This window comes from Ruegeria sp. CDSA021 (assembly GCF_059612325.1).
In genome coordinates, this window is sequence record NZ_JBXWQJ010000002.1 from 340,356 (window position 1) to 433,492 (window position 93,137).

94 protein-coding genes, 1 tRNA gene, 1 pseudogene and 1 riboswitch (1 of these 97 only partly in view) are annotated in these 93,137 nt (G+C 57.6%); of the genes and pseudogenes, 32 read left to right on the plus strand and 64 right to left on the minus strand.

Annotated elements, in window-relative coordinates; all coding sequences use genetic code 11:
- Both AC2FLD_RS03915 and AC2FLD_RS03920 read right to left on the minus strand, forming a co-directional pair.
- A protein-coding gene (locus tag AC2FLD_RS03915) for a Na+/H+ antiporter subunit C (protein ID WP_496667391.1) crosses the window boundary here: on the minus strand, positions 1-274 show its 5' portion. Its footprint begins 86 nt before the window's first position; the window shows 274 of its 360 coding nt (coding positions 1-274); its start codon is at positions 272-274; its stop codon lies off the left edge, out of view.
- Positions 274-3,144: a monovalent cation/H+ antiporter subunit A gene (locus AC2FLD_RS03920; RefSeq protein ID WP_496667390.1), complete on the minus strand. Its 2,871-nt coding sequence runs from the start codon at positions 3,142-3,144 to the stop codon at positions 274-276. Before AC2FLD_RS03920 ends, AC2FLD_RS03915 begins: the two co-directional genes overlap by 1 nt.
- Positions 3,145-3,366: 222 nt before the next feature.
- Here AC2FLD_RS03920 and AC2FLD_RS03925 point away from each other — a divergent pair, with 222 nt between their 5' ends.
- Together AC2FLD_RS03925 and AC2FLD_RS03930 are read left to right on the plus strand one after the other, a co-directional pair.
- Complete coding sequence (locus AC2FLD_RS03925) at positions 3,367-3,840, plus strand: rhodanese-like domain-containing protein (RefSeq protein ID WP_496667389.1); 474 nt, start codon at positions 3,367-3,369, stop codon at positions 3,838-3,840.
- Positions 3,837-4,661, plus strand: a complete 825-nt coding sequence (locus tag AC2FLD_RS03930; RefSeq protein ID WP_496667388.1) for a CE1 family esterase — start codon at positions 3,837-3,839, stop codon at positions 4,659-4,661. Before AC2FLD_RS03925 ends, AC2FLD_RS03930 begins: the two co-directional genes overlap by 4 nt.
- Here AC2FLD_RS03930 and mdoH read toward each other — a convergent pair whose 3' ends face one another.
- The 13 genes from mdoH to cbiE form a co-directional block, all read right to left on the minus strand.
- Positions 4,662-6,533 carry a glucans biosynthesis glucosyltransferase MdoH gene (gene mdoH, locus AC2FLD_RS03935; RefSeq protein ID WP_496667387.1) on the minus strand — a complete coding sequence of 624 codons (1,872 nt, stop codon included), beginning with the start codon at positions 6,531-6,533 and terminating at the stop codon, positions 4,662-4,664. It abuts the gene before it with no gap.
- The gene (locus tag AC2FLD_RS03940; protein WP_496667386.1) at positions 6,530-8,029 is read right to left on the minus strand and encodes an OpgD/OpgG family glucan biosynthesis protein; all 1,500 of its coding nucleotides are present in this window, start codon (positions 8,027-8,029) and stop codon (positions 6,530-6,532) included. Before AC2FLD_RS03940 ends, mdoH begins: the two co-directional genes overlap by 4 nt.
- Positions 8,026-9,243 carry an OpgC family protein gene (locus tag AC2FLD_RS03945; protein WP_496667385.1) on the minus strand — a complete coding sequence of 406 codons (1,218 nt, stop codon included), beginning with the start codon at positions 9,241-9,243 and terminating at the stop codon, positions 8,026-8,028. The genes AC2FLD_RS03940 and AC2FLD_RS03945 overlap by 4 nt, the downstream gene beginning before the upstream one ends.
- 28 nt (positions 9,244-9,271) lie before the next feature.
- On the minus strand, positions 9,272-10,642 hold the full coding sequence (locus tag AC2FLD_RS03950) for a tetratricopeptide repeat protein (protein WP_496667384.1): 1,371 nt from the start codon (positions 10,640-10,642) through the stop codon (positions 9,272-9,274).
- 179 nt (positions 10,643-10,821) lie between these two features.
- Positions 10,822-12,006 carry a CaiB/BaiF CoA transferase family protein gene (locus AC2FLD_RS03955; protein ID WP_496667383.1) on the minus strand — a complete coding sequence of 395 codons (1,185 nt, stop codon included), beginning with the start codon at positions 12,004-12,006 and terminating at the stop codon, positions 10,822-10,824.
- Positions 11,993-13,612 carry a thiamine pyrophosphate-binding protein gene (locus AC2FLD_RS03960; protein WP_496667382.1) on the minus strand — a complete coding sequence of 540 codons (1,620 nt, stop codon included), beginning with the start codon at positions 13,610-13,612 and terminating at the stop codon, positions 11,993-11,995. The genes AC2FLD_RS03955 and AC2FLD_RS03960 overlap by 14 nt, the downstream gene beginning before the upstream one ends.
- A 79-nt stretch (positions 13,613-13,691) precedes the next feature.
- Positions 13,692-14,150, minus strand: a complete 459-nt coding sequence (locus AC2FLD_RS03965; RefSeq protein WP_496667381.1) for a DUF302 domain-containing protein — start codon at positions 14,148-14,150, stop codon at positions 13,692-13,694.
- Between the two features lie 83 nt (positions 14,151-14,233).
- Entirely contained in the window at positions 14,234-14,977 is a 744-nt protein-coding gene (gene cobF / locus AC2FLD_RS03970; protein WP_496667380.1) for a precorrin-6A synthase (deacetylating), read from the minus strand.
- Complete coding sequence (gene cobA / locus AC2FLD_RS03975; protein ID WP_050603330.1) at positions 14,970-15,698, minus strand: uroporphyrinogen-III C-methyltransferase; 729 nt, start codon at positions 15,696-15,698, stop codon at positions 14,970-14,972. Before cobA ends, cobF begins: the two co-directional genes overlap by 8 nt.
- On the minus strand, positions 15,695-17,011 hold the full coding sequence (locus AC2FLD_RS03980) for a cobyrinic acid a,c-diamide synthase CobB (RefSeq protein ID WP_496667379.1): 1,317 nt from the start codon (positions 17,009-17,011) through the stop codon (positions 15,695-15,697). The genes cobA and AC2FLD_RS03980 overlap by 4 nt, the downstream gene beginning before the upstream one ends.
- Positions 17,004-17,798 (minus strand): precorrin-4 C(11)-methyltransferase, encoded by a 795-nt coding sequence (gene cobM / locus AC2FLD_RS03985; protein ID WP_496667378.1) that lies wholly within the window; start codon positions 17,796-17,798, stop codon positions 17,004-17,006. Before cobM ends, AC2FLD_RS03980 begins: the two co-directional genes overlap by 8 nt.
- A complete protein-coding gene (locus AC2FLD_RS03990) occupies positions 17,795-18,175 on the minus strand; it encodes a cobalamin biosynthesis protein (RefSeq protein ID WP_496667377.1) in 381 nt (126 codons plus the stop codon). The genes cobM and AC2FLD_RS03990 overlap by 4 nt, the downstream gene beginning before the upstream one ends.
- The gene (gene cbiE, locus AC2FLD_RS03995) at positions 18,172-19,371 is read right to left on the minus strand and encodes a precorrin-6y C5,15-methyltransferase (decarboxylating) subunit CbiE (RefSeq protein ID WP_496667376.1); all 1,200 of its coding nucleotides are present in this window, start codon (positions 19,369-19,371) and stop codon (positions 18,172-18,174) included. The genes AC2FLD_RS03990 and cbiE overlap by 4 nt, the downstream gene beginning before the upstream one ends.
- Here cbiE and AC2FLD_RS04000 point away from each other — a divergent pair.
- Positions 19,370-20,116: a cobalt-precorrin-6A reductase gene (locus AC2FLD_RS04000; RefSeq protein WP_496667375.1), complete on the plus strand. Its 747-nt coding sequence runs from the start codon at positions 19,370-19,372 to the stop codon at positions 20,114-20,116. The genes cbiE and AC2FLD_RS04000 overlap by 2 nt on opposite strands.
- Here the strand turns inward: AC2FLD_RS04000 and cobJ are convergent.
- From cobJ to AC2FLD_RS04035, 7 genes are read right to left on the minus strand one after another with little or no spacing between them, the layout of a single operon-like run.
- Positions 20,107-20,871 (minus strand): precorrin-3B C(17)-methyltransferase, encoded by a 765-nt coding sequence (gene cobJ / locus AC2FLD_RS04005; protein ID WP_496667374.1) that lies wholly within the window; start codon positions 20,869-20,871, stop codon positions 20,107-20,109. The two genes, AC2FLD_RS04000 and cobJ, sit on opposite strands and share 10 nt — an antisense overlap.
- Positions 20,868-21,596 carry a precorrin-2 C(20)-methyltransferase gene (locus AC2FLD_RS04010; RefSeq protein WP_496667373.1) on the minus strand — a complete coding sequence of 243 codons (729 nt, stop codon included), beginning with the start codon at positions 21,594-21,596 and terminating at the stop codon, positions 20,868-20,870. The genes cobJ and AC2FLD_RS04010 overlap by 4 nt, the downstream gene beginning before the upstream one ends.
- Positions 21,593-22,222: a precorrin-8X methylmutase gene (locus tag AC2FLD_RS04015; RefSeq protein ID WP_496667372.1), complete on the minus strand. Its 630-nt coding sequence runs from the start codon at positions 22,220-22,222 to the stop codon at positions 21,593-21,595. The genes AC2FLD_RS04010 and AC2FLD_RS04015 overlap by 4 nt, the downstream gene beginning before the upstream one ends.
- Complete coding sequence (locus AC2FLD_RS04020) at positions 22,222-23,343, minus strand: ferredoxin-like domain-containing protein (protein ID WP_496667371.1); 1,122 nt, start codon at positions 23,341-23,343, stop codon at positions 22,222-22,224. Before AC2FLD_RS04020 ends, AC2FLD_RS04015 begins: the two co-directional genes overlap by 1 nt.
- Positions 23,340-26,633 carry a cobaltochelatase subunit CobN gene (gene cobN, locus AC2FLD_RS04025; protein ID WP_496667370.1) on the minus strand — a complete coding sequence of 1,098 codons (3,294 nt, stop codon included), beginning with the start codon at positions 26,631-26,633 and terminating at the stop codon, positions 23,340-23,342. Before cobN ends, AC2FLD_RS04020 begins: the two co-directional genes overlap by 4 nt.
- Positions 26,634-26,636: 3 nt before the next feature.
- Positions 26,637-27,692 (minus strand): cobalamin biosynthesis protein CobW, encoded by a 1,056-nt coding sequence (gene cobW, locus AC2FLD_RS04030; RefSeq protein WP_496667369.1) that lies wholly within the window; start codon positions 27,690-27,692, stop codon positions 26,637-26,639.
- A gap of 1 nt (position 27,693) precedes the next feature.
- Complete coding sequence (locus AC2FLD_RS04035) at positions 27,694-28,068, minus strand: DUF1636 family protein (RefSeq protein WP_496667368.1); 375 nt, start codon at positions 28,066-28,068, stop codon at positions 27,694-27,696.
- Positions 28,069-28,162: 94 nt separating this feature from the next.
- A riboswitch (cobalamin riboswitch) is annotated at positions 28,163-28,379 on the minus strand.
- Between the two features lie 140 nt (positions 28,380-28,519).
- Between AC2FLD_RS04035 and AC2FLD_RS04040 the strand changes: the two are divergent.
- A pseudogene (locus AC2FLD_RS04040) lies at positions 28,520-29,482 on the plus strand (NAD(P)-dependent oxidoreductase); the annotation flags it as partial.
- Positions 29,483-29,927: 445 nt separating this feature from the next.
- On the opposite strand, the gene AC2FLD_RS04045 reads toward AC2FLD_RS04040, so the two are convergent.
- The 7 genes from AC2FLD_RS04045 to AC2FLD_RS04075 form a co-directional block, all read right to left on the minus strand.
- Entirely contained in the window at positions 29,928-31,322 is a 1,395-nt protein-coding gene (locus tag AC2FLD_RS04045; protein ID WP_496667367.1) for an FGGY-family carbohydrate kinase, read from the minus strand.
- Positions 31,319-31,633, minus strand: a complete 315-nt coding sequence (gene rhaM, locus AC2FLD_RS04050; RefSeq protein ID WP_496667366.1) for an L-rhamnose mutarotase — start codon at positions 31,631-31,633, stop codon at positions 31,319-31,321. Before rhaM ends, AC2FLD_RS04045 begins: the two co-directional genes overlap by 4 nt.
- A 1-nt stretch (position 31,634) precedes the next feature.
- The gene (locus AC2FLD_RS04055) at positions 31,635-32,618 is read right to left on the minus strand and encodes an ABC transporter permease (RefSeq protein ID WP_496667365.1); all 984 of its coding nucleotides are present in this window, start codon (positions 32,616-32,618) and stop codon (positions 31,635-31,637) included.
- Entirely contained in the window at positions 32,615-33,595 is a 981-nt protein-coding gene (locus AC2FLD_RS04060; protein ID WP_496667364.1) for an ABC transporter permease, read from the minus strand. Before AC2FLD_RS04060 ends, AC2FLD_RS04055 begins: the two co-directional genes overlap by 4 nt.
- On the minus strand, positions 33,592-35,133 hold the full coding sequence (locus AC2FLD_RS04065; RefSeq protein ID WP_496667363.1) for a sugar ABC transporter ATP-binding protein: 1,542 nt from the start codon (positions 35,131-35,133) through the stop codon (positions 33,592-33,594). Before AC2FLD_RS04065 ends, AC2FLD_RS04060 begins: the two co-directional genes overlap by 4 nt.
- Positions 35,134-35,210: 77 nt before the next feature.
- The gene (gene rhaS, locus AC2FLD_RS04070) at positions 35,211-36,209 is read right to left on the minus strand and encodes a rhamnose ABC transporter substrate-binding protein (RefSeq protein ID WP_496667362.1); all 999 of its coding nucleotides are present in this window, start codon (positions 36,207-36,209) and stop codon (positions 35,211-35,213) included.
- Positions 36,210-36,258: 49 nt separating this feature from the next.
- Positions 36,259-37,062, minus strand: coding sequence for a DeoR/GlpR family DNA-binding transcription regulator (locus AC2FLD_RS04075; RefSeq protein ID WP_496667361.1), 804 nt, complete (start codon positions 37,060-37,062; stop codon positions 36,259-36,261).
- A 146-nt stretch (positions 37,063-37,208) separates the two neighbouring features.
- Between AC2FLD_RS04075 and AC2FLD_RS04080 the strand changes: the two genes are divergently transcribed.
- Together AC2FLD_RS04080 and AC2FLD_RS04085 are read left to right on the plus strand one after the other, a co-directional pair.
- Positions 37,209-39,350 (plus strand): bifunctional rhamnulose-1-phosphate aldolase/short-chain dehydrogenase, encoded by a 2,142-nt coding sequence (locus AC2FLD_RS04080; RefSeq protein WP_496667360.1) that lies wholly within the window; start codon positions 37,209-37,211, stop codon positions 39,348-39,350.
- Positions 39,351-39,361: 11 nt separating this feature from the next.
- Positions 39,362-40,591 (plus strand): L-rhamnose isomerase, encoded by a 1,230-nt coding sequence (locus tag AC2FLD_RS04085; RefSeq protein ID WP_496667359.1) that lies wholly within the window; start codon positions 39,362-39,364, stop codon positions 40,589-40,591.
- 419 nt (positions 40,592-41,010) lie between these two features.
- On the opposite strand, the gene ureG is transcribed toward AC2FLD_RS04085, so the two are convergent.
- The 9 genes from ureG to AC2FLD_RS04130 form a co-directional block, all read right to left on the minus strand.
- Positions 41,011-41,640: an urease accessory protein UreG gene (ureG, locus tag AC2FLD_RS04090; RefSeq protein ID WP_496667358.1), complete on the minus strand. Its 630-nt coding sequence runs from the start codon at positions 41,638-41,640 to the stop codon at positions 41,011-41,013.
- On the minus strand, positions 41,637-42,302 hold the full coding sequence (locus AC2FLD_RS04095; protein WP_496667356.1) for an urease accessory protein UreF: 666 nt from the start codon (positions 42,300-42,302) through the stop codon (positions 41,637-41,639). The genes ureG and AC2FLD_RS04095 overlap by 4 nt, the downstream gene beginning before the upstream one ends.
- The gene (locus AC2FLD_RS04100; protein WP_496667355.1) at positions 42,274-42,726 is read right to left on the minus strand and encodes an urease accessory protein UreE; all 453 of its coding nucleotides are present in this window, start codon (positions 42,724-42,726) and stop codon (positions 42,274-42,276) included. Before AC2FLD_RS04100 ends, AC2FLD_RS04095 begins: the two co-directional genes overlap by 29 nt.
- A gap of 28 nt (positions 42,727-42,754) precedes the next feature.
- Positions 42,755-42,979, minus strand: coding sequence for a hypothetical protein (locus AC2FLD_RS04105; RefSeq protein ID WP_050601983.1), 225 nt, complete (start codon positions 42,977-42,979; stop codon positions 42,755-42,757).
- A 121-nt stretch (positions 42,980-43,100) separates the two neighbouring features.
- Positions 43,101-44,861 (minus strand): urease subunit alpha, encoded by a 1,761-nt coding sequence (gene ureC, locus AC2FLD_RS04110; RefSeq protein WP_496667354.1) that lies wholly within the window; start codon positions 44,859-44,861, stop codon positions 43,101-43,103.
- Positions 44,836-45,168 (minus strand): urease subunit beta, encoded by a 333-nt coding sequence (locus tag AC2FLD_RS04115; RefSeq protein ID WP_058276343.1) that lies wholly within the window; start codon positions 45,166-45,168, stop codon positions 44,836-44,838. The genes ureC and AC2FLD_RS04115 overlap by 26 nt, the downstream gene beginning before the upstream one ends.
- On the minus strand, positions 45,165-45,326 hold the full coding sequence (locus tag AC2FLD_RS04120; RefSeq protein ID WP_496667353.1) for a hypothetical protein: 162 nt from the start codon (positions 45,324-45,326) through the stop codon (positions 45,165-45,167). The genes AC2FLD_RS04115 and AC2FLD_RS04120 overlap by 4 nt, the downstream gene beginning before the upstream one ends.
- A gap of 18 nt (positions 45,327-45,344) precedes the next feature.
- Positions 45,345-45,647, minus strand: coding sequence for an urease subunit gamma (locus AC2FLD_RS04125; RefSeq protein WP_058272437.1), 303 nt, complete (start codon positions 45,645-45,647; stop codon positions 45,345-45,347).
- A gap of 1 nt (position 45,648) precedes the next feature.
- Positions 45,649-46,464, minus strand: coding sequence for an urease accessory protein UreD (locus AC2FLD_RS04130; protein ID WP_496667352.1), 816 nt, complete (start codon positions 46,462-46,464; stop codon positions 45,649-45,651).
- 396 nt (positions 46,465-46,860) lie between these two features.
- Between AC2FLD_RS04130 and urtA the strand changes: the two genes are divergently transcribed.
- The 6 genes from urtA to AC2FLD_RS04160 all read left to right on the plus strand — a co-directional run bounded on the left by urtA (position 46,861) and on the right by AC2FLD_RS04160 (position 53,848).
- Positions 46,861-48,141, plus strand: a complete 1,281-nt coding sequence (gene urtA / locus AC2FLD_RS04135) for an urea ABC transporter substrate-binding protein (protein WP_496667351.1) — start codon at positions 46,861-46,863, stop codon at positions 48,139-48,141.
- 59 nt (positions 48,142-48,200) lie between these two features.
- Positions 48,201-50,153 carry an urea ABC transporter permease subunit UrtB gene (urtB, locus tag AC2FLD_RS04140; RefSeq protein ID WP_496667350.1) on the plus strand — a complete coding sequence of 651 codons (1,953 nt, stop codon included), beginning with the start codon at positions 48,201-48,203 and terminating at the stop codon, positions 50,151-50,153.
- 3 nt (positions 50,154-50,156) lie between these two features.
- The gene (gene urtC, locus AC2FLD_RS04145) at positions 50,157-51,386 is read left to right on the plus strand and encodes an urea ABC transporter permease subunit UrtC (protein ID WP_496667349.1); all 1,230 of its coding nucleotides are present in this window, start codon (positions 50,157-50,159) and stop codon (positions 51,384-51,386) included.
- Entirely contained in the window at positions 51,383-52,123 is a 741-nt protein-coding gene (urtD, locus tag AC2FLD_RS04150) for an urea ABC transporter ATP-binding protein UrtD (protein WP_050601992.1), read from the plus strand. Before urtC ends, urtD begins: the two co-directional genes overlap by 4 nt.
- 3 nt (positions 52,124-52,126) lie before the next feature.
- Entirely contained in the window at positions 52,127-52,822 is a 696-nt protein-coding gene (urtE, locus tag AC2FLD_RS04155; RefSeq protein ID WP_496667348.1) for an urea ABC transporter ATP-binding subunit UrtE, read from the plus strand.
- Between the two features lie 603 nt (positions 52,823-53,425).
- Complete coding sequence (locus tag AC2FLD_RS04160) at positions 53,426-53,848, plus strand: GFA family protein (protein WP_496667347.1); 423 nt, start codon at positions 53,426-53,428, stop codon at positions 53,846-53,848.
- Between the two features lie 361 nt (positions 53,849-54,209).
- Here AC2FLD_RS04160 and AC2FLD_RS04165 read toward each other — a convergent pair whose 3' ends face one another.
- The 4 genes from AC2FLD_RS04165 to AC2FLD_RS04180 form a co-directional block, all read right to left on the minus strand.
- Positions 54,210-54,626, minus strand: coding sequence for a thermonuclease family protein (locus AC2FLD_RS04165; protein WP_496667346.1), 417 nt, complete (start codon positions 54,624-54,626; stop codon positions 54,210-54,212).
- 1,265 nt (positions 54,627-55,891) lie between these two features.
- Complete coding sequence (locus AC2FLD_RS04170; protein WP_050601996.1) at positions 55,892-56,086, minus strand: hypothetical protein; 195 nt, start codon at positions 56,084-56,086, stop codon at positions 55,892-55,894.
- 41 nt (positions 56,087-56,127) lie between these two features.
- Entirely contained in the window at positions 56,128-56,931 is an 804-nt protein-coding gene (locus tag AC2FLD_RS04175) for a tyrosine-type recombinase/integrase (RefSeq protein WP_496667345.1), read from the minus strand.
- An 83-nt stretch (positions 56,932-57,014) separates the two neighbouring features.
- Positions 57,015-57,088 (minus strand) — tRNA-Cys (locus tag AC2FLD_RS04180).
- A gap of 226 nt (positions 57,089-57,314) precedes the next feature.
- Between AC2FLD_RS04180 and AC2FLD_RS04185 the strand changes: the two genes are divergently transcribed.
- The 3 genes from AC2FLD_RS04185 (at position 57,315) to AC2FLD_RS04195 (ending at position 60,331) form a co-directional block, all read left to right on the plus strand.
- Complete coding sequence (locus AC2FLD_RS04185; RefSeq protein WP_050601998.1) at positions 57,315-57,968, plus strand: protein-L-isoaspartate O-methyltransferase family protein; 654 nt, start codon at positions 57,315-57,317, stop codon at positions 57,966-57,968.
- A gap of 94 nt (positions 57,969-58,062) precedes the next feature.
- The gene (locus AC2FLD_RS04190; RefSeq protein ID WP_496667344.1) at positions 58,063-59,481 is read left to right on the plus strand and encodes a TolC family outer membrane protein; all 1,419 of its coding nucleotides are present in this window, start codon (positions 58,063-58,065) and stop codon (positions 59,479-59,481) included.
- A gap of 73 nt (positions 59,482-59,554) precedes the next feature.
- Positions 59,555-60,331 carry a hypothetical protein gene (locus AC2FLD_RS04195; RefSeq protein WP_496667343.1) on the plus strand — a complete coding sequence of 259 codons (777 nt, stop codon included), beginning with the start codon at positions 59,555-59,557 and terminating at the stop codon, positions 60,329-60,331.
- A gap of 3 nt (positions 60,332-60,334) precedes the next feature.
- Here the strand turns inward: AC2FLD_RS04195 and AC2FLD_RS04200 are convergent, their stop codons facing one another.
- Positions 60,335-61,792, minus strand: a complete 1,458-nt coding sequence (locus tag AC2FLD_RS04200) for a cobyric acid synthase (RefSeq protein ID WP_496667342.1) — start codon at positions 61,790-61,792, stop codon at positions 60,335-60,337.
- 62 nt (positions 61,793-61,854) lie between these two features.
- On the opposite strand from AC2FLD_RS04200, the gene AC2FLD_RS04205 reads away from it, so the two are divergent.
- Positions 61,855-62,424: a cobalamin biosynthesis protein CobQ gene (locus AC2FLD_RS04205; RefSeq protein WP_496667341.1), complete on the plus strand. Its 570-nt coding sequence runs from the start codon at positions 61,855-61,857 to the stop codon at positions 62,422-62,424.
- Positions 62,425-62,506: 82 nt separating this feature from the next.
- Here the strand turns inward: AC2FLD_RS04205 and AC2FLD_RS04210 are convergent, their stop codons facing one another.
- Entirely contained in the window at positions 62,507-62,827 is a 321-nt protein-coding gene (locus AC2FLD_RS04210) for a DUF6280 family protein (RefSeq protein ID WP_037310273.1), read from the minus strand.
- Positions 62,828-63,045: 218 nt separating this feature from the next.
- Here AC2FLD_RS04210 and efp point away from each other — a divergent pair, with 218 nt between their 5' ends.
- Positions 63,046-63,609 (plus strand): elongation factor P, encoded by a 564-nt coding sequence (gene efp, locus AC2FLD_RS04215; RefSeq protein ID WP_050602003.1) that lies wholly within the window; start codon positions 63,046-63,048, stop codon positions 63,607-63,609.
- A 53-nt stretch (positions 63,610-63,662) separates the two neighbouring features.
- Here the strand turns inward: efp and AC2FLD_RS04220 are convergent, their stop codons facing one another.
- Entirely contained in the window at positions 63,663-64,604 is a 942-nt protein-coding gene (locus tag AC2FLD_RS04220; RefSeq protein WP_050602004.1) for an ABC transporter transmembrane domain-containing protein, read from the minus strand.
- Between the two features lie 112 nt (positions 64,605-64,716).
- Positions 64,717-65,454, minus strand: coding sequence for a CAF17-like 4Fe-4S cluster assembly/insertion protein YgfZ (gene ygfZ, locus AC2FLD_RS04225; RefSeq protein ID WP_496667340.1), 738 nt, complete (start codon positions 65,452-65,454; stop codon positions 64,717-64,719).
- A gap of 73 nt (positions 65,455-65,527) precedes the next feature.
- Here ygfZ and AC2FLD_RS04230 point away from each other — a divergent pair, with 73 nt between their 5' ends.
- From AC2FLD_RS04230 to AC2FLD_RS04240, 3 genes are all read left to right on the plus strand, one after another.
- Positions 65,528-66,202 (plus strand): TIGR04283 family arsenosugar biosynthesis glycosyltransferase, encoded by a 675-nt coding sequence (locus AC2FLD_RS04230; RefSeq protein ID WP_496667339.1) that lies wholly within the window; start codon positions 65,528-65,530, stop codon positions 66,200-66,202.
- A gap of 868 nt (positions 66,203-67,070) precedes the next feature.
- Positions 67,071-67,841, plus strand: a complete 771-nt coding sequence (locus tag AC2FLD_RS04235) for an alpha/beta hydrolase (RefSeq protein ID WP_496667338.1) — start codon at positions 67,071-67,073, stop codon at positions 67,839-67,841.
- A gap of 99 nt (positions 67,842-67,940) precedes the next feature.
- Positions 67,941-68,780, plus strand: a complete 840-nt coding sequence (locus AC2FLD_RS04240) for an EamA family transporter (RefSeq protein ID WP_496667337.1) — start codon at positions 67,941-67,943, stop codon at positions 68,778-68,780.
- Positions 68,781-68,795: 15 nt separating this feature from the next.
- On the opposite strand, the gene AC2FLD_RS04245 is transcribed toward AC2FLD_RS04240, so the two are convergent.
- From AC2FLD_RS04245 to parE, 4 genes are all read right to left on the minus strand, one after another.
- Positions 68,796-69,077: a DUF1496 domain-containing protein gene (locus tag AC2FLD_RS04245; protein WP_496667336.1), complete on the minus strand. Its 282-nt coding sequence runs from the start codon at positions 69,075-69,077 to the stop codon at positions 68,796-68,798.
- 203 nt (positions 69,078-69,280) lie between these two features.
- The gene (locus tag AC2FLD_RS04250; RefSeq protein ID WP_496667335.1) at positions 69,281-70,252 is read right to left on the minus strand and encodes a UDP-glucuronic acid decarboxylase family protein; all 972 of its coding nucleotides are present in this window, start codon (positions 70,250-70,252) and stop codon (positions 69,281-69,283) included.
- Positions 70,253-70,449: 197 nt separating this feature from the next.
- Positions 70,450-71,223 (minus strand): hypothetical protein, encoded by a 774-nt coding sequence (locus tag AC2FLD_RS04255; RefSeq protein WP_496667334.1) that lies wholly within the window; start codon positions 71,221-71,223, stop codon positions 70,450-70,452.
- A gap of 9 nt (positions 71,224-71,232) precedes the next feature.
- Positions 71,233-73,191 (minus strand): DNA topoisomerase IV subunit B, encoded by a 1,959-nt coding sequence (gene parE, locus AC2FLD_RS04260; protein WP_496667333.1) that lies wholly within the window; start codon positions 73,189-73,191, stop codon positions 71,233-71,235.
- Positions 73,192-73,542: 351 nt separating this feature from the next.
- Between parE and AC2FLD_RS04265 the strand changes: the two genes are divergently transcribed.
- Positions 73,543-74,469 carry an alpha/beta hydrolase gene (locus AC2FLD_RS04265; protein ID WP_496667332.1) on the plus strand — a complete coding sequence of 309 codons (927 nt, stop codon included), beginning with the start codon at positions 73,543-73,545 and terminating at the stop codon, positions 74,467-74,469.
- A 274-nt stretch (positions 74,470-74,743) separates the two neighbouring features.
- Positions 74,744-75,352, plus strand: coding sequence for a carboxymuconolactone decarboxylase family protein (locus AC2FLD_RS04270; RefSeq protein ID WP_496667331.1), 609 nt, complete (start codon positions 74,744-74,746; stop codon positions 75,350-75,352).
- A 13-nt stretch (positions 75,353-75,365) separates the two neighbouring features.
- Here AC2FLD_RS04270 and AC2FLD_RS04275 read toward each other — a convergent pair whose 3' ends face one another.
- Positions 75,366-76,244, minus strand: coding sequence for an alpha/beta fold hydrolase (locus AC2FLD_RS04275; RefSeq protein WP_496667330.1), 879 nt, complete (start codon positions 76,242-76,244; stop codon positions 75,366-75,368).
- A gap of 122 nt (positions 76,245-76,366) precedes the next feature.
- Here AC2FLD_RS04275 and ppk2 point away from each other — a divergent pair, with 122 nt between their 5' ends.
- Positions 76,367-77,290, plus strand: coding sequence for a polyphosphate kinase 2 (gene ppk2, locus AC2FLD_RS04280; protein WP_496667329.1), 924 nt, complete (start codon positions 76,367-76,369; stop codon positions 77,288-77,290).
- Between the two features lie 107 nt (positions 77,291-77,397).
- A complete protein-coding gene (locus AC2FLD_RS04285; protein ID WP_496667327.1) occupies positions 77,398-78,768 on the plus strand; it encodes an MATE family efflux transporter in 1,371 nt (456 codons plus the stop codon).
- On the opposite strand, the gene AC2FLD_RS04290 is transcribed toward AC2FLD_RS04285, so the two are convergent.
- Together AC2FLD_RS04290 and AC2FLD_RS04295 are read right to left on the minus strand one after the other, a co-directional pair.
- Positions 78,765-79,166, minus strand: a complete 402-nt coding sequence (locus AC2FLD_RS04290; RefSeq protein WP_496667325.1) for a hypothetical protein — start codon at positions 79,164-79,166, stop codon at positions 78,765-78,767. The genes AC2FLD_RS04285 and AC2FLD_RS04290 overlap by 4 nt on opposite strands.
- Before the next feature lie 2 nt (positions 79,167-79,168).
- Positions 79,169-80,371, minus strand: a complete 1,203-nt coding sequence (locus AC2FLD_RS04295) for a pyridoxal phosphate-dependent aminotransferase (RefSeq protein WP_496667323.1) — start codon at positions 80,369-80,371, stop codon at positions 79,169-79,171.
- 92 nt (positions 80,372-80,463) lie between these two features.
- On the opposite strand from AC2FLD_RS04295, the gene AC2FLD_RS04300 reads away from it, so the two are divergent.
- The 3 genes from AC2FLD_RS04300 (at position 80,464) to AC2FLD_RS04310 (ending at position 81,686) form a co-directional block, all read left to right on the plus strand.
- A complete protein-coding gene (locus AC2FLD_RS04300) occupies positions 80,464-80,856 on the plus strand; it encodes a helix-turn-helix domain-containing protein (protein WP_050602018.1) in 393 nt (130 codons plus the stop codon).
- Between the two features lie 29 nt (positions 80,857-80,885).
- Positions 80,886-81,110, plus strand: a complete 225-nt coding sequence (locus tag AC2FLD_RS04305) for a succinate dehydrogenase assembly factor 2 (protein ID WP_496667670.1) — start codon at positions 80,886-80,888, stop codon at positions 81,108-81,110.
- A 78-nt stretch (positions 81,111-81,188) separates the two neighbouring features.
- Positions 81,189-81,686, plus strand: coding sequence for a MarR family winged helix-turn-helix transcriptional regulator (locus AC2FLD_RS04310; RefSeq protein ID WP_496667321.1), 498 nt, complete (start codon positions 81,189-81,191; stop codon positions 81,684-81,686).
- Here AC2FLD_RS04310 and AC2FLD_RS04315 read toward each other — a convergent pair whose 3' ends face one another.
- Genes AC2FLD_RS04315 through AC2FLD_RS04325 form a run of 3 tightly spaced genes read right to left on the minus strand, consistent with a single transcriptional unit; the run spans position 81,687 to position 83,523 of the window.
- A complete protein-coding gene (locus AC2FLD_RS04315; protein ID WP_496667319.1) occupies positions 81,687-82,400 on the minus strand; it encodes a DUF1194 domain-containing protein in 714 nt (237 codons plus the stop codon).
- On the minus strand, positions 82,397-83,098 hold the full coding sequence (locus AC2FLD_RS04320; RefSeq protein ID WP_496667318.1) for a DUF1194 domain-containing protein: 702 nt from the start codon (positions 83,096-83,098) through the stop codon (positions 82,397-82,399). Before AC2FLD_RS04320 ends, AC2FLD_RS04315 begins: the two co-directional genes overlap by 4 nt.
- Complete coding sequence (locus tag AC2FLD_RS04325; RefSeq protein ID WP_050602023.1) at positions 83,095-83,523, minus strand: VOC family protein; 429 nt, start codon at positions 83,521-83,523, stop codon at positions 83,095-83,097. The genes AC2FLD_RS04320 and AC2FLD_RS04325 overlap by 4 nt, the downstream gene beginning before the upstream one ends.
- Positions 83,524-83,699: 176 nt before the next feature.
- On the opposite strand from AC2FLD_RS04325, the gene thyX reads away from it, so the two are divergent.
- Together thyX and AC2FLD_RS04335 are read left to right on the plus strand one after the other, a co-directional pair.
- Entirely contained in the window at positions 83,700-84,608 is a 909-nt protein-coding gene (gene thyX / locus AC2FLD_RS04330; RefSeq protein WP_050602024.1) for an FAD-dependent thymidylate synthase, read from the plus strand.
- A gap of 240 nt (positions 84,609-84,848) precedes the next feature.
- Positions 84,849-84,977, plus strand: coding sequence for a hypothetical protein (locus tag AC2FLD_RS04335; RefSeq protein WP_256364005.1), 129 nt, complete (start codon positions 84,849-84,851; stop codon positions 84,975-84,977).
- An 86-nt stretch (positions 84,978-85,063) separates the two neighbouring features.
- On the opposite strand, the gene AC2FLD_RS04340 is transcribed toward AC2FLD_RS04335, so the two are convergent.
- A complete protein-coding gene (locus AC2FLD_RS04340) occupies positions 85,064-85,270 on the minus strand; it encodes a cold-shock protein (RefSeq protein ID WP_050602026.1) in 207 nt (68 codons plus the stop codon).
- 214 nt (positions 85,271-85,484) lie between these two features.
- Between AC2FLD_RS04340 and AC2FLD_RS04345 the strand changes: the two genes are divergently transcribed.
- Both AC2FLD_RS04345 and AC2FLD_RS04350 read left to right on the plus strand, forming a co-directional pair.
- Entirely contained in the window at positions 85,485-85,802 is a 318-nt protein-coding gene (locus tag AC2FLD_RS04345; protein WP_050602027.1) for an ArsC/Spx/MgsR family protein, read from the plus strand.
- Positions 85,803-85,843: 41 nt separating this feature from the next.
- Complete coding sequence (locus tag AC2FLD_RS04350; RefSeq protein ID WP_496667316.1) at positions 85,844-86,212, plus strand: hypothetical protein; 369 nt, start codon at positions 85,844-85,846, stop codon at positions 86,210-86,212.
- Between the two features lies 1 nt (position 86,213).
- Here AC2FLD_RS04350 and AC2FLD_RS04355 read toward each other — a convergent pair whose 3' ends face one another.
- The 7 genes from AC2FLD_RS04355 to AC2FLD_RS04385 form a co-directional block, all read right to left on the minus strand.
- Positions 86,214-86,732 (minus strand): DoxX family protein, encoded by a 519-nt coding sequence (locus tag AC2FLD_RS04355; RefSeq protein ID WP_050602029.1) that lies wholly within the window; start codon positions 86,730-86,732, stop codon positions 86,214-86,216.
- Positions 86,729-87,490: an HvfC/BufC family peptide modification chaperone gene (locus tag AC2FLD_RS04360; RefSeq protein ID WP_496667314.1), complete on the minus strand. Its 762-nt coding sequence runs from the start codon at positions 87,488-87,490 to the stop codon at positions 86,729-86,731. The genes AC2FLD_RS04355 and AC2FLD_RS04360 overlap by 4 nt, the downstream gene beginning before the upstream one ends.
- Positions 87,487-88,344 carry an MNIO family bufferin maturase gene (bufB, locus tag AC2FLD_RS04365; protein WP_496667312.1) on the minus strand — a complete coding sequence of 286 codons (858 nt, stop codon included), beginning with the start codon at positions 88,342-88,344 and terminating at the stop codon, positions 87,487-87,489. Before bufB ends, AC2FLD_RS04360 begins: the two co-directional genes overlap by 4 nt.
- A gap of 73 nt (positions 88,345-88,417) precedes the next feature.
- A complete protein-coding gene (locus AC2FLD_RS04370) occupies positions 88,418-88,720 on the minus strand; it encodes a BufA1 family periplasmic bufferin-type metallophore (protein WP_050602032.1) in 303 nt (100 codons plus the stop codon).
- A 221-nt stretch (positions 88,721-88,941) separates the two neighbouring features.
- Positions 88,942-90,900 carry a threonine--tRNA ligase gene (thrS, locus tag AC2FLD_RS04375; protein ID WP_496667310.1) on the minus strand — a complete coding sequence of 653 codons (1,959 nt, stop codon included), beginning with the start codon at positions 90,898-90,900 and terminating at the stop codon, positions 88,942-88,944.
- 177 nt (positions 90,901-91,077) lie between these two features.
- On the minus strand, positions 91,078-91,458 hold the full coding sequence (locus tag AC2FLD_RS04380) for a hypothetical protein (RefSeq protein ID WP_496667308.1): 381 nt from the start codon (positions 91,456-91,458) through the stop codon (positions 91,078-91,080).
- Positions 91,459-91,612: 154 nt separating this feature from the next.
- Entirely contained in the window at positions 91,613-91,903 is a 291-nt protein-coding gene (locus AC2FLD_RS04385; RefSeq protein ID WP_496667307.1) for a hypothetical protein, read from the minus strand.
- A gap of 595 nt (positions 91,904-92,498) precedes the next feature.
- Here AC2FLD_RS04385 and AC2FLD_RS04390 point away from each other — a divergent pair.
- Positions 92,499-93,104, plus strand: a complete 606-nt coding sequence (locus AC2FLD_RS04390; protein ID WP_496667306.1) for a sulfatase-like hydrolase/transferase — start codon at positions 92,499-92,501, stop codon at positions 93,102-93,104.
- Positions 93,105-93,137 lie beyond the last annotated feature (33 nt).

A 93,137-nucleotide genomic window follows, 5' to 3' on the forward strand; every position in this document is an offset into this window, starting at 1 on the left:
CGATCATCACGATCACGGCGGTCATCCCAAACGAGATCACAATAGCCGTCAGCACCAGCGCCTGTGGCAGCGGGTCGGTATAGGGGACCTCTTCATATTTGTTCAGAACGGCAGGTGCATTCAGCGCCAACCGTCCCGTCGCGAACAGGAACACGTTCACCGCATAGGTGATCAGTGACAGGCCAAGAATGACCGGGAAGGTCCGGCGACGCAGGATCAGGAAGATCCCGGCGGCGGTCATAATGCCTACGGCAGAGGCTACGAGCGCTTCCATCAGGCCTGCTCCTTGTCTTTGTCTTCGTCTTTGAGGTCATTCCGCAGCGGGTTGATATCCATCGGGAATTCCTGCGCCATACCCGGTTGCCAAGCAAAGCGCGACAGGCTGTCCAGCGCCAGCATTACAGCGCCCAGAACTGCAAGGAACACGCCCGTGTCAAACAGCATGGCAGTGGCCCATTCGAACTCCTCCAGCGGGGGCCAGTTGATGTAGCCGAAATCGCTGGTCAGGAAGGGACGCTCGTTAAACCATGCGCCCAGTCCGGTCGCAGCGGCAATCAGAACGCCCCAGCCGATCGTGCCGTGGTAGTAGAACCTCTGCCGTTCAATCGCCCAAGTGTAGCCGCTGGCCATGTATTGCATCAGATAGGCGATCGCGACGACCAGACCGGCGATAAAGCCGCCACCCGGCTGGTTGTGGCCCCGGAAGAAGATGTAGGCCCCCACCATCAGGGCAATCGGCATCATCACACGGGTTGCAACCACCATCATCAGCGGATGCGAATCCCCCGATTGCGGCCAATGCGGTTTACGGTTCAGCAGATAGCCGCGCACATTTGTGCTCAGAACCGCCTCGGTCAGGGCAAAGATGATCAGTGCCGCGATGCCCAGAACGATGATCTCACCAAAGGTATCAAAGCCCCGGAAATCGACCAGAATGACGTTCACCACATTGGTGCCGCCACCGCCTTTGTACGAATTGGCCAGATGGAAGTCCGAGATCGTTGGGAAGGCAAAGTCACGCAGCATGATGGCGTAGATCAACGCGCCTGTCCCGATACCCGCAACAACCGAGATCGCAGCATCGCGCCAGCGCCGCGCGGCTGAACTGTCCCACGGGGTTTCCGTGGGCAGGAAGTTCAGCGACAGCAACAGCAGGATCATGGTGACAACTTCAACCGAGATCTGTGTCAGTGCCAGGTCCGGCGCGGACAGATAGTTGAAGGCAACCGAAACAATCAGACCGACAACGCCAATCAGCACCAGTGAGAGCAGGCGATTGCGGTGGAACCACATGATACCCAGCGTCGCACCCACCAGACAGATCCAGCCGATGATCGGGATAATCTGTGCAGGCAGCGGAACGCGGGTTTCAACACCAATCGTGCCGGTTGTGTAGGCATAGTAGCCAAGCCCAACGGTGAAGGCGACGAATATGATCGCATATCGGCTGAGGACACCATTGTGCAGCTCATCCGTGACCCACTGGCTGAGACGGGTGAAGGCGTTGATGATGGCCTCGAATATCACCTTGGCTTCGGGTCGGGGCAGGGCGTTCCAAAGCTGCTCACCGCGTTTGTGCATCGACAGCAGGAACAGACCGCCCAGCGTTGCCACAATCGACATGTAAAGTGCGGGCACAAAACCATGCCACAGTTTCAGCGAGTAGTAGGGCAGCTTTTCGCCGCCGATCACGGCGCTGGAGACCACCGCGACCAACGGACCGACAATAGCCGCCGAATAAAGGCCGATCAAAATGACCAGCACCACCAGGAAAGCTGGCGCAATCCACAGACCAACGGGTGGGTCATGCGGATGGGCAGGGTAATCGTCGCGCTGTTGGCCAAGGAACACGTGGCTCACGAAACGGAAGGAATAGGCTGCGGAAAACAGAGATGCGAGCAAGGCCAGCCCCGGCACCAGATAGGGCGACATCAACCATGTGGTGTGCACGGTCTCTTCCAGCATCATCTCTTTTGACAGAAAGCCGTTCAGGGGTGGCAAACCGGCCATCGACAGCGCGGCGATGGTGCCGATCGTGAAGGTGATCGGCATCAAATGGCGCAAACCGCCCAACCGCTTGACGTCTCGTGTTCCGGTCTCATGATCGACGATCCCGGCTGTCATAAACAGCGCGGCTTTGAAGGTCGCGTGATTGATGATGTGGAACACCGCAGCAACGGCTGCGAATTTCGTGCCGAAACCCAACAGCATGGTGATCAGGCCCAGATGAGAAACGGTCGAAAACGCCAGCAGGGCCTTCAGGTCATCCTTGAACAGCGCAATCACCGCACCCAACAGCATCGTCACCAGACCGGTGGTGGCAACAATATAGAACCACGCATCTGTCCCGGCCAAAACCGGCCACATCCGCGCCATCAGGAACAGACCAGCCTTCACCATGGTGGCCGAGTGCAGATAAGCAGACACAGGCGTCGGCGCGGCCATGGCGTGAGGTAGCCAGAAATGAAAGGGGAACTGCGCCGATTTGGTGAAAGCGCCCAGCAGGATTAGGATCAGCGCGGGCAGGTAGTATGGCGAGGCTTGGATCAGTTCTTTGCTTTGTAAAATGACACTCAGATCATACGAGCCCACGATATTTCCCAGGATCAGCATCCCGGCGATCATTGCCAATCCGCCGCCGCCAGTGACGGCTAGCGCCATCCGCGCACCTTGACGGCCTTCGGGCAGGTGCTTCCAGTAGCCGATCAGCAGGAATGAGCTGAGCGAGGTAAGTTCCCAGAAAATAATCAATAGCAGGATGTTGTCAGACAGGACAATCCCGACCATCGCGCCCTGAAACAAAAGCAGATAGGTATAGAACTGCCCCATCGGATCTTCGCGCGACAGGTAGAACCGTGCATAAAGGATGATCAGCAGACCGATGCCCAAAATCAGCAGGGCGAACAGAAAGCCCAACCCGTCCAACATGAAGTTCGCGTTCAGGCCAAGCCCCGGGATCCAGTCGAACCGGGCGGTCACAACGTCTCCGCGCATGATCGACGGGATGTGGATCAGCAAACCCATAAGGGCCAGAAACGTGGTCAACGCTGCAGCAGATGCAGCCGCGTTTCTGCCCGCACGGATCAGCAGAGCAGGGAATACAGCACCAAGGAAAGGAAGGGCCGCGATAAGGAATAGAGACAAATGCGATACTCCGGTCTGAGCGGTCAGGGTGAAGTCAATTTTGTAAGGATATTTTCTTGACTGTCCAGATATTGTAACTTGTTCACAAAGTTCTACTGAAACAGTCAGCTATTCGGTGGACCTGCGAAAAAATGACGCGATCTTGATCCTGATCAAAGGTTTAAAGGCATTCGTTTCCGGCCACATGTGCTAGATCAAGGGGCATCGAACAGGAGGCAACCGGTGACCGAGCAAGTGAACCGAACCCGAAGATGGGTGTTGATTGGCGGTGGTGTTGCGCTCGTTGCGGGGTTTGCGATCCGGGAAATTCGGTTGATCCCTGAAGATCACGGGGGTGAGAGGATCAGCGTTGAAACGGCGCATGAACAAGCCCGCAAAGGACGCATCCTGTTGGTCGACATACGAACGCCGCGGGAATGGCGCGCCTCGGGCATTGGCGAAGGTGCAGCACCCCTGGATATGCGGCGCGAAGACTTCGTTGAGGCATTGCAGCAGTTGACCGGCGGTCAACTGGATGCGCCAGTGGCGTTAATCTGTGCGCGCGGGGTGCGCTCAGCGCGTTTGAGCAACCAACTCATAGCGGCCGGTTTTACTCAAATCATTGACGTGCCCGAGGGTATGCTGGGTTCAGCCGCAGGCCCAGGTTGGGTCAGGGCCGGACTGCCGGTTCGCAAATTTAATGAGGATGCAGGATGATCCGAACACTCAGTCTGGCCGCACTTGTTGCTGCAACCGGGCAGGCCGCATGGGCGGGTTGTGCTGGTCAGGAGACAGTTTGTGAAACGCCGATGGGCGCGTATCACATAGAACTGCCCGATGAGGACAATGCACCTATGGTCCTGTTCCTGCACGGTTATGGCGGCAGCGGATCGGGGACGATGCGCAATCGCGCGATGGTCGAGCCCCTGTTGGAACGTGGTTATGCAGTCATGGCGCCTGAAGGTCTGGAGCGACCGGATCGGGGCGGCACCAAAAGCTGGAACTTCTATCCCGGCTTTGGCGAACGGGACGAAACCGCCTTTCTGACCGAGGTCGTGCAAGATGCCGCAGACCGGTTTGGCGTCGATCCCGACCGCGTCCTGCTGGGCGGATTTTCGGCAGGGGGATTCATGGTCAACTATCTGGCCTGTGAGGCTCCTGACACGTTTTCCGCGTATGTGCCGGTGTCCGGAGGTTTCTGGCGTCCGCACCCCGAGGTTTGCGAAGGTCCGATCCGCATGTTCCACACCCATGGCTGGACAGACAATGTCGTGCCTTTGGAAGGTCGCTTGCTGGGCGGCGGGCGTTTCCAGCAGGGTGATATCTATGCCGGGCTTGAAATTTGGCGCCAAGCCAATGGCTGCGTCGATCACAAGCCCAGCGGCTTCAGCACCACGGATGATTTCATGCGCCGCCGCTGGACCGGATGTAACGAAGGCAGCGCGTTAGAGTTCGCGCTGTTCCCCGGCGGGCATACTGTGCCTGCCGGTTGGGCAGACATGATCGTCGATTGGTATGAAGGGCTTCCCGGCAGCTGATTATTCTGCCGGGGTCATGTTGCCTTTGCCTTCGACCAGCCGCTTCAGCTCATCCCTGTACCGGCGAGCCGAACGGGTGATAGCAGGCTCGCTGAAGTCTTCCCGCATTCCGACCATCTTGCGCGCAGCGCCTGCCGAGACGCCGCTGAGCGCAGATAGGGGGATCGCCAGTGCGAGGCTGATGGCAATCGGAGCCAGCCAGATCGACACCAGACCGGACAGGATACCAACGCTCAGCGCGACACCGCTGACGGTTTCAAGGGCATGGCACAGGATCAGCGTGCGCAGACCATAGGTGCCGCCGTCGCGGGCCTGAGGCGACCAGCCACGCTGGATGCCAAAGGCCGTACGGAAGACGGCGATCATCTGCTGGACCATCAGGATCGGTGCATACAGGATCGACAACAGCACCTCAGCCAGAAACGAGGTCAGGAATTTGCGCCCACCGCCGAAGTCTGAAAAGTGCACACCGCTCAGTGGTAAAGCCAAAACACCCAGCACCTTGGGGGCCAGAAGCATGGCGTACATGACCAGAATGATCAGCACATGCCGGGTTTCCGACATCTCTGGCCATTGCGGGAACAGAGGGTTGTCAGGGCTGAAGTAGTGCAGGACAGATGCGTCCTGACCCTGACCGATCAAGGCCCACATCAGCAACAGCGCGAACCACAGGGGGGACATCAGGTATCCGACCGCGCCATGAAACATGTGAAAGCGCGACACGGCGCGGAACCCGGTCGAGCCCAGCAGCTTCAGGTGTTGCAGGTTGCCCTGACACCAGCGGCGATCCCGCATGGCGTGATCAATGAGGGTGGGTGGGGTTTCTTCGTATGACCCACGAATGCGCGGTAGGAAGCGCACGGCCCAACCGGCGCGGCGCAACAATCCGGCCTCGACAAAATCGTGGCTCATGATCAGCTTGTCCTGACCGCTGATTGAACGCAGCTTGGGCAGACCGGCGCTGGTGGCAAAAGCCTTGGTGCGGATGATCGCGTTATGGCCCCAATAGTTGCCCTCTTGCCCGCACCAACGCGCCAGGCCTTCGGCAAATGCGATGCCGTAGACGCCGTTGGCAAATTGCTGCATCCTGGCAAAAACCGATTGCGCGCCAATGAGTTGCGGATAGCTTTGGATCAGACCCGCACCCGGATCACGCGCCAGCGCATCGGTCAGGCGATAGATCGCGCGACCGGTCATCAGGCTGTCGGCATCCAGTACCAGCATGGCATCCCAGTCTGCACCCCAACGGCTGACCCAGTCGGCGATATTGCCCACTTTACGGTCAGTATTCTGTTCGCGGCGGCGATAGTAGAGCTCCAGCCCCGGGGCTAACGTGGTGCGCAACGCCTCGACGCTGGCTTGTTCCTGTGCCGCAATCTCGGGATCGCGCGTGTCCGACAAAATGAACATGGCATAGTGGTGCTGACCACTGCGCGTCTGCAAATCTTCAAGCATGGTACGGGCGTTGCCCAGCACGTTCCACGGAACCTCGTTATAGACCGGGGTCAACAGGGCCACGCGCAGCGGCTGCGCGCGGTGACTTTTTTGGGGGCGATCCTGCTTGGACAGGGACACCATACCCAGAAGCACCGTGCAGACCGTGAAAGAGATCCAGAAGAAGTTGAACGAGATCAACGCCAACAGGATCGCTTCGACCAGGTTAATCCCTTCGGCGCTGAACCAATCGCTCATCACCCAGAGCAGACCCAATGTTGCCGCCATCGCGGGGGAAAACGCCAACGCACGCCAAAACCCGGCAGACGACGCGCGGCTGCCCGACGGTGCATCCGCATCCCGGAACCGCGCGCCAAAGTTCTGCGCAGGCATCGCCAGAGGGGCCTCGGGCGGCATGATATGCAGATCGCGGCTCATGTGGTCCAACGATATAGCCAGACCTCAGAGGCAGGCTGTTTGTCTTTCAGCAATTGCGCACGCAGCTCAACATGATTTCGCTCGCCCGGTTCGAACGAGAAAGCCAGTCGCAATCCACCGGTATCAGGATTGCGTTGCAGAACCCCGTCCGAGGTTTCGGCATGAGGCGAGTCAACAAAGATCGAGATCGCATCGATGTTCTCGAACAGCTCGCTATGTTCAAAGTCGATAACGGCCAGACGACCCTCACCAAAGGTGTTTTCGCCCATCGCGGTGTTGATTACCCGCGGCATCGGCGTACGCTGGGGTTCTTCCCCCCAGATCAGGCGATAGGACAGGTCGACCTGACTGCCAGCGGCATAGGGCTCAGCCGGGCGCCAATAGGCGACGATGTTGTCATAGATTTCCTGATCTGCCGGAATTTCAACCAGCGTCACGGTGCCTTTGCCCCAATCTTCCTTGGGCTCGACCCAAAGGCCCGGACGTTTGTGATAATTGGCCTCAAGATCTGCGTAATCCGAAAACTTGCGCTTGCGCTGCATCAGGCCAAAACCGCGCGGATTCGTGTCAACAAAGGACGAAATTTGCAGCCGGGCCGGGTTGGCCAACGGACGCCACAGAACCTCGCCCGCGCCGTTGCGGATCAGCAGCCCATCGCTGTCGTGAACAGCAGGGCGGAAATCGTCGAACCGGCTGTGATTGGTCTGGTCGTACAGGAACATTGACGTTCCCGGCGCAATGCCCACATGGGGCAGCTCTTCGCGCGGGAACAAGGTTGCCTCGACATCCATGATGCAATCTGCACCCGCCGTGACGTTGAACCGATAGGCTCCGGTCACGCTGGGGCTGTCCATCAGGGCATGCACAACCATATTGCGCTGACCGGGTGCGGGGCGTTCCAGCCAGAAGCGGATGAACTCCGGGAATTCCTCGCCATCCGGATCGCCGGTTTTCAGGGCCAGACCACGCGCAGATAGGCCATAAACCTCGTGCAAGCCTATGGCGCGGAAATAGCTGGCCCCTTGCCAGACGCAGAATTCATCTGTCTTGCCGGGGCGGTGCATCTCTGTCCGAAGGCGCAGGCCCGAAAAGCCCAGCGTATCATCGATAGGCAGTTGCGGCACATCTTCGGACTTGTCGAACATGTCCAGATCGAAGGCGACCGGCGTGGCCATGCCATTCTCAACCGTTTCAACTTTCACGGTGCGCGGAAAATACAAACCCGGTGTGAAGAAATCGACGTTGAACGGCGTCTCGGTTTCGTACCACAGCGCCCGGTCCAGCCGGAACCGGATCGAGCGATACTGCTGATAGGTCAGGTCCTGCCATTCCTGCGGCACCATCTCGCGTTCTGCATAGGGACGGCTGGCCAGATCGCGCGCCATCTCGATCACATAGTCGCGGTCAAATGGCACCTCACCACCCGTTGCATAGGCAGACGGGGCAAAGGCCAAGGCGGTCGTCGAGATGAGGAATGCGCGACGGGTAAAGTTCATTTCTTCGATTTCCAGGGTTGTGACTTGAACCACGCGGCCAGATAAGCCACGCCGATGATCATCGCAAAGCCAATCATGTTGGCGATAAAGACACTGGCGACTTCCCGCCCAGATTGGTCAAGCGCGACACCGATCAACCGGGCTGCGGCCATGGAAAACACAAAGACGGCAAGGGATTGCTGGCCGACCTTGGTGATAACCGCCAGCAGTGTTTGCCAGATGCGTGCGCCCATACTGTTACCTGTTGCGATCAGCCGGTGACCACGCTCACCCGCTGCGACCCAACCCAGATAGGCCAGTGACAGGAAGTGGACATAGCGCAGAAGGCCGAATTCCGTTTTACCACGCAGATCCTCAGTCAAGGGCCAGCCCGGACGGATCGTTGCGCCAAGATCGGGCGCGGCGGTGTTGATCCAGGTAAAGACCTTCCACGACCCAAACGGAGCCGACAGGACGACAAAGGCGATTGCAATCCAGGTCAGGGTTTTAGAAACGGGTGGGGCGGGAATCCAACCGCGCATGAAGGCGAACCCCGTGAAGAACAGCAGTTGCCAGCCAAACGGGTTGAAGAACCACTGACGGTTTGACCATGGCTCGGCCGGCAACGCCAGTGCGCCGGTCTGAGCGACTAGCCAGATCGCCAGGCAAACCGCCGCCATAAGCCAAAAGCTGACGCGGTAGAGCGCCATATAAAGCGGCATCAGCGCCAGGACCACCAGATACATCGGCAGGATGTCAAAGTAGTTAGGCACATAGGTCAGCGTAAAAATCCCAACCATCTGCGACGCAGGATCGTTGAAGAAGTGCTGCAGATTCAGGGATGAGACATAGGTTTTCTCGAACGCGCCGGTCTGATCCAGCGCGGCCATGGTCATGGCCACAAAGAAAAACAGGCAGATATGCGCCCAGTAGACCTGCCAGATACGGAAGGCGACACGTGCTGTCCCCATCCACCATCCCTTGCGTAGAAACGCACCGCCAAAGGCAATGGCCGAGGCCATGCCCGAACAGAACACAAAGATCTCGGTCGCGTCGGAATAGCCGAACCGCGCAGGTATCCATTTGGCCCAGGGGTCATTGGGGATATGGGCGATCAGAATGATGAACATCGCGATACCACGATAAAAATCCAGCCGTGGGTCACGCGTACGGGCAGGGGCTGCGGCCGGGGCCGCAGCGGGTACAAAATCAGAAGCGGGCGATATGGTCGCCATACGTTCTCTGTCCTTCTTGGTCTTCTTGTTATTCGGCGGGGACGCTTTGTACGTCGCCGCTGTCACGGGCCGCGTCGATCAGGGCGCGGCGCGCGATGGAATAATTGTCTTCGCCTCCGGCACGTTTGGCACGGCGGTCGTCCAGAATACGTTCAACCGCATCAAGTCGCCCGGCGCGCAGGCCGGAATCGATGGTAATGCGTTCAAATACATCACGTTGCGCATGGCTGCCACCGGCCAGTTGCATTGAACCGCGCGCTGCCAGCAGGTGATCAAACGCCGTGCCATAGTGGCCGTCACCAAAGGCTTCGAGGCCCATAGCGGCTGCAACTCCGGGATCGGCCATGCGGCGGGTCGTATCGTCTTTGGCGCGCGCCGCATCCGTGTTCATGCGGCTCAGCATCTTGGCAGTGGCGTCGGTGCGATTGTCACCGGTCAGCGCCAGAAGGTAATGCAGATCGGCGAAGATGAGGCAGCCATCTTCGGTGCGTGCGGCGCTCAGGTCAGCCAGCTCTTCCCAGCGATTTCCGACATTTACGCCCTCAAGCTCAAGCCGCATCAGCAACGAGGTGCCATTCGAGATATCGCGGTAATCGTCTGTTTTGTCCTTGCGGACATGATTGTCATACAAATCCATCACCTGATCGACCTGACCCAGATCCAGATGCATAAGCGCCTTATGCCACCAGACATGATAGCGGAAGTTGTTGCAATGCGCCCAAGCGTCTTCTCGTCCGGCCAGCCAGTCAAGGCCCAGCTGCGCGTTGCCGGTCATCTCATGAACGTGGGCCACCGCGTGCAGACCCCAAGCATCGTCAGATACCATCCACAGCGCCTGACGACCTGCGATCTCAGCTTTTTCATAAGCGCCGGTTTCTTCCAGCGCAAAGGAGTGGCAGCCCAGCAGATAGCCCCGGCCCGGGTGGTCAGGTTCATAGGCAGGCATCACGCGTTCGATCGAGCGACGCATCCCGTCAGCATCACCCAGAACAAAGCGGGTTGCGTGGCTGAGTTTCATCGCCAGCGTGTCCTGCGGATGATCACGCAGAATCGCCTCGAATTTCTGTGCGGCCCGAGCCTGTTGGCCCGCCAAATACAGGGCCAGCGAATCCACATAGAGACGCTCGCGCGCTGTGATGGGCTGACGTTCCATCGCTGCGTTGGCAGCAGCCAGCGCGTCGACGGCAACCGCCATCATCTCGCGTCGCCCAAGCAGAGCCATGAACAGACCCTTGATCGCATGGCCCAGTGCGAAGTCGGGCTCAAGCTCCAGCACTTTGCCCAGATGTTGGGGGGTAACGGCGGCATGGGCCATGAAACCAAGCAGAACACCATTCCAGGCATCGACAGCAGCCGGCTGGGTCAGGGTGTTCATCTGTCCAAAAACATCTTGTTTCATACTTGGGTCCAATCTGATTGCGATATTTGACACTGTTCGATGTAACAGAGTGTGCGAGAGGGACGTAACAGTATCGACCCTGCTCTCGAATTGGTGAAATGACGTGTGTGTAAAAGACGAAAAAAACCGCCGATTCAAGGGCATGTTTCAGCAACTTGCCGCCTAAATGTGCAAGTATTTCAATCCTCGAACGGGTTTTCAGCGCTCAGAACGGCCTCGGTATCCGCCCCGCAGACCGGAGGGGCGCTGCGATATGTTACAGGCGTCCTCGACAGGTTCAGGGGATTCCCGATCAGGTTGACCTGACCCGGCTGGGCCTGCATTGCGATCTGCATCTGTCGTGCGGCTACCTGTTCGGTGTCAAACACCTGATCAAGCGTCTGAACCGGGCCAACGGGAACTTTGACCGCCTCGAGACCAGAAATAACGGTCTGCGTGTCCAATGCTTGCACTGCAGGTCGCAAAGTGGCGTTCAGCGCGTCCCGATGCTCCAGTCGGGCTGGATTGGTCGCAAACCTGGGGTCGTCGGCCAGCTTGGGATTATTGATGAAACTGCAAAGCTTTCTGAACTGACTGTCATTTCCGACCGCGAGAATCACGTGCCCGTCGGCGGTTTCATACACATCATAAGGTACGATATTCGGGTGCCCGTTGCCGCGTCGCTGCGGGACACTGCCCGAGGTCAGATAGTTCACGCCTTCATTGATCAGCCAGGCAATCTGGGCATCCACCAGCGCCAGATCGATTTGCTGGCCCTCACCGGTCAGGTCACGGTGGCGAAGTGCGGCAAGAATACCGACGCTCGCGTACATCCCGCACATCACATCTGCGATGCCAACACCCACTTTCATCGGCGCGCCCTCGGGATCGCCGGTCAAAGACATGATCCCGCCATAGCCCTGCGCCATCAGGTCATAGCCGGGCTTGCTGGAATTGGGCCCGGTCTGGCCATAGCCCGAGATCGAGCAGTAGACCAAACTGGGAAACTCTTGCGACAGGGTGGCATAATCCAGCCCGAACTTCGCAAGCCCACCGGGTTTGAAGTTCTCGATCAGGATATCCGCGTGTGACGCCAGTCGCCGAATCTCAGCCTGACCTTCAGCCGTGGCGATATCCAGCGTGACGGATTTCTTGTTGCGGTTGGCCGACATGAAATAGGCACTCAGGTCCGAGCGGTTGCCCTCGGTATCCGTCACATAGGGTGGGCCCCATTGCCGAGTGTCGTCGCCGCCGGTAGCGGGATTTTCGATCTTGATGACGCTTGCGCCCAGATCACCCAGCAATTGCGTGCAGGTGGGTCCTGCCAAAATGCGGCTAAGATCCAGAACCTTGACGCCCTTCAGGGGGCCTTCAGATGCGGCCATCATAGCCTCCACGCTCAATTTCAGCAGCAATGACGGTAAATGTCTCGGCTTTTACAGCAGCTTCCAGCGCTGCGCGCAACTCGGCCCGGTTGCGGACTGTGTGGCCGTTTCCGCCAAAGGCCCGGCCCATGGCCGCGAAATCATGATGGCCAAAGTCCACGCCCTTGTTGCTCATCTGTCGCTGGCGTTGTTTCAGCTCGATCAAGGCAAGGCTTGCGTCCACGAAGACCAGAAAAATCGGGTTGCCGCCCATTTCGGCTGCAGTCGACAATTCCCCGGCCACCATCAGAAACCCGGCGTCGCCTGAGAAGCTGATGGCCGGGCGCTGGGGTTCGGCCAGTTTCAGACCAATGGCCATCGGAACCGCGCAGCCCATAGTACACAGCGCCGAAGACTGGATCAGCCCGCGTTCTTCGCTGCACTCCCACATCTGGCTCAACAAGATACGATGCGCGCCGCTGTCAGCTGTTGCCAGCGTTTCTGGCGGCAGAACCGCCCGGGTTTCGGCGATGACAGCCGCAGGTCCCCAGTCTTCATCACTGGGAAAAGCCTCTGCCAGAGCAGCTTTGACATGCGAGGGTTCGCCACTTGGCCAAGTCGTATGGGCAGGGTTGCCCTTTGCGATGGCTTCCAGCGTTTCGCCCGTATCTGCAACAAGGTTCAAACCCGCCTGATGCATATAGTGATCATTGACGACGGCAGAGATATCGATGACGCGCTTATCCTCGGGATCCCAGATTTCGCGCCAGCCGGGGCGCATTTCGATAGGATCATAGCCCAGGCACAACACCAGGTCGGCCTGTTCGATCAAAGGAATCAGATGTTTGTCGGCCAGCGGCGACAGACCGGCCGCGCCCAGACACAGGGAATGATCTTCAGGCACCACGCCTTTGGCTTTGTAAGTGGTCACAAACGGAATGCCAAAATGCTCCACGAACGCCTGCACCACACTGCGCGAGTCGTCATAGAGGACATCCAACCCGATTATGGCGACAGGGCGCTTGGCCTCGGCCACCCACCGGCGGGCTTTTTCCAGACACTCACCCCCAGGGCTTACGGGTGCGACCTTTGCAAGGCGGCGGTGTTTCACGCCGGTCACAGGCGTATCTGCAACCGAGATTGGTACATCGACATGAACCGGGCCGGGGCGTGGCTGCATGGCCAGAGACACCGCCTTGTCGGCGACAACATCCGCGCCCTTGGCGGTCAACGTGAAGGTCCCTTTGGTGATCGAGCGATAGACCCGGCTGTGGTCCATAACCTGATGCGTATAGGTCAGCGCCTCGTCCGCGTCGACACATCCGGTCAGAACGATCATCGGCACCCGGTCCTGCAACGCGTTCGCCACCACATTGATTCCATTCATTGCGCCCGGGCCTAGCGTGGCCACCAAAATCGCTGGTGCCCCATCGCGGTGATGCACTGCCTCGGCCATGAACCCGGCAGAGTTCTCATGCTTGGTCAGATGAAAGGTAATCCCCGCCTTTTCCAGCGCATCCACCAACGTCAGAACCTCACCCCCGGGCATTCCGAAAGCGTGGCGGCACCCCGCTTCATACAGGCGTTGGGCCAGAAGATCCGCGGCGCGGGGCGAGGGGTCCTGCATCAGTCATGCTCCGAAATAACCGTTTCGAAGCAGATTGCGGAGGACGCCCCTGGACGCAAGGCGGTTCACGCCAGTGTGACTATTTGACTGCGTCTTCGGCGACAGATTGAAACTTTGTGTCAAGTTCTGTGGCGATATTCAGCAAGGCTTGCCCACCTTCCGATGCATATGGCGAAAAAACAAAGCTGGGAGTTTTGTAGGACAGGGTGGCGGTTCCGTCCTCATTTTCGGTGACATATAAGCGGATCGGCGCTTCGATCATCGCATTGGTCGATGTATCGAGCACCCGCACCGCGTAATCATTGTTGAAGGCCCCAATCACCCGGTTGCCCGGTATGGTGATCCCGCGCGCGGCAGCAGCCTTGGTGGGACCGGCCTGTGTCACGACGATCAACCCGTTTTCCTTGATTGCGGCCTTGGTGGCGTCGACCAGTTCGGCATAAGGTTTGTCTGTCGGATGCACCGCCCAGCCTTCAAGGGCGTCTTGCGCCCAGACAGGCAAAGCGATCAGGGCGAGCAGAGGGATGAAAGTTTTCATCAACACATCTCCGATTTCTAGCTGAGACCTGTGTGCCAGACCTGAACGTATCGCGCGATCACAAACCCGTGTGCTGGGCGCAATTACGAAGCGCGCTTTTTCAACAGATAAATATCCATGATCCAGCCATGATCCGCTCGGGCTTTGGCGCGGGTGTCCAGGATTTGCTGGGTGACCTGATCCAGAGGGCCGCTGATCAGCAGTTCTTCCTTCATACCCACATAGGCCCCCCACCAGATGTCAAAATCCGCCATTTCAAGGGATTGGAATGAGCATTCTCCATCCAGCATTACGGCGACTTTCGAGGCGGTTTCAGGCCATCCTTCATCCCGGATACGACGCCCGGTTGTTACAACGTAGGGCGCACCCAGATCATTGATCGGGATCGCGTGGGCAGCTGTCAAAGCCTGCAGGGCAGTAATACCGGGGATCACTTTTGTGTTGGGCTTGGGGTCCAGCCGTGCCGCGATGCGCAGCGAACTGTCATAAAGCGACGGATCCCCCCAGATCAGCAGCGCTACGGTCCGTGCCTCCGGGTGGGCGTTCACCACCTCCTGCCAGCGCAGGGCAATGGCGTCGTGCCAGTCGTCAACACCGCGAAGATAGCCGTCATCCGCTCGTCGCGTAGGGATGTCGAAATAAGCGATCTGCGGCGGGGTGTTTGCCACCTGCGCAATGATCTCTTCGCGCAGACCGGCCAGATCAGCCTTGTTTTCGCCCTTGCGCGGGATCAGGATCAGATCCGCCGCCCGGATGGCCTGCGCACCCTGAAAGGTCACATGCTCCGGGTTACCGGTACCGATGCCGATCAGGCTCAGATCAATCATCTTCGAACTCCGCCAGCGGACCATAAAGGATCAAGGCCGGGGCTTTGCCGATCTCAGATTTCAACTGCTCCGCCAAAGCGCCGATGGTGGCGCGATGCAGCTTTTGATCCGGGGTCGAAACGGATTCTGCCATCAAAGCCGGAGTGTCCAGCGGCAGGCCATGGGCGTTCAGCGCATCGACCAGCAGCGGGAAAGTGCGCTTGCCCATGAACACCACGGTGGTCGCTTGAGAGTCGGCCAAAGCAGCCAGGTTCAGATCGTCAGGCAGTTCACCGCTGACGTCATGACCGGTGACAAACTGAACCCGCCGCGCGGTCAGACGGCGGGTGAGCGGAATACCAGCCGCCGCTGCCGCCGCAATGGCAGATGGGATGCCCGGAATGATTTCATATTCAATTCCAGCTTCGCGAAGGGCCACAAGTTCTTCTTCCAAACGCCCGAACATGCCGCCATCGCCAGATTTCAGTCGTACCACATGTTGGCCAGTCTGTGCATAGTCCACCAGCAACCGGCTGACATGGTCCTGCTTGGGCGAGGGGCGACCGGCCCGTTTACCCACGCCCACAAGATCCGCGTCCTCGCGCGCGTGGCTCAGGATTGGCCCGCTGCTCAGGTCGTCGAAAAGAACGGCGTCGGCTTTTTGCAATCGGTCTACGGCCTTCAGCGTCAGCAGGTCCGGATCGCCGGGGCCCGAGCCGATGAAAGAAACAAAGCCGCTCATGCCGAGGCCTCAGCGATCAGGTGAAAGAATGTGCCGGTGACATTGCCGCGCACCGAGCCGGTCTGCGGGCCTTCTGCGCCTTCTGCATCAAACACACGCGCAAGCGGTGCATCAGGTTGGTCCACGATTGAAGAATAGTGGAACTCATGCCCGCGCAGCGCAGCGCCTTCGGCAAATCCGGGCATAGGGGCAAGAAGCTCGGCTTTGCGATAGCCCAGGTTGAACTTTCGTTTTTGATAAGACGTCACCAGTCCCAGCAAACCCGCCATTTCATGCTGCACGCCATCCTTGTCGATCAGCGCAGTCCCGAGCGTCATATACCCACCGCATTCTCCGTGCACCGGCTTTGTCTCTGCATGTTTGCGCAGACCCGTGAGGAACGTGTTCGCAGCGGCCAATGTGCCGGCGTGCAGTTCGGGATAACCACCTGGAAGCCAGACCAGATCGGCATCTGCCGCAGGGGCTTCATCGGCCAGTGGCGAGAAGGGCATGATCTCGGCCCCGGCTGAGCGCCAGCCTTCCAGCAAATGCGGATAGGTGAACGAAAACGCTGCGTCCCGAGCCAGTGCTATCCGTTGAGCCGGGGGCGGCGGCAGCGCGGTTGACGACGGCCCAACAGGGCCCGAGGAAGCCGCCTGTTTGATCGCATCCAGATCCACATGTTCGCGCAGAAACGCGGCATAACCCACAATAGCGCTTTCCAGATCAGGGTGTTCGACAGCTTGGATCAATCCCAAATGCCGCTCGGGCAGGGTCAGATCACCACGACGGGGCAGCACGCCCAGCACCGGCAGTCCTGCGCGTTCCATCCCTAGCCGGGTCAAACGCTCGTGCCGGGGGCTTGCGCAGCGGTTCAGGATTACTCCGGCAAAGGGCAGATCGGGGTTGTACATCTTGAACCCCAATGCCGTGGCCGCTGCGGATTGAGCCTGACCGCCCACATCCAGAACCAGCACCACAGGCCACCCCATCCGTGCAGCAGTCTCGGCGCTCGACCCATGGCCCAGCTCTCCGGGTTTGGCGACACCGTCGAACAGACCCATCGAGCCTTCGGCCACAACGATATCTGCACCTTCGGCCTGAGCAGAGATCGCGTTTAACAGCGGATCGCCCATCGCCCAGCTGTCGAGATTGAACGAGGCTCGCCCTGCCGCCGCTCGATGGAACGCCGGGTCGATGTAGTCCGGGCCGCTCTTGAATGGCTGCACGGTCAAGCCGTCTTCGGCCAACGCGCGCAAAAGGCCCAGCATGACCGTTGTTTTGCCGGTGCCTGACGATGGGGCCGAAATCAGAATGCCTGGGGGGTTAGTCATCACCGTGACTCCAGCTGGACCACGGGCTGTCGGTGCTTTGCGGGCGATAGCGGCGATCATAATCCTTGGAATACAGGCAGCTTTCATCGAAGCCTTCACCAGCCAAGGCCGGACCCACCATGATCAATGCGGTGCGCGCGATGCTTTCGTCCAGCGAGTCCTTCAGCGTTGCCAGCGTCGCGCGGATGATCCGTTCATCCGGCCAGCTGGCGCGGTAGACCACGGCCACGGGACAATCTGCACCATAGGCCGGAGTAAGATCGGCGATGACCTTGTCCAGATTGCCGATCGACAGGTGGATGGCGAGAGTCGCTCCAGTACGGGCGAAGTTCTCCAGCGTCTCGCCCTCGGGCATCGTCGATGCGCGCCCCGGTGTCCGGGTCAGAACGACGGATTGAGCGAGTCCGGGCAGGGTCAGTTCAGTACCCAAAGCCGCAGCGGCCGCGGCAAAGGACGGCACGCCGGGGGTCACGCTGACAGGGATGCCCATCTGTTTCAGGCGGCGGATTTGTTCACCCATCGCCGACCAGACCGACAAGTCGCCGGAATGCAGGCGCGCCACGTCCTGACCCGCTTTGTGCGCAGCGTCGATCTCGGCCATGATCTGGTCCAGGTCCATGGGCGCGGTGTTCACGATCTTTGCGTCCTCGGGGCAATGGCCCAGGATCTCTTCCGGGACCAGCGAACCTGCATAGAGGCAGACAGGGCAGGATGCGATGATATCGCGCCCGCGCAACGTCAACAGGTCGGCGGCGCCCGGTCCGGCACCGATAAAATGAACGGTCATGTTTGTCCTCCGATGGCTATGGCGCAGGTCGCCAGCCGGTCGTCTGAAATTTGTCTGGGTGAGAGCAGCCGCGCGCCCGAGCCAAAAAGCTCTCCGGCGGCAGCCAATGCGGATGCTTCGGCCACACTTCCGGTGCCATAGGTGGCACGGCTGCGGGTCGAACAGGTGAGGGTGCGTTGAACCGCCAGGTCGGCTGCGGCAACGAAATGCAAGGGCAGAGATACCTCTTCTGCAAAGGATGTCAGCGCAGAATGGCCTTCCTTGTCGGCAACGGTTGCCAAGGCTGTCACATCATGGTTCGCAGTTGCTACTTCAAATGCTTTACGCAAGCTGTCGGCTGTTGCAGCAGAAGAGAATCCAAGGCCAGCGACGATCATAGCGTCACGCTCCACTGCACAACCGGGTAGGCGGATTTCCAGCCACGCCTTGGTCCCAGAGGAGCAGATTGCGCAAGCTCGATTCGCAAAAGGTCACCGCCCAAATCTTCGTGCCATCGTGCTAGCAGGGCCTCGCTTTCCAATGTGACGGCATTGGCGACAAGCCGCGTGCCTTTGGGAAGCGCATCGCGCAGCCAGGACAGCAGGTTGGCACTCAACCCTCCACCGATGAAAACGACATCCGGCAGCTCCTCGTTGAACAGCGCTTCTGGCGCGGTTCCGTGCACGACGTTCAGACGATCCTGCCCCAATGCATCGGCATTGCGGCGGATGCGCTCAGCCCGGTCAGCGCGGGGTTCGAAACATGTCGCTGACAGGGTCGGATCACACATCAGCCATTCGATGCTGATCGAACCTGTGCCGCCGCCGATATCCCACAGATGCTCACCCCTTTGAGGAGCAAGCGTTGAAAGGGTCAAGGCGCGGATGGGCCGTTTGGTGATCTGCCCGTCGGTTTCAAAAATGTCGTCCGGTTTGCCAGACGCTTTGGACAGCGCGGGACCTGCACCGGTTACGTCCAGTCCAACGCAGACGGGATGGTCGAACGTGCCCAGAAGGGCTTCGGTCAGAGTGACGGTCTGAGAGCTTTCGCGCGGACCGCCGAGCGCCTGCATCACATGAAGGGACGAGTCGGCAAAGCCGGTTTCAGTCAGGTATGTTGCCAGTTCCGCCACGGCCTTTCCGTCGCGCAGCAACAGGATCGCCCGCAGACCCGGGGCCAGATGAGGCCGCAGTCGGGTCAGGGGGGCAGCGTGCAGGCCGAAGGTCAGCGTACTTTCCAAAGGCCAGCCCAGACGGGCAGCGGCAAGCGAAAAGGTGGATTGGCCGGGCAGGGCGGTCCATTCTCCGGCATCGAAATTGCGCGCAACGACCGAACCTGCGCCAAACCAGAACGGATCGCCCGAGGCCAGAACAACGGTCTGTTTTCCGCGCAAACCTTGCAGGATCGGCAAGCCATCTGAAAACGGCACCGGCCATTCGATACGATCTGCTCCGGTTTCGGGCAGCAGCGATAGGTGGCGCGACGGCCCCATGATCACTTCGGCCCGGTCCAGCACTTGACGGCTTGCAGGTGACAGGCCATCAAGCCCATCTTCGCCCAGTCCCAGAACTGTCAGCCACGGAGCATCAGACATGTCCAAACTCCTGATCCCCAATGTGCTGATCCTTGGCGGTACGACCGAGGCCAACGCTTTGGCCAAAGCCGTTGCGGAACAAGGGGTTGCGGCTGAGTATTCCTACGCCGGACGTGTGGAAAGCCCACGCCAGCAGCCTTTGCCAGTGCGCGTTGGCGGCTTCGGCGGTTCGGAAGGTTTGGCCGAGTACATCCGCAAAAACGCCGTTACCCATGTTGTGGATGCGACCCACCCGTTTGCGGCCCAGATGAGCCGGAACGCGATTGAGGCGTGTCGGGCAACGCAGACGCCTCTGGCCGCTCTGACCCGCGCGGCGTGGACGCTGCAGCCCGGCGACACCTGGCATCGCGTCCCGGACATTGCAGCGGCCGTCGACGCGTTGTCCGGCGACGCCCAGCGCGTGTTCCTCGCCGTTGGCCGTATGCATCTTGAAGACTTTGCCGCCCAGCCCCAGCATCATTACCTGCTGCGCCTTGTAGACGACCCCGAAAGCCAGCCCCTGCCGAATGCCGAAGTTGTCGTTGCCCGTGGGCCATTTACCGAAGCTGAGGACCGCGCGCTGATGCTGCGCCACGGCACGCAGTTGGTTGTGTCCAAAAACGCAGGCGGCTCGGGCGCGCGGGCCAAGTTGGACGCGGCGCGTGCCTTGGGCCTGCCCGTGCTGATGATCGACCGCCCGGTTCTGCCGCAGCGGACCGAGCTTTCGAGTGTCGCACAGGTTCTGGACTGGCTGTCTCATCCCTGATCCTTATCAGGGGTAAAGCGCGGGGTGTAGACGATTGGTGCGCCGTTGCGTTCGATTACACGGGTGCGGGATGACCCCACAATAACCACCGTCTGCATATCGGCCATCTCAGGCGTGGCTTCGGCAAGTGTCGAAATACGTATTGCTTCATCTGCCCGCGACACGGCGCGAGCGAACAAAATCAGGCGCTCTGGTTCACATTCTTCGCGCAGGATTTCCAGTGTTTTTACAAACCCTTCGGGGCGAGACTTCGAGCGTGGATTGTAAAAGGCCATCGAGAAATCGGCCTGCGCTGCCAGACGCAGACGTTTTTCGATCAAAGCCCATGGTTTGAGGTTGTCGCTGAGGTTGATGGCGCAGAAATCATGCCCCATCGGAGCGCCCGCACGGGCAGACGCGGCCAGCATCGCAGTGATCCCCGGCAGCACATCAATCTGAAGATCACGCCATTCCTCAGGGCCGTTCTCTATTGCCTCGAAAACGGCTGCGGCCATGGCAAACACACCGGGATCACCCGAAGACACCACCACAACTTTCCTGCCGTCGGCTGCCATTTGCAATGCGTGTTGCGAGCGGTCGATTTCGACCCGGTTGTCACTTGCGTGCAATGTCAGGCCGGGGCGTTCGGCCACACGCGCCACATAAGGAATATAACCCACGACATCGGTGGCTTCGGCCAGCGCCGACGTGACTTCGGGCGTCACCAGTGCCGCATCACCCGGTCCCAGCCCTGCAATCTTGACCCAACCGCTCATGGACGCCGTCCCTGACCATGCACCACGATGATCGAAAAATACGGGGTGATCTTTTCGCAGGCCTCTGACAGTTTGGTCACTGTCTGGTTGGGCATCTGCGCAAATTCGACGATCCACGCCCTGTCAAAAAGACCTGAGGTCTTCAAAGCACGTTTCACCTTGTCGATGTTGCGCCCGATCTTCATCACGACCAGCGCGTCGGTTTGCGCCATACGTTCGGCCAGAGTGTCTTCGGGCAAAGTGCCAACCAGCACGGTCAGGACATCATCACCCCAGGTGATAGGGTCACCAGTCGCGGTCCAGGCACCGGACATGCCGGTGATGGCGGGCACAACCTCGACCGGGGTCTGTTCGCGCAACCGGCTGTAAAGATGCATGAACGAACCATAAAAGAACGGATCGCCCTCGCACAGAACCACAACATCCTCGCCCTGCTCGGACAGCGCTTTCAGATGGGCGGTACAATCTTCATAGAACGCAGCCAAAAGTTCGTTGTAGCGCGGATCCGTGACCGGAATCTCGGTGGTTACCGGGTATTCCATCGGAAACTCAACCGCGCCTTCAGGAATCATACCGTTTACGATCTTACGCGCCTGACCGCTGCGGCCCGGCTTTCGGAAGAAGGCCACATGCTTGGCGTTGCGCAACAGGCGATCCGCCCGAACGCTCATCAGGTCCGGATCGCCGGGGCCAAGGCCCACACCGTATATGGTACCCATGCTCATTCTGCCCGGCTTGCGATGGCGTTAACGGCCGCCACGGTGATGGCACTGCCGCCCAGTCGACCTTTGACAATGCAGGACGGCACCGGTTGGGCCTCCCACAGCGCATCCTTGGATTCGACGGCACCAACAAAGCCGACCGGGCAGCCAATGATTGCTGCAGGGCGCGGGCAATTTGGGTCTTCCAGCATGTTTAGCAGATGGAACAGGGCCGTTGGCGCGTTGCCAATGGCGACCAGAGCGCCTTCCAGATGCGGACGCCACAGTTCCAGCGCGGCGGCGGAACGTGTGTTGCTCATCTCGGCGGCCAAAGGGCGCACGCGGTCGTCATGCAATGTGCAGATCACTTCGTTATCGGCGGGCAGGCGGAAGCGGGTGACGCCTTCGCTGACCATGCGCGCGTCGCACAGGATTGGCGCGCCGTTTTCCAATGCCGTGCGGGCAGCCGACACAAAGCCGGGTGAGAAATGCACGAACTCTTCCAGCCCAACCATCCCGGCGGCATGGATCATCCGAACGGCGACCTGCTCTTCATCAGCTTTAAAACGGGCCAGATCAGCCTCGGACCGGATGGTGGCAAAGCTTTCCTTGTAGATCGCCGCGCCATCGGTTTCATATTCATAGGGCATCAGGTGAAGTCCATGGTCATAAGTGTTTCGGGGTCGAGCCCGCGCTGGCAGGGCTCATCCCCTGCGCGGCCCTGTTTTACAAGATCAAATCGTCCGTTTGCGCCCACCAATGTAATGTCGGCGGCCCCCATCCGGGCACATCCCTTGGCACAGCCCGAGACATGCAGGCGCCCGGGCACGTGCGAAGCCAAGGCGCGGGCGATGTCGCGGGTTTCCACCTGAGCCTGCGGGCAGAACGGGGCACCGGGGCAGGCGTCGGTGGTCATCAGCGGGTCGGTGCCATCCGTGACAAACTCCGGGGCAGGTATCGCCGCGCCGCCTTCCAGCAGGATCAGCCGCCACGGGGTGACACGCAGGGCAGTCGCGCCGCTATCGTCAATCAGATCATAAAGCTTGCGCGCCGGCAGCGACCCAAAAGCCGCGCCGTACAGAGCGCCGAGTTCACACGGGCCGGGTTGCAATTTTGCGCCGACAGGGCCGGGCGGGTTTCCTTGCCATTCCTGCGGCAGCGCGTCGACGACCCGCGCCATGCGGCGAGCCTCGGGCGTGTAGGTCTTGGCAAACCACCGTGCCAAAGCGATGACGTGGTCAATCGCGTCACTCTCGGTCACACGTCGCCCGGTTTCGCAGCCGTCGGCACGCAGGATCAGGCCGTCAGCATCGGTTTCCAGACGAATATCCGCTGAATCCGCGCTCAAAAGCCGCGCGGGGCCGGTGTCGACGGCAAAGCCGAACTTGGCGGGCAGGGAGGGCAGCTCTGCCAGCCGGTCAATCAGGTCCTGCGTCAGGCGCGCGGTCAAATCGCCCGCCTGATACAGCGGAGTGACCAGAATATTGCGTCGCACCTCAATGCCGGGCTCCGCATCCAGCAGGTTCAGCGTCGCAAGCTCCTTGAGCAGCGGCTGATGGTCATAGTCCTTCACGCCCCGCAGTTGCAGATTGGCCCGATTGGTCAAATCGATCGACCCGTTTCCAAACCGATCTGCAAGGTCGCACAGCCCCAGCGCTTGGTCGGCCCCCAGCCGTGCCAACCGGGGCCTTACCCGCACGACCAGCCCGTCGCCGGACATCATCGGGCGGTGGGCACCGGGGCACCATCCCTGAACAACGGGCGCGCTCATGTCAGACCCTCCAGATCCGCCCGGATCGAGTTACGGCGGGTGTTCCAAAGTCCGGCCTCAAGCAACGCACGGAACCGGTCCTGCATTGCTTGATGGGCTTTGGGGTTGGCCTCTTGCAGGAAAGCGTCCACCTCTTCGTTGCCCAATGTGGCATCATGGTAAAGGTCGAACAGGTGCGGCGCGACCGTCCCGGACAGATGCGCGAACGAGGCCATGTGATCCAGCGTTGCGGCGATTTCAGCCGCGCCCCGGAAGCCATGCCGCTGCATCCCGGCGATCCAGCCGGGATTGGCGGCGCGGGCATGGACGACTCGGCTGATCTCTTCCGGCAGGGTTCGGGCGCGGGGAGTTTCGGGGTTGGTGTTGTCCAAATGGTAAAGCTGCACGCTGCCGCCCGTGATCATTTTGGCTGCGGCAAAACCGGCCTCATGTGTGGCATAGTCATTGGCCAGCAGCAGGTCGGTCTCGGTAAGATCCTGCAGGTGAACAAAGCTGTCGGCATTGGTAACGCGCTGGGTGATGCCGTCCTTGTCTTGCTCAATGTGCTCGCCTTCCAGCGCGAAGGAACTGGCCTCTAGCCATGCCTCGCCCGCCTGCGCGCGCGCTTCTTCGGTATAGACCTCGGACAATTGGGTCATGTTGACGCCATAACTACCAGGTGCCGGGCCATAAACGCGGGCCGAGGAATCCTGACCTGCATAAGGGTTCCAGTCGGGTGCTTCGTCGCGCGCGGAAAGCGCACGGACGGCTTGACCAAAAAGCGCCGAAAGGGTTGGGAACACGTCTCGGAACAGGCCCGAAACGCGCAATGTAACGTCCAGACGTGGGCGGCTGAGTTCGGTGATCGGCAGGACTTCGATGCCTGAAACCCGCTCGGACCCTTTGTCCCAGACCGGTTTGACGCCCAGCAGATGCAGCGCCATCGCGAACTCTTCGCCCGCAGTGCGCATGGTGGCTGAGCCCCACAGGTCTACAATCAGCCCTTTGGGGTATTCGCCTTCTTCTTGCAGATGGCGGCGTACCAACTCCTCAGCCAGTTTGACGCCCTGCGCATAGGCCGCGCGGGTTGGAACCGAGCGTGGATCGGTTGTATAAAGGTTCCGTCCGGTAGGCAGCACATCCGACCGCCCGCGATAGGGGGAACCAGATGGGCCAGCTTCGATCCGCTTGCCCGCAAGCGCGTCGATCAAAGCGCCACGTTCGGCTTGAGCAGATGCTGCCGGGTCGAAATTGCCCGTCACCTCGGGCACCCTGCCAAAGATATGCAGCCCGTCTCCGAACTGACTTTCCTTGATGTCACAGACAAAACGGTCGATCCGGGTGATCGCCTCGGCGGTGCAGGTGGCCTGATCGAGGCCAAGATCGCTTTCCAGACCGATGGCTTGCGCTTCGTCCCGGATATCTTCTTGCAAACGGTCCCGGCGTTTGGGGTCAAGCCCGTCTGCATTCGAGAATTCATCCAGCAGCGATTCCAACCGCACCATCCGGTCCGGTGTACCGCTTTCCTTCATCGGCGGCGGGATATGGCCCAGCGTGACGGCCCCGATCCGGCGCTTGGCCTGCGCAGCTTCGCCGGGGTCGTTGACGATGAAGGGGTAGATTACCGGCAGGTCGCGGATCAGCGCCTCGGGCCAGCAGTCGGCGGATAAGGCAACCGATTTTCCGGGCAACCATTCCAGCGTTCCGTGGGCACCGATATGGATCAGCGCATCTGCGCCCAGACCTTTGCGCAGCCACAAGTAAAACGCGACATAGCCGTGGCGCGGCGTGCGCGACAGGTCGTGGTAGTCGTCATCGCGGAGTTCGGGCGATCCGCGTTCGGGCTGCAGAGCGACCAGAGCTTTGCCCCGGCGCAGGGCTGTAAAGTGAAACGCGCCATCATCGAAGGCGGGATCGTCTTCGCAATTGCCCCAAACCGTTTGAAGGTCGGTTTGCAATTGTTCCGGCAGTTTGGCCAAAGCGCCCAAATACTCTTCCAGCGGCCAGGAAATCCGGGCGTCTGGCAACGCCTCGGAAATTGGTTCCGCTGGTGCGGTCTCATAGCCTTCGTTTTGAAGGTCGGACAGCATTGCCTCGGCAGAGGCCAGTGCGTCCAGGCCCACGGCATGGGCCATCTGCCAGTCTTTGCCGGGATAGGTCGACAGCACCAGCGCAGGGATCTGATCCGCCTTCGGTTTGTCGGTCAGACTCAGCCAGCCTGACACCCGGTCGATGATGGCTTCGATCCGTTCCGCCTCGGCCCGGTGGGCGAAGCGGGAATATTCCAGATGTGGGTCGCGTTTGCCTGGTTCCTTGAACGAGGCGATGCCCGCCGAAATTCGTCCGTCTACCTCGGGCAATACAACATGCATTGCCAGGTCAGCGGGCGAGAGGCCTCGTTCCGCCTCAGCCCAGGCTTTGCGGCGCGAGGTGGCCAGAGCGATCTGAAATACCGGCACGTTGGCGGCGTCCAGCGGGGAAGTGCCCGACGCACCTTTGCCGGAAAAAGACGTGGCGTTGATGATCGCAGCGGGGGTCAACGTCCCAAGAGTCTCGCGCAACCAATCGGCTGCTGCAGGTGCCTTGAGGGACGGCGCGTACAGGCCCACTGCCGCGAACCCGCGCGCGCGCAAGCTGCGGATCAGAGCTGCGACAGGGGCGGTGTCGGCCGACGTCAGATAGGCGCGATAAAACGTGACGACGATACATTTCGCGTCCCCTTCGAACGCAGTGTCCGCTGGAATCACGCCGCGATCCGGGCACCATGCCCCGCATTCGGGCAAGGTCTTCGCGCCCATCACCGGCCCGGCATAAAGCCCGGCTGCCAAGGCCATCTGTGCCAATGCGGCTTGCGCTGCGACCTCACCACCGGTGTCGCACAGATGGGCCAGACGGCGCAGGGTTGAAACGGGCAGGGTGGAATAGTCATCCAGCCGCGTATCCTCGCGCCCATCCGCTGGCAGCACGGCTAGCGCGATGCCCTTGGCCTGCGCCAGTGCCAGAACCTGCTGCAAGCCGTACGACCAGTAAGGCACGCCGCCAATCAAGCGGATCAGAATACCCTTGGCGCCGTCCAGCGTCTGCTCGACATAGGTGTCGACGGACAGAGGGTGCTTGAGCGCCGTCAGGTTGGCCAGTCGAAGCGTCGGCATCCGCCCCTCGGGCCCGCCACCGCGATGCCATCCCGCCGCGAATGCGCCGAGGTCACTGTCCGAGAAGGACAAGACAACCAGATCCGCCGGGCTTTGACCCAGATCGGTTGGGGTCTCGGTTTCCTCGAGCCCGTGGCTTTCGCGGAAGACGACGTGCATGGGTTACTCGGCGGCCTCGGTGACGCCCGCGAGGATCTCGCGGATTTCAGCCTCTTTGATGTCGTCATGCTCGGCAATGACCACCAGACGCGAGCGGCGCTCTTCACCCGGTTCCCACGGACGGTCATACTGGTGACGAACGCGCGCACCGACGGCTTGAACGAGAAGGCGCATGGGTTTGCCTTGGACGGCAGCGTAACCCTTGACGCGCAAGATGTTCAGCTCGGTCGCCAAGCGTTCGATATTGGTGACCAGCGCGGCCGGGTCGGTCTGTTCTGGCAGTTCGACGATGATGCTTTCAAAATCGTCGTGTTCGTGATCATGGTGACCGTCGTGATGCGACGGGCGGGCATCCATGTCATCCTCGGCAGCGGCTTCCAGGCCCAGCACGACGCGGACATCCACAACGCCTTCGGCAACCTCAACCACGGGCAGGGGGCGCGGCGCTTCGGCGGCGATGACTTCTTTGGCCTTGGCCACGCCCTCGGGGCCCGCCAGATCGGGTTTCGTCAGCAGGATGATGTCGGCGCAGGAAATCTGATCCTCGAACACTTCGGACAGTGGCGTTTCGTGGTCGATCGAGTCGTCGGCCATGCGCTGAGCATCCACGGCTTCGACATTCGGTGCAAACCGACCGGCGGCGACGGCCTCGGCATCGGCCAGAGCGATCACGCCATCCACGGTGATCTTCGAGCGAATATCGGGCCAGTCGAAGGCTTTGAGTAACGGTTTGGGCAGAGCGAGGCCCGAGGTTTCGATCAGGATATGCTCAGGGCGCGGCTCCAGCGCCATCAAGGCTTCGATGGTTGGGATGAAATCGTCGGCCACGGTGCAGCAGATGCAGCCGTTTGCCAGTTCCATGATGTTTTCCGCCGGACAGTCCGGGATGGCACAGGATTTCAGGATGTCGCCATCGACACCCACATCGCCGAACTCGTTGACGACCACGGCCAGACGCTTGCCCTGTGGGTTCTGCATCAGGTGTTTGACCAGTGTCGTCTTGCCCGAGCCCAGAAATCCGGTGATCACGGTGACGGGCAGTTTTTCAAGGTTCGACATGTCAGGCTCCAATCGGGGGAATGCGGGAGGCGCAGTTTTTGCGGAAATGTTCGGGGCGCTCGCGCCATTTGACCAAGCCGTCTTCGGTGGCCAGATACTTTGTGATGCCGTCGATGATGACATCGACATGATCAACCTCATTCAAGTTCTCATAAACAAAGGTCCAGCGATCCGGGCCACCGCGCAGCACTATGGAACAGCCCTGATCGCAATTCGAAAGGCACTCGACGGGTTTCAGGGTAATGCCGTCGGGCAATTCGGCCTGTTCCAAGGCCTGGTGCAGCAATGTGCCGGGACGCTGCGCATCATCCTCAACAGCCTGACCGCGGCGGCAGGTCGTACAGACCAGCAGCTCGACCGGTGCGGTCTCAGTCATATCTCTCATCCCCCCAAATCCTCTTCGCGGGGGACGGGGTTTCAAGCGGGCCACGTGTTGCAACATGGACCCGACACCGGAACACCCCGCCCGGTTTCAACTTCGGGTGCTGGCAGGTCTCCCGGCTTGCGGATGTCAGAGGCCCGGTTCGTAAGGGTCCTCTGTCGGATGTCCCGCCTTCCCGGCCTTGGCCAGTGGCATTGGGCACCCTCTCCGGTCACGGTCGCGGGGGCGGCTGCGTTTGGCGGACAACCCGTTGACGCATTCCCTTTTCATCTGCTGTTGCAGACACCAACGAAAGGGACATGCGGCACCGCTGACCCGCTTGTCAAGCGCGTTACGCGTAACATCTGGGGAAGGATGCGAAAAGCGACCTGCGGTTGTCGTTGGGCGGCATGAATGGTCGCATAAATCCGTGATCGCATGACGGGCACATGCCAACAGGGAGAGGCGACATATGAAAGTTGGATTTATCGGGTTGGGAAATGTCGGCGGCAAGCTGTCAGGATCCTTGCTGCGAAATGGTATTGATCTGACGGTGCATGATCTGAACGCGGATCTGGTGGCCGAGTTTGTCGCCCAAGGCGCAAAGGCAGCAGAGGGTCCGGCTCAGTTGATGCGGGACTGTGATGCGGTCATCACTTGCCTGCCGTCGCCTGCAGCCTCGGACGCCGTGATGCAGGAGATGCTGCCGGAGGTTGGCCCCGGCCAGATCTGGATGGAGATGTCGACCACCGATGAAGCCGAGGTCAAGCGTCTGGGCGCTGAGGTAATCGAACGCGGTGGCGCGGCGGTGGATTGCCCGGTTTCAGGTGGGTGTCATCGGGCAGCCACTGGCAATATCTCGATCTTCGCGGGATGTGATCGTGCAACGTTCGAACGGATTCTACCGTTTCTGACCACCATGGGGCGGCGTGTTTTGCACACCGGTGAACTGGGCTCTGCCTCGGTTCTGAAGGTGCTGACCAACTATCTGGCCACAGCCAATCTGATCACCTGTGCCGAAGCACTGGTGACTGCCAAGGCAGCAGGTATGGATCTGGGCACGACCTATGAGGCCATCAAAATCTCTTCTGGCACGTCCTTTGTGCATGAAACCGAAAGCCAGGTCATCCTGAATGGATCCCGCGATATTTCGTTCACCATGGATTTGGTGAAAAAGGATATAGGTCTGTTTCAGGAGGTCGCGGACCGCGCCGGTGTGCCGCTTGAGATGAACCCGGTCATGATCAAGATCTTCGAGGACGCCATCGCAAGGTATGGCGAACGCGAGTTGTCGCCAAACATCATCAAACGATTGGAAGAGGCTACCGGTCTGGACATCCGCGCGCCGGGATTTCCACCCGAGATGCTGGATGATGAGCCCGAAGAGCCTGGGTATGAGGTCGTCCCGCAAAACCGGATCGGGCACTGAACGCCGGATGTTATTGGTGGCAAAGGGCCGCCCGGTATTGCGATTGTTCAAGACCGAGTACCCTTTGCCATCCCCAGCGCGACATTGACCTGTGCGTGCCCCATGATACTGGCGGTTTTTGTCAGGTTGACTCTCGCTCAGGCTTTTCTTGGAGAGGGCGACGTTGCCCTCAAGATAATGCACAACCACATCCAGCCATGGCCCCCTCAGAGGTATCTCTGCAGCGCAAATCGGAAACTGCAAACTGGCTTGTGAATGTCGGGATTGGGGCTTGTCGCTGCCGAATGCAACCGCAGTAGCCAGTTCACATCGCAATGACCGGTTAGTGCTCTTTCAGCCAGTCAGGGCGCACCGCAGAGAACAGCGGCATCGAGCCCATTCCGTTCAGTTTCACGCTGGTCCCCAATGTCTGCTATCGGAGTTCCGTGCAGGTTTTTAGGGTATCCTATGGGCGTGGTTCCAGGCCTGCTTTTGCGGCTCTGTGCCAACTGTTCGCGTAACGTTGGTAGCTCTCGTCGGTCTTGTGAAAATAGGTTTCGACGTCGAAGGCCGCGCGCTCGGGGAGTGCGCCTGTTGCCAAGAGGGCGGCTCCCTGGCTCGTTCCTGTTGCGGTGACGGTCGCGTCGACCCTGCAGTTTGTCGCCGCGGCGAGCATACTGGCGAAGCCTTTGTTCCTGGCAAATGGACCTTCGACGATAATGGGGCCCTTGTGTCCGGTCAGCGACAGGCATTCCGCGGTCATCAATCCGAGGTAAAAACTCACCGCCGCCGCGCGTTCCTGGGTTCCGGGCAAAGGCTCTGACCCCATCCAGCTGTGTTTTTGCCCCTGAAACGGTCCGCTGTCCGGGACCATTGCGGGCAAGAGCATGGGGCCGTCTTTCGCGACCAGGTCAAGGAATTGCTCTGCACATTGAGTGGTTTGACCGTTCATCGCTAACTCGAACTCGCGTCCCCCCATGAAACGGGCGGAGGGTACCGGGGCACCCAGTGCGTTGACGTTAAGAAGCGTGTCGCGCGAAGGTTCCAGAGTTACTTCTTCGCCGCCGATGGTCATGGCAATGACCCATGTCCCGGTCGAAACGACGGAAAACGGCCCGGTTCGGGTCAGTACATGAGGCAAAAGCGATGCGTTTGAATCGTGGATGCCGCAGTGCACCAGCGTGTCAAAGCGCAGGCCGGTTTGCGATGCGACCTGCGGCAACACGGGTCCGAGAACCTCCGCAGATTTGCGTGCGGGCGCCATTTTTTCAGATATGCCCAACCGTTCGACCAACGAAGAATAGTGCGCCTTGGACGGTTTCCACAGATCCGTGTGACAACCAAGGGACGACACGTCGCTGGCCGGCACTCCTGTCAGGCGATGTCCCCAGTACTGCGGATAGGTAACAATGGCGGCGGTGCGTTCGCGAAGCGCGGGGTCCTGCTCAAATTGCCAATGCAACTGCGCACCCAGATTCAGACCCATCGGCAACCTTGGCGATCCGGTTTCCTCAAAGGCCGGGCGGATGGCGTCGTACGCCGCGGCCAGATCATCAGGGCCTGTGTGTTCATAGTCGAGGATCGGGGCAGCAAGCGCGCCGTCTGGCGCGATCAGGGCACAAGACGCCCCGTGGGTCGTGATGGAAATGGCATCTACGCCGTGCGCCTTCTGAAACTGCTCCAACCCGTCCAGAAGGAAGTGCCAGATCGCCTCAACATCGAAGTGCGGATAGGGTGGAGCGGCGAGAACGATGTTAGGCCGGGTCAGCACCTCCACTTCGGACATGTCAGTCGCATCGACCAGCGCAAGCTTGGAGTTGGTCTTGCCGATGTCGATGACGGCGACGTGCCGGGGGGTCATGGCATGTGGAAGACGGGCGTCAGCGGCACCGCCACGGGTTCGTTGTCGGGCTTGGTTTCCATGATGTCCGCCATATGCGCCCACCATCGCTGCATGATCTCGTTGCGGGGCAAGGCATCCATTTTGTGGTCGTCGGTGCGCCAAAGGACGCCAAAAAGAATGTTCGTTTCTTCGTCCAGATGGATCGAATAGTCAGACACGCCCGCGTCTTTCAGCAGCGTGGCAAGCTCTGGCCAAATCTCATCGTGGCGCTTTTTGTATTCATCCCTGCAGCCCGGGGTGAGCTTCATCTTGAAGGCGTATTTCTCCATGTCAGCCCCTCCACATCGACCAGAGCCGGGGCAGCGCGATGACCGTGATCAGCAACGCCCCGATAACAATCGACATCACGATACCGGGCACGTTCAGCAAGCCAAGTCCGAAAGTCACAAGCCCCATGACAAAGGCAGCGATCACTACGCCGGGGATGGAGCCGGAGCCGCCGAGGATGTTGACCCCGCCAAGGACGACCATGGTCACGATCTCAAGTTCCCACCCGAAGGCGATGGAGGGTCGGGTCGAGCCGAGGCGGGATGTTAGGCAGACGGCGGCGACCCCGGACATCAGGCCCGTCAGCAGGAACAGGGTGAACTTCACCCGGCCCACCCGAATGCCCGAAAACAGCGCCCCGGTGGCATTGTTTCCGATGGCATAGACCGCGCGGCCGAAATTGGTCATGTGCAGGATGACCGCGTAGATCACCGCAATGATGGCGAAAAGGACGAATTCGAAGGAAATCACCCACCAGACATAGCCCTGCCCGAAGAAGGCGAAATCGGCTGGATAGCCCTTGTAGACCTGATCGCCCAACACGATGAAACTGACCCCGCGGAAAAGGCTCATCGTGCCGATGGTGACGACGATGGATGGCAGGCCAAGGCCGGTGACGAGGAAACCGTTTACCGCCCCACAGGCCAGACCGACGGCCAGACCGATAAGGACCAGCCCCTCTGTCCCGACACCCGCCTGCACGGCGGCGCCCATGGCGGTCGAGGCCAGTGCGATGATCGCGGCGACGCTGAGGTCGATTTCGCCAGAGATGATAAGCAGGGCCATGGCAAAGGCGATCATCGCCTTTTCGGTGAAGTTGAAGGTCGCGTCGGAGAGATTCCAGGCATTCAGGAAATAGGGTGAGGCCAAACTGTTGGCGATGAAGATGCCGATTGCGACCAGCATCAGCAGGCTTTCCCAGCTTTTTAAGTTCCGCTCCAGCGGCGAGCGCAGGCGATCGGGGGTCGAGCGTGTCGTCGTGGTCATGTCGCGTGCTCCGCGCGTTTTAGGATGACGCGGCCCTTCGTCCGGTTGGCCTGGGCGTTTAGAACAACCGCGATGATGATCGCACCGCCCGAGATGGCCAGCTGCCAAAAGGGAGAGATGTTCACGACCGGCAGGGCATTGGCAATGATGCCGAGGAACAGCGCGCCCAGCAGCGCGCCGGGGACCGAACCGATGCCACCCATAATCGACACGCCGCCAATGACGCAGGCGGCCACGACGGTCAATTCAAATCCCCCAGCAACATCGACATAAGCAACCGCGAAGCGAGAGACCCAGAGGTAGCCGGTCAGACCGGCCAGCGCGCCAGAGATCGTGAAGGCCCAGAACTGGGTCCGGCCCACGTTGATCCCGGCATAGGTCGCCGCATGGGGGTTGCCCCCGGCAGCGTAGAAGGCGCGGCCCAGGGTGGTGCGGCTCATGACGATGGTGAAAAGGATCACCGCCGCGATGGCAAACCAGCTTAGCACCGGAAGGCCAAGAAGCTTGGTGCGCGGGAATGCCTTGAAAGTGTCGCTCATCTCGTGGCTGTTAACCCATTTTCCCTCTGTCAGAAGGAAGATGGTTCCCCGGAAGATGGTCATGGTGCCAAGCGTCACCACGATAGGCGGGATGTCCAGTTTCCACACAAGGATACCGTTGAACATTCCAAGGCACGCCCCGAACCCGGTGGCCACGGCCAGCGTTACGATAATCGGCAGACCTGGTGCCGAGATATTGATCAGGGACACGACCATGCCGGTCAGCGCGAGGTTGGCGGCGACCGAGAGGTCGATGCACTTCGTCAAGATCACGATCATCTGGCCGATAGCCAGCAGGATCAGCGGCGAGGTGTCGTTGAAGACGGCAGCCAGATTCGACAGCGTGATGAACGCCGGGAAGCGGCTTGAGATGATGCCAAGCACCAATGCGATGGCGACCAGCAGCAAAAGTTCGCGGGAGGCGAGGATACGTTTCATTGCGCGGCTTCCCTGATCCCTGCGGCGTGGCTGACAAGCGTTTCGGGCGTGATCTGGTCGCGGGCCAGTTCCGCCACTATGCGCCCCTCGCGCATGACGATCACACGATCCGACATGCCCACGATCTCGGGGATTTCGGAACTGACCATGATGACGGCGAGCCCTTGCGCGGCAAGCTCCGCCATGAATTCATGCACGGCGGCCTTGGATCCGATGTCGATGCCCTTGGTGGGTTCGTCCAGGATGATGACCTTGGGCTGGGTGGCAAGCCATTTGGCGATCACGACCTTCTGCTGGTTGCCGCCCGACAGGTTGCCGACATCGGTGTCTAGCGAAGCGGCGCGCAGGTCGAGACGTTCGGTATACTCCCGCGCCAGCTTGAATTCCTCGGCCAGCCTGATGAACCCCTTGCGCGAGGTGCGAGCGAGTGACGGCAGCGTCACGTTCTGAAAAATCGGCAGCGCGCTGATTGTGCCTTGTTTGCCCCGGTCCTCCGGGACATAGACGATGCCACTTGCGACCGCGTCGGCGGGCGATGCAATCGAAACCGGTGCCCCGTCGATCCTCACGGTTCCGCCCGAGAGGCGGGTGATCCCGAAAAGGGCCTGCATGAATTCGGACCGACCTGCGCCGACCAGCCCGTAGAACCCGAGGATTTCGCCGCGCCTGAGCGTGAAACCGATGTCCGCGAATTCGGTCGGGTGGTCGTACCCCGCGACTTCGAGGATATCGTGGCCAACGTTGTGGTCGCGTTCGGGGAAAATCTGGCTGACGTCGCGGCCCACCATAAGCTTGACCAGTTCCGACTCGCTGACATCTATTATCGCCCCTTCGCCGACCATCTGGCCGTCGCGATAGACGGTGTAGAAATCGGCGATGCGGAAGATCTCGTCAAACTTGTGGCTAATGAAGAGGATCGCCTTGCCTTGCGCCTTCAGGCTTTCGACGAGTTCGTAAAGCTCTTCGATTTCCTTCTGGCTGAGGGCTGCGGTCGGTTCGTCCATGATCACAACGCGCGCGTCGATGGACAGCGCCCGGGAAATGGCAACCAGGTGCTTGTTCGCGGTTCCAAGGTCCTTGAGCGTCGCGCCCGGATCTATCTTGGCCCCGATTCCATCCAGAATCTCTCGCGCGCGGGTCGCCATGGCGGTTTTGTCGATCAGGCCAAATCGCCCCTTTGGCGCATGGCCGAGAAAGATGTTTTCCGCCACCGTCAGTTCGTCGAAAAGGACGGTTTCCTGATGGATGGCGGTCACGCCAGCAGTTTCGGCGGATTGCGGTGTCGGGAAACTGAGAGCCTCGCCATCGATCCGGATGTCACCCTCGTCGGGTTGATAAATGCCCGTCAGAACCTTCACCACGGTAGACTTGCCAGCACCATTTTCGCCCACCAATGCCGTGACCTTGCCCGGGTAGAGGTTTAGCGAAATATCTGAAAGGGCCCGCACGCCGGGAAATGTCTTGGTCACGCCGGACAGGCTCAGAAGCGGTGTAGGGGCGGCGGCGTTCGACACGTCTGGTCTCAATTCCAACTGCATGGACGGTGTTTCTGGATGTGGGAAGAGTAGGGAGTCGGGGCGCGGGTCATCGCACACGCCCAGACACGTCGTTCAGATTAGAAGATCGACTTGAACTGTTCGATGTTCGAGCTGTCGTAGGTGAACGGATCAGCCATGGCTGCCGAGCCGGTGTCATCCAGCGTCACCGAACCCATGCGGCCCATCGGGATTTCGGCACCGGCACCGGTTTCAGAACCGTTGGCGATTGCATGCGCCAGCATGGTGGCCGAGTAGCCAAGGTCAATCGGGTTCCAGATCGCGAAGCTCTTGGTTGCACCGCTATCAACACAGCCTGCCATCTCGGACGGGAGGCCCAAACCGGTCACGTTGATCTCACCGATCTTGCCCGCGTCGGTCACGGCCTGGCAGGACGCCAGGATGCCAACGGTCGTCGGCGCGATGATCGCCTTCAGGTTAGGGTAGGACGCCATGAGGCCCTGTGCTTCGCGGTAGGATTTGTCGCTGAGGTCGTCGCCATAGACGGTGGCCACCAGATCGACGCCGTCATAGTTCGGAAGAACCTCTTTCGCGGCCTCAATCCAGGCGTTCTGGTTGGTTGCCGTGGCCGACGCCGACAGGATCGCAACTTCACCACCATCCGGCATGTGATCTGCGGCAAGCTTGATGATCGTGTTGCCGATCAGCGGGGTCGAGGATGGGTTCAGGTGCATCTGGCGTCCGCCTTCAGCCACACCCGAGTCCCAGGAAATCACGGTGATCCCGCGGTCCATCGCGCGTTTCAGCGTTGGCACAAGTGCATCGGGGTCGTTTGCCGAAATCGCGATGGCGTCGACACCCTGCGCGATCAGGGAGTTGATGACCTCGATCTGACCTTCCGCAGTGGTGTCGGTCGGGCCGGTGTAGATGATCTCGATATTGCCAAGCTCTCCGGCAGCCTCTTCAGCGCCTTCGGCGGCCGCTTCAAAGAAGCCGATACCAAGCGCTTTTACGACCAGAGCGATGCGCATGTTGTCCTGCGCCATCGCCGCGGTGCCAAACATACCGGCGGCAAGGCTCATCCCTGCGACAAGTGATGTGAAAGTACGACGCTTCATGATAGTTCCTCCCAGAAAGTCATGTTTGGGTCTCGGGTTTCGGAGGCGGTCAAGAGTCCACCTCGTTTTCTTGAACACTGCCCGACTGGGCAACGATCAGATTCACATCGGCAGCCTCAAGCATGGCCGCCGCCTTGTCAGGAATTCCTTCGTCGGTGATCACGGTCGTGATCCGGTCCAACTGGCAAAGCACCAGGCTGGAGCGCTGCGCGAATTTCGAACTGTCGACTAGAACGACAAGCTCATCCGCCTGTCCGATCAGTTTCTGTTCTGCCTGGATCAGAAGCGGATCGGCCTCCATCAGGCCGATGGGGCCCAGCCCCTGCGCCCCCATGAACATGCGCTTTGCATAGAAGTTGCGAGTCACGTCGTTGTCAAAGGGCGAAAGGATTATGTTCTGTTCCCGGTAGATCGCGCCGCCTGACAACATGATCGTGTTCTTCGAATGCTTCAGCAGGTGCTCGGCAATCGGGAACGAATTGGTAAAGACCTGCATCCTGCGGTTGGCCAGCGGATGCACCATCTGAAAGGTCGTTGTGCCCCCGTTGATGATGATGCTGTCACCTTCGCTACACATCTCAACCGCCGCGCGGGCAATCGCCTGCTTCGCTGCGATATTCATGGTTTCGTTGACGACGAACGGACGGCCCGCCAGCCCGGCGAACTGCGGTGGCGCTATGGCCTCAGCGCCGCCTCTGACACGGCGTACTTTCTGTTTCATGTGAAGTGTTGAAATGTCGCGTCGAATGGTGGCTTCGGACACGCCGGTCAAGGTGCATAGGTCACTAACCGTCACGACGGGGCGATCCTGCACCGCTGAAATGATGATCCTATGGCGTTCTTTTTCGTGCAAAGCCACCTCCCATTCACTCCACGCTGCGCAGATTCGTCGCAGCTGTCAATCATTTTCGATCACTTTCAATCATTCTGCATTGCAGAATGACTGTTTGTGATTGTTTTTGATTGACATAACGATGCACACTACTAAGCCTAAACGCGATGGTGCAGTACCGACCGCTGCATCGTGAGGAGGGCAGAACGTTGAAATCCATCGAAAATCAGCTTCTTGAGAACCGCTGGGATGACGCTGTGGCAGGTGGTATGTCCGAATCGGATCTGCTTCTCTATCGCTCCAACACGCTGGGATCGGATAAGCGCGTCACAAACTATGGCGGTGGCAATACCTCTGCGAAGGTCATGGAAACCGACCCACTGTCCGGCAAAGAGGTCGAGGTGCTCTGGGTCAAGGGTTCCGGCGGTGATATCGGGTCCATGAAACTACACGGCTTTTCCACGCTATACATGGACAAGCTGAACGCGCTGAAAGGGCTTTATCGCGGGGTCGAGTTTGAAGATGAAATGGTCGGCTATCTGCCCCTCTGCACCTTCAAACTGAACCCGCGCGCGGCCTCAATTGACACGCCCTTGCACGCCTATGTGCCGCGCAAACATGTCGATCACGTCCACGCCGACGCGATTATTGCGATCGCAGCGTCGAAGAATTCGAAGGAGCTGACCCAGGAAATTTTCGGTGACCGGATCGGTTGGCTGCCGTGGAAACGGCCAGGGTATGAACTGGGCCTGTGGCTTGAAAAGTTCTGCCTGGAAAACCCGGATGCCGATGGCGTTGTCCTTGAAAGTCACGGATTGTTCACATGGGCTGACACGGCGAAAGACTGCTATTACTGCACCATCGACGTGATCAACGTCGCGACCACGTGGTTGGCCGAAAAGACCGCCGATGTTCCGGCCTTTGGCGGAGCGGTCCACCAGAGCCTCGCCCGGGAAGGTAGGCGGGCCGTTGCCGCCCGGCTGATGCCCGCGATCCGTGGCTTTGTCAGTGGCAACCAGCACATGGTCGGGCATTTCAACGACAGCGACTCGGTGCTTGAGTTCGTGAATTCTAAGGACATGGAGGCGCTGGCGGCCCTTGGTACGTCCTGCCCCGACCATTTCCTGCGCACTAAGATCCGCCCTTTGGTCGTCGGCTTCGACCCGGCCCAGAACAACATCGACGCAGTGCTTGAAGGCCTGCCCGCGCAAGTCGCCGCCTATCGTGAGGACTACACGGCCTACTACAACCGTTGCAAACACGATAACTCGCCTGCGCTTAGGGACCCCAACGCGGTTGTCTACCTGATCCCCGGGGTCGGCATGATCACTTTTGCCAAGGACAAGGGCACGGCCCGCATTTCCGGCGAATTCTACGTCAACGCGATCAATGTTATGCGCGGGGCAAGTGCCGTCAGCGAATACTGCGGCCTGCCAGAGCAGGAAGCATTTGACATTGAATATTGGCTGTTGGAAGAAGCCAAGTTGCAGCGCATGCCGAAACCAAAATCGCTGGCTGGTCGCGTCGCGCTGGTCACCGGCGGCGCCGGTGGCATAGGGTCGGCAACGGCAGAACGTTATCTGTCCGAGGGCGCCTGTGTCATGCTGGCCGACATCAATCCCGAAAGCCTCACCGCGACGGAAGGGGTCCTGACCCAGCAGTTCGGCAAGGACGTCGTGTGCACCGTCCTGATGGACGTCACGGATGAAAATGCCGTGGCCCACGCGTTGGCTGAAACATCCGTCGAATTTGGCGGCATCGACATCCTTGTCTCGAACGCCGGGATCGCATCCTCTGCCCCGGTTGAGGAAACATCCCTCGACCTTTGGAACAAGAACATGGACATCTTGTCCACGGGGTATTTCCTCGTCAGCCGGGAAACTTTCAAAATCATGCGGGTGCAGGACATGGGCGGATCTATCGTTTTCGTGGCCTCGAAAAACGGGCTTGCCGCCTCGCCCAATGCCTCGGCCTATTGCACGGCGAAGGCCTCGGAAATCCACTTGGCCCGTTGCCTTGCGCTGGAAGGTGCTGAGGTCGGGATCAGGGTCAACGTTGTGAACCCGGATGCGGTGTTGCGGGGTTCCAAGATCTGGGAGGGCGATTGGCTGGATCAGCGGGCTTCGACCTACGGCACGGATAAGGAGGGGCTGGAAGAGATGTACCGCAACCGATCCATGCTTAAACGCTCAGTCCTGCCGGAAGATATCGCCGAGGCCTGTTATTTCTTCGCCGCCGAGACGTCGGCCAAATCCACGGGTAACATTCTGAACGTTGATGCGGGCAACGTTCAGGCCTTCACGCGATAGGGAGACGGTCCATGAGCTATGAGAGCGCCAAAGCGCAATTCGCTGACTGGGGCGTCGACACTGATGCTGCGATCAAGGCTCTGAAGGACATCCCGATTTCCGTTCACTGTTGGCAAGGCGATGACGTGGTGGGGTTCGAAAACCAGACCGCCACCTCGGGCGGGGGCATTCAGGCAACCGGAAACCATCCGGGCCGGGCCCGCAACCCCGACGAACTGCGGGCGGATCTTGAGTTTGCCTATGCAAATATCCCCGGGTCACATCGGTTGAACCTGCACGCGATGTACATGGACACAGACGATACCCCAGACCGGGATGAGATCGAGTACCGCCATTTCGCGCCATGGGTCGACTGGGCCAAGGGCATCGGCATCGGGCTGGATTTCAACCCGACTTTCTTTGCCCATCAAAAGGCCGACGACAACCTGACGATGGCGCACCCCGACAAGGGCATCAGGGACTTTTGGATCGAACATGGAAAACGCACGCGGGACATCGCGGCGCAGATGGGAGCTGCGCTTGGTTCACCCTGCATCAACAACATTTGGGTTCCGGATGGGTTCAAGGACCTTCCTATCGACCGTATGGCGGCAAGGGCCCGGCTTGAGGCCTCGCTCGATACCATGCTGGCCGAGGCGAAATCGGATATGCTGGATGCGGTCGAATCCAAGCTTTTCGGCATCGGGGTCGAGGCCTGCACGGTGGGCAGCCATGAGTTCTACATGGGCTATGCGATCCGCAACAAGACACTGCTGTGTCTCGACATGGGGCACTTCCACCCGACCGAGAATATCGCCGACAAACTGAGCGCCGTCGCCCTGTCTCTGGATGAGCTTCTGCTGCACGTGTCGCGCCCTATGCGTTGGGACAGCGACCATGTGATCATGCTGAACGATGACATCCTGGCGATGGCGCATGAACTGGTCAGCGGCGACCTGTTGGGCAAGACCCATATCGGGCTTGATTTCTTCGACGCCACGATCAGTCGCACGGCCGCTTGGGTGATCGGCACGCGCAACATGCAAAAGGCGCTTCTGCAGGCGCTTCTGAAGCCCTGGGATCGCTTGCGAGCAGCGGAGGACGCGCTGGATTTCACAAGCCGGTTTGTTGTGACAGAGGAACTGAAGGACCTACCCTACGGAGCGGTGTGGTCTGAATTTTGTGCCAGAAACGGCGCGCCTACAGGTACTGAGCTGATCACTGAGCTTGACGCTTATCAGGCCACTGTAGCGGGTCGCTGAGGCACGGCCCAATTTTGTGGAAAGTCTCCGTCTGGACAATCTATGTTGGAAAGAACGCCAAGATTGCATTCGAAAGAAAGCGGTCGTCGCGCCGGTGACCATTGAGCGGCCGCATTGTCCGCACAGCGGACGCTCACGAGTACTTTGCGAATAACCGAACCGAGCCCTAAGCGGACGTCGCAGTTTCGCGCATCACGCAGAAATATCCGAGGGCGAAAGTCGCGTAGCGCTACAAATCGGCACCGAAGAATGTTATGGTTACGGATAGTTGTCTAGGTTGGCTAGTGCGCTTCCTATACGGACAGCCGATGAGTGAAGACAAAACATAACATCCAGACAAACGTGAAAATTAAAGATTGTACCTTCGGCCTCTCCAGTCGGGTTTAGGTGCCGACAATTTGGCATCTCCGTTATGGGAGCTAATTCACTTCTGAAATTATTACCCCCCCCCGCTTCACCAAGAGGTCAACAATTGCGTCGACCCCTTTTTTGTGGCGAAGGGACGAGAACAAAAATGGCCGTCCTTTGCGCATTCTGGCTGCATCTCGTTCCATTACCTCCAGTGAAGCGCCAACATGCGGCGCCAGATCGGTTTTGTTTATGACCAGGATGTCGGATTTTGTTATTGCCGGTCCGCCTTTTCGCGGGATTTCCTCTCCAGCGGCAACGTCGATCACATAGATTGTAAGGTCTGCGAGTTCCGGGCTGAAAGTAGCCGACAGATTGTCGCCGCCGCTTTCGATTAGAACGATATCGAGATCGGGATGGCGTTCCTGCATTTCAGCGACAGCTGCAAGGTTTATCGATGCATCCTCGCGGATTGCTGTATGTGGGCAACCGCCGGTTTCGACGCCGATAATCCGATCTTGGGGAAGGACCTGCATGCGCACCAGCGCTTCGGCATCCTCCTGCGTGTAAATGTCATTGGTGATGACGCCCACTGAACAAGCATCGCGCAGGGCTTCAGACAAGGCAGCGGTCAAAGTGGTCTTTCCGGCTCCAACCGGACCGCCGATGCCAACACGAAGAGGGCCGTTCATAATGCTCATGTTCGGAATATCCTTGAATACTGTATTTCGTGTCTCATCGACGCGATGTCCGTCAGGAACGCAGTCGAACCCAATTCTTCCAAGCCTGCCATTTGCGCCTTTTCAGCGATATGAGCACATAGCGGTGTCAAATTACGGATCAGTTTCTGAGCGTCGGTTTGCCCCAATGGTACAAGGCGCGTTGCGCAAGCGACCAAGTTGCTTGCGAATGCTTGTAGATACATCTTCGTCGTCAGTAGTAGGGGGAGGGTTTGTAAACGCGCGGCGTGGCCCACCGACACTGGGTAGGAAAGCTGTTGGATGTCTAAATCCCAGACATCTCCTGTGACAGTCCCGAATGCCTGTCCCAGCAATTCGGTTTCCATTTTCCTTTCGGATGAAGTGCAGATAGCCCGTGCCTTGGCATCGATGCTGAAAAGTTCATCTTTGTCCTGCGCGTTGTACGCGGACACTAAGAACAGAGCATCATTCCATCCAGATCCGTGTTCCAGCGCATCTGAAATCCAGGCTTCGGCGTCTTGGGAACTGGCGACCGCTCCTTCGTCAATTGCAGCTTCCAACCCATGAGAATAAGCAAAGCCCCCCACAGGGTATGCCGGAGACAACCACTGGGTCAGCATCAGGATATCGGCGTCAGTGGGCGTGGCCATGTGTCCTGCCATGGCCATAGGCTCCGCCTTCGGGGTTAAACGGTTCGTGCACCTCGCGTACTGTGGCTCCGATTTTCAAAAGCATATCTCGGATCACATGATCGAACTGGATCAGCAGACGATCCTTTTCGATCTGGCAGGGCGTGTGGCGATTGCCAATATGCCACGCGATGCGTGTCAGGTCCGGAGCAGAAACTTCTAGCAGTGCTTCGGGTGCAGCCTGTATTTCCACTTCGCGACCGTCGTCCAGAATCAACGTGCCACCGTGGTTCAACGAGGTGGTTTGTGCCAGATCGACGAGTATTTGTTCGCCACTTTCACAGGTCAGAACCTTGCGACGTAAAAACCGATCGTCATAAGTCAGCAACAGGCAATCCGCGGATTCGCCTTGCATATGATCCGAGTAACGGCGTGCGGTGCAGAGCAGGGCGGTCATACCGTCGCCTCCTCTGGAGCAGAAATAGTTAGAGCCAGATTGAATCCGCAAACACCCGGTGCACGATCCGTTCGCGTGATAGGCCGCGTTTTTTCAACTCTTCGTCGCTGAGCGATCGCAGGAATTCGACTTGCCGAACGCGCGATTGAGCTTCTGCCACACTGATCAGAGCCCCGTAGACTGATGCTGCGATGGACGCGATCAGACCGGGCAGCGAAAAGCGTGCGTGAGATTGTGTTGCTGCGTGTGCCATTTGGACCCTCGTAAACGTTGGTCCTCCCTTTGGCATTAATATCTGTCATATCGGCCTCACATTGAAGTGGGTGTTTGGTCATTTCTGCGTTGCGCGCGGTGCAATGCAGCATAATTTTTAGTCAGAACATAAAGTATCGCTGTGCCATTGGCAGCACTTCGGCGGGTTGGCAGGTCAGCAATTCGCCATCTGCCCGGACTTCGTAGGTTTCTGGATCAACTTCGACATGAGGTGTTGCGTTGTTGAGCAGAAGATCCTGTTTGCCAATCTCTCGTGTGTTTTGGACAGCGACGGTCTGCTTTGCCAATCCTAGTGTATCACCGATCCCGTCCGCCAGCGCGGCTTGCGACACAAAGGTGATTGCCGAGTTTTCAACGGATCGACCATAGGCACCGAACATTGGCCGACTATAAACAGGCTGCGGGGTGGGAATCGAAGCATTGGGATCACCCATCTGTGCACAAACGATGGTGCCGCCCAGCAAAACCATCTCAGGCTTCACTCCAAAAAAGGCTGGGTCCCATAGGACCAGGTCGGCGCGTTTTCCTTCCTCGATACTGCCAATCTCGTGGCTGAGGCCATGGGCAACGGCAGGGTTAATCGTGTACTTGGCGATGTAACGGCGAACGCGCAGGTTGTCGTTGTCACCGGTTTCCTCCGGCAGGCGGCCTCGCTGTTTCTTCATCTTGTCAGCGGTTTGCCATGTACGGATCAACACCTCGCCAACGCGTCCCATAGCCTGACTGTCGGACGCGATGATGCTGAAGGCGCCCATGTCGTGCAGGATATCTTCAGCCGCGATGGTCTCACGCCGGATGCGGCTTTCGGCAAAGGCGACATCCTCTGGAATGGATTTGTCGAGGTGATGGCAGACCATCAGCATGTCGAGATGTTCCTCGACCGTGTTCACCGTAAAGGGCCGCGTCGGGTTGGTAGAGGAGGGTAGAACATGGTCCTCACCGCAAATCTTGATGATGTCGGGGGCGTGGCCGCCGCCCGCGCCTTCGGTATGGAAGGCGTGGATAGTACGGCCCTTTATCGCGGCAACTGTATTTTCAACAAACCCGGATTCGTTGAGCGTGTCGGTGTGGATCATCACCTGAACGTCCATCGCGTCAGCGACCGAAAGGCAGCAGTCGATGGCCGCAGGAGTCGTGCCCCAGTCCTCGTGCAGTTTCAGGGAACAAGCCCCGGCTCTTACCTGTTCCTCCAGAGCCGCGGGAAGCGAAGCGTTTCCTTTGCCCGCAAAAGCAAGATTCATGGGAAAAGCATCCGCCGCCTGCAACATCCGGCCGATGTGCCATGGGCCCGGTGTGCATGTGGTCGCCAAAGTGCCATGTGCCGGGCCGGTGCCACCACCAAGCATGGTTGTCAGGCCAGAATGCAGCGCGTCCTCTATCTGTTGAGGGCAGATGAAGTGAATATGGCTGTCGAACCCGCCAGCCGTCAGGATGCGACCCTCGCCAGCGATGGCCTCGGTGCCGGGGCCGATGATGATGTCTACACCGGGCTGCGTATCCGGATTTCCGGCTTTGCCGATCTTGGCGATGCGCCCGTCCTTTAGGCCGACATCCGCCTTGTAGATACCCGAGTGATCCACGATCAGAGCATTGGTGATCACCGTGTCCACGGCCCCTTCGGCGCGCGTGGCCTGTGACTGCCCCATCCCATCGCGAATGACTTTGCCTCCGCCGAACTTGACCTCTTCTCCGTAGACGTCTTCGCGGTGCCCGGTTTCGCTGAACCGCGCAGTCGTTGCACGCTCCACGATCAGGTCTTTTTCTACTTCGATGATCAGATCGGTATCTGCCAATCGTACTTTGTCGCCGACCGTGGGGCCGAACATGGAGGCATAGTCACTCCGACTGATCTTGCCCGGCATCTTTCAAAGCCCCCATGATATGCATATTGAAACCGTAGATGTGCCGGCGCCCCTCAAATGGCACCAGCATAACTTCGCGAGTTTGCCCTGGCTCAAATCGCACCGCAGTGCCCGCCGGGATGTCCAGCCGCATACCCAAAGCTGCATACCGGTCAAAATCCAGAGCCGGGTTTGCTTCGGAAAAATGGTAGTGGCTGCCGACCTGTATTGGTCGGTCGCCGGTATTGGCGACAATAACAAGACGGCTGCTGCGTCCTGCGTTCAGCGTCAGTGAGCCTTCGGCCGGAATGATCTCACCCGGAATCATTTCGGCAGCTTCAAAATCACGGTAATGGCGATGACCGCGATCAAAGCCAACCCAGTTGCGAGCGCGGCGTAATCACTGCCATGGGCGTGAACTTGGGTATCCGAATGGGCCATGGCCGGGCCAGCAAGAATGAGAGCGGGAAACAGCATACGGTTCATGGAGAACTCCTTTGGAAATTAGCGAATGGGGTTATGGACAGTCACAAGTTTTGTGCCATCCGGGAAAGTGGCTTCGACCTGCACCTCGTGGATCATCTCGGGCACGCCTTCCATGCATTGGTCACGGGAGATCACTTCAGCCCCGGCTTGCATCATGTCGGCGACCGAACGGCCATCGCGCGCGCCTTCGACAACGGCGTCGGTGATCAAGGCGATAGCCTCGGGGTGGTTCAGCTTAACGCCGCGGGCCAGTCGTTTTCGAGCGACCTCGGCTGCCATGGCGACCAGCAATTTGTCTTTTTCACGAGGGGTCAGGTTCATGTCAGAGCATCCAGCATCGGGGCAGTGTGTCTTTGTTCAATCGGCGCAGAACTGGTATCAGCGTTCGGCGCAGAGCAAAGCTGTTGCTGGCCAGAATGCGAATGACCAATAGGTCTTTCCGGATCAGGGTTGCCCCGGCGATGTCCGGTAGCATTTCCCGGACAGGTTTCAGATGACCTTCGGCGGAACTCGACGCTAAGAGGATTAGCGCCATCGCCCCTGCGCCGTTCGCAATATGCGGCTTGGATAAGTGCGTATGCCAATCACCTGAGAACCTGATCGCCTCGAGAAAAACTGGCGTGTCTTCGCGGCGAATCTCGATTCTATCGCGCAAGCGGATGCCGGTCAGCGTCTCGCCCATGGCAACGCGCCCAAAGACCAGCGGCTCGACCATCAGCATTTCAGCATCAAGCCCCATGTCGATCCTGAGGCGTCGGTCCAAAGCACTGCCGTTGTACAGGATGGTCTCCTGCGGCAGCCAGTTCAGCCGGGCGCCATCCTCAACCGTCAAATGGTTTGTAATCTTACCCCATTCTTTGGGCTGGGCTTTGTAGGCGCGCTCGCAGGCTTGTGTCGTCAAGGTCAGCGCCGTGCTTTTTGCTGCCTTGCAAGAAAACCGGAAAGAATCGCCTCCGGTCACGCCGCCCGCCGTGTTCAGAAGAACCGCATCAAGATCAGGTGTGATCGTTCTGGGAAACAGGCATTTAAAGGACCCAGACTGGCGAAATCTGTCCAGCACAGTCCTGTTGCCCAATTGCTTGGTGCTTAAGCTGACGATGCCTGCGGCACGTGGCGGTACCGCGCTGTGCGTGGGCAATATGGCTGCAACTTGTGTAATAGGGCACCTTTAGCGTGTCGTTTGGTGCCACCTGTTTCTCTGTTGAAGTGTCCGAACACTAATTTGCAGTGTCGGAATCTGCTTATTTCCACATCGTGTGTCTAATTTTTAGACAGCAACCTCCGACTTAGATGAAAAAATATGCGCTTCTCGCCGATTTCCCAAATTGGGCAAAAGGTAAGTTGCCAACCTTGCTGCAATGCAGAAACCGTATGGGTGCCACCGCGGAAATGACCCGGGGGGTGTGTGACGGCTGCGCGAATTGGACCTCGAACACAACCGCCACACGGAACGCAACAACAGTTGCGGGGATCAGGTAGAAGAAGAGTGTGCCTTTGCGCAAGCCCTCTCTCCCGGCCCCGCCAGGAGGATTACATGAAATCGCTCAAATCCACGCTCGCCGGATCGGTTGTCTTTGCTGCCATAGCCACCGCTGCCTTATCTGCCGAAGACACGATCAAGGTTGGAGTGCTGCATTCGCTGTCGGGCACGATGGCAATTTCGGAGACGACGTTGAAAGACACCATGCTGATGCTGATCGACCAGCAAAACGCCAAAGGTGGTCTTTTGGGCAAGCAGCTTGAGGCCGTTGTTGTGGATCCCGCATCGGATTGGCCGCTGTTCGCGGAAAAAGCGCGTGAGTTGCTGACCGTCCACGAGGTGGATGTGATCTTTGGTAACTGGACTTCGGTCAGCCGCAAATCAGTACTGCCAGTGATCGAAGAGCTGAACGGTCTGCTGTTCTATCCGGTTCAGTATGAGGGCGAAGAAAGCTCTAAAAATGTCTTTTACACCGGTGCGGCCCCGAACCAGCAGGCGATCCCTGCGACCGATTATTTCCTGGAGGAACTGGGGGTCGAGAAATTCGCTCTGCTCGGCACGGACTATGTCTATCCCAGGACCACCAACAATATTTTGGAAAGCTACCTTAAGCAAAAGGGTGTTGCGGACGCGGATATCTTCGTCAACTACACCCCCTTTGGCCATTCTGACTGGTCCAAGATCGTATCTGACGTTGTTGCACTGGGCGAAGATGGCAAAAAGGTTGGCGTGATCTCGACGATCAACGGAGACGCCAACATAGGTTTTTATAAAGAACTGGCCGCAGCTGGCGTTTCGGCAGATGACGTTCCTGTCGTGGCCTTTTCGGTTGGTGAGGAAGAACTGTCCGGTCTGGATACCACCAACCTCGTCGGTCATTTGGCGGCTTGGAATTATTTCCAGTCGGCGGATACTGATGTGAATGCCGAATTTGTCGAAACCTGGAAAGCCACCATGGGTGACGAACGGGTGACCAACGATCCTATGGAGGCGCATTACATCGGCTTCAATATGTGGGTGAATGCCGCGACCGAAGCCGGCTCGACCGAAGTAGACGCTGTGCGCGCCGCGATGTATGGGCAGGAATTCCCAAACTTGACCGGCGGTACTGCTGTGATGTTGCCGAACCACCATCTGGCTAAGCCGGTTCTGATTGGTGAGATTCAGGAAGACGGCCAGTTCGACATCATCAGCGAAACCGACGTCGTGCCGGGCGATGCATGGACCGATTTCCTGCCTGAATCGGCAGTGCTGAAGTCGGATTGGAAAGATCTCGGCTGCGGTATGTACAACACCGAGACCGAGAGCTGCGTTCAGACTTTGTCGAACTACTAAATCGTACGCAAGGCGGGTGTGATCGCCCGCCTTGCCCAAAGACACGCGGGTTTCACCACATGTTAAGACTATTCCTTGCGGGCCTGGCAATTCTCTTCGCCTGCCTGAACGCCAACGCGCAAGAGGGCGGCCTGCAGCCGATCTTGCAGGATCATCAGGAGATCATTGTCAAAAGCTCGCGCAAGACGATCAAACCGGCGATTGATGCGCTTGCCGCCAGTGGGCTGCCGCAAGCGCAGGTGATGCTTGAGACATGGGCCGCCAAAGACATGTGGATGCGCAAGTCTGACGGTCTGTTCTTTGCCGGAACAAAGGCCGAAGGGCGGTTGTACGAACTGACCGATTTCGACACGGGTGAAGTGGTCGGCACGTTTGAAAAATCCGACCTGAAGCAATTGAAACCCAACAGCGGTGTCCGCGCTATGATCGGGACAGCTCTTGTGCAGTTTCAGTTGACCGACCCGGATCGAAAGAAGCGCCTAGCCGCACTAAAGTCCATTCAACGTGATCCCGAGGGCGCACTGCTCGAACCTCTTCGTGCTTCGATTGAGGACGAGCCAGATGTGGAGTTGAAGGCCCAGAAGCAACGGCTCGAACGGCTGCTGACTATTGGATACGACGAAGACGTTGTGGCCCGCGTGGCTGCAATTGAAGAAATGTCGAACGATCTGGGTGTCGACGTCCGCGCGGCGTTGAACCCGTTACTCGTGACCTCACGAAATACCGCTGCGGACCTGCCATCGGATGTTAACGTCGCCATCGTTCTGGAACCCGGATCAGACGCCTTGTCCCGGGACGACGCATACCACCTGTTGGTCGCGAGTGACCTGGCTGCGCCCCTTGTGTTGCCTGATGACATCCGCCTGGCTTTGGCTGCGAACATCGACGGTGGTCGCGTAGGGGGTATCTCGGTCGCGCAACTGAACGAGATTACTGCGCGCGCACAAGCCTACAACACTCTGTCTGAAGCCGGACTTGTTCCTGCGCTGGTAACTGAGGCCGATATCGACACCGCGCTGGGTGCGTATGTGTTCTTTGAGACTTATGCCGAGCCGTCCATCGAAGTAACCGCCGCTGCCGAAAAAGCGCTAAAGAAGATCGAACTGAAAGTTGGCCTAAACCAGACGCTCGACCTGACGTTGGACGCGGCCTCTCTGGCCTCGATCTATTTCCTTGCCGCCATTGGGTTGGCCATCACTTTCGGAGTGATGGGTGTAATCAACATGGCCCACGGCGAATTCATCATGATGGGCGCCTATACCGGTTATGTCGTACAACAGTACGTCCCCGACCATACGGTATCGATCATCGTTGCCATCCCAATGGCCTTTGCCGTCACGTTTGCCATGGGCGTCGCCATGGAGCGCCTGGTGATCCGTTGGCTTTATGCCCGCCCGTTGGAAACACTGCTGGCGACCTTTGGTATCTCGATTGCCTTGCAGCAACTGGCAAAGAACATCTTTGGTACACAGGCCCGCCCTCTGACTGCTCCGGGTTGGCTGGACGGTGCCTGGGTGATGAACGATGTGGTTTCGATCAGCTATATCCGCATTGCGATCTTCGTGCTGGCGCTGATTTTTCTGGGGCTGTTCCTTTACATCATGAAACGGACAAGGCTGGGGCTTGAGATGCGTGCGGTTACGCAGAACCCGCGCATGGCAGGATCGATGGGGATCAATCCGGGGAGGGTGAACATGCTGACATTCGGTCTGGGTTCCGGCATTGCCGGGATTGCCGGGGTCGCCATTGGCCTGTTCGCCAAAGTCACATCGGATCTGGGCAACGACTACATTGTGCAAAGTTTCATGACCGTGGTTGTCGGTGGTGTTGGCAACATCTGGGGCGCGCTGGCAGGCGCGGGGATGATCGGATTCCTGCAAAAGGGGATCGAGTGGATGAACCCTTCAAACACGCTCGCGGCGCAAACCTACATGATCATCTTCATCATCATTTTCATCCAATTCCGGCCACGAGGCATTATTGCCCTCAAAGGTCGCGCGGCGGGGGATTGAGCCATGGAACGTAGTTTTGTTGCTAAGAACCCATCTGTACTGGTCTTTCTGGCCATCCTGTCGCTGTTCACGCTGGGTGTAACTGTCCTGTCCGAAGGGTTCGGGATCGGTGTGATTTCAACCAGTTTCGTCAAAACGCTGGGCAAGACCCTGTGCCTTTGTTTGATCGCGGTCGCGATGGATCTTGTTTGGGGTTTCACCGGCATTCTATCACTAGGCCATTTCGCTTTCTTCGGGCTCGGTGGCTATATGATTGGCATGTGGCTGATGTACGAACGCACTCGGCTGATCGTGGTCGAGTCATTGTCACAAGCCGACATCCCGCCAACGCCTGCCGAAGTTGTGGACGCCATTGGCACTCAGATTTTCGGCGTAGTCGGATCATCCGAATTCCCGCTGATCTGGGCGTTTTCGCACAGCTTGACGCTGCAGTTGATACTGGTCGTTGTGGTGCCTGGCCTGCTTGCACTGATCTTTGGCTGGCTTGCCTTCCGCAGTCGAGTAACGGGCGTCTATCTGTCGATCCTGACGCAAGCAATGACGCTGGCTCTGGCTTTGTATCTGTTTCAGAACGACAGCGGTTTGCGCGGCAACAATGGCTTGTCCGGCTTGCAGAACCTGCCCGGTGTCACTGTTTCTCAAGACGTTGTTTCGCTCTGGTTCTTATGGGCTTCGGCTTTGGCGTTGGGACTGGGTTACATGCTGGCGGCATGGATAGTGTCAGGCAAGTTCGGCTCAGTCCTGCGTGGCATTCGAGACAACGAGGCGCGGGTGCGGTTCCTCGGCTATTCGGTCGAGGTTTACAAGTTGGCTGTCTTCACCCTGACGGCTTGCATCGCCGCAATCGCGGGCGCGCTCTATTACCCCCAAGCGGGCATTATCAACCCCGAGGAAATGGCCCCCATCGCCTCAATATATCTGGCCGTCTGGGTCGCTATCGGCGGCCGGGGCCGCCTGTATGGTGCGGTCATCGGCGCGGCTTTTGTCAGCCTGCTGAGCACCTGGTTCACCGGCGGGCAGGCCCCGGATATCCCGCTTGGTTTTTACACGATCAAATGGGTCGACTGGTGGCAAGTGCTGCTGGGTGTGTCCTTTGTGCTGGTTACGCTGTTTGCTCCGCAAGGTATCGGAGGTTTGTTCGACTTGTATACCAACCAGCGTCATCCCGATCGGCATGGTGCCAATCTGGGACCGGATGAAGGCGCTTTGCGTGAGAAAGAGGCTAGCCTATGAGCACCTTGTTAGAGGTAAGTGGCGTATCGGTTACCTTCGACGGGTTCCGCGCCATCAACAACCTGTCCTTCCAGATTGGTGACGCGGAGCTACGTTCCGTGATTGGCCCGAATGGTGCCGGCAAGACTACGTTTATGGACATCATCACCGGCAAGACCCGACCAGATGAGGGGCGGGTCATATGGGGCGAAAAGTCAGTATCTTTATTGGATATGACCGAGGCAAAAATCGCGCAGGCGGGAATAGGGCGGAAGTTTCAGAAGCCTACGGTTTTTGAGGATCAGTCCGTGCGCGATAATCTACTAATGGCGCTAAAGAAAAATCGTGGCTGGGTTGGTGTGCTGCTTTACCGTCCGTCCACAAGTGATTTGCAGAAGGTCGAGGACCTGGCCACCGAAATTGGGCTGTATCAGGAACTGAGCCGGAAGTCAGGTGAACTGAGCCACGGGCAAAAGCAATGGTTGGAAATTGGCATGCTGCTTGCGCAGGACCCACGTCTGCTATTGGTTGATGAACCCGCCGCCGGCATGACCCTGCAAGAACGCGAACATACCACAGACTTGCTAGTTCAAGCTGCAAGGACCCGCGCGGTTGTGGTCGTTGAACATGACATGGAATTTGTCAGGCGCCTGAACTGCAAAGTCACGGTTTTGCATGAAGGATCCGTGTTAGCCGAGGGCAGTCTTGATCACGTGACATCAAATCAGGACGTCATCGACGTCTATCTGGGGCGCTAGAAAATGTTGAAGCTGACCGATCTGACTTTGCACTATGGGCACTCGCAAATCCTCAACGGGATTTCCATGGAAGCTTTACAGGGTGAAGTAACGTGCGTCATGGGGACCAACGGTGTCGGAAAAACCAGTCTGATGAAGGCAATCTCAGGGGCGCGTCCCCGTTCCGGTGGTGAACTGGAGCTTGACGGAAAGCTAATGGGTATCTTACCTGCTCATCAGATGGCCTGGAAAGGTGTGGCATATGTCCCCCAAGGCCGCGAAATTTTCCCATTGCTCACAGTTCGAGAAAATCTGGAAACAGGCTTCTCCTGTCTGCCTGCCAGCGAACATTTCGTCCCAGATGATATTTTTGATATGTTCCCGGTCCTCAAAAAAATGCAGAACCGGCGCGGGGGCGACCTTTCCGGCGGGCAGCAGCAACAGTTGGCCATCGCGCGTGCACTGATCACAAAACCGCGCCTGCTGCTGCTGGATGAGCCAACCGAAGGTATTCAGCCGAACATAATCCAACAGATTGGCGAAGTGATCCGGCACCTCAGAAAGACGAGCGGAATGGCAATTGTCTTAGTCGAGCAGTATTTCGACTTCGCATATGATCTTGCCGACAGGTTTGTTGTATTGCGACGTGGCGAAGTCATGGTCAAAGGCACACGAGATGACCTGACGCGTGATCAAGTGTTGCAGGCCGTAACAGTTTAGCACTGCTCGATGTAGTTGGCTTCGGTATGAGTGCATCAAACCCAAATCATGTCCTGCATTAAGGCTCGGGACATGGTTTGATCCTACAAAAACGTACAATTTGAGAATTGCTTTTTTTGAGATACGGCCCTTCGGAACCTCTTGCCGTGATATGTGAGTACTTTCGGACAGATCGACAGGCTTGGTGTTGTATCAAGGTTCGGCTTGAGCTCGAACCTTTCCGCAACGTTGCGCTCCACGATGGTCAGTGCTGACTGCAGTGAACGGGCGATTTGGACTTTACCGGTTTATGCCCGTGCAAACGCTCGCAAATAGGTGTCCGCTGCATTGCCGAAAACACATTGCTGCGGGCGCGAACGCTTTCTGCGTCACCAGCATGCGAAATCCCAAAAGTCAGCTTTGTCCGCATCTCGGACATTGCAAACTCGGTTTTGGAGGTCCGCTTTGGGCTGCCTCCAGTCATCTACACGGGAGGCAGCGAAGGTCGACTACGAGCCCAAATCGACTCTGATTTCCGACGTTTTCCGCTGATGAAACGTCCCGAAACATCCATTTCAAAACTCACCTGTGTCCTATGTTTTCGGAGGTTTAGAGGAAAATCGAATGGCGACGCGTGGGTATTGTCTGTGTAAGAAAACAAGTTGGGTCTACCGGGGTGATCAAACATGGGCATGCTATTGCCACTGCGATGACTGCCGTCGGAATTGTGCCGCACCGGTGGTTGCGTGGTTCGGTGTGCCAATAGAGAACTTTGAGTGGACTGGTGCTAAACCCTGTACTTATGAAAGTTCCAAAGGCGTTTTCAGGCACTTTTGCGGGACGTGTGGGTCACCCATTGGATTTGAAGCCGATCACTATCCAGGTGGTATGCACCTCTACGCTGCGTCGCTCGAAAACCCGGAAGATTTCAAACCGACTTTTCACGTCAATAAGCAAAGCAAGTTGCCTTGGTTGCAAATGACTGATGATCTCGACGCGTTTGAAGGCACACTGCTACACACCCCTAACGACCCAGCCGGATATTAGTAGATGTGGAAGCGACCTGATTTTCACAATGGCAGCTTTGTTCGGATTGCGGTCCGCTGCATGTGCGAAATGCGGAATTGGGATCTAGGGCAGCTTAGGGCTCCGTACTGCCATAACAAAGCCAACTAATAATACCTAGCTCGAACAACCCTAACTCTTGCTTCAGGCGTCTCCAAGTGACGGTATCGGCCCCCTGAGTACCGGCGGCAATCCAGCGCAAGTCCGGCACAGATTGAGGCCGCGTCAATGTCTTCCCCATCTACGTAGCAAACGCCCAATTAGCGGTCGTAGGTGCGTTCATCGTTCAGCTTGCACGTGACGGTTCCGCCGGGAAGGTGAAGTGTGCTTGAAGCTACTAGTCTCAGCTTCGGCTCACCTTTATTGTCGTCCTCTGTCGAATGCGGATAGAAGCATGCCCAAACTGCCCGTTAGCGAGTCTTCGCCGCACTCCCGCTGGCTCTAGATGGCGATACTTACCACGAGAAAACTCCGGCAAATCTAAAGCCAGTCCTTGTTTAATTAACTCTGCACCAATGTCTCGACCGTCTGGTAGATAGCATGTTCCCACAAGTCGATCGTAAGATCTTTCACCATCAAGTTTTGCGGTAATGGTTTGCCCCTTACAAATTTCGACCATCGCCCATTTGGACTTTTGGCCATAAGGCATGTCCAATTCCGGAGCATCGATTCCAGCCAAACGAATTTTTGTTCCATTTATTCTGATAGTGTCTCCATCTATCACATATGCACGCCCTTGCAGCATCATGCTCTTTGGCATTGCTGGTATTGGGTATGCTGGCTTGTGGATGCGGCGTCTATTGTTGGGTCGAACAACTGGCTTCAGAGTAGATCGCCGATTGTTAGGTCGAACTATCGGCTTTAGGGAGGTTCTTCTCCGACGAGAGCGACCTACTGCACGGCCTATGGTGCGACCTATAGAGCGGCTTGAGCCAGTGACCTTAATTAAAAGTCCGCCAAAAACAACGGCTAAGACAACTAGTTCCATTGTTCCCAAAACCCTTCCATGAAGCGGATGAAGTAGTTTGTTTGATTAGGGTGTTTTTGGGTCAAATTGCTTTCGATTCACGGCCAACGGTTTTTTAATTTCCGCCAAAACTAATGACATACAGATCAATTACTTAGCCGCTCTCGGAAGTTTTAATCCGAATTGAGGTTTGTACCGTGGTTCATCAACACCCAGGGCAATCAACCAAGTCATGGATGCTGGCTTTGATGTTTGGTGCGTTTAGAGAGTTAACTCCCGCTGAGGTGAGGTGGTGTACCGGCTATTGATCCAACCAGTGCAACGACCCGTAACACTCATGCCCCATTTAGTCTGGGCAGTCCCATGGTCAGACTAAATCCCCGCGTTGCCTATCATCCCAGATTAAGGTGACGCGGGGAACTTTGATCCAAAGTGCAATTAACGCCGTACACAACTTACCCCTAACTGTCTGCCCGCGTTGTTCACTTGGTTTCCCTCCGAACAACGCGGGTTTTTTGGGGGATGAGGGGGTAACGAGTGACCGCCCCGCCATAGTGCGGGGCTTTTTCTTGGTTAGACATGACGCGAAACTCTATCATATTGTGACTAAACGTCATTGCGGCACGGGTTTCGTCATGGACAACACTGTACTCTATTTTTTGGTTGGCATCTTTGTCGTCGGGCTACTGACGATGGGTTACTACTCAAGGGGCAGCGGTGCGTTAATCTCTATTGTGATCGTGGTCGGCGTTATAGGTGCAATAATAGCTTACCTGAGCGGCTATTTTGGTGAACTGCCACAGTAGGTGCATGCATCCGGTTGAGAGGCAATGGATGATGTGACTGATCGAATTTGGTCCAAGACGACGATTATGTAGGCAAGAAAAGAACCAGCTTCGCAATTCCTGTGAGTGAGTTTTGCGAAGCTGGCTAATCCCTACGGCACTGGGATGGTGGCCGCAGGAGGGTTTCGCATAGGACTTTGCAACTTGTATTTACCACGAAATGACTGACACCGATAAGCAGGCATAAGAATAGGGGACTATCCAAAAGTATAGCTAACTGTGACCGACTGGCCCGCGTAGTTCCGGTTCGGTCGGCAAAGCGTGGTCTGGTGGTTCAATGCCGTGCTGGTTCAACCACTCAAAGACAGCGGCCCAATCGTCTTGTAGCGACGGTTTGCTGCGGTACTCGCGCAAACATTCCAGCTTGCATTTCAGGTCATAAGGAATCGTCCGCGGCCATTTCTTCATGGCAAGATGTTCTAATTTTGTCCCACACAGTGTCAATGCCGCTATGCACCCTTAAACAACAACCCTTCCCACTGGTTCATGATTTCCCGGCGTTGTCGCAGGCGTCGAGAACGATTGTAGGTTCGTGCAACCCCGTGCGAGGTTGCTGCGGCCTGATGGTTCAATATCCGGTCTACATCGTTTTCATCCGCGCCGTGTTCGCACAGATGCGTGGCGAACGACCGGCGTATGTCCCGAAGCTGGAACCTTTTGACCGGGATATATGCGTCAGCGAACCAGCGTTTTTTGACGTGCGCCGTTGTCTTGAAATCCTGAAACTGGTTCGGCTGCATCGCGGCCAGAACGAAAGCCCGACCGGCCAACGGTATGACGTGGCTGGTGCCATTCTTCGAAGACGGGATCACCATGCACTGATCGCGAACCAGAGCCGGGTTGAACTGCATCAGGTCCGACTCTCGTTGCCCGTTTAGAATGAGCAATTGCAGGAACTGGCACCACGCCTTGCCCTGATACGGTGCGGCGTCGTACAGGGCGCGTAGCTGGTCCAGCGTCAGCACCTGGTCGCGTGGTGTTTCTCGGGCTGGCAGGATCGTCGGCGCCAGCGCGGTCCAATCATTGGCTCGACCGTACCGCCAGAAATGCGTCACCGCTGCCCGGTACCGATTCCTTGTGCTGGTCTTCCACCGCCTGAGTGCATCCGACAGATCAGAATTGGTGATCGTGTGCATGTGGGAACATGAGTTTGATTCAAGTACCCGTTCCAACTGCGTCAGGCGTTCGTCGCCATGTTTGAGTTGGTCCAGATGGTCGATCTTATATCGTGCGAGTGCATCGCGTATCAGCATAGGCGTACCCCTAAAATCCGTGTACATGCCCTGCTGACAATCGTCAGGGTGATTTTCCGCAGCCCTATCAACGGCTTGCGGATTGGAGGCGAGTACCGGAATCGAACCGGTGTACACGGATTTGCAATCCGCTGCGTCACCACTCCGCCAACTCGCCTTTTCAAGTAAAATCAAATACTTGCCGTGGTGTGCGTGGGGTTTTAACAGCTTTCCTCTGGGGCGTCCAGAGGATTGCGTGCAATTTTGAAGGCAAGATTGAAATTTGCGATATCCCGTGAACATTTTTTGAGGCGGCGCAACCGGGTTGCGGCAACAGGGCCGTTGCTGCACGGATCAGGATGTGGCACAAGCCCGACATCCTTGGGAATGAGACGAGATATCCAATGACAGATTTCGCAGCCCGGCGCCGCACAATGGTTGATACACAGGTCCGACCCTCTGATGTCACCAAGTTCCCGATCATTGACGCGATGTTGCACGTCCCACGCGAGAACTTCGTGCCGGACGCGCAGCGCGAAGCGGCCTATGTCGACGATTTGATCGAAATGGGCAATGGTCGCGCGATGATCGAGCCTCGGACGCTGGCCAAGATCTTGGACGCGTTGAACATATCCAATGATGAGATGGTTCTCGATATTGCTCCGGCCATGGGGTATTCCACGGCGGTGGCCGCCCGGATGGCGCAGTTGGTTGTTGGTGTGGAAAGTGACGAGGCGCTGGCGGCTGAGGCGCAAAGCCTTCTGGCCGAGGCGGATGTGGACAACGCAATCATCCACGTGGGCCCGCTTGAGCAGGGCGTGGCTGAGCACGGCCCCTACGACGCGATTATGGTACAAGGCGGCGTCGAGCAAATTCCCCAAGCGTTGCTTGATCAGCTTAAAGAACACGGCCGGATCGCCTGTCTGTTTGTCGACGGCAACCTCGGCACTGTGCGGATCGGTCGGAAGTCCGGCGGTCAGGTCAGCTGGCGTGACGCGTTTAACGCCAGCGCACCTGTTCTGGAGAGTTTTTCGGCCGAGTGTGCATTTTCGCTATAGTCCGCCGATAGATTTTTCTTCCGCCTTGATTAGTTGAAAACAAGGCCGCAAACTGCCTGTAGGGCAGTGTAATTTCGTTTGAGAGGATTTCGGTATGCGTGGTACGGCGACAGGTAAGATCGTCAGGGCGTTTGCGGTGACCGCAGGACTTGCCATCAGCGTGATGCCAGGGCGTGTAGCGTGGGCAGATAACATAACAGACGCCTTTATCGGCGCGTATAACACAAGCGGCCTGTTGGAGCAGAACCGGGCGCTGTTGCGGGCTGCGGACGAAGATGTGGCTATCGCGCTTTCGGCGTTGCGGCCGATCATCAACTGGACTGTGCAGGTTAGCCAGGATTATACCCGCTCTCGGACCTCCAATGTGGTCACGACCAATGAACCATCGCGGTTCTTTACGGGTCTGACGTTGGGCCAACTTCTGTATGATGGTGGCGCTTCGCTTCTGGGCAAACAATCTGCGCAGGAAACTGTACTGTCGACCCGGCAAACCTTGATCGACATTGAACAACAAGTTCTGATCCGTGCGGCAAATGCCTATTTGGGCGTGTTACTGCAGGAAGAGACTGTAGAAATCCGTCAGAACAACGTCGAGGTTTCGGCCGAGGAACTTAGGGCATCGAATGACCGCTTTGAGGTTGGTGAAGTCACCCGCACGGACGTCGCCTTGTCCGAAGCGCAGTTGGCGAGCTCGCAGGCGGACCTCGCGGTTGCGCGCGGTGAACTGAGCATCGCGCAGGCCGAATATGTGAATGCTGTCGGTAAGGCGCCGGGGCGCACCGCAGGCCAACCGAGCCTGCCTAACCTGCCACGGTCCGAGACCGAGGCAGTCGGCCTAGCGCAACGCAACCATCCGGCGATTCTGTCTGCGCAGCATCAGGTGCGCGCGTTCGACCTGATCGTGCAGCAACAGCGGGCCAATCTTGGTCCAAATGTCAGCCTGAACGCGGATGCGGGCGTGACCGAAAGCTATGACAACGACGATTATATCAACGATGCAACTATCTCACTGAACTTCAATCAGCCCATCTATGCGGGTGGTCGTTTGGCCGCGACTGTGCGGCGCGCAATGGCGACACGGGATGCATCGCGTGCGAATCTGTTGAATGTGCAGAAAGACATCACGCAGGGCGTCACCGACCGTTATGCGGCGTTCCTGGCGGCCAGCGCCAGCCTTCGGGCCTCGACTGAGCGGGTTCGCGCATCACAGGTCGCCTTCGACGGCATTCGCGAAGAAGCGACATTGGGTGCCCGGACAACTCTGGATGTATTGAACGCTCAGCAGGACCTTTTGGATGCGCAGCTAGCCGAAGTTGCGTCGCGCACGGAACGCTCGCGCGCCGCTTATCAGTTGTTGCAGGCACAGGGCTTGCTGACGGCAGAACGTCTGGGGTTGGCGGTACAGATCTATGATCCGACCTTGTACTATAACCTGGTTAAAAAAGCGCCGGCACAGGTCAGCAAACAGAGCAAAGATCTGGATCGCGTCCTCAAAGCATTGCGTCGCGACTGATCGGCCATACTATTTGTTGTGAGGTTGGGATTGTTTGGCTACACTCGATCCGAGGATAGAGCGGTAGAGAACAATGACTGATAACGTCGTAAAAGCAGGGATCGAAGATGTTCTTTCTTCGGTCAAACGTCTGGTAAGCGAAGACCACCGCGATAAATCCGTCTCGGATCAACAGCCTGTATCCAGAAAGCCGGGACGGCTGGTTCTGACGGATGCTTTGCGTATCGGTACCCCGACTCAGGTCGATGAGACTCCCGAGTTTGTTGACACGGGCCTAAAAAGTTCCGACTCGGCCAAGCCGATGTTGTTGCGGGCTTGCGATATCGTCGAGGCGGGCAAACCGGCTAATGCCGTTGAGGATGAGGTAGAGGCAGACGCGCCGAATTCTGCCGCATCGACGGATGCGGCAACCAGCCTGAGCGCGAAGATCGAAGCGCTGGAAGCGGCCATTGCGCAAACAGAAGATCAGTGGGAGCCGGACGGTGACAGCGAAGACGCCTATTCCGGGACGCCGTCGCAGTCTTTGCCTTGGAATGTAGAAGAAGAGTTCGCTGCAGCCGCTTCTTTAGACTCTGTCGAAGTCGAGCAAACCGATGCGCCCGCAGAGGACGAAGACGTACACGTTCAGGCAGAGTTTATCCGGTCGCCTCGGGTTGAATCCGAGGTGATCGAAGAGGCTGCCGAAGACGAAATGACAATCGATATGGATGAAGAGGCGTTGCGCGCCCTGATTGCCGAAGTTGTCCGGCAAGAGTTGCAGGGCACAATGGGCGAACGGATCACACGGAATGTGCGCAAGATGGTCCGGCGCGAGATCGCACGTGCTCTGGCCGCAAAAGAGCTGGACTAAAGCTCAGCCGCGCTGAGGTGACTGGGCAAGGCTCAGCAGCAGATCAAGATCCATGTGGCGCTCAAGATGGTCGGCCAGACCGTCCAGCGCCTGTTCCACGCCGTCCTCGTAAGCGACGTCCGAGGTCACGCCCAGTTTTGAAAGATAGTGCATCCGGAACGTGTCGGACGAAAAGATGCCGTGCAGGTAACTTCCTTTGATCCGTCCATTGGCGCTGGCAGCACCTTCCGGCTTGCCTTCAACCTCCAGCCATGCGCGGGCGCGATCGGGGCCATCGGTATGACCCATGTGGATTTCGTACCCGCTGACTGGATTCCGGTCGGGCAGGGCATGGGCTGATCGCAGGATAACGTGTTTTTGCCCGCCCATAACGGTGTCAACGTCCAGTAAACCCAGCCCATCGACCTTGCCTGGTCTTCCGTCGACACCATCAGGGTCGGAAATGCTTTTGCCCAGCATCTGGTACCCACCGCACAGCCCCAGAACATGCCCACCCCGGCGCACATGGCCATAGAGGTCGATATCCCAACCCTGCGCCCTGAAATACGTCAGGTCTGCGATGGTGGATTTGCTGCCGGGCAGTAGAACCAGATCGGCGTCACTGGGCAGGGGACGTCCTGCGGGAATGATCTCGACACTTACGCCGGGCTCAGCCGACAGCGGGTCGAGGTCGTCGAAATTGGCCATGCGTTCAAGCTGAGGAACAACGACCTTGCACGGGCCACCGGTATGAGAGCGAATGTCCATCATATCCTCGGCAGGCAATTTCCACGCGTCTTGAAACCATGGAACCACGCCCAGACAGGGCCAACCTGTGCGGGTGGCGATGTCATCGCGCCCCTCGTCGAACAAGGACACATCCCCCTTGAACCTGTTGACGGCAAAGCCCCGGATCTGTGCCAGGTCGCCGTCTTCCAGCACAGCCTGAGTGCCGACGATCTGTGCGATCACACCGCCACGATGGATGTCGCCGACAAGAACCACCGGAATATCTGCTGCACAGGCAAAGCCCATGTTGGCGATATCACCTTTGCGCAGATTGGTTTCAGCCGGGCTTCCCGCGCCCTCGATCAAAACCAGGTCAGCATCTGCGCAAAGCCGGTCAAAGCTTTCCAGCGCAGCCCCCAGCAGCTTGGACTTGTCCTTGCGGTAATCCCCGGCCTTCATCGTGCCCGCACGTTGTCCCTGAACGATGATCTGGGCGCCGGTGTCCGTTTCAGGTTTCAGCAAAATGGGGTTCATGTCGGTATGGGTCGCCCGCCGCGCCGCACGGGCCTGAAGCGCTTGTGCACGGCCGATCTCGCCCCCGTTTTCGGTGACGGCCGCATTGTTCGACATGTTCTGTGGCTTGAACGGAGCAACCCGCATACCCCGCCGTGTAAAGGCCCGCGCAAGCCCGGCCACCAGCACCGATTTTCCGACGTTGCTGCCGGTACCTTGAATCATGATGGCGCGAACCATGGTTTGTCTCCTATATGTCGGGGCGCAGATGACCTGATTTGAACCAAAAGGGAAAGCCCCGGATGAACACGCCAGCGCATCTTTTGATCGGGGCCGCTGCTTTTGCCCGACCTCCGCAGGGGCGTATCCTGTTGGCGGCATTGCTGGGGGCGGTACTGCCGGATCTGTCCCTGTATCTCATGGTGGGGGTGTCGCTGTTTGTTTTGGGCATTCCGGAACAGGTGGTCTTTGGGCAACTCTACTATTCACAGACCTGGCAGACCGTCTTTGCCATCGACAACTCCTTTATCCTTTGGGGGAGCGCACTGTTATTGGCAGTGTGGCGCGGTTGGCATTTTGTTGCTGTCGGGGCTGCGGCAGGTCTGTTGCATTTGGCGACAGATTTTGTGCTGCACGCCGGAGACGGTCGACCCCAGTTCTGGCCGCTGAGCGATTGGGTATTTCACAGCCCTGTCAGCTATTGGGACAGCGGCCATCATGCCTTGTGGGTGGCACCGGTTTCTGCGTCAGTGTGTTTGGCAGCCTATGTTGTGCTGTGGCAGCGTGGCCTGTCAGTTTGGGGCAGGGCCCTGTTTGGCTCCATGCTGGCGGCTGAAATCTGGGTGGCGCGACAGTGGCTGTTGTTTTTCTAGGCGCGCGAATTGCATGACACGGCAAAGAAAAACGCGCTCTGCCTGTCAGAGCGCGTTTTTTCTGGTGCGAAATCGCCTGGGATCAGGCGGCTTCAGCTTGCTGAGCGGCATTACGACGCTCGCTTTCTTCGCGCGACAAAGCGACCGAGGTGCGCACGCCACGGCCAACGAACTCCATCAGTCCGCTGACAACCCGTTCATTCGGGTCAATACCTGCGCAGGACAGCACTTCGCGCCCATCGCGCGAACGCGCCCAGCGGGCGATTTGTTCGGGGCCATTGCCGTATTTCTTGTCATCGGCGATGGCATCATCAAGTGCAGCCAACACAACGGCCGCGAAAAGTTTGCGCGCACGATTGCCTTGCTCATTGTTAAAGGCAGTGCCGTCAACGAAATCTCTCATCTCGTCTTCCTTGTTGTTCTTGCTCTTGCATTTTCGGCGTGAGGGTCCTTATGACCTATTAGGTGCGATTCGGATACAGATAAAATGCATAGTTGCGTTGCGTCACTTGCATAGCTTGCTGCAAGTGCAGCACTAGGTGTCGTTGTCTTGTCAGGTGTGGTCCCGCCAGATATAGGGGCCGCAACTGATGCATCAACCGTTTGTGAAGGATTTATGTAATGCCCAAGATAAATGGGAACGAAATTCGCCCCGGCAATGTGCTTGAGCATAACGACGGCCTGTGGGCAGCGGTCAAGGTAGACCATGTAAAGCCGGGCAAAGGCGGTGCGTTTGCCCAGGTCGAACTGCGCAACCTGCGCAATGGCTCGAAATTGAACGAACGCTTCCGGTCAGCGGACAAGGTTGAGCGCGTCCGCCTGGAACAGAAAGACCAGCAATTCCTTTACGAATCCGACGGGATGCTGGTGTTCATGGATACAGAGACCTACGAACAGATTGAATTGCCGGCAGATTTGCTGGGTGAACGTCGTCCGTTCCTGCAGGATGGCATGACCATCGTTGTTGAATTCTACGAAAGCGAGGCGCTGAACGCGACGCTGCCGCAGAAAGTGACCTGCAAGATTGTCGAGACCGAGCCTGTTGTCAAAGGTCAGACCGCGGCAAATTCGTTCAAGCCTGCGATTCTGGACAATGGCATGAAAGTTATGGTGCCGCCTTTCATCGGTCAGGATGAAATGATCATCGTGAACACGGAAACGATGGACTATTCCGAACGCGCGTGACGTTTCGAACTATTGGCAAGAGACCGCGCAGGCACCCGCTGCGCGGTCTTTTTTTATGCGGTGGGGCGGTAACGATAGCGTGTCGGATCGGGGCCAAACAGTTCCAGCATCAGCTCATATTTGATGCGATTGGCACTGACCTGACGATAGAATGCGATCAGAAATGCGGTCGGACCCTGAATTCGGCTGAGCCCACTGGTGGCCGCCACCACGGTGCCCACATCCGTTTTTCCCTGCAATACCAGATAACCGCCCAGCATCAGAATGCCGACGGTACCGGCGCCGTTGATTACGCTTAGCAGAAACTTGGCCGACAGCTTCCACAGGAACATCCTTCGCCGCGTGACATAGATGTCGTCAAACATGGTGTTGATGTCCCGCTCGACGGCTTCGATGTCCTCGGTCGTCAGCCGGTCCGTAGCGCTGCGCAGGATACGGACACGTTCTGCTACGAAAATGTTCACTTTGCGTTGCGAGACCAAAACGATGATGATTTGCGGCACGATCATCGAGAAGGCGATTAGCCCCAAACCGGGTTGCGTGGATGAGATATATCCGATCACGCTGATCAACGTACCGATCTGAACCACCGGATCCGAGAATGCGCCCCCTGCGAATTTCCCCAACTCTTCGGCCTCGGCGGAAATGGCCGTGGTCATGGTGCCTTTGCGTAGGTCCTCACCGGTTTCTTTCAGGTCGGTTGAACGCCACAGCAAACGCTGCCGGATAAGCCGGATCATGTCTTCACCCAAGGTGCCAGCCCTGTATCCAAGGATCCATTTCAGCACAAGGCTCAGCAGGATAACGGCCATCATGCCGATACCCAGCTGGATCAGCTTCTCAGTGCCCACATTCTTAGTTGTTAGGTGGTTGACGATGTCGCGCTGAAACTCAAGGGGAACGGCGGCCAAGGCGGCAATGGCGATGGACAGCACGATAAGAACGATCTGCCGTCCGGAACTGGCGCGCCAGATCGCGGAATATAGTCGAAACATGGGTGTATCCAGTTTGTCCTGTTTCCCGCAGTTTGGCAGGGCTGGGGAACAGGTTCAAACTTGGCGATATGTGTCGTCGACGTGGTCGTGCTGATTAGGCAACAAGCGGCGCTTAGTCCGTCAATCGCACCGTGGCCTCGCCCGCCTGCATTTCACCACCTGCGCGGTCAAAACGAAGGTAGGCAATCGCGTGGCCCCCGGATTGAGTGAACAGGGTGCCTATCGATTTGCCATTGGCCGTGATCTCGGTCCCCACAGGGGCTGTGCCGTCAACAACGACGCGGCGCAGACCTTTGCGCAGTTCGGTCTTGTGCTTCATACGCGCGGTCACTTCCTGACCTACATAACAGCCCTTTTTGAAATCCACACCGTTCAGAATGTCAAAACCGGATTCAAGGATATAGCTGTCTTGGGACAGCTCAGTTCCAGCCTCTGGAATGCAATGTTGAACGCGCAGTGCATCCCAATCGGTGCCGTCATCTTCTTCCGGTGTTGTGGAATACATGCGCCAGCCCATGTCCGGGTGACGCGGGTCGGGCAGGGCGATCTCTGGCGTGGCACCTGTTCCGCGTTGCAGGTTCAGATCGGTGCTTTCGATCGCCACATCCGCACGCAGCTTGTACATGCTCAGACGCTTGATCAGTTCATCGGCGAGGTGCTCGGCCACATCCAGCAAAACGCCGTCGCCGTCACGCTTCAGGAAAAAATCTGCCAGATACTTGCCTTGCGGCGTCAGCAGCGCGGCATAGACCAGCCCGTCATTCAAACCCTGAATGTCATTGGTGATCAGGTCCTGCAAAAAACTTTCGGTGTCCGAGCCGGTCAGGCGCAGGATGCGGCGGGTGGGCATGGCTTGGTCCTCGTCATTTCCTTTGGCCTCGTGATATAGGAAGATCCGCCGCCAAGACCAGAGGGTATCAGACGTGCCAGCCCCGATCTCTGTTGTGATTCCGACCCTGAACGCCGCTGGTGCCTTGCCCGCATGTCTTGAGGCGTTGATGGAGGGTCTGCACACCGGGCTGATCCGCGAGCTGATCATCAGCGATGGGGGGTCTACTGATCCAACACTGAAGATCGCGGAAAAGGCCGGTGCCCGGGTTGTGGCGGGTGCACCGTCGCGCGGCGGACAGTTACGACGTGGCTGCGCAGAGGCCGGTGGGGACTGGATGCTGATCCTGCACGCGGACACCGTGCTGCAACATGGCTGGAGTGAGGCCGTAAGCGCCCACCTTTCCTGCGGCACACCTGCAGCGTTCCGGTTGGCATTTCGGGCGCGCGGTATTGCGCCAAGATGGGTCTCGGGCTGGGCCAATCTGCGCAGCAGGGTTTTTGGGTTGCCCTACGGGGATCAGGGATTTTTGGTGCTGCGCGATGTCTACCAAGCCGCAGGCGGCTATCCGGACCAACCCTTGATGGAGGATGTAGAGCTGGTGCGTCGCTTGCCCCGAATGACACTGCTTGAGATCCGAGCCTTTACGAGCGCGGAGCGGTATGAGCGGGCGGGGTGGCTTCGGAGGGGTACTCGGAATCTGTGGACGCTGTTGCGCTATTTTCTGGGAGCAGATCCGCAGGTGCTGGCGCAGGCGTATCGGCGATAAGTGCCGTACGCAGTTCGACCAGCGATTTTCCCAACCGGAACGGGGCTGCAAAACTGACAAGACACAGGGCCACGATTTGAAGAACCAGAATATGAGCGTTGGCCTGCAAATACTCCCACTCGTCTTTCAGTTTGCCAACCTGATCGATCAGATCATCATAGCTTTGGGCCAGGATCAGGTAATCCCCGGCAATAGCAGGTACTTTCCGGCGCATATTGTCGATGGCGGTTTGCGTTTCGTCGTCCAGAGAGGTGAAGACCAGAAACTGGTCGATATCGAAGGCATCAGCTTTCGCGGCGGCACTGCGCATTTCATCCATGTCATCCTTGGCTTGACCTCCGAACAGGAAATGCAGGCCCTGAAGCGGGGCGACCTCATTGGTGACGGCTATGAACAACGGAAGTTCCGAATTGCTGGCGGTCGAGGCCGAGAGGAATTCGACCTTTTCGCATAAAACGGCCGTGTCCGGGTCGAAGGCCGGATCACAAAAGCGCAAGCGAAACCGAGCGGCGTCACGGTCAAAGGCCAGTGTGGCCGCATAAGCCACATCGATCTGACGATCCAGCCGTGAGCTGTCCGAGGTGTAAAGCCCTGCCAGAACAGCGACCAACGCCCCGATACCGCCCAGTACGACCCAGACCAGATCGGCCAGCTTCCAGGCCCGATGACCGGCCGGTTTGCGGAACAGAAATGCCGTTCCGATACATCCCACTACAAAAAACAGAATCAGCAGGGGCAGTTGGTTGTCGGTCACAAAACTCATGAGCCCGATCTTAGGACCTGACTTGCGTCCTGCAACAGGGATCACGCGCAGTTGTAACATCTTACCGAATGTTCATACTGACCGAAGAGCCACGGGAGATTGTCGATGACAAAAGACATTGTTCTGATTCATGGGGCATTTGCCGGACCCTGGTGTATGCAGGATTATGCGACCTTCTTTCGTGATCGGGGGTGGACTGTACACACCCCCGCCTTGCGTCATCATGGCGATGACCCGAAAGCCGATCCTGACCCTGGGCTGACTAAGACCAGCGTGCTGGATTACACCGACGACATTGCGGAGTTTGTGCAGGGTCTGGACAGCAAGCCGGTTCTGCTTGGCCACGCCATTGCGGGTGTTGTTGCGCAGCAGGTGGCCGCGCGAGGTCTGGCCAGCGCCATTGTGCTGATCAACCCCAATGCGCCCTGGGGCACCTTGCCCGCAACCGACGATGAGCGCGCTGTGCCGCGTGCGTTGATGGAAGGTGGGGCCTTCTGGAAACAGCCCATGCGGGTCGAGTTCGACCTGATGGCGCCCTTTGCGCTCAATAAAATGGACGAGGCACAACAACACGCCGTGTTCGATCAACTGGGGGCCGAAAGCGGGCGCGTTATGTTCGAGATGTTCTTCTGGATGTTCGATGACCATCACGCGATCAAGGTTGAGTTCGACAAGGTCGACTGCCCGGTTCTGGTCGTTTCAGGCGCAGAAGACCGGGCGGTAAATCCAGACACATGCCACGCCCTGGCAGAGCGTTACGGAGAACGCGGAACTTTTCTGCTGGTTCAGGACCACGCGCATTTTCTGTTTATGGAGCCAGGCTGGCATGGGCCTGCTGAGCAAATCGAAAGCTGGTTGAATACACAGCCCATTTGAAATCGGGTTGACAACAATCAGATTTTTGGCCGAGATCGCGCCAAGTGAATAGGGCAACAGACCCTTTTTGCGCATAGTATCTGCGGGAAAGGACCGGGCATGACCCTATTCGTCATCCTCATTATTCTGTCTGCAGCACTGCTTCATGCGGTTTGGAACGCCATCGTCAAGACCGCGGCGGATCGCACGACCATGTTGGGGCTCGTTGCATTTGGCCACGTGTTGCCAGCGACTGTTATGGTGATGGTCCTGCCATTGCCCAGTGCCGAGAGCTTTATCTACATCCTGCTCTCGACCGTTGTGCATTTCGGGTATTACTTCATGCTGGGCAAAGCCTATCAGCATGGGGATCTGAGTGTGGTTTACCCCATCGCCCGAGGCATCGTTCCAGCACTGGTTTCGCTTTGGGCGATGGTTCTGGTGGGTGAGGTGCTGCCATTGCAGGCGTGGGGTGGCATTGCCCTTATCGCATTTGGCATTCAGCTGAGCAGCTGGAAGGCGCTGCGCTCGGGTGTGGGGCGCAGTGCGCTGGGCTTTGCAGTAGGCACCGGTTTTTGCATTTCGATCTACTCGGTTGTGGATGGGATCGGCGTTCGGCTGTCGGGCAACACACTCAGCTATTGGGCCTGGGGCGCTTTCCTGCACCTGTTCATTGCCGGCTTTGTCGGGGTCAAGAAGCGCTCGAGCCTGAAGTACATACCTGCCAAGGTATGGATGACGGGCATTCTTGGCGGGCTGGTCTCGATGACCGCGTATGGTCTGGTGCTTTATGCCAAGAATTTTGCCCCGCTGGGCGCCGTCTCGGCGCTGCGAGAAACCTCGGTCATCTTTGCCGCGCTGATCGGGTTCATCTTCCTCAAGGAAGGCAATTGGATACGACGGCTGGGGGCCGCCGCACTTATGGCCATCGGTGTTGCCTTGATCGGGCTTGCCGTCTGATCACGGATGCAGGGCTCAGTTATTGGTCGAGAATGTGCTCTGTGGTTTCCATTTCAGGGTGCCGTCGTTATCGCGGTGGCAACGCAACAGGCGTTCCTGAACCGTGCTGACCGTATTGGTAACCGTGTTGTCGCCGACCATCAGAACAAAGGCGTCCTCGGAATAGGCCATGCCGTCGTAATAGCAAAACCGGCTTTCGGCCCCGTCCGGGATGGGGGATGCGGTGCTGAGCATCTGCTGCGTATGGGCTTGTGAGGCCAGCAGCGTCAGGGCCAGCCCAAAGGTAATAGTTTTCATGTCGTCCTCCCGTCTAAAAAGCGGTGTTGGTAAAAGATACTGGACGCCCGGACCTCAAGCCATTGTTGTTATGATGCGGTAAGTGTGAACGGGATCAAAGGTTTAGGCAACGAGAAATTGCCACCGTTCCTTCGTGCCACTCGATTGAAGCCCAGACGTAGGCCTGTGCAATCCTGTTCCCATGGGGGGAAGCTGTCCCTTGTTCAGTGGGACGCAGCTTCTGATTGTAGCTCTCTGAAATAGCTGATGGTGGACGCCAACCCTTCCTTCAGTTGCACATTGGGTTCCCAGTTCAGCAGGCTCCGGGCCAGTGTGATATCCGGTTGACGCTGTTTCGGGTCGTCCTGCGGCAGTGCCTTAAAACTGATGGGGGTTTCAGCCCCCACAAGCGCCTGTATTTCACCGGCCAGTTCGTTCATCGAGAATTCGTTGGGATTGCCCAGATTGACCGGTCCGGTCACGTCTGTGCCAGTCTCCATCAGGCGGATGAACCCTTCGATCAGATCATCCACGTAACAGAATGACCGGGTTTGCGTACCGTCGCCAAAGATCGTGATCGGCTCGCCGGTCAGGGCCTGCATGATGAAGTTCGACACGACGCGCCCGTCGGCGGGGTGCATTCTGGGCCCGTAGGTGTTGAAGATGCGGGCCACCTTGATCTCAAGCCCCATCTGCCGGTGATAATCGAAGAACAAGGTCTCGGCGCAGCGCTTGCCCTCGTCATAGCACGAGCGCGGACCAACCGGGTTGACGTTGCCCCAATAATCTTCGGTCTGGGGGTGGATGGTCGGGTCGCCGTAAACCTCGGATGTCGAGGCCTGAAAAATCTTGCATTTCAGCCGTTTCGCCAGACCCAGCATGTTGATCGCGCCATGCACGCTTGTCTTGGTCGTCTGCACCGGATCGTGCTGGTAATGCACGGGCGAGGCCGGGCAGGCGAGGTTGTAGATCTCGTCGACCTCCACAAACAACGGAAAGGTCACATCATGGCGCATGAACTCGAAACGCGGGTTGCTGTGCAGATGGTCGATATTGCGCTTGGTGCCGGTGAACAGGTTGTCGACACACAAAACCTCATGCCCCTGATCCAGAAGCCGGTCGCACAGATGCGAGCCCAGAAACCCGGCCCCACCGGTTACGAGAACACGCTTTCGACTGTCATAAAGGCGGGCCATTGCAAATCCTTAATCGTTAAATCCAAGCCAGCTTGTCACGGGGAAGCCGGGTCTTCGTTTGATTAGTAAACCGAAGGGGTTTGAATTGCAGTAGATTTTGGTTTTTTGAGGGCACGTGTGGAGTGGGTGCGTCTTCGCCCACCAAACTTTTACCTTGGGCGTGTTCAGTGCATTTTCCAAGTTTCGAAATACCAGTTTTAATTTGATGCAATTCGGGTAAATAAAAGTTGGTTTTCGTACGCAATCTCAACTTCTTTGACAATGTCAAATACTGCCTCGGCATTGAGTAAACCAACTCTAAAAGGTGGGCAAACTGTAGCAGGATTTGTGCTTTCAATTCCAAGTTGTTTTTGCCGTTCGCGCGCGTCGCGAGCCAGCTGCAAGTTGTGCTGCGAGAATACTTGATCAAACGCTTCGCTTGCTTTCTCGCGCAAAATGAAAATGCTCTCCAAGCAAGCCTTTGCTAGATTTTCGACGTGTTTTTGAGCCTTTTCAGGTAGAGGCAAGTACCCATCGTGTGCGCATTTGTTACGAGTCTTCCTAACTTTATCTATAAACTTCAAGTCAATCGGCAAATGGCTAGTGTTTTGAGTAGCCCATAATTCAGAGGCGAGAAGATAGGCACCTATGTTCCGTTCGGCTGTATTGATGGATTTGTCTATCCGTTCTAGGCCTTCGAACGTTGTTTCTTTCGTTGCGGTCATAACCTTGGTAGCAAAGTTCAAGAATAGCTCGATTGCTGTAACCGATAGAATTACCGCCTCCGAGTAAGCTTCGTTGTGCAAAGCTAAAAGCGATTTCTCAAAAAAGACTTCGAACTTTTCACCTTGCAAGATGAGAAAGGTTTTTTCAGAGCTGGTTGGGCAGGTCGTTTCATAAATCCCAGGCTCTGTAACAGAGGCCAACTCCCTGTGGCTACATGGTATTCCTGTTGCTGCTTGGCATGCCATGCAACTAATCAAGATTTTCATCTTAGGCCTCTAAACATCCAACTCCTCCACAAACCGCGCGTTCTCCTGAATGTACTGGAACCGCAGTTCGGGTTTTTTACCCATCAGGCGCTCGACCAGATCGCCGGTCTCGCCGGGTTCGTCCTCGTCGATGGTGACCCGGATCAACTTCCGGGATGCCGGGTCCATCGTGGTCTCTTTCAGGTCCTTGGCGTCCATCTCACCCAGACCCTTGAAGCGGGACACGTCTATCTTGCCCTTGCCACCCAGACCTTTCTCAAGCCATTCATCACGCTCGGCCTCGTCCAGGCAATAGACCCGCTTGGCGCCTTGGGTGAGGCGGTACAGAGGCGGGCAGGCCAGATACAGGTGGCCCGCGTCAATCATCGGGCGCATCTGGGTGAAGAAGAACGTCATCAGCAGTGCCGCGATATGCGCCCCGTCCACGTCCGCGTCGGTCATGATGATGATCTTGTCATAGCGCAGGTCGTCGACGTTGAACTTGGTGCCAAGCCCCACACCCAGCGCCTGCGTCAGATCGCTGATCTCGGCATTGGTGCCCAGTTTCGAACTGGCCGCGCCCAGCACGTTCAGGATCTTGCCGCGCAAGGGCAGCAGGGCCTGCGTTTTGCGGTTCCGGCCCATCTTGGCCGAGCCGCCCGCAGAATCGCCCTCGACGATGAATAATTCGGTGCCGTCCCGTGTTGAACTAGAACAGTCCACCAGCTTGCCGGGGAGACGAAGTTTCTTAGTGGCGGACTTGCGTTGTGTTTCCTTCTCGGCCCGTCGGCGCAGGCGTTCCTCTGACCTCAGGATGAGGAAGTCCAGGATCGCGCCGGCGGATTTATTGTCCGCGGCCAGCCAGTTGTCGAAATGGTCGCGGACAGAGTTCTCGACCAGCCGCTGCGCTTCGACCGTGGCAAGGCGGTCTTTGGTTTGGCCCACGAATTCCGGTTCAGAGATAAAGCACGACACCAGCGCGCAACCACCGGTGATCAGGTCGTCGCGGTTAATCTGCGCGGCCTTCTTGTTGTTGATCAGCTCGCCATAAGCCTTGATCCCTTTGAGGACCGCGGCCCAGAAGCCCGCCACATGGGTGCCGCCTTCGGGCGTGGGGACGGTGTTACAGTAGGACTGGATGAACCCGTCGCGCGAAGGGGTCCAGTTGATCGCCCATTCCACCTTGCCGGGGGTGCCGAATTTTTCGTTGAAATCCACGGTGCCGGCAAAGGGCTGCTCGGCATAGGTGGACGATCCGTTCATTGTCTCTTTCAGGTAATCCGACAGGCCACCGGGGAAATGAAACGTGGCTTCGGTCGGGGTTTCACCGTCGTCGATGGCGGATTTCCAGCGGATTTCGACGCCCGAGAACAGGTAAGCCTTGGACCGGATCGATTTGAACAGCCGCGCCGGTTTGAAACGATGGTGGCCGAAGATGTCCGCATCTGCGTGGAAGGTCACTGTTGTACCGCGCCGATTGGGGGCCGCGCCGACCTTTTCCACGGGACCCAGCGGAACGCCGCGCGAGAACCGCTGTTCGAACAATTGCTTGTCGCGTGCCACCTGCACGACCATCGAATCCGACAGAGCATTCACCACGGACGCACCGACCCCGTGCAGACCGCCCGAGGTCTGATAGGCCTTGCCCGAAAACTTACCGCCCGCGTGCAAGGTGCACAGTATCACCTCAAGCGCCGATTTGCCCGGAAACTTCGGGTGCGGGTCGATTGGAATACCCCGTCCGTTGTCGCGCACGGTCAGGGCGTAGTCTGCGTGCAGCTCAACCTCGATCCGATTGGCATGGCCCGCGACGGCCTCATCCATCGAGTTGTCGAGGATTTCGGCCACCATGTGGTGCAACGCCCGCTCGTCCGTGCCGCCAATATACATGCCGGGACGTTTGCGGACCGGTTCCAGCCCTTCCAGCACCTCGATCGAGGAGGCGTCATAGGTAGTGGTCGCTTCGGGCGTCAACAGATCGTCGGGCATGGGTGCTGCTCTTGTTTTTGAGTTTCTCCCATTATGGCAGGTGATGTGGTCCGGGGAAAGAGGGGCGCGAGGTGTTGTAGGTGTTTGAGAGGTGAAGAATGGGGTGGAGGCCTGCTGTGCGGACCTTGCGGGCTTTCGCCGCAGACGCGAAAAACTACAGCCAAGAGCGCCTCCCGGTGTCTCGAACGGAGGGCAGAGCAGGCGGTCGGTTCAAGTCCAAGCAACACTGCGAAATACCCTGTGATGCGTCATAGAAACCGTTTGGTCATTGTCCGCCACTGTGCAAATTCTGTCCTCGCACCCGAACCTGACTCGTCAAAAAGAACCAGCTGGCCTCTTTGGAGATTTTGCATGCCAAGAAAAGAAGCGCACCAAGAGTTCGCTGAAATCAGCCTCGAGGCAGAAACGCTCGCAGCTCAGGCGATAACAACCACCCTAAGGGATTTTGGCCAACCAATCTCCGAGATTCGGGCGATGTTGCACGAAGCCAACGCTCCAGTCTCAAGCGATGTGATAGAAGTGACAGGAGTATCCTTGTCAGAACGGATGATTGAGGGCGTGACCTGCATGGTCGTCGATCCGCCGGTTCCACGGGGCAATCGTGAAATCATCTATCTTTTCGGCGGAGGGTTTTCGGTAGGCAGCCCTTTCGAGGACCTGCCGATTTCAGCCAAACTCGCCGAAAAAACCGGTGCGCGAGTAATTGCCCCTCATTATCCACTTGCTCCAGAGAACCCATTCCCTGCAGCTCTAAATGTCTGTGAAGATGTCATCTCTACCCTCCTCAGTGAAACCCCTGGGGCATGTCTTTGCGGAGAATCCGCCGGCGGAAATCTTGCTCTCGCAACTGTCCACCGATTGAAGGCACGTGGAGAACGTCTTCCACGCGCGCTGGCACTCATGTCGCCTTGGGTGGATATCAAGAACCTAGGGGATAGTGGGGTTGCCCGACGCGACCCATTTCTGCGTGCGTCCGAGATCGACGTATTTCGCTCAATGTATATTCCAGAGAACGCTGATCAGACCAGCCCCGATCTGTCGCCGATTTACGGACCTTTCGATGACCAATTCCCCCCGGTATTTGTAACCAGTGGAACGCGGGATTACCTGTTGAGTGGCTGTGTTCGTTTAGACCGGCTAATGAGAGAATCCGGAGCCACGTGCAATTTAAGAGTCTGGGAAGGCATGTGGCATGTGTTCGAGTTCTACCCGAGCATTCCTGAGGCCGAGGCGTCAATAACGGATATTGCAGAATTTTTGGCCCAAAATCTCTACTGAACGAAAGCAAAGAACTATGGTGTTTTGTACGTAGGCATTTCCTGTACCGTGGCCCTGCGTCGGACCTACCGCGTATGACAGCTTAACGTCGTTCGCGGCGTGCTGCATATGCAAAGAGCTGCCAAGCGACCAATGACTAAAATGGGCTCGGACCTGCCGTTCTTTGCCTGCTGCGTCACCTCGTTGCGTCATAGCTCGAGGTTTGCCTCGTAAGCGGTTCGAATTGTTACTAGGCTGCGCCAGACGTTCAATCGAGAGGAAAGACAGGTACCGCATGAGCTGGATCAGAACAGTGCCGTTGGAAGAGGCGACCGGAAAGCTGAAGAATCTTTACGAGAGGGTGACCGGCCCGGACAATAATGTGGACAACATCATGATGGCGCATTCTTTGCGGCCGCATTCGATGGAAGGCCATATGGCGATGTACAAGGCGGTGCTGCATCACTCGGGCAACAAGATACCGAAGTGGTTTCTTGAGGCGCTGGGCGTGTGGGTCAGTTCTCTGAATCGGTGCGGGTATTGCGTCGAACATCATTTCGCCGGTTTGCAGCGGTTGCTTGGCGATGAAACGCGGGGCAAGGCGATCCGGGCGGCGATTGAGGCACGTGATCCAGCTGCTGCTCCGTTGGATGCAGCGCAGGTCGCCGCCATGATCTATGCCCGTAAACTGACCGAAAGTCCGGGGGACCTGGTCGAGGCGGATGTGATCACCCTGCGTGAGGCGGGTTGGGACGATGGAGAAATCCTTGAGATCAATCAGGTCTGTTCGTACTTTTCTTATGCAAATCGAACGGTGCTGGGGTTGGGATGTTCGACTGTCGGGGACGAGTTAGGTTTGTCGCCGAACAATTCCGACAACCCTGACGATTGGGGGCATCGGTAAAAGATCACACAGGTCAGGCAATGCGGACCCATTCCAGTATGGCGTTTGCAACGTCCTGCGGTTTTTGATGGTGCAGCCAGTGGTCGGTGCCAGCTATCGTGATGCGGGTCAGGTCCGCGGCAAAAGCCTCTAGCCCCGCGGTGGTTTCGGGCAAGAGCGCCTTGTCGTCAGGGCCCCAAAGCAACAGGTGCGGGCATCGGACATGCAGCCGGTCGTGCGGCAGGTCCGGCAGGTCTGTTGCCGGAAGTCCGGGTTCAGCCACAACCAGAGGAGAGGCGCGATACCAGTTCAGCATTGCCTCCAGCCGCCCGGGGCGAGCCCATTCGGTGCGATACTCGACCATGCGGCTTTCGGTCAGCCAATCCAAACCCATGCCATGGCGAAAGAACCTTTCGAGCACTGCAAAACTGTTTTCGGACAGTTTCTGGGCCGCATCTGGTGCCCGCAATTGGTTGATGTACTGCGAGGCTTCCGATTGCGCACCGCCTGCGGCCATGGCGCGTTGAAACGGAACCGGGTGCACGCCGTTTGCGATGACAAGCCGGTTAACCAAATCAGGACGGAACATAGCAAGGCCATAGGCCACCGATGCGCCCCAGTCGTGACCCAGCACGGTAAAAGGCGCTCCGTGGGTCTCGATCAAGGTGGCCATGTCGGACACCAGTTGCGATAGGGCATAGTTCCGCACCCTTTCGGGGCACCAGCTTTGACCATAGCCGCGCTGGTCTGGGGCGATGCAATAGAAATGATCCATCAGATGCGGGGCGAGATCCGCCCAGGCACCGCCGTATTCCGGGAAGCCGTGCAGCATCAACAGCGGTGGCGCATCGGGGTTGCCCCAGAATCGGACACAGAAGGACTGGCCATTCAGGTCGGCAAAAGACGTGCGCATGGGAACCTCTGATCCGGCGTGGAATTTATGGGTTTTTGAGGCATCAATTTGACACCAATCAAAGCGCATTCAAGGCGTTTCTGCTAGCCCTCATTCAGGACAGTAGAAAAAGGAAAAGATGTATGGAAGCCATTGCTCCGGTCGAAGCAAAATCCCGTCAGATCAAATCCGTTCCAGCCAATACAGCCGAGCCCGTCGCGCCCAGTCCCGAGAAGATCCGGCAGGCGTTCGAAAGTGGGAAATACCCATACGGCCGCAAGATGGCACGGGCGACTTATGAGACGCAGAAAGCCAAGTTGCAGGCCGAGCTTTTGAAGGTTCAGCTGTGGGCGCAAGACACGGGGCAGCGGTTTGTTCTGCTGTTCGAAGGTCGCGATGCCGCTGGCAAGGGCGGCACGATCAAACGGTTCATGGAGCATTTGAATCCGCGTCAGGCTCGAGTGGTCGCTTTGAACAAACCCACCTGGGAAGAGAAAGGGCAGTGGTATTATCAGCGCTACCTTCAGGAGCTGCCAACCGTTGGTGAAATGGTGTTCTATGACCGGTCCTGGTACAACCGCGCGGGTGTTGAGCGGGTGATGGGCTTCTGCTCGCCCAATGAGTATCTGGAGTTCATGCGTCAGACGCCGGAACTGGAACAGATGCTGGTCCGCTCGGGCATCCAACTGTACAAATACTGGTTCTCTGTCACGCAGGAGGAACAACAACGTCGATTCAAAAGCCGCGAGACCGATCCGCTGAAACAGTGGAAACTTTCACCCATCGACAAGGCCAGCCTCAGCAAATGGGATGACTATACCGAGGCGAAAGAAGCGATGTTCTTTTACACCGATACTGCGGACGCGCCTTGGACGATCATCAAGTCGAACGACAAGAAACGGGCTCGGTTGAACTGTATGCGTCACTTCCTGTCGACGCTGGATTACCCCGGCAAGGATCATGACGTTGTCGGTGATCCTGATCCGTTGATCGTGGGGCAGGCGCATCACGTCATTCATCGGTCTGAACATATTCTGGGTGCAACATTGCATCCGGACGCCCGTTAAACGCCAAGGTGCCCGTTCTCATGCCAGGAGCGGGCACCAAAGTCTCACAGTGAAATTTTATTGATCCACTCTTGTCCCGCGCCAAGCCCGCGCATATGGCTGGTGCTATGACAAAAGTGATGACATATCCCGCTCATTTTCGGGCGATTGCCGTGCTGGGCTTGCCCCTGGTCGGAGGGCATCTGGCGCAGTATGCGATCAGCTTGACAGATACCATCATGTTGGGTTGGTACGGGGTCGAGGCGTTGGCTGCGGTCACATTGGCCAGCAGCTATTACTTTGTGCTGTTTTTGTTCGGTGCGGGATTTGGCTGGGCCGTCATGCCAATGGTTGCCACAGCGGCAGCAGAAGGGGACGAAACCAGCATTCGCCGCTCAACCCGAATGGGGCTGTGGCTGTCGTTGCTGTACGCAGTGGTGGTTATGCCCTTGTTGTGGTGGTCTTATCCGATCCTGATCGCCATGAAGCAGGAACCGCAAATTGCTGAAACCGCTTCCGAGTATTTGCGCGTTGCAGGTTGGGGGTTGTTTCCGGCCCTGCTTGTGATGGTGCTGAAGTCCTACCTTGCGGCATTGGAACGGACGCAGATCGTGCTGTGGATCACGGTCGCGGCGGCATTTGTGAACGCGGTGACCAACTATGCGCTGATATTCGGCAATTGGGGGGCACCGGAACTGGGCGTGACGGGGGCGGCCATCGCCTCAATCGCAACCCAGGTCGTTTCGCTGATCGCTGTTGTTATCTACGTGGTTCGGACGCTGCCGGAACACAGCCTTTTTCAACGGTTTTGGCGGCCGGATTGGGAGATGTTCGCCAGCGTATGGAAGCTGGGTGTGCCCATTGGCCTGACCACTCTGGCCGAAGTTTCGCTGTTTGCAACATCAGCGGTGATGATGGGGTGGCTGGGTCAGGTCCCTCTGGCCGCGCATGGGATCGCGCTGAACCTCGCGTCGGCTACCTTTATGGTGCATTTGGGGTTGTCAAACGCCGCCACCATCAGAGCAGGCAACGCGCTGGGCCGTCGAGACAGGGCACATCTGGAAAAAGGTGCAATTGCCGTAACGGGCATGTCGCTGGTCATGTCCGTTCTGACGGTTGTCCTGTTTCTGACCTGTGCCGAACCGCTGATTTCATTGTTCATGGAGACTGATGATCCGCAACGCGGGCAAATCCTGGCTATTGGGACTGGGTTGCTTGCCATGGCGGCACTGTTTCAACTGGTCGATGGGGCGCAGGTCATTGCACTGGGTCTGCTGCGCGGATTGCAAGACGCCAAAATTCCCATGGTCATGGCCGCACTCAGCTATTGGGTCGTTGGAATCCCGGCGTCGTACTATTTTGGTTTTGTCCGGCAGATGGACGGCATCGGTGTCTGGCTGGGGCTGGTGCTTGGTTTGGCATTCGCAGCCGTGCTGCTGATGGCCCGGTTCTGGATGCATTCGGTGCGGCAGATGCAGGCACCAGCTGAACTGGCTTAGCCTTTGCTCAGGCGATCCGCCTTTTTGCGCACCAGAACCGTGCGCAGGTCGTGCATCGCCATCAGCAACCTGTCGGTCACGTCTTCAAGCTGTTCGTCACTTGCCTTGGACTGTGCCCATTGCGTGGTCAGGTTCAGGTAGTCAACGGCACGATGGATATCGTCGATGTCGCGCTGGGCCAGTATGGCCCGGCGTTCTTGCATCCAGCGGTCGATTTCGGCGTGATCCCGCTCTGAAAGCGTCCGCTGCCCTTGCGGTTTGACGTCTCCATTGCGAATATTGATGACTGCGATCTGGTCCATCTCAATACGGCGTTGGCGGTTCTCTGTATCGACCCGAAACACCGCAGCCCCGTTTTCACGGATACGAAAGTAGTATTCGGGAAGTTCGGCAGACATGGTCACCTCAAGGAAGCACAGAAACGCTGTATACGGCTGCAGGCCTCGGTCAGGGCCGCATCGGACGTAGCGTAGCTGACGCGGAAATTCGGCGAAAGACCAAAGGCTGCACCAAACACAACGGCTACATCCGCCTCTTCCAGCAAAGAAGTGGCAAATGCTTCGTCAGTGTCGATGACCGTACCGGCAGGCGTCGTTTTGCCAATCAGTCCTGCGATCGAAGGATAAACATAAAACGCGCCCTCGGGCGTGGGGCAGGTGATGCCGTCGATTTCGTTCAGCATCCGAACCACCAGATCGCGGCGGCGTTTGAAGGTCTCGTTGTTCGGGGCCAGAAAGCCCTGTGTGCCGTTCAACGCCTCAACCGCGGCCCATTGGCTGACCGAGCAGGGGTTCGACGTGGATTGCGACTGAACCTTTCGCATCGCCGCGATGATCTCGACCGGACCAGCTGCATAGCCGATACGCCATCCAGTCATAGCATAGGCTTTCGAAACTCCGTTGCAGGTGAGCGTCCGGTCATAGAGACCAGGCTCTACTTCGGCAGGGGTGCAGAATTCAAATCCGTCATAGGCCAGGTGTTCATACATGTCGTCGGACATGATCCAGACATGCGGATGGCGCATCAGCACATCGGTCAGAGCCTTCAGCTCCTCCCTGCTGTACCCTGCACCCGTTGGGTTAGAGGGCGAGTTGAAGATGAACCACTTTGTTTTGGGGGTGATTGCGGTTTCCAATTGTTCCGCCGTCAGCTTGAAACTGTTCTCGAGTGTCGTCTCAACGACAACCGGTGTTCCACCGGCAAGCAAAACCATGTCGGGGTAACTTACCCAATAAGGCGCGGGGATGATCACCTCGTCGCCGTCATTCATCGTCGCCATCAGAGCGTTGTACAGCGTTTGCTTGCCGCCGCTTCCGACCGAGATTTGAGCGGGTGTATACTCAAGCCCATGATCGCGCTTCATCTTAGCGCAGGCCGCTTGTTTCAACTCGGGAATGCCGTCTGGTGCGGTGTATTTGGTTTTACCCGCCGCAATTGCCGCAACAGCGGCGTCTTTGATGTTCTGAGGCGTGTCGAAATCCGGCTCACCCGCGCTCAGCCCGATAACATCGCGCCCGGCGGCCTTAAGCTCGGCTGCCTTGGCTGTCATAGCGATGGTAGGCGAAGGTTTAACGCGTGACAGTGTCGCAGACAGGAAACTCATGAGTGGCCTCGGTTTGTATGTTCAACCCGACTGTCATAGGGTGCGCCGGAATGACGATCAAGCCGTATAGATAATGTGAATTGGAGATCCGAATGAATGATGAACAAGACTGGTATGGTCCGGAGTCTGCAACATTTGGGGATCGTTTGGCGGGCGCTCGCGAAGCCGCCGGAATGACGCAAGCAGAATTGGCACGCCGTCTTGGGGTCAAGAAAGCGACAATTGCTGATTGGGAAAACGATTTATCCGAGCCGCGTGCGAACCGATTGTCGATGATGGCGGGTATGATCAATGTCTCGATCATGTGGCTGCTGACCGGTGAGGGCGACGGCATGGATGCACCGGTGGAAGAGGGTGAAGGCGGTATGGAACTGTCAGTCGCCGTAGCCGAACTGCGTGCCATTCGCGGCGAGATGCGCGCGAGCGCCGAACGCGCGGCGCGGCTGGAAAAGAAAATGCGCCTAATGCTGGAGCAGAAGAATTGAGCGCGCCCCGGGATGTGCGCATCAAACGCATGAAAATGCGGTCCATGCGGCGTGGGATCAAAGAAATGGACATTATCCTGTCCGCCTACGCAGATCGCAATCTGGCCGACATGGATGAGGCCGGGCTGGATGATTATGACGCGCTGCTGAATGAAAACGACCAGGATCTATATCAGTGGGTCACCGGGCAGGTGCAATCGCCTGCACAGTTTTCCCATTTGATTTCGGACATCGCTCAAACGTTTCAAAAGTAACGAAAATTTCCGCTTAACCGATTTTTTGGATTTTCGGTTCATCGTGTCTCAAACAGCGCGACTGAATCGGAGGGTCGGATGAGTATGGAAATGCAGGTATCGGGATCGGGAACCAAGGGGTTCATGACCAGCTACCTTGAGGCGCTGGCCCTTGTGGAAAGATTGCACCGCTTGCTGCTGGACGTCATCAAGGACGAGTTTGAGCGCGTTGGCGTGTTGGAAATCAATGCTGTGCAGGCGCTGCTTCTGTTCAATATCGGTGATCACGAAGTCACGGCAGGTGAACTGAAAAGCCGTGGCTACTATCAAGGCAGCAATGTCAGTTACAACCTCAAGAAACTGGTCGAGATGGGGTACATGCACCATCAGCGCTGCGAGATCGACCGTCGCTCGGTGCGCGTTCGCCTGACGCCGCTGGGCAGAGAGATCCGCGACATCGTTTCCGACCTGTTTGCACGTCACGCTGAGGGCCTGCAAGGCAGGGGAGTGCTGGCACTTGAGGGCATAGAAGACATCACCACGTCGTTGCGCCGCGTCGAACGGTATTGGACCGACCAGATCAGGTATATCTACTGATCAAGGACGGGCTTCGGACAGCACGAGGCTGTCCAACTCTCGGATCAGTTTACGGATCATGGCCTCTTCATAGGCCTCAAACCCCAACGCGACCTCGACGAAGGCGTTTGGCCCTGAAATGACCCAGGCCGTGTAATAGGCGGAAAGCTCGCCCACCTGAACAAAGCGTTGATCTCCGGCCTTAGGGTCATCCGCACCGATGACCAGACCGTTGATTGTTATCCCGCTGTTACGCAGTGTAGCTCGAACTTCGCGGGGATGGGTCCCAAGATTATGCTTGCCATCACCAGACAGATCCAGCGTTCGCCGCCAGCATGTCTTTTGCTGCTGTAGCAAATCGGCGCCAAACGCCATCGCGGATCCAACCGCAGTGCCTTGCGGTGTCGAGCTGCGTGAAGTTTCGATCAAAAGAGTGCTGATTGCGTTTAGATCGGCCTGGGTTTGAATCTCGGTCCAGTTCAGCAGCATTCGTTCATGCCCTGGCTCGTTCCATTCAAAAACTGCCAGTCTTATGGATGTCGCGTCATCGGCCAGCATCAGCTGGCGCACTTCAGGGTGTTGCAGCGCAGCGGCCACGCCCTCTAACTGCAACCTGTATTCCCCGTTGTCGACTGACCCCGACACGTCCAGACCCAAAGCCAATGCGTGCCGGCACTGCGCATGAACAGGCCCGGATATCAGGCAGAACAACACGACAAACAGACGCGCAATCATTGGCCAACACGTCCAATTGCACCGATCTGCAGCCCGCTCAGTTCCCTCTCAAGCTTCTTGCGCATGGCGCGTTCAAAATCTTCAAACCCCTGAGCCACTTCAAGAAAGGCACCGGGGCCATGCAGGACGTTGTTCTCAAAGAAGGGAATCAGAAACAGTTCACCTTCAAAATCGGCGGCGTTGATAACCAGGCCATTGACCACAACGTCACGGGTAAAGAACCGTTGATACGCGATCTGCGGCCCATACCCGTCATTGTTGGACCCGTCACCGGACAGGTCTATCGTATGAAACAGGCATGGGGGCGCGCTTTGCAACAATTTGGCCCCAAACCGCAGCGCGTGCCCCATAGCTGTGGCCGAGCCTTGATTGGACCGGATCGACTGGCTGATTTGCGTTGCGGCGGCGACCAAATTCCCTTGGTTTTCAATCAGGTGCCAGTTCAGAATGACGTGTTGTGTAGATTGCCCGCTCCACTCGTAGACCGCCAAGGCAACGGGCAGGGGTGAGGAAAAGAAGGCCTCTTGTACTTCAGGGGCCAAAAGCGCCGCGGCCAATCCCTGCCTCTGCAAAAGGTCTTCTGCATCGTCGACCGAGACTGAAATATCCATCGCCAGAGCTAGGGCCAAACGGCATTGTTCGGCTTTGATAGGGCCGGCCAAAATGGCCAGCCCCATTGCTATGATCCACCGGATCACCAGCGGCCGGTGTTCTCCATGCTGGCCCAGGGTTCGGCAGGTTCCAGCGCGTCGCCATTCTGCAGCAACTCAACCGAAATGTTGTCGGGAGAACGGATAAAGGCCATGCGACCGTCGCGTGGCGGGCGGTTGATGGTGACGCCGTTGTTCTGAAGGTGTTGGCAGACCTCGTAGATGTTGTCGACGCCGTACGCCAAGTGGCCGAAATGTCGGCTGTCGCTGGGCAGCTCATCATCGCCATCCCAGTTGTATGTCAGTTCGATCGGAGCGTCCTCCTGCCCCGGAGGAGCCATGAAAATCAGTGAGAACCGCCCGGCCTCGCTGTCATATCGGCGTGTTTCCTTGAGGCCCAGAAGCTCATAAAACGCCATGGACTTTTCCAGGTCCCCCACGCGGACCATAGTGTGCAGATATGTCAGCGCCATTTTGACTTTCCTTCTTCGATTTATTTTGCCAGCAACTTAGCGCACTGGTTTGACGTGTCGAGTGCACCGTGGTGTCCAAATCGAAAATAGCGCAGGTTGCGGCATATATCGCGGTTCCGGTGGCGGGATTGGCGAGATATAGTAGGAGGCGACTCATTACCAGAAAGGAAGTTTTGATGCCGCTGTCCGCTGACCAACAGGCCGAGATCGAAGCGCAACGCGCGCAATCGCATCCCACACGTCGCGCCGTTTCAGCCGGAATGGAAGACCATTTGTACACCGCGCATCAGGTCCTGGATCACGGCTTTGTCCGTGTGATCGACTATATGGGCGATGATGCCGCGATCTGTCAGGCGGCCCGTGTATCTTACGGTAAAGGCACCAAATCGGTTCAGAACGACGAAGGGCTGATCCGATATCTGATGCGGCACTGGCACTCGACCCCGTTCGAGATGTGCGAGGTCAAACTGCATGTAAAGCTGCCCGTTTTTGTGGCGCGCCAGTGGATTCGGCACCGGACAGCAAATGTAAATGAATACTCGGCGCGGTATTCTATTCTGGATCGTGAGTTTTATATCCCCGCGCCAGAGCATGTAGCGGCCCAGTCAGAGGTGAACAACCAGGGGCGCGGATCAGCACTGGAAGGTGAAGAAGCGGCTCGTGTGCTGGAAATCCTGAAAGCCGACAGCACCCGCTGCTATGACAATTACGAGGCCATGATCAACCAGGATGGACAACAGGGCCTGGCGCGTGAACTGGCTCGGATGAACCTGCCTGCGAACATCTACACGCAGTGGTATTGGAAGGTTGATCTGCACAACCTGTTCCATTTCCTGCGTTTGCGCGCAGACCCTCATGCGCAGTACGAAATCCGCGTATACGCCGACGCGATGTGCAAGATCGTCGCCGACTGGGTGCCGTTTGCCTACAAAGCGTTCGAGGACTACCGTTTGGGTGCGGTCAACCTGTCCGCCCAGATGGCGGAGAGTCTTCGGAACATGTTGGCGGGTGAGACCGTCACGCAGGAAAGCTCAGGCATGACCGCCCGTGAATGGCGTGAGTTTGAAGCGATCATCCGCAAGTAATTCTCACTAACGCCTAGCGTTTGTCTATACATTCTGTCATGGAATCGATACAATGGTTCCATGATCCACGTTTATAAAACTGCTGCTTTGTGCTTGCTCTTTAGCCATACTTTGCCAGCGCAGGCTCAGTCTCCTATCGCAGAAATTGTGTGTGAGCCGACGCACCGGTTACACCAAAAGCTAGAAGGGCAGTTTGGGTCCGAACGTGTGGCCACTGGTGTTCGTGGACCTGAACAAATCATGGAAGTTTGGTCAAACCAGCGCGGCGACTGGACGATGGTCGTGACCTATGCGACCGGAACGTCCTGCATCGTTGCCATGGGCGACAACTGGATTGCTCATGACAGGCCAAAGCCCGCACGAGGGTAATGGAACATGTCCGGTGGGGGGCGGGTGACGGCCGGAAATTGGCCGTCATCCTCAAATGTATCACTCCGCGTTGGGCGGGGGTGTCGCTACAACGGCTTCAATTCAGATGCCATTTGGCGTCCGTCGCGTCCGTCCTGCAACTCGTATGAGACTTTTTGGTTGTCTGCGAGTCCGGTAAGGCCGGACCGTTCTACGGCCGAGATATGAACAAACACATCTTTGCCCCCTTCATCAGGGGCAATAAATCCATAGCCTTTGGTGGTATTGAACCATTTCACGGTGCCGGTTGGCATGTCCCGTGTCTCCTTCTACTTACGCATTGTCCCACAAATTGGTGGGGGCTGTGGTCGGCGTCATCGTAAATCCCACTGTTTCGCGATTGCAGAACAGTCCAATTTACATGTTTCGCCTTTTTCAACATTGCACGGTGAAGTAAAAAATCAAGAATAACTGCCAAAAACAGGCGTGATTGCCTAAAATGAAAGCACGAGCAGGAGTACCACAGTGATGAAACTTTATGGCTTGAAGGCTTGCGATACCTGTCGCAAGGCATTGAAATCTTTGCCAGATGCGGAATTTCTTGATGTTCGGAAAGACGGTGTGCCGGATTCTGTTCTGTCGCAAGGTTTTGCCGAATTCGGCAATGCTCTGCTCAATACAAGATCAACAACGTGGCGTGGGCTAGATGAAGGCCAGCGCGCAAAAGCACCACTGGAGCTTTTGAAAGAACACCCGACTCTGATGAAACGCCCCTTGATCGAGGATAACGGTAAGCTGCTGTTGGGATGGACCGCTGAAACCCGGGCGCAGCTTGGTGTTTCCTGAATGGGTGCTTATCTGCCCAAGATCAAAAGTGAGGATTTTCTATGCGTAATGCCGCAATGACTTTGGGCGTTGTTGCCGGACTGATCGGTATGATCGTCGGGTTTTTCGGATATGCCAAAGTGGTCGTTGTCGACCATGTCGGCGAAATTGATGGGGTTCTGAGCCAAGTCGATAACCCCGGCCTGATCCAGGCCCTTTCGATTATCGCGCCTTTGCTGGCAATTGCCGGAGGGGCGATGGCACCTGCGCGGGCTCTTATCGGCGGGGTTTTGCTGCTGATTTCAGCCGGTGCAATGTACTATGCGTTTGGGTTTGGCGTCTTCACCATGTTCCCGATCGCCTTTGCCGGTGTGGCCGGCGTGCTTGGGCTGGCGGCAGGAAAACCGGACCAGCCCAAAGCGCATTTCTAGATCATTTCAGGCGCAGGATACGGTCCAGCGAGAGCGGGCCTGCGCCGTTGATCACAATGACCAGCATCAGGAAAGTCCACATCGTGCGCTGATCCAGGATGGAAGGCGCGGCGTCAAACAGGCTGCCAAGTTTCACGCCGTGGCCGGTGACGTCGACCAGCGTTTGCACCCAGATGAACCCAATCAATCCCAGCGCCGCCAGACGCGTGAACAAGCCAACCAGCAACAAGGCAGGTAGAACAAATTCAGCGACCGTTCCGAAGAAGATGACGATGCGCTGGAAGAATGTCATTTGGGACACGTCATACAAAACGGCCTCGGCCGCCTTGGGGAAGATCTGACCAAATGCACCAGCAGACGGTGAAAAGATCGAACCGTCGATCTTCAGCATGGCCGAGTTCCAGTAGTAAACCAGCAGAACGGCAATGAAGACCAGCCGCGCAAGTGTTGGAGTCAACCAGTTGGACGCGTGGTCCACCTTCTCAAGAGCAGAATTGTGAATTGAGATCAGGGCAGTCATGTCTCCAGCCTTTCGATAGTCACAGAAGTTAATGCACCGCCCTGTAAAAGCAGTGCCAGAGTGGTTCCAAGGTCAAATTCCGGCTGTTCCGCAGCGATTTTCTCGAATGCTTCGCCAATTGTGTCGCCATTTTTCATATGGGCGATCCAGTCGGCTCCACCAACGGGCAGCAGTTGGGGAATGGGGTCGAATTCCGGGCGTGTGATCAACACATCCTCAGCACGTGCATCCGGTTTCGGGGCGTCAGCCTCGGTGTTGAAGCGCCAGATCGCGTGGACGGGCCAATCCGAGCGGATCACCTGCATGGCCGGGGCAAAGTGTAGCCGGGCTTGCATGACCTGCTCGGGATCTACCGCCAGCGCCTCCGCCGGAACAGGTTGGCTGTCGGCGGCGTGGTAAGAATTGCGCAGTGCAAGTTCCAGCCGCGCGACATCCGGTAGGTAACCAATATGCGAAAGCTGCTGCATTCCAGCCAGGAAATCGGGAAATGCTTCACCGTAAAACATCATCAGCGGCGATGACGGTGGATGCTGACGGAGGAATATCCCGGCCAGCCCGTCCATGTTCTGCGGCCCCAACAGTTTGGTGATGACGGGAAACGCCTGATGCATGGCCTCAGTCAATGAGACGGCAACATTGTTGCGATAGACGCTGAACCGGCGACCGGCTGGTTGCGCCTCGGCATCCAGCAAACCCTCGGGTACGGGGGCCGAAGCATCCATCATGGCTGCGCGGAATTCGGACTGCGAAACGCTCATGCCGGAATCCGCTCGAGTGCGGTCTGCGCACGAACCGCTTCTTCCCGCAGAACGGGCCAATCGGGGACATCGGTGTCCCATTCGATCAGAACGGGTTTCGGTCCCGAACGCTCCAGCACATAATCCAACAAGGCCCAGACCGGATCGACGACTTCGCGCCCATGGCTGTCAATCAACAACGGATGGCCATGGTCGTCTTCGTCTTCATCATGGCCGCCAAGATGAATTTCGCCCACATTCTCAAGGGGGTAAGCGTCAATGTAACCCTGAGGTGAAAAGTCCAGATTGGTCGCTGAAACAAAGACGTTGTTTACGTCCAGCAGCAAACCACAGCCGGTGCGTGTGGCGATCTCTCTCAGGAAATCGGGCTCTGACCATGTGCTTTCTTCAAAAGCCAGATAGCTGGAGGGGTTTTCCAACAGCATCTGCCGCCCAACAGTTTCCTGTACCTGATCGATATGTTCGCATACACGCGTCAGAGTCGCGTCGGTATAGGGCAGGGGCAGCAGGTCGTTGTAGAAATGCGTGTCATGGGTGGACCATGCCAGATGCTCGGAAAAGCTGGCAGGGTTCAGCCAACCGACCAAGTGTTTCAGCCGGGCCAGATGATCGGGGTCAAGGGGGCCTTCGCCGCCGATGGACAGGCCAACGCCGTGAACCGAGATCGGGAATTGTTCGGAAAGGTGGCGCAGCTGCGCCAAGGGGCGCCCACCGTCGCCCATATAGTTTTCCGCATGGATTTCCAGCCATGCGACAGGCCTTGCGTGTTCGAGTATCTGAGCAAAATGTTGCGGTTTGTAGCCAACGCCCGGTGCAGCGGGCAGGCGGTTCGACCGGTGTGCATCATCCAACATGGGTCAGTTCCTTGATCACGAAAGGGAAGGGGCGGGCGATCTGGCCCGCCCCTCTGAATTCGTATGATCGACCTTATGCCGGCAAATCGCGTTCCTGGGCTTCCAACGAACCTTTGCGCGGTGTACCGTCTGCCTCTGCAGGCAGTTCGATGTCCGCGCAGGTGCCAGCGTCAACCAGGGTCCATGCGTTGCCCTGATAGTCAACGGTCGAGGTGCCCGCGCAGGTGGTGCCGGGGCCTGCGGCGCAGTCGTTCTGACCGGCCAGCGATACGCCATAGCATTTTTCTTTTGCCTGTGCGGTTGCAGTGGTTGCTGCGCCCGATACGGCGGCTGCGACTGCGGTTGCAATAACCAGGGACTTAGCTGTGTTCGACATCACGGTAATCCTCTTGATGACTGGGTATGTCTGCTTGTGACACTGACAAAGGTAGTGGCTTGATGGCCAGAGTTGAATTCACGAGCCCGTGTCTCACAAGCACGTCAGGGGGCGGCATGCCCTCTTGCAGCGTAATACATTGTTTTTGATGAAAAAAGGATGAAATGTTTCAATCTGGCCCCAAATCGGAGGCCAGATTTCCAGCGATATGCGGCCGAATGTTACAGCAGATCCGGCGGAGTGGCTGCCTGCGACAGCTCATTTGTTACAACGTCAAGCGGTTGAACATGTGTTTGTTTTTCACCCAGACGACGGACACTGACCGTACGGTCTTCGACTTCGCGGTGACCAACGGCCAGAATCACCGGCACTTTGCCAACCGAATGCTCGCGGACCTTGTAGTTGATCTTTTCATTGCGAGTGTCGGCCTCGGCACGCACACCTGAAGCGCGCAGGGTTTCGACAACCTCGGCAACATAGGCGTCGGCCTCGGACGTGATCGAGGCGACCACGACCTGACGCGGGGCCAGCCAGAAGGGCAGCTTGCCCGCGTGTTCTTCGATCAGGATACCGATAAAGCGCTCGAAAGATCCCAGTGTCGCGCGATGCAGCATAACGGGGCGGTGTTTACCGCCATCAGCGCCGACATAGGTGGCGTCCAGACGCTCTGGCAGAACGAAATCGACCTGGTGCGTGCCGCATTGCCAGTCACGACCAATTGCGTCGGTCAGGACAAACTCCAACTTAGGACCATAAAAGGCACCTTCACCGGGGTTGAGCTCTGGCTCGATCCCCGCAGCACGTGTTGCACTGAGCAAAGCGGCTTCAGCTTTGTCCCAAACCTCGTCAGAGCCCGATCGTTTTTCAGGACGATCCGAGAATTTGACCGAGAAGTTTTCGAATCCGAGGTCCTTGTAGATCTCGGACAGGAAGCGAATGAACTCGGCAGTCTCGCATTCGATCTGATCTTCGGTGCAGAAGATGTGACCATCATCCTGCGTGAAGCCGCGCACGCGCATGATACCGTGCAAGGCGCCTGACGGCTCATAACGGTTGCACGATCCGAATTCCGCCATCCGAAGAGGCAGATCGCGATAGGATTTCAGACCTTGGTTGAAGATCTGCACGTGGCACGGACAGTTCATCGGCTTCAGGGCATTGATCGCCTTTTCGCGGGCATGTTCTTCGTCCACTTCGACGATGAACATGTTTTCCTGATACTTGTCCCAGTGGCCTGAAGCCTCCCACAGTTTGCGGTCCACAACCTGCGGAGTGTTGACTTCGACATACCCGCCCTTGCGTTGCTGGCGGCGCATGTAGTCCTGCAATTGCGTGTAGATGGTCCAACCGTTGGGGTGCCAAAAGATCTGACCGGGGGCCTCTTCCTGCATGTGGAACAGGTCCATTTCGCGGCCCAGCTTGCGGTGGTCGCGTTTGGCGGCCTCTTCCAGCATATGCAGGTGAGCTTTGAGCTTTTCCTTGCCTGTGAAGGCCACGCCATAGATGCGTTGCAGCATCGCGCGGTCACTGTCGCCGCGCCAATAGGCACCAGCAATGGACATCAGCTTGAACGCGTCGCCCGGCACCTGACCGGTGTGTTGCAGGTGTGGACCACGGCAAAGATCCTGCCAGTGGCCGTGCCAATAGATGCGGAGCGGCTCGTCGCCCGGAATGGCTTCGATCAGCTCGACCTTATAAGGCTCGTTATTGGCCTCGTAGAACTCGATCGCGCGCTCACGGTCCCAAACCTCGGTGGTAACAGGATCGCGTTTGTTGATGATTTCCTTCATCTTTTTCTCGATTAGGCCGAGGTCTTCGGGCGTGAACGGTTCCGCGCGGTCAAAGTCATAATACCAGCCGTTTTCGATCACGGGGCCGATCGTAACCTTGGTGGCGGGCCAGATTTCCTGAACGGCCCGCGCCATGATGTGCGCCAGATCGTGACGGATCAGCTCATTGGCCTGCTCTTCATCTTTCATGGTGTGGATGGCGATCTGCGCATCGGCTTCGATGGGCCATTGCAAGTCCCAATGCTGGCCGTCTACCGTGGCCGAGATGGCCTTTTTGGCCAGCGAGGTTGAGATATCGGCAGCCACCTGCGCGGGCGTGACGCCTGCGTCATAGATACGTGCATTGCCATCGGGAAAGGTGAGAGAGACGGATTGAGAATCCAGGGCCATATCGGCTCTCCTCGTCGGTTTGGCGCCCACTGAACGCCCGGTTGCGGGTATCGCCATTTAAGATTCTGAAAACAGTAATTTTTTAGGACGTTTCGGTGTCACTCGTCACTGTTTTGTAGCTTTTGGCGACAATAAAGCCACGAGGCGTCTCATATAGCGATTGTCAGGGCGGTGCAATCACTGTCCTGCACCGTATGGCCCGCCCTCCTGCATATTGCCGAACACTGCCCATACCTCGTGGCAGGCGTTTGCCAGCGGTATGTCATCCTCGGGAATGCTGTCCTTGAAATTGGGGTAGGACATGTGATTGCCCAAGTTCATCAGCACGGTCACGAGGTGGCTGCGCGGTATGAAGACCCTATAGCGATAGTCGCCGCCCGGCGTTTCGATTACCTCGCCGTCCATGCCGTAGTCGCGCAGCAACTCGGCATCCTGCGCGCGGCGGAACCGCAGGCAGACGCGCGACCCCATGTGCGGCCCGCTGGTTTTGCCGTCCTCATCCTTTGCAACAGCCGAGAAAAAGCCCGAACCCTCGGACGTCGAGAATGCTACCCACATGTGCAGGTCCTCCTAATTTTTTGGAAAAGGGCGCCTTCTCTATCAAATACAATACAGGGTCGTCAAATCGAGGGGGCTTACGTGCGCGGGCGCATGACCTGTAGGCACAAACCCAATCCTCCTCACCTGGCAGCCCCTACGTGATTGTTGGAGACTACTCGTTGTCATCCAGTTTTGACTCGATCACCTTCTGTTGAGCCAATCTTTCTGGAAGGCGGTCGCTGATATCTTTGAGCCGCTGTGTTGGATTGACGCTCATGCCGACAGTTCCGCTGTGGGTATGTGTGACGCTTACACCATCAGCGCGTCCAAATGCTCGGTCCTGAGCTAAGGCCAGCAAGGCGATTTGTTCTTTGCCCGAAAGTTTTCCCGATACAAATTCACCATTCTCGTCTATGCGATTGAAGAGTTCGTCCATCGACAAAAGATCGTTCATACGTTTCACAGCGACCTCGCCGTTCGATTGGATCAACTTTCTTGTCGCTGGGTCCAGCTTGGGTCGCCCACCCGGATTACCAGAATGACCGGGCTTGAAGAGAGGTGTTGGCACAGTAGAACTCCTCTGTTCTCAGAAGGTAAAGGCACCAGGTGATAAGTATGTTTTTTATATATCGTAATTCGGCATGAGTTGCGAATATTTGTGCCTTTTCCGGCATGGCTGGGCGGTAGTTTTGTTCGAACGACAGCCACAGCGGACTATTATCGCCAGCGATTGCTATCGTGCCGAGCGATCACTAAATGCAGAAAGTTCGACTGTCTGCTGCCGAAGGACCGCTTAGCGGGGCTTAGCCGTCATCTGAGAAAAACAGTCAGATGACCGAGTCGAGCCCAAAGTGCCAGTTACTGCGAGCAGCACGAACTGGTAGTTTGCCGACCTTGCTGACATCTGACGCAATCGGTCGGATGTCCGGAATGTGGATGGCTTCCCCCGAAAAGTGAACTTGCGAATCTGCGCTAATCCGCGTGGCGGCCGTGACTATTGTGTTCCCGATGAATTGATCCCATTGTGATCTGAATTTCCAGGGGCGAGGGAACACGCGATGCGACTGCAATTGGCGGCCAGTATACTTCTTGCACCTCCAACTTTGGTGTCGGCACAGGAAGGCCCGATCATCCACGACGCAGAGCACTACATCCTGCTGGAACAACACGGTCAGACGTGGTCGGAGGAAGATGCCCGGATCGATGACCGGCTTGCGGAAATTCGCGAGACCAATGGCGGAACGCCCCCGAACATCGTCTACATTCTGCTTGATGATGTCGGCTTCGGCGAGATGGGCATGCCGAACCTGGACGTCATTCGGGGTTACAGCACGCCGAATATCTCGGACCTCGCGGAGGAGGCCTTGTCCTTCCAGAGAATGTACACTGAACCCTCCTGTACCCCCACGCGAGCCGCCATGATGACAGGTCGCTATGCGATCCGCACCGGGACAACGGAAGCCAAGTCCGTGGTCTCCGGCGACGGCCTTAATGAATGGGAAGTCACGCTGGCCGAGGTCCTGAGCGCGGGTGGCTACGAGACCGTGCATATCGGCAAATGGCACCTCGGCGATATCGAGCAATCCTATGCGTTTAATCAGGGCTTCGACTATGCCGGTCTGTCCGTCGTCAGGGATTTTGGGACAGATGGCCGCCTGATCTAAGAGAGGGTCTGGCTCAACTGGTTGTTGTGATTA

Bases quoted from the DNA above. Each gene is read 5' to 3' on its own strand.
- AC2FLD_RS04085 (WP_496667359.1), top strand. From the start codon at position 39,362: ATGAGCTATGAGAGCGCCAAAGCGCAATTCGCTGACTGGGGCGTCGAC.
- AC2FLD_RS04250 (WP_496667335.1), bottom strand. From the start codon at position 70,252: ATGGCCCGCCTTTATGACAGTCGAAAGCGTGTTCTCGTAACCGGTGGG.
- AC2FLD_RS04270 (WP_496667331.1), top strand. From the start codon at position 74,744: ATGAGCTGGATCAGAACAGTGCCGTTGGAAGAGGCGACCGGAAAGCTG.
- AC2FLD_RS04125 (WP_058272437.1), bottom strand. From the start codon at position 45,647: ATGAACCTGACCCCTCGTGAAAAAGACAAATTGCTGGTCGCCATGGCA.
- AC2FLD_RS04240 (WP_496667337.1), top strand. From the start codon at position 67,941: ATGACCCTATTCGTCATCCTCATTATTCTGTCTGCAGCACTGCTTCAT.
- AC2FLD_RS04165 (WP_496667346.1), bottom strand. From the start codon at position 54,626: ATGCCAAAGAGCATGATGCTGCAAGGGCGTGCATATGTGATAGATGGA.
- mdoH (WP_496667387.1), bottom strand. From the start codon at position 6,533: ATGAGCCGCGATCTGCATATCATGCCGCCCGAGGCCCCTCTGGCGATG.
- AC2FLD_RS03960 (WP_496667382.1), bottom strand. From the start codon at position 13,612: ATGCAGGACCCCTCGCCCCGCGCCGCGGATCTTCTGGCCCAACGCCTG.
- AC2FLD_RS03930 (WP_496667388.1), top strand. From the start codon at position 3,837: ATGATCCGAACACTCAGTCTGGCCGCACTTGTTGCTGCAACCGGGCAG.
- rhaM (WP_496667366.1), bottom strand. From the start codon at position 31,633: ATGGAGAAATACGCCTTCAAGATGAAGCTCACCCCGGGCTGCAGGGAT.
- rhaS (WP_496667362.1), bottom strand. From the start codon at position 36,209: ATGAAGCGTCGTACTTTCACATCACTTGTCGCAGGGATGAGCCTTGCC.
- AC2FLD_RS04290 (WP_496667325.1), bottom strand. From the start codon at position 79,166: ATGTCTGCCGAACTTCCCGAATACTACTTTCGTATCCGTGAAAACGGG.
- urtB (WP_496667350.1), top strand. From the start codon at position 48,201: ATGTTAAGACTATTCCTTGCGGGCCTGGCAATTCTCTTCGCCTGCCTG.
- AC2FLD_RS04325 (WP_050602023.1), bottom strand. From the start codon at position 83,523: ATGGCGCTGACATATCTGCACACTATGGTCCGCGTGGGGGACCTGGAA.
- AC2FLD_RS04220 (WP_050602004.1), bottom strand. From the start codon at position 64,604: ATGTTTCGACTATATTCCGCGATCTGGCGCGCCAGTTCCGGACGGCAG.
- AC2FLD_RS04115 (WP_058276343.1), bottom strand. From the start codon at position 45,168: ATGATTCCGGGTGAGATCATTCCGGCCGAAGGCTCACTGACGCTGAAC.
- AC2FLD_RS04380 (WP_496667308.1), bottom strand. From the start codon at position 91,458: ATGTGGGTAGCATTCTCGACGTCCGAGGGTTCGGGCTTTTTCTCGGCT.
- AC2FLD_RS04095 (WP_496667356.1), bottom strand. From the start codon at position 42,302: ATGGCAGGACACATGGCCACGCCCACTGACGCCGATATCCTGATGCTG.
- AC2FLD_RS04335 (WP_256364005.1), top strand. From the start codon at position 84,849: ATGGAAGTTTGGTCAAACCAGCGCGGCGACTGGACGATGGTCGTGACC.
- AC2FLD_RS04390 (WP_496667306.1), top strand. From the start codon at position 92,499: ATGCGACTGCAATTGGCGGCCAGTATACTTCTTGCACCTCCAACTTTG.
- AC2FLD_RS04015 (WP_496667372.1), bottom strand. From the start codon at position 22,222: ATGCCCTATGAATATGAAACCGATGGCGCGGCGATCTACAAGGAAAGC.
- AC2FLD_RS04245 (WP_496667336.1), bottom strand. From the start codon at position 69,077: ATGAAAACTATTACCTTTGGGCTGGCCCTGACGCTGCTGGCCTCACAA.
- AC2FLD_RS04285 (WP_496667327.1), top strand. From the start codon at position 77,398: ATGACAAAAGTGATGACATATCCCGCTCATTTTCGGGCGATTGCCGTG.
- parE (WP_496667333.1), bottom strand. From the start codon at position 73,191: ATGCCCGACGATCTGTTGACGCCCGAAGCGACCACTACCTATGACGCC.
- AC2FLD_RS04195 (WP_496667343.1), top strand. From the start codon at position 59,555: ATGACTGATAACGTCGTAAAAGCAGGGATCGAAGATGTTCTTTCTTCG.
- AC2FLD_RS04035 (WP_496667368.1), bottom strand. From the start codon at position 28,068: ATGACTGAGACCGCACCGGTCGAGCTGCTGGTCTGTACGACCTGCCGC.
- AC2FLD_RS04340 (WP_050602026.1), bottom strand. From the start codon at position 85,270: ATGCCAACCGGCACCGTGAAATGGTTCAATACCACCAAAGGCTATGGA.
- AC2FLD_RS03945 (WP_496667385.1), bottom strand. From the start codon at position 9,243: ATGGCGACCATATCGCCCGCTTCTGATTTTGTACCCGCTGCGGCCCCG.
- bufB (WP_496667312.1), bottom strand. From the start codon at position 88,344: ATGTTGGATGATGCACACCGGTCGAACCGCCTGCCCGCTGCACCGGGC.
- AC2FLD_RS04045 (WP_496667367.1), bottom strand. From the start codon at position 31,322: ATGACCCCCCGGCACGTCGCCGTCATCGACATCGGCAAGACCAACTCC.
- AC2FLD_RS04300 (WP_050602018.1), top strand. From the start codon at position 80,464: ATGAATGATGAACAAGACTGGTATGGTCCGGAGTCTGCAACATTTGGG.
- AC2FLD_RS04010 (WP_496667373.1), bottom strand. From the start codon at position 21,596: ATGAGCATGGGTACCATATACGGTGTGGGCCTTGGCCCCGGCGATCCG.
- AC2FLD_RS04360 (WP_496667314.1), bottom strand. From the start codon at position 87,490: ATGAGCGTTTCGCAGTCCGAATTCCGCGCAGCCATGATGGATGCTTCG.
- AC2FLD_RS04345 (WP_050602027.1), top strand. From the start codon at position 85,485: ATGAAACTTTATGGCTTGAAGGCTTGCGATACCTGTCGCAAGGCATTG.
- AC2FLD_RS03980 (WP_496667379.1), bottom strand. From the start codon at position 17,011: ATGACTAACCCCCCAGGCATTCTGATTTCGGCCCCATCGTCAGGCACC.
- AC2FLD_RS04295 (WP_496667323.1), bottom strand. From the start codon at position 80,371: ATGAGTTTCCTGTCTGCGACACTGTCACGCGTTAAACCTTCGCCTACC.
- cobW (WP_496667369.1), bottom strand. From the start codon at position 27,692: ATGTCGAACCTTGAAAAACTGCCCGTCACCGTGATCACCGGATTTCTG.
- AC2FLD_RS03950 (WP_496667384.1), bottom strand. From the start codon at position 10,642: ATGAAACAAGATGTTTTTGGACAGATGAACACCCTGACCCAGCCGGCT.
- AC2FLD_RS04310 (WP_496667321.1), top strand. From the start codon at position 81,189: ATGAGTATGGAAATGCAGGTATCGGGATCGGGAACCAAGGGGTTCATG.
- urtD (WP_050601992.1), top strand. From the start codon at position 51,383: ATGAGCACCTTGTTAGAGGTAAGTGGCGTATCGGTTACCTTCGACGGG.
- AC2FLD_RS04000 (WP_496667375.1), top strand. From the start codon at position 19,370: ATGTCCAAACTCCTGATCCCCAATGTGCTGATCCTTGGCGGTACGACC.
- cobM (WP_496667378.1), bottom strand. From the start codon at position 17,798: ATGACCGTTCATTTTATCGGTGCCGGACCGGGCGCCGCCGACCTGTTG.
- AC2FLD_RS04235 (WP_496667338.1), top strand. From the start codon at position 67,071: ATGACAAAAGACATTGTTCTGATTCATGGGGCATTTGCCGGACCCTGG.
- AC2FLD_RS03955 (WP_496667383.1), bottom strand. From the start codon at position 12,006: ATGGCCGCATCTGAAGGCCCCCTGAAGGGCGTCAAGGTTCTGGATCTT.
- cobN (WP_496667370.1), bottom strand. From the start codon at position 26,633: ATGCACGTCGTCTTCCGCGAAAGCCACGGGCTCGAGGAAACCGAGACC.
- AC2FLD_RS03965 (WP_496667381.1), bottom strand. From the start codon at position 14,150: ATGAAAACTTTCATCCCTCTGCTCGCCCTGATCGCTTTGCCTGTCTGG.
- AC2FLD_RS04175 (WP_496667345.1), bottom strand. From the start codon at position 56,931: ATGCTGATACGCGATGCACTCGCACGATATAAGATCGACCATCTGGAC.
- AC2FLD_RS04080 (WP_496667360.1), top strand. From the start codon at position 37,209: ATGGTGCAGTACCGACCGCTGCATCGTGAGGAGGGCAGAACGTTGAAA.
- ppk2 (WP_496667329.1), top strand. From the start codon at position 76,367: ATGGAAGCCATTGCTCCGGTCGAAGCAAAATCCCGTCAGATCAAATCC.
- ureG (WP_496667358.1), bottom strand. From the start codon at position 41,640: ATGAGCATTATGAACGGCCCTCTTCGTGTTGGCATCGGCGGTCCGGTT.
- ureC (WP_496667354.1), bottom strand. From the start codon at position 44,861: ATGCCGGGCAAGATCAGTCGGAGTGACTATGCCTCCATGTTCGGCCCC.
- AC2FLD_RS04060 (WP_496667364.1), bottom strand. From the start codon at position 33,595: ATGAAACGTATCCTCGCCTCCCGCGAACTTTTGCTGCTGGTCGCCATC.
- AC2FLD_RS04055 (WP_496667365.1), bottom strand. From the start codon at position 32,618: ATGACCACGACGACACGCTCGACCCCCGATCGCCTGCGCTCGCCGCTG.
- urtA (WP_496667351.1), top strand. From the start codon at position 46,861: ATGAAATCGCTCAAATCCACGCTCGCCGGATCGGTTGTCTTTGCTGCC.
- AC2FLD_RS04205 (WP_496667341.1), top strand. From the start codon at position 61,855: ATGAACACGCCAGCGCATCTTTTGATCGGGGCCGCTGCTTTTGCCCGA.
- ygfZ (WP_496667340.1), bottom strand. From the start codon at position 65,454: ATGCCCACCCGCCGCATCCTGCGCCTGACCGGCTCGGACACCGAAAGT.
- AC2FLD_RS04350 (WP_496667316.1), top strand. From the start codon at position 85,844: ATGCGTAATGCCGCAATGACTTTGGGCGTTGTTGCCGGACTGATCGGT.
- urtC (WP_496667349.1), top strand. From the start codon at position 50,157: ATGGAACGTAGTTTTGTTGCTAAGAACCCATCTGTACTGGTCTTTCTG.
- thyX (WP_050602024.1), top strand. From the start codon at position 83,700: ATGCCGCTGTCCGCTGACCAACAGGCCGAGATCGAAGCGCAACGCGCG.
- AC2FLD_RS04255 (WP_496667334.1), bottom strand. From the start codon at position 71,223: ATGAAAATCTTGATTAGTTGCATGGCATGCCAAGCAGCAACAGGAATA.
- AC2FLD_RS03940 (WP_496667386.1), bottom strand. From the start codon at position 8,029: ATGAACTTTACCCGTCGCGCATTCCTCATCTCGACGACCGCCTTGGCC.
- cbiE (WP_496667376.1), bottom strand. From the start codon at position 19,371: ATGTCTGATGCTCCGTGGCTGACAGTTCTGGGACTGGGCGAAGATGGG.
- AC2FLD_RS04190 (WP_496667344.1), top strand. From the start codon at position 58,063: ATGCGTGGTACGGCGACAGGTAAGATCGTCAGGGCGTTTGCGGTGACC.
- AC2FLD_RS04065 (WP_496667363.1), bottom strand. From the start codon at position 35,133: ATGCAGTTGGAATTGAGACCAGACGTGTCGAACGCCGCCGCCCCTACA.
- AC2FLD_RS04120 (WP_496667353.1), bottom strand. From the start codon at position 45,326: ATGAACCGTATGCTGTTTCCCGCTCTCATTCTTGCTGGCCCGGCCATG.
- AC2FLD_RS04020 (WP_496667371.1), bottom strand. From the start codon at position 23,343: ATGAGCGCGCCCGTTGTTCAGGGATGGTGCCCCGGTGCCCACCGCCCG.
- AC2FLD_RS04105 (WP_050601983.1), bottom strand. From the start codon at position 42,979: ATGGCACACGCAGCAACACAATCTCACGCACGCTTTTCGCTGCCCGGT.
- AC2FLD_RS04210 (WP_037310273.1), bottom strand. From the start codon at position 62,827: ATGAGAGATTTCGTTGACGGCACTGCCTTTAACAATGAGCAAGGCAAT.
- cobJ (WP_496667374.1), bottom strand. From the start codon at position 20,871: ATGAGCGGTTGGGTCAAGATTGCAGGGCTGGGACCGGGTGATGCGGCA.
- AC2FLD_RS04265 (WP_496667332.1), top strand. From the start codon at position 73,543: ATGCCAAGAAAAGAAGCGCACCAAGAGTTCGCTGAAATCAGCCTCGAG.
- AC2FLD_RS04355 (WP_050602029.1), bottom strand. From the start codon at position 86,732: ATGACTGCCCTGATCTCAATTCACAATTCTGCTCTTGAGAAGGTGGAC.
- cobF (WP_496667380.1), bottom strand. From the start codon at position 14,977: ATGATTGATCTGAGCCTGATCGGCATCGGTACCGGTAACCCGGAGCAT.
- AC2FLD_RS04200 (WP_496667342.1), bottom strand. From the start codon at position 61,792: ATGGTTCGCGCCATCATGATTCAAGGTACCGGCAGCAACGTCGGAAAA.
- AC2FLD_RS04305 (WP_496667670.1), top strand. From the start codon at position 80,886: ATGAAAATGCGGTCCATGCGGCGTGGGATCAAAGAAATGGACATTATC.
- efp (WP_050602003.1), top strand. From the start codon at position 63,046: ATGCCCAAGATAAATGGGAACGAAATTCGCCCCGGCAATGTGCTTGAG.
- thrS (WP_496667310.1), bottom strand. From the start codon at position 90,900: ATGGCCCTGGATTCTCAATCCGTCTCTCTCACCTTTCCCGATGGCAAT.
- AC2FLD_RS04100 (WP_496667355.1), bottom strand. From the start codon at position 42,726: ATGACCGCCCTGCTCTGCACCGCACGCCGTTACTCGGATCATATGCAA.
- AC2FLD_RS04160 (WP_496667347.1), top strand. From the start codon at position 53,426: ATGGCGACGCGTGGGTATTGTCTGTGTAAGAAAACAAGTTGGGTCTAC.
- AC2FLD_RS04275 (WP_496667330.1), bottom strand. From the start codon at position 76,244: ATGCGCACGTCTTTTGCCGACCTGAATGGCCAGTCCTTCTGTGTCCGA.
- AC2FLD_RS04185 (WP_050601998.1), top strand. From the start codon at position 57,315: ATGACAGATTTCGCAGCCCGGCGCCGCACAATGGTTGATACACAGGTC.
- urtE (WP_496667348.1), top strand. From the start codon at position 52,127: ATGTTGAAGCTGACCGATCTGACTTTGCACTATGGGCACTCGCAAATC.
- AC2FLD_RS04370 (WP_050602032.1), bottom strand. From the start codon at position 88,720: ATGTCGAACACAGCTAAGTCCCTGGTTATTGCAACCGCAGTCGCAGCC.
- cobA (WP_050603330.1), bottom strand. From the start codon at position 15,698: ATGAGCGGCTTTGTTTCTTTCATCGGCTCGGGCCCCGGCGATCCGGAC.
- AC2FLD_RS04170 (WP_050601996.1), bottom strand. From the start codon at position 56,086: ATGAAGAAATGGCCGCGGACGATTCCTTATGACCTGAAATGCAAGCTG.
- AC2FLD_RS03990 (WP_496667377.1), bottom strand. From the start codon at position 18,175: ATGATCGTCGCTGGCCTTGGATTCTCTTCTGCTGCAACAGCCGACAGC.
- AC2FLD_RS04315 (WP_496667319.1), bottom strand. From the start codon at position 82,400: ATGATTGCGCGTCTGTTTGTCGTGTTGTTCTGCCTGATATCCGGGCCT.